A 111,232-nucleotide genomic window follows, 5' to 3' on the forward strand; every position below is an offset into this window, starting at 1 on the left:
AGATAAGGCTTCAGGCAAGCTTCATGCTCGCTCGCGTAGACACGTGCTGTTGCCCTTTCCCGCGCAGCGCGGACAGGGCTTCGGCGACCGTCAGCGCGGTCCGCCAGCGCACTCGCGGTCCTTCGATCGCTGCCATGCCCCGCTGGGCTCTGGTGCGAAGCCTCGTCGCTTTGCAGGCGCACACAATCCCTTTCGTCGTTGGCGGCTTCGGCCCGCAGGCGGCACACGTTCGAAGTATTCTGGAGAGTCACTTATGAAGTTCGCCCGTCTTGCAGCCCTCGCCGCAGTTGCCGCCGCCACTCTTCCCGCTGCCGCCATGGCGCAGGTTGCTGCCGGTGCCACCGTGTACGGCCCGCAAGGCGGGGTGGTCGGCACGATCGTGAGCGTGGAAGGCGGCGTGGTTACGCTCGATACCGGCACGCACAAGGCGCCGCTGCCCGAGAACGCGTTCGGCAAGAGTGACAAGGGACCGACGATCACCGTCACGAAGATGCAGATCGACGACATGGTCTCGCAGCAGCTCGCCGCCGCAACCGCCGCGCGCGATACCGCGCTGGTCGCCGGCGCGCCGGTCGTCTCGGCCGGGGGAGCGCCGCTCGGCACGATCGACAGCGTGGAAGGCGATGCCGTCGTGCTTGCGAGCACGTCGGGCAAGGTCGAGCTGAAGCGCGAACACTTCGCGGTGAACCAGCAGGGCGCGTTGATGGCCCTGTTCACCGCAGAACAGGTTGCAACCGCTGCGGCTTCCGCTATCAGTTCAGAGTAATCTAATATTCAGTCTCCGAAGGCCCATCACCCCCGGGTCCTTCGGGTCGCTGAAGCGGGTCGGTTGCGTCAACGAGCGCAGCCGGCCCGTTTCTTTTTGAGCGCGAGCATTTCCCCGCCGCGTCATGGATCGAAGCGATTGGTCTTGGGGAAGCCCGTCGGCGGCATCCGGCCAGCCGCGCCGCGCGCGACCTTCCACTGCCAGATGTCGTTTTCGGTCCGGGTGCGGCCGGTTTCCCCGCCCATCGTCCAGCTGAGCCCGTCGGCGAGCGTGAAGGTCGTCGCGTCGCTCATCCCGCCGTCGCGATAGCGCTGCAGCGTGACGCCCTGCCCCCGGCCGAGGATGGGCAGTTCTTCGAGATGGAACACCACCAGCTTGCGGTTGTCGCCGACGACCGCGACGTGATCGTGCACGGGCGCAATCTCGCGCACGGTCGCCAGCTTGTTGCCGTCCTTCAGGTTGACGACCTGCCGCCCCTTGCGGGTTTCGGCGAGCAGTTCGTCCGTAACCGCGGCAAACCCCTTCCCGCTGGTCGCGGCGAGCAGCAACTGGCCCCTGGGCTTGTGCACCATCGCCGCGACGATGGTCGCGTCGGGGTCGATGTCGACCATCGTGCGGACCGGCTCTCCGAAGCCGCGGGCGCCCGGCAGCTTGTCGGCACCAAGCGTGAAGAACCGCCCGTCGTCGGCGGCCAGCAGGATGCGATCGGTCGTCTGGGCGTGGAGGACGAAGGCGGGTCCGTCGCCTTCTTTGTACTTCCATTCCTGGTCGAGAGGCAGGTGACCGCTCGCGCCGCGGATCCAGCCGCGTTCGGACAGGATGACCGTGACCGGCGCCTTTTCGATCATGGCCTGCGGGTCGTACTCCACCGTGGGCGCGGCTTCGGCGATCGTCGTGCGGCGGGCGCCGAGCCGGGTATCGAGGCCGTATTCCTTCTTCAGAGCCTCGAGATCGCGGCGCAGGCGGGTGCGCTGGCGCGCAGGCGAGCCCAGCAGCTTCTCGAGATCCGCCTGTTCCTTCAGCAGCGCGTCGCGCTCGCCGCGCAGTTCCATCTCCTCCAGCTTGCGCAAGCTGCGCAGCCGCATGTTGAGGATCGCCTCGACCTGCCGGTCGGTGAGGCCGAATTCGGCCATCATCACCGGCTTGGGCTCATCCTCTGTGCGGATGATCTCGATCACCCGGTCTAGGTTGAGGTAGGCGACGATATAGCCTTCGACGAACTCCAGCCGCTTCGCGATCTGTTCCAGCCGGTGACGGCTGCGGCGCTGGAGAATGTCGATCTGGCTGGCGATCCAGTTCCGCAGCAATTCGCCCAAGCCCATCACCATCGGCGTGCGCGTGGCGTCGAGGACGTTGAGGTTGAGGCCGAACCGAGTTTCGAGATCGGTCAGCTTGTAAAGCGACTCCCTCAGCAGTTCGGGATCGACGTTGCGGCTGCGCGGCACGAAGACGATGCGGATCGCCTCGTCGCTTTCGTCGCGGACGTCCTCCAGGATCGGCAGCTTCCTGTCGGCGATGAGCTGGGCCACCTGCTCGATCAGCTTGCCCTTCTGCACCTGGTACGGAATCTCGCTGACGACGAGCTGCCACTGGCCGCCGCCCAGCCGCTCGATCCCAGCTTCGCGGTCGACCTGGTCCTTGGCTTCCGCAGCGAAGAACCGCGCGCGCATCCGGAAACTTCCGCGACCGCTCTCGTAAGCGGCGGAGATCGTCTCCGCACTATCGACGACCAGCCCGCCGGTGGCGAAATCCGGTCCCTTGAACAGTTCCATCAGCCGCGCGTGCTCGACCGCTGGGTTGTCGAGCACCTCCAGCGCCGCGTCGACGATTTCGGACACGTTGTGGCTCGGAATGTTCGTCGCCATCCCGACCGCGATGCCGCTGGCGCCGTTGGCGAGCAGATTGGGGAACAGGCCGGGGAAGATCTCGGGCTCTTCCTCCTCGCCGTTGTAAGTGGGGATGAAGTTGACCGTGCCTTCGTCGAGGCCCTGCATCAGCAAGACGGCGGTGCGGGTCAGTCGCGCTTCGGTGTAGCGATAGGCGGCTGCATTATCGCCGTCGATGTTGCCGAAGTTGCCCTGCCCCTCGACAAGCGGATACCGCAGCGCGAAGTCCTGCGCGAGGCGAACCATCGCATCGTAGACCGACGCGTCGCCGTGCGGATGGTACTTGCCGATCACGTCGCCGACGACGCGCGCACTTTTCTTGAAAGCGTCGGTGGGGGCGAGCCGCAACTGGCGCATGGCCCACAGCAGGCGGCGATGGACGGGCTTCAGTCCGTCGCGCAAGTCCGGCAGGCTGCGTGCGGTAATCGTGCTGAGCGCGTAGACCAGGTATCGTTCGGACAGGGCGCTGTCGAACGGGGCGTCGACGATCGCGTCGAACGGGTCCTTCTCTGCTTCGATCGTGTCGGCCATGCGGCTGGCCCTAGCAGCGCCACGGGCAGGCGCTCAACGGCGGAACCGGATGATTTCCCCACGCGTAGTTTGCCCGAAGGAGACAATGCCATGCCCAAGCGCGTGATGATCATAGCCACCGACGGCTTCGAACAGTCGGAACTGGAAAAGCCCAAGGCCAATCTCGAAGCTGCCGGCATTGAGACGGTCGTCGTCAGCATCGACGACGGAGAGATCAAGGGCTGGGATGAAGACGACTGGGGCAGCCCGGTCAAGGTCGACATGACGATCGAGGAAGTGTCGGAAGGCGACTACGACGCGCTCATGTTGCCCGGCGGTCAGATGAACCCCGACAAGCTGCGCATGAACGATGACGTGATCGCCATGATCAAGGACTTCGACAACGCCGACAAGCCGATTGCCGCGATCTGCCATGCCCCGTGGCTGCTTGTCGAGGCGGGCATCGTCGAAGGCCGAACCGTCACCAGCTGGCCGTCGGTTCGCACCGACCTCGAGAATGCCGGCGGCAAGGTCGTCGATCAGGAAGTCGCCTGTGACGGCAACCTCATCACGAGCCGCAATCCGGACGACATTCCGGCGTTCAGCAAGGCGCTGATCTCGGCGATCGAGAACGCGAAGGTCCCCGAAGAAGCCTGACCAGCCCACCCGGTTCCGATCGGCACGAAAGGCCTCGCCGGACCATCCGGCGGGGTCTTTTTACATTCGACCTTGAATTGCGGCCCAATTAAGGCATCATTGTGGCGGGAATGGGGCAGGAAGGAGTCGAGTGATGCAAAGGAGTTTGGTTTTTCTCGGAGTTGTCACGATCGCACTGGCAGGTTGCAGCGAAGTCGATCGGCGCGAAGATGGTATGGGCGAGGGGGCGGAAGCGGCAGCGGACACCGCCGGGGCATCCGCGGAATCCATCGCGACCTTGGATGCCGTGGGCGATGTTCAGGAGCGCGCGACACTTCCCGCTTCGATGCCGCAGCTCGCGTACGACTACGGCCTGTCGTTTCGCTTGCCCTCGCCCGACATCGGCAAGCTGATGCGCCGCCATGCGAGCGTTTGCGAGCAACAGGGTCCGGCATCCTGCCGGATCGTCGGCATGGACCTGTCCGGCGAAACCGACGGCACCGGGCGGCGCGGCACCCTGCAACTGGCGGTCGCCGCTTCGCACGCACGGGCCGTCTCGGCGCTGCTGGAGGACGAAGCCGAACAGGCGGGGGCCGAGCAGGCATCCGCCACGATCGCCAGCGAGGAAGTGTCGAAGTCCATCGTCGATACCGAGGCCCGCATCCGCGCCCGCCAAGACTTGCGCGACCGGCTGACCGAAGTTCTCCGCACCCGCAAGGGCAGCGTTCGCGAACTGGTCGAGGCCGAACGCAGTGTCGCCGCGGTCAACGAGGAGATCGATCAGGCCCGGTCCTGGCTGGCGGAAACGAAGGGACGCGTGGCATTCAGCCGGATGGACATCGACTACGCGCCCGCCGCCGCCCCGGTTGGCACCTTCATCGCACCTATCGAGGGCGCGCTGGGTTCGCTCAGTGGCATCCTCGGCACTATCGTGGCGCTGCTGATCGTGCTGCTTGCGATCGGTCTGCCGGTCGGAGGATTGGCGATGGGCGCGGTCTGGCTGCGGCGCAGGCTCGCGGCGCATCCGGTTGCGGGTTAGGCGTCAGGTCCGGCGCATGTCGTGGCTCTCGGCGGGCACGCGCACTGCGAGCCCGTCGAGTTCGGCGGCGAGGTCGATCTGGCACGACAGGCGGCTGGTGCGGCATGCCCCGGCGGCAAAGTCGAGCATGTCCTCTTCCTCCTCGCTCGCGGGCTGCAGGCGGTGGAACCAGTCGGGATCGACGATGACGTGGCAGGTCGAACAGGCCATCTGCCCTTCGCACGTCCCCTCGAGCGGCAGGCCCTTCGCCTGGCCGACCCGCAGGAGGTTGTCGCCCGGTGCGGCCTCGGCTTGCACCGTCCCGCCCTGCGGAGTAGTGAAGACGACGCGGATGGTATCCCCGCTCACTGCGAATCCGCCGCAGCATTGATGATGTTCGCCGCGCGCTCGATCTCGGCTTCGGTCGTGTAGCGGCCGAACCCGAGCCGGATCGAGCTTTTCGCTTGGGCGTCCGACAGGCCGATGGCCTTGAGTACGTGGCTCGGGCGGCCCGAGCCGCTGGCGCATGCGGAGCCGGCGGAGAACATCACTTCGCGGCAATCGCTCATCAGGCGTGCGACGTCGAGACCTTCCTTCCGGATATTGAGGTTGCCGAACCAGCGGGCCGAGGCGCTGCCGTTCAGTTCCCAGTCGTGGAACAGCTCCCCGGCGCGGTCCCACAGCGCCTCGACATGCGCCCTGTCCGCATGCATCCGGTCCTTCGCCAGCGCGGCGGCCGCCCCCATTCCGGCGACCAGCGCGGGGCTCAGCGTGCCGGAACGCAGGCCGTACTCCTGCCCGCCGCCGGCCTGTACCTCCGCTAGTTCGACGCCGTCGCGCACCCACAGCGCGCCGATGCCCTTGGGGCCGTGGAACTTGTGCGCGCTGATGGTGATCAAGTCGGCGCCGGTGACCTCGATCCGCCCGTACGCCTGCACCGCATCGCACAGGTAGAGCGCGTGCGCACCCTTGGCCCTGCAATGCCAGTCGACCGTGGGCTGGATCGTCCCGATCTCGTTATTGACCGCCATCACGGCGACGAGGCGGGTATCGGAGGGCAAGTCCTGGTCGGCGTTGCACTGGCCGCTTTGCGCCACGTCCAGCATATGAATGCGCCCCGCATCGGCGGCGGTATCGAGCACAGCAGCGTGTTCGATCGCGGAAACCGATACGCTGCCGCCGGCGCCCGAACCGCGGATGGCGAGATTGATCGCCTCGGTCGCGCCCGAGGTGAAGATCACCCGCCCGCCCGGAGGCAACAGCGCGGCGACCTGGTCGCGGGCCAGCTCGATCGCGGCGCGGGCCATGCGGCCCATGCGGTGCGGACTGTGGGGATTGCCGAAACCTTCGCCGCCCGGCCCGTCAAGCCAGCGCAGCATCGCCTCCCGCGCCTCGGGCGCGAGCGGGGTTGTGGCCTGGTAGTCGAGATAGATCATGCGTCTACCATACCAAGCCAGACCTCGCAGAAGCGTTCCACCTCCGCCCGCGTCGTCGTCCAGCCGAAGCTGACGCGGATCGTGCGATCGGCGGTGTCGTCCGGCACGCCCATTGCCGTCAGGACGTGGCTGCGCTTCATGGTGCCGGACGAACACGCCGATCCCTGGCTGACGGAAATGCCGGCCATGTCGAAGCGCATGAGCTGCGCCTGCGCCGAGAGGCCGGGCATGGCGACGGCGCGGATGTAGGGCGTGGGGTCGGACAGGCGGTCGGACAGCCATTCGCCGCCCATAGCGCGGACCTCGGCGGCGAACGCATCGAGCGGCTCGATCACGGCCGGGTCGATGTAGGGCTCGCTGCAAGCCTCGAGCGCCGCCGCCAAGCCGAGGATTCCGGGCAGGTTCTCGGTCCCGCGCCGGTAGCCGCGCTCCTGCCCGCCGCCGGGGTGGAGCATTGCAAAGTCCTTCACCAGCAGCGCGCCCACGCCCACCGGGCCGCCGAACTTGTGGGCGGAGACGATTCCCATGTCGGCCATCCGGGGCAGCGCGAACTTGCCGGCGCTCTGCGCGCAATCGACGAGCAGGAGGCCGCCGTTGTCGTGCACGGTTTCCGCTGCGAAGCCGATGTGTTGACGATTTCCCGTCTCGGAATTGACATGCTGGACCGAGACGAGGGAGCGGTTTTCCGGATCGTCGGTCGGCAGGTCAGACGGCCGGCTTTCGGCCGAAAGCGCGCGCAAGTCGGCCGCCCCGTCGGGAAGCACCGGCAAGGTCCACTCGGGTCCGTCGCCCCGCAGGATGGCATCGTGTTCCACCGCGCTGGCGACATCGTGGACCGTCCTCGCCGTCTCGATGGCAAGTTCCGCCGCCTCGCTCGCACCCGAAGTGAAGATCACCTCCCCTTCCCAGCCGAGAGCCGCCTTCACTCGCTCGCGCGCATCCTCCAGCGCGGCGCGCGCCTTGCGCCCTTCGGCGTGGGGCGAACTGGGATTGGCCCACAGCGCGAAGCCCGCCTCCATCGCCTCGCGCGCCTCGGGCCGCAGCGGAGTCGTGGCGGCATGGTCGAGGTAGATGCGGTTGCCGCCGGTCACGATTGCGATTTCGCCATTCGCGCCTATATAGCCGCCCACTTGGCAGGCGCCAGTCGCACCGCCGCAACCCGTTCAATCAAGGTCGTTTCATGCCCTCAGTGATCTTCCCCGGCCCCGAAGGCCGTCTCGAAGGCCGTTACAGCCCCGCGCCGCGTCCGCGTGCGCCGGTGGCGATGATCCTCCACCCGCACCCGCACGGCGGTGGCACGATGAACGACCGCATCGTCCAGCGGCTGTACAAGACATTCGTCGATCGCGGTTTTGCGGTCCTGCGCTTCAACTTCCGCGGCGTCGGTCGCAGCCAGGGCAGCTTCGACAACGGCGTCGGCGAACTGTCCGACGCGGCAAGCGCGCTCGACTGGGTGCAGTCCATCCATCCCGAGGCGCAGACGACCTGGGTCGCCGGCGTCAGCTTCGGCGCGCTGATCGGTATGCAGCTCCTTATGCGGCGGCCCGAGGTGCGCGGCTTCATCTCGGTTTCCGCGCCCGCCAGCATGTACGACTTCAGCTTCCTGGCGCCCTGCCCGGCGAGCGGGATCTTCATCCACGGCGCGCAGGACACCGTCGTGCAGCCCAACGCCGTCGACAAGCTGGTCGAGAAACTGCGCACGCAGAAGCACATCACCATCCATCACGACGTGATCCCGCGGGCGAACCATTTCTTCGAACACGAGATCGACGACATGATGCTGTCGGCGGACAAGTACCTCGACTTCCGCCTCTCTCCCGACTGCCCGATCCGCTAGACGGGGGCCATACCTTCCGATCGGTAGTGAAACGCGACGCGAAATCGCTTGCTGGTTGATTGTGATGTTGTAACATTGCCTGTCGAGAGAGGAGACTCGATATGGCTTACCTGCAGAACAATGGTTGGAAAGACCGGCCGGGAGCGATCGCGGGTGTCGTCGCCGTCCACGCGCTGGTCGGATACGCACTCGTGACCGGCCTCAGCTTCACCAAGATCGTCGAGACGGTGAAAAACCCGAAAGGCATCTTCGTCCCTGAGGTGAAGCTGCCGCCCCCGCCCCCGCCGCCCGATCCCACTCCTCAACCAACCGAGGCGGTCGTAAGCCCGAAGATGGTGGCGCCCAAGCCCCCGGTCGATCTGAACCCCGCCCACCCGCCGGTCGATACGACGCCGGTCATCATCCCCGTTCCGGACCCGCTGCCCTATGTCGTGCCGCGTCCGGCCCCGAGCGCGACCGCGACCATTCCGCCCGCGCCCAAATCGACGTTCGACGCCGTGGGGGCCCTGCCCCGCGGCAATCCCGGTTCGTGGGTGACGGTCGACGATTACCGTTCGAGCTGGATCAACCGCGAGTTGACCGGCGTCGCCCGCTTCCGGCTCGACATCGCGGCGAACGGTCGGGTGTCGAATTGCACGATCACCGGATCGAGCGGTCATTCCGAGCTCGACAAGGCGACCTGCGCGCTTCTCACCAGCCGCGCCCGTTTCGATCCGGCCAAGGATATCAGCGGCGCGAAGGTGGCCGGGACCTACTCCAGCGCGGTTCGCTGGGAATTGCCCGATTGACGGTCAGGGCGTGCCGGCGGCCCGATCCGCCTGCGCGTCCAGCTGCCCGACCGGCGAGCGACCCTTGCCGTCGGGCAGCGTCCATATGGCGACGTTGACCACCGCGATTCCCGCCAGCACCAGCATCAGCAGCGCCTGCCGCCGCATCCCCGGCTTGCGCCACAGCCAGACGGCCCCGGCGACGAGAGCGACGGCGGCGAGGACGAGCAGCGAAAGGACGGCGGAGAGCATCGCCCAGCCTTAGCCCGCACAGAAGCGCCGGAACAGCCCGCGCGGAAACGGGTTCTTGCTTGCATGACCGGGCGGACGATCCGCCCGCCTTTTTCGGAGGCCCCCGCATGAGCATTTTCGGCAAGATCAAGGACGCCATTTTCGGCAAGGCCAAGGCCGCCCCGGCGCCTGCGCCCTCGCCCACCGTCGACACCACCCAGATGCCGGGCAACCCGCCTCCCGCCCCGGAACCGTCGCAGAGCGCGTCGGTCGACGTGATCGACGTGGAGAACAACCTCGACAACATGCCGGGTGCCGATCGCCTCAACTGGCGGACCTCGATCGTCGATCTGATGAAGTTGATCGGCGTCGATTCCGACTACGAGAGCCGCAAGGCCCTAGCGCAGGAACTCGGCCGGGCCGATTATTCCGGCAGCGCCGAGGACAACCTGTGGCTGCACAAGACGGTCATGGGCGAACTGTCGCGCAACGGCGGCAAGGTGCCTGCCGAGTTCCTCGACTGAGCCTTTCCTTCGATCGCTCGGTTCCATTGACGGAGCAGGTGCGGTGACGCACACCTCCGTCATGACCTTGCAATCGAACGACTTCACGCGCCGCCAGGCACTCATGGGGCTTGGCGGCGTTTCCACGCTTGCCCTCGCAGGCTGCCATACGACGATGCCCGCGGCTGCTGCGGCATCACCGCAGGCCCTGCTCGACGACATCGCGTGGAACCTGCTGGCGCATTACCCGGAAAGCGCTACCTCGCTCGGTGTCGATACCGATGCGCATGCCGGCCTTCGCGGCAGGCTCGGCGATCGCTCCGCGGCTGGGCAGCAGGCGTTGGCCGCCACGTTGCGGAACGATCTCGCCCGCGCACGGGCCGTCGATACCACCCGTCTCGATCCGTCCACCCGAACCAGCTTCGAAGTCGTCGAAAGCGCCTATGCCACCGCGCTCGACGGGTTCGCCATGCCCTACGGAGATGTGGCGGTCGGCGGCTGGCGCAACACACCCTACGTCGTCATCCAGAACGTCGGCGCGTACATCGATTTCCCGCGCTTCATGGCCGCAGAGCATCCCGTGCGAGACGTTGCCGATGCCGAAGCCTACCTCGCGCGCCTTGAACAGATACCGGCGGTGCTCGACGGCGAGCTCGGACGCATCCGCGCGGCCCGCGGCATGGGCATGGTTCCGCCGGCCTTCCTCCTCGACAAGGCGATGGCCGCGATGGAGAAATCGATCGCTGACGCGCGCGATCCGGCCGGGTCCTACGTTAGCGGGCTGATCGACCGCACCGGCACCATCCCCGGCAACTGGGCGGATCGCGCGCGGGCGCTGACCGAACCCATCGGCGAAGCGCTCGAGCGCCAATATGCCGAACTCGAAGCGCAGAGGGCCGTGGCCGACATGGCCCCCGGCATGTGGAGCCAGCCCGGCGGCGACGAGTTTTACGCCTGGGCCTTGCGCGCCAGCACCACGACCCGGATGACGCCCGACGAAGTCCACCGCGACGGCCTGCGCCAGCTGGAGGAACTGCACGCACGGATGGACCCCATCCTGCGCGACATCGGGTACACGTCGGGCTCGGTCGGGGACCGGATGACCGCACTCGCCGCGGACAAACGCTACCAGTTCAGTCCCGGGGACGCGGGCCGGGCGGAGATCATGGCGTTTCTCCAGGAACGGATCGCCTGGATCAAGGGCCAGATGCCCCGCGCCTTCAACACCATCATGCCCGGCAATCTCGAAGTTCGGCGTATTCCGGAAGCCGAGGAAATCGGTGCGCCGGGTGCCTATGGCGGCGCCGGCAGCAAGGACGGGAAAATCCCCGGCAAGATGTGGATCAACCTGCGCTCCACCGACCTCCATCGCAAGTACGACCTGGCCGATCTCGCGTATCACGAGACGATCCCCGGGCACGTCTGGCAGGGCGAGTACTCGAACTCCCTCCCCCTCATCCGTTCGCTGCTCGCCTTCAACGCCTATTCGGAAGGCTGGGCTCTGTACGCGGAGCAACTTGCCGACGAGCTCGGTGCCTACGACGACTTCCAGGTGGGGCGCCTCGGCTACCTGCAAAGCCTCGCATTCCGCGCGTGCCGGATGGTCGTGGACACAGGCCTGCATGCCAAGCGCTGGAGCCGGCAGCAGGGCGTCGATTTCTTCGTGCAGCGCAACGGGTCGAAGCCCGAGGAAGTCGCGAGTGAAGTCGATCGGTACTGCAGCTGGCCCGGTCAGGCCTGCGGCTACAAGCTCGGCCATGCAGAGATCGTCCGGCAACGCGCCCGAGCGCAAGCGGCGATGGGCTCCCGCTACGACCTGAAGGCGTTCGACGACGCCGTGGTCCTGGGCGGAAATGTTCCGATGGACGTCTTGGCGAGGACGGTGGACCGCTACATCGGTGGGTAATGGCGCAAACGCGGACGAAAAGTTCGCAGGTGTCGCAAAAATGCGTTCGTGGGAGGCTTGTTGAACATATACAATGCAATATTGATAAAAGACAAATTTGGATTAAGATAACCCTCGCACATTCTGAATTATCATCTGATAATTAACCTTGGCAAATCTATTGCGAACGATTGAAACGATATTTTATGGCTGATGGTTCGTTAATGCCCGGCAGGCGGGTCAGCTCGGCTGAGTTCGTGCGAAATTTTGCCGAGATACGTGACAGTACCGCGCGTGGTCCGGTAATCGTAAAAAACCATGGCCGCGACACGCATGTCCTGTTGTCGATGGATCAGTACGAGGCGCTTCTTTCCAGACCGGAAGAGACCGTTGGCGGAAGCAATCCGCTAACCGAACTCGGGAATTGGCTGACCGATGCAATCGTCCAGTGCGACCGCGATTCGACGATCCGCCATGTGAACCGGGTGGCCGAGGCTCTGTTCAGGCGTTCGGCGAACGAGCTCGTCGGGCAGTCACTCGAGTCCCTTCCCGAACTCGCCACTTCTCACCTGCTCGCGCTCGTCGCACGGGTCAATGCGACGAACGAACCCGAGACGGTCGAAGTCGCTTCGCCTTTCGGACAGGGCGGATGGTTGCGGTTCCGCTGCCTCCCTTGGCGCGACAGCAATGTCCTCATGTTCCGCGACCTCAGCGACGCGGCAACGGCGCAGCGCCTCGCGGAAACGAAAAACGCCATCGTTTCGGCCATGAATCGTCACGGCGGTATCGGTTATGTCCGCACGTCCGTACGCGGCGTCATCGATCGCACCGATATTCCCTTCGCGACAATGCTTGGCCTTCCCGAAGATCGCCTGATTGGAACGCCTCTCGTCAATCTCGTCGCGCGCGAGGCCCGGATGGCGGTACGTGACGCACTCGAGGATACGCTCGACCGGGGGACCGAGCACCGACTGGACATCGATCTCGTAGCCAACGGGGGAGAGACGGTTCCGGCGACGCTGGCCCTTGCGCAAATTTCCGGCCTTCGCGGCGTGTCGGGGGCGGCAGGGATCGTGACCGCTCGCCAGGCTGCTTAGACTGTCTGGGGACACTGCGAAGTCGGCGCCGCTACTCCGTAGCCGCCGAATTAACCCTGCCCGAAACCACTGGTCGCGCGATCGCGGTCGATCTCGGTTCGCTGTACCTTGCGAGCGCCGCCCCCGCAATCGACGGTCTGCTTACACAGGTCACAAGCTCACTGGGCGTGAAGCTGGGCGCGGCCGACGTCGGCATTATCCGGCTGCGGTGCGGGGGCCCGATCGTCGTTACCTGACCCTGTTCAGCGGCGCAGCATTCCCGTCACGACCTGGCCGAGAATTCCGCCCAGCGGGCCGCCGAGCGCGCCGCCGCCCGCACCTGCGCCCGGTTGGCCAGAAGGGGCAGCCGCCGGATTGCCATGTCCCTTCATGAGGTAACCGACCACCGCCATCGCCAGGATCGGCAACATCTTCTTGAGGAGTTCGGGCGGCAGTCCGGTCGAGCCGGCGACTTCTTCAGCGACGCCCCGGCTGACGTCCTTGGTCCCGAAGATCTGTCCGAGGATGTCGTTCCCCTGCCGCGTCGGCGTGGGGCTGCTGCCGAGGACACTGTCGAGAAGCCCGCCGCCAAGCGCTCCGCCGAGTACGCTGCCCAGCCCACCGGTACCGTCGCTGCAAGCGCCGCCCGCGCCGACTTGACTGCGTCCCAGTCCCGCGACGATCGCCGGTAGTAGAGCGCCCGCTGCCGTTTGCGCTGTGGACCTGTCGACGCCGAGCTCGCTCGCCATCGAGTCGATCGCGCCGGTCTGCTGCAACATCTGGCTTAGGTTCATTCCGCCATCTCCTTCGGCCCATGAACGCATGACACAAGAAAAAGCCCCGGTCCGGTTTCCCGGCCGGGGCTTTCCTGTGGGGTCATCCGCTAGGCACTGCCTCGGGCGGTGGCCCTCCTCTCCAACTGGAAAGATCGATCAGGCGGCTTCGGTCGCCGCGCTGGGGGCGGCATCCCGCACGCCCTGATCCACGTGCTCCTCGAACTGCGCGAAGTTGTCGACGAACAACTGCACCAGCTTGTGCGCAGTGCGGTCGTATTCGTCCTGGTCCTTCCATGCGGCGCGCGGGTCGAGCAGGTTCTCGTCGACGCCCGGCACGCTGACCGGCACTTCGAACCCGAAGTTCGGGTCCTTGCGGAATTCGACGTCGTTCAGACTGCCATCCAGCGCGGCGTTGAGAAGCGCCCGTGTCGCCTTGATCGGCATCCGCTTGATGCTGGGCTCGCTCGCCTTGCCGCCGCTCCAGCCGGTGTTGACCAGCCAGCAGGTCGCCCCGCCATCGGCGATGCGCTTCTTGAGGAGGTTGCCGTAGACGCTCGGGTGGCGGGGCATGAACGCCGCGCCGAAGCAGGTGCTGAAGGTTGCTGTCGGCTCGGTCACACCGATTTCGGTGCCGGCAACCTTGGCGGTGTAGCCCGAAAGGAAGTGATACATCGCCTGGTCGGGCGTGAGCCGCGCGATCGGAGGCAGCACGCCGAAGGCATCGGCGGTCAGCAGGATGACGTTCGACGGCGGCGGGCCGAGGTTCTCTTCGCTCGTGTTCGGGATGAATTCGATGGGGTAAGCACCGCGGGTGTTCTCGGTCTTGCTGTCGTCGGTGAAGTCGAGTTCGCGCGTATCCTCGTCCATCGTCACGTTCTCGAGGATCGTGCCGAACATCTTGGTCGTGGCGTAGATCTCGGGCTCGCCTTCGGCCGAGAGGTTGATCATCTTGGCGTAGCAGCCGCCTTCGAAATTGAAGATCGCGGTGTCCGACCAGCCGTGCTCGTCGTCGCCGATCAGCGTACGGCTGGCATCGGCCGACAGCGTGGTCTTGCCGGTGCCCGACAGGCCGAAGAAGATCGCGCTCTTGCCGTCCGAACCGATGTTGGCCGAACAGTGCATCGGCATCACGCCCTGTGCCGGAAGGAGGAAGTTCAGAAGGCCGAACACGCCCTTCTTCATCTCGCCCGAATACTCGGTGTTGCCGATGAGGATCATCTTTTCGGTCAGATTGACCGCGATCACGGTGTCGCTGCGGCTGCCGTGGCGCTCGGGATCGGCCTTGAAGCTCGGCAGGTTGATGATCGTGTATTCGGGGGTGAAGTCCGCCAGTTCGTCCGCCGTCGGGCGGACCAGCAGCGTGCGGATGAACAGGTTGTGCCAGGCCATCTGGTTTATCACACGCACGTTGACGCGGTATTCCGGTTGGCTGCCCCCGAACAGGTCGGCGACGTAGAGCTCGTCCTGCCCCTTCAGTTCGGCGAGGAAATCGGCCTTGAGATTCGCCCAGTGCTCAGGCGTCATCGGCTGGTTGATCGGACCCCAGTTGATGGTGTCTTCGGTGGTTTCGTCGCGGACGACGAACTTGTCCTTCACGCTGCGCCCGGTGAACTTGCCCGTGTCGACCAGCAGCGCCCCGTCCTTGGTCAGGCGGCCCTCGCCGCGCTTCAACGCTTCTTCGACGAGTGCGGCGGTGCCGAGGTTGGCGTGGATCGTGGCGCTGGTCTCGAAACCCTGTTCGGACAGCGATTGGGCGAGCGGGGCAGTCACGAAAAGCGTCTCCGGGAATTGAGCGAGGTAATCGAGCGACCGGCCGGCCGTGCATACGTTTGCACGGGGCCGGCTGCAGCGCATAGTGGACGACGCGTTTTCCGTCAAACAACCAAGGTTAAGATTGCCTCTGCGCGTTGTTTCGCTGCGCCGGACGGGCTAGGCGCGACGGGTATCGGATGGAGGATGCGCGTGACCGCGGAAGTGCAGGATGGGATCGGGGCTCTTGGCCAGCCGAGCGACAGGCTGGAACGGCGCACGATCGCGCTCGTCGACGACGATCGCAACATCCTGACCACCGTATCGATCGCACTGCAGGCCGAAGGGTTCGCGACCCGCGTCTATTCCGACGGCGAGGCGGCATTGAAGGCGCTGGTGGAGAACCCGCCCGATCTTGGCGTGTTCGACATCAAGATGCCGCGGATGGACGGGATGGAACTGCTTCGCCGGGTGCGCGCCGAATCGGCGCTGCCGGTCATCTTCCTCACCAGTAAGGACGACGAGGAGGATGAGGAACTCGGCTTCGAGATGGGCGCCGACGACTACATCGCGAAGCCCTTCAGCCTGCGTCTGCTGATCGCCCGCATTCGCGCCCTGCTGAAGCGCAGCGGCCTCTCCGTGCCCGATGCGCCTGCCGGCAGCCCGGCGGCCGCAGAACCCGGCCCGGTGATCGAGCGGGGCCGGTTGCGCATGGACCCGGCCCGCCACCAGGTGACGTGGGACGGCGAGCCGGTCTCGCTCACGGTCACCGAATTCCTGATCCTCGAGGCGCTCGCCCAGCGGCCCGGCGTCATCAAGAGCCGCAATCTGCTCATGGACGCGGCTTATCCCGACGACGTCTTCGTCGACGATCGGACGGTGGACAGCCACATCAAGCGCATGCGGCGCAAGTTCCGCAGCGTCGATCCCGAGTTCGGCGCGATCGAAACGCTCTACGGCGCGGGATACAGCTTCGCCGATGGCTGACGGCACCGCGGCGCGGCGGCTCACCGATACCTTCGTGCCCGGGCGGCGGCTGTCGCTCACCCCCCGCATCCTCATTATCAACCTGCTGCCCCTGCTCCTGCTGGGCGGCGGTGTGTTCTACCTCGACAGCTATCGCAAGCAGCTCCTCGACGAACGCTACAAGCTCGCCCGGGTGGAAGCGCAGATCACCGCCGAGGCGCTGGCTGGCGCGAGCCGTGAACGGCAGGAAGCGGTGCTCGTCCAGATCGGCAAGGAGCAGAAGATGCGCCTGCGCATGTTCGACGCGCAAGGCCGCCTGTGGGCCGACAGTTTCAAGCTGACCGACCCCAGCTTCGCCTTCGACGTGCCGGGCGACGAGACATGGCAGGAAAACTTCGCCCGCTGGCTCGACCGCGCGGTCGACAAGGTGGTCGGGGCGGACCCCATCCCGGACTATGTCGAGCCGGAAAGCACCGATGCCGATGCGTGGCCCGAGCTGAAGCGCGCCCGCGAGGAAAACCTCACCCAGATCCAGCTCCGCGACGCGAGTGACGGTACCCCCGTCATCAACACCGCCGCACCCGTCGGCCTTCTCGGCGCGACGCTGCTCACCACGCGCAACGCGGTCGACATCACCCAGCAGGTCCGCGAGGCGCGAAGCACGCTGTTCTTGGCCGTGATCCTCGCCCTTCTGATGAGCACCCTGCTGTCGCTCTACATGGCGCGGACGATCGTCCTGCCCCTGCGCATGCTGGCGAGCGCGACCAACCGCGTGCGGCAGGGGCGCGAGCGGCAGGTCCAGGTCCCCCGCCTGCCCCTGCGCCGCGACGAAATCGGCGAGCTTGCGCGCGCCATTTCCGATATGACCGACACCCTGCGCCAGCGGATCGACGCGGTCGAACATTTCGCTGCTGACGTCGCGCACGAGATCAAGAACCCGCTCGCCAGCCTGCGCAGCGCGCTCGAATCGCTCGGCACGGTGGAGGATGCCGACCTGCGCGCCCAACTGAACCAGATCGCCGCGCACGATGTCCGTCGGATCGATCGCCTCGTCAGCGAAATTTCCGAGGCCAGCCGGATCGAAGCCGAACTGAGCCGGGCCACCTTCGAGGCGATCGACCTCGTCGCGCTGGTGCGCAATATCGTGCACCGACGCGACGAACGCGACGAGAATGCCGGCCGCGAGATCGTATTCACACACCCGAAGAGCGGGGCGACGGTATCGGGCGTTCCCGTCAGGATCGAACGCATCGTCGACAACCTTCTCGACAACGCCGTCTCGTTTTCTCCAGAAAACACCGCGATCGAACTCGACATTGACCGCGGCGAAGGACTGGTGGAACTGCGCGTCAGCGACCACGGCCCCGGCATCCCGGAAGACGCGCGTGAAAAGGTCTTCCGCCGCTTCCACTCCGACCGGCCGGAAGACGAAGGGTTCGGCCAGCACAGCGGGCTCGGCCTCGCCATGGCGCGCACGATCGCCGAGGGGCACCAGGGCTCGCTGCTGGCCGAGGCGCGGGCTGACGGAGCCGAAGGTGCCTGCCTCGTGCTTACCCTGCCCAATGCGGCGGCGAAGGCGCGCTGATGGCGCTGCGCCAGTCTACCGCGGTGGCGATCGGCGGACGGGCGCTGCTGTGCGAAGGGCCGCCGGGCAGCGGCAAGTCGTCGCTGGCACTGGCGCTCATCGATCGCGGGGCAAGCCTGGTCGGTGACGACGGCGTGCTGCTCGAACCCCGGTTCAATGGCCTACGCGCTTCGCCTGCCCCGGAGACCGTGGGCCTCCTCGAACTGCGTAACGTCGGTATCGTTCACCTTCCGACAAGCTCCGGCACGGTGGCATTGGTGTTGACCCTCGCCGAAGACGCTCCCCGGTATGTCGCCAGCGCGGGCTCGATCGAGATCGAAGGCTGCGCAATTCCCCACCTCGTGTTCGATCCGCGCGGCCCGGCTGCCGCTGTCCGCGCCGAATATGCGCTGGCGCTTCACGGATTGGCCCTCGCCGATACTGTCTGACCGCCAGCCCTTCCCAACGCTCCGGCCAGCCTCCACACGGGACACATGCCCACCGACTCGCCGTCATCGCCAATGTCCCGCCAGCGCGTGCTGCTCGTGACCGGCGTCTCCGGCGCGGGCAAGACGACCGCACTCAATGTCTTGGAGGACCTGGGGTGGGAGGCGATCGACAACTTCCCGATCCGCCTGCTGGAAGGTCTCGTCGCCGCCGAAACCGCGAGCGGCGAACCTCGCCCGCCCATCGCTATCGGGTTCGATTCGCGCACACGGGGTTTCATGCCGGATCAGGTCATCGCCCGCGGCGAGGCGTTGGCGAAGCGCGCCGATCTCGACGTCACCACGCTTTTCCTCGACTGTTCGAGCAGCGAGCTCGAACGGCGCTACAACGAAACGCGGCGTCGCCATCCGCTGGCGCAAGGGCGCCCGGTACCCGAAGGCATACGGGCCGAGCGCGAACTCCTCGAACCGTTGCGGCGCTGGGCCGAAGCGGTGATCGACACGTCGGATCTCAGCGCCAGCGACCTTCAGCACGCGATCCGCGACCGCTTTGCCGATCGGCTCGAGGAAAACATGACGGTCACTGTCACCAGTTTCGGCTTTGCGCGCGGCATGCCGCCGCTCGCCGACCTTGTGTTCGACATGCGCTTTCTCGACAATCCGCATTGGGACCCGGACCTCAGGCCGCTGACCGGGCTGGACGATGCGGTGGCCGCGCATATCGAACGCGACGCCGCCTGGGACGAAGCGTTCACCGGGATCCGCGACCTGCTGCTGCTGCTGCTGCCGCGCTATGCCGCGCAAGGAAAGGCGTACGTCACCATCGCGTTCGGCTGCACCGGCGGCAAGCACCGATCGGTGCACACCGCCGAGGCCATCGCGCAGGCCTTGCGCGGGGCGGGGTTTTCGCCCACTGTCATCCATCGCAACCTGGGATCGCGCGCCGCCGACCAGCTCGAAGGGTCACCGCAGGCATGACGATCCCGCCAAACGGCGGCGCCCGGGGTCGGGCCGGCACCGCGGAACGAACCGAAGCCGAGAGCATCATTCAGACATGATCGGACTTATCCTGGTCACCCACGGCCGCCTGGCGGAGGAATTCGTCGGCGCGATGGAACACGTCGTCGGTCCGCAAGAGGGGATCGCGACGATTTGCATCGGGCCGAGCGACGATGCCGAACAGCGGCGCAAGGACATTGCATCGGCCATCGACCGTGTCGATACGGGCGAAGGCGCGATCGTGCTGACCGACCTGTTCGGCGGCACGCCGTCGAACCTCGCGATCTCGCTGCTGGAGGCCGGGCGGATCGAGGTGATCGCCGGCATCAACCTGCCGATGCTGATCCGCCTTGCCGGTGCGCGCAAGGCGATGCCGGTGTCCGACGCGGTCATCGCCGCGCGCGACGCGGGCAAGAACTACATCACGGTGGCCTCGGAGTTTCTCTCGTCGCACGGCGCGGGGGGATGCGGGAAAAAGGCGAAAGCCTCGTGAGCGAGCTGCGGCGGTCCTGCACGATCGTCAACAGCCGCGGCCTTCACGCCCGGGCGAGCGCGAAGTTCGTCGGCGCGGTCGCCGCTCTGCCCGGAGACACCTCCGTCCGCATCGTCAAGGACGGCAACGAGGCGGTCGGCGGCTCGATCCTCGGGCTGATGATGCTGGGTGCGGCCAAGGGCGACACGGTCGAAGTGATCGTGGCCGGTGATGATGCAGAAGCCGTGCTGACGCAGCTCTGCGCCCTTATCGACGACGGTTTCGGCGAGGACTGAGTGGCCCGCCCCGGCCGCCGCGAGATTACCGGCTTTTCAAATCCGACGGTCAAAGCCCTTCGTGCCTTGCGCGACAAGAAGCACCGCCAGCGTGACGGGCGCTTCCTCGCCGAGGGGTTGCGGCTGCTGACCGATGCGCGCGAGAGCGGCATCCTGCCATCGACGCTCGTGATGGCGAGCGAGCGGGAAGCTCATCCCTTGCTCGACGCGCTGGAAGCCGATGTCGCCGCCGCCGGGGGCGAGGTGATCGAGACCACTCCCGATATTCTCGGCAAGATCACCGGCAAGGACAATCCGCAGGCGGTGGCGGGCGTGTTCGCGCCGTTGCCCACCGATCTCGAAGCGATCGACCGGACTGCCGCGCCGATCTTTCTCGTCGCGCAGGCGCTACGCGATCCGGGCAATCTCGGGACGATGCTGCGGACCGCGGACGCCGTCGGGGCGGGCGGTCTGATCCTTGTGGACGATTGCGCCGATCCGTTCGGTGTCGAGGCGGTGCGCGCGAGCATGGGCGCGATCTTTACCGTGCCGATCGCCCAGGCGCGGTGGGAGGATTTCCTGCCGTGGCTGCGGTCGGGGCCGGGACAGCTTGTTGCCGCATCGCTGCGCGAGGCCGTACCCTATCGCGGGGCGCCGTATGGGGCGCCGTGCTTCGTCCTCGTCGGCAACGAGTCGCGCGGGTTGCCCGAGGATTACGAAGCCGCCTGCGACTTGCGCGTGACCATGCCGATGAAGGGGCGCGCCGACAGCCTCAACGCGGCGGTCGCGGCGGCGGTGCTGGCCTACGAGGTGCTCGACGCGGTCGGCTAGTCGCCCGCGACAAAGCTGGTGATGCTCCACTTCCCGTCGCGGCTCGAGGCGTAGAGGCGGTAATCGAGCAGCGACCGCAGCCGGTCGGCCGCGATGTATCCGGTCTTGCCGTCCGCGAGTTTCACATGCTGCAGCGCCGCCCTAGGCATCAGCCCGCCGACGAGCTCGACCGCATCCCACGAGACCGTGCCGGTCACCGGGCTGGCCGGATCGATGGTTTCGTGGACCGGCACGTCCTCGCCAGTCACGATCATGGCCACCATCGGGTCGCGCCCGCCCATATCCTGTTCGAACAACCAGGGGACGACGATGCCGCCGTCGCCGCTGGCCGCGCAGCCCAGATCGACCAGTTCGGCAAGTTCGGCCCACAGGACATCGTTCTCCGCGAGCCGCTTGCGGAGTTCGGGGGTGCCGCCGCCCCCGCCGAAATCGAGTTTCACGTCCGGCGCAACGAGCGCGGCAAGGGCATCGACGTCTTTCGCTTTCACCGCGCGGGACAGCGTCTGACGGAATTGGGTCGCCCCCTCGATCGATCCGCAGTCGTCACGGGGTGCGAGCGGTCCCTTCGCCAGCTTGGGTGCCTGCTTGCCGGCGGCCTGTTCAACCACTTTGTCGGTCGCATCGCGGATGGCTTCCGACGGGGCGTTTTCCTGGCTGCACGCACCAAGGGTTGCGGCGGCCGCGATGGCAGTGGCTAAAACTCTCAATTTGATCATGCCCGCATCCGTAACCAGCGACACCTTGCGCGTCCAACCTATTCCCGCGTGGCGGGTTCCGTAGCGTCGGCGGGTCCCTCGACATAGCGGGGCGCCGCTTCGACGAGCGGCACTTCGTCGATCTCGCGCTTGCCGATCTCGATGCCCTTGTCCCGGAGCCGGCGACCGGCGGACAGGACGTTGCGCTCGAAGCTGCCGACGAACTTGTTGTAATTATTGACCGCGGTTTCGAGGCCCCCGCCCACCCGCTTCATGTGTTCGGCGGCCACCGCCAGTCGGTCGTAGAGTTCGGCCCCGGCCTTGCCGATTTCCACTGCCTCGCGGGCGATAGTGTCCTGCCGCCAGACTTGCGCCACCGTGCGCGCGATGGCCACAAGGTTGGTAGGTGTTGCCAGCAGCACCTTGTTGCGGAATGCGAAATCCCACAACTCCGGATCGTGTTCGAGCGCGGCGGCGACGAAGTGTTCGCCGGGTACGAACATCACGACGTAGTCCGGCGCCTCGTCGAACTGGCTCTGATAGCTCTTGGTACCGAGCGTCTGGACGTGTCCGCGCATTGATTTGGCATGAAGGTCGAGGTGCCGCCGCCGCTCGTCGTCGTCGTCCGCCTCGAACGCCGCCTGGTAGGCGTTGAGCGATACCTTGGCGTCGATGACCAGCTTCTTCTGCCCCGGCACACGAACGATCGCGTCGGGCCGCAGCCGCCCCTCCTCGGTGTCCATCGAATGCTCGAGATCGAAGTCGGTGTGTTCGCTGAGCCCGCATTGTTCGAGGACGTTCTGCAGCGCCCGTTCACCCCACCGCCCGCGCGCCTTGGGCGCATTGGTGAGCGAATTGCCGAGGCGCGCTGCCTCGCGGCGCACCTCTTCCTGCCCCGCCTTCATCGATTCGATCAGGCCGGTTAGTTGACCAAACCCATCCACCCGCTGCTTTTCGAGGGTGGCGACCTGATCCTCGTAGGCCTTGAGGCGCTCGCCGACCGGCTGGAGCAGCGCGGCGATGGCTTCCTTGTTCGACCGTTCGGCATGGCCAAACCGTTCGGACGCGCGGGCGAGGAAGGCTTCCTGCGCCTTTCCGAGCACTTGCGCGCCGGTGTTCTCGAATTCCTTGAGCAGCTTTTCGCGGCTTTCCTCGAGCAGGCGCTTCTGTTCCGCGAACCCGGCTTCGCGCGCCTTGAACCCCGTCAGTTCCTCGCGCGCGGCATCGAGCGCGGCGGCCAGCGCATCGGCGCGGGCGGCGCGTTCGCTCATCGTCGCGAGTTCGGGGACCATGCGGGACAGCTTTTCGGCGTGGCCCTTCGCTTCGGTGTCGGCTTCCGAGTGGCGCGCCTTCCAGTCGGCGACGGGACGCGATCCGAAGAACCAGCCGGCGGCGGCACCGAATAGCAGGGCGGCGAAGATCAGAATGACTGCAGTAATATCCATCACCGGAACATACGCGGAACGACGCTTATAGGAAAGCCCCCGCCGGAACTATCCACCGCTCCCGCGCGCTCCGTCAGGGAAGGAGACCAAGCCCATGTCGATCAAGGAAATGATCAGCGAACATCCGCACGTCGGGTCCGACTACAACGAGCAGCTGGCCGAAGCGGTGAAGCACGCGATGTACTGCGCGGCGATCTGCAATTCGTGCGCCGATGCCGACAATGCCGAGGATATGGACATGCGCCGTTGCATCCGGCTGTGCAGCGATTGTTCGGACATCTGCGAAGCGACCTACCGCGTCGCGACCCGCCGCACCTCGGGCAACGTCGCGGTCATCGAATCGATGCTGCGCACCTGCATCCTCGCCTGCGAAACGTGTGCGGAAGAGTGCGAGAAGCACGACCACGACCACTGCAAGCGGTGCGCGAAGATGTGCCGCGAATGCGCGGAGGATTGCCGCAAGGCGCTGGAAAGCATGAAGGCAGCGGCCTGAACCTCTTCGGCAGCCCACACGAAAAGCCCCGCCGGACGGCGGGGCTTTTTGCTGGGGTGCTTAAGCAGCGCGGAGGTTCGCCTGCGGAGGAACTCCTTGCCGCTGTTAAGCGGCGCGGAGTTTCTGCAGCTTTTTGAGCGCCATCTGCCGCTTCAGCCGGCTGAGGTGGTCGATGAACAGGATCCCTTCGAGATGGTCCATCTCGTGCTGGATGCAGGTCGCCATGAGGCCTTCCATTCGTTCCTCGTACACATTGCCGTCGAGGTCCTGATAGCGAACCGTGCATGTCGCGGGCCGGTCGACGTCGGCATAGATGTCCGGCACCGACAGGCAGCCTTCCTGATAGGTCATGAGGTCATCGGCCGGGTCGAGGATTTCCGGGTTCACGAAGACCCGCGGCTCCTTCTTCGTCGGCTGGTGATGATGATGGTGCCCGTCGTGGTTGCACGGAACGGGCTCGGCATCCTCGTCGTCGGGTTGCAGGTCGATCACCAGCAGCCGTTTGGGCACGCCGACCTGGATCGCCGCGAGGCCGATGCCGGGCGCATCGTACATCGTTTCGAACATGTCGTCGACGAGCGTGCGGAGTTCGTCGTCGAACTCGGTGACGGGGGTCGAGACGGTCTTTAGCCGGGGGTCCGGCACTTCGAGGATTTCGCGGATGGCCATGGCGCGCACATATGCATGGGCGCGCTGAACGGCAAGTGAGCGCTCAGCCCACCGGTCTGCGGGCACGCAGGGCCTGGGCCAACGTCCCTTCGTCGAGGTAGTCGAGCTCTCCGCCGACCGGCAGACCGTGGGCGAGCTGGGTGATGCGGACCGGCATCCCTTCCAGTCGTTCGGCGATGTAATGCGCGGTCGTCTGCCCTTCGAGCGTGGCGTTGGTGGCGAGGACGACCTCGTCGATGCCCACACCGTCCTCGCGCGCCCGAACGCGTTCGAGCAGCGGCCCGATGCTGAGGTCTTCCGGGCCGACGCCGTCCAGCGCCGACAGCCGTCCGCCCAGCACATGGTAGCGCCCGGTGAACAGCTTCGCGCGGTCGAGCGCCCAGAGGTCGGCTACGTCCTCCACCACGCAGAGCGAGCGCCGGTCGCGCCGGTGGTCGGTGCAGATGCCGCACGGGTTCTGGGTGTCGACGTTGCCGCAGGTGTCGCACTCGACGAGCTTGTCCTGCACTTCCTGCAGCGCGGCGACGATCTGGCGCAGCGCTGTCTCGCGCCGCTTCACCAGCCACAGGACCGCGCGCCGCGCGCTGCGCGGACCGAGCCCGGGAAGCCGCGCCAGCGCGCCTGCCAGCGTCTCGATCTCTTGCGATGCCATGGGGGGAAAGATAGGGGCTGCCCTCCTCCAACGGAAGGTCGGCACAGCCGGTTATGCGCCCGAAATGCGAATAGTCTTCATGGGAACGCCGGCCTTCGCGGTGCCGACGCTGGCCGCGCTTCACGAAGCGGGGCACACGGTGGTCGCCGCCTATACCCAGCCGCCCCGCCCCGCCGGCCGCGGCAAGAAGCTGCAGCCGAGCCCGGTGCAGGTGGAGGCCGAAATCCGCCACATTCCGGTAAAGTGCCCCGCTTCGCTCAGGTCGGCCGAGGCGCAGGCCGAGCTGGCCGCGTTCGAACCGGACCTCGCCGTGGTGGCGGCCTACGGCCTGATCCTGCCGCAGGCGGTACTCGACATTCCGAAACAGGGCTGCCTCAACGTCCACGCCAGCCTGCTGCCCAAGTGGCGCGGCGCGGCGCCGATCCAGCGCGCGATCATGGCGGGCGACCTCACTACCGGCATCACCATCATGCGGATGGAAGCGGGGCTCGACACCGGCCCGATGCTCGCCTTCGCGCGCACGCCGGTGGAGGACAAGACCGCCGGCGAACTGACCGAGGAACTGGCAGAGATCGGCGCCCAGCTGATGGTCGGCACGCTGATCGACCTCGCCATGCTGCACCCCATCGAACAGGACGACGCGCAGGCCAGCTACGCGCCCAAGATCGACAAGGCCGAGGCGCGCATCGACTGGACCGACGGCGCCGAGGCGATCGAGCGGCAGGTACGCGGCCTCGCCCCCTTCCCCGGCGCCTGGTTCCAGCTCGACGGCGAACGCATCAAGGTATTGAAGGCCGACATCGTCGCCCGCGAGGGGAAGCCGGGCACGACGCTGTCCGACGACCTCACCATCGCCTGCGGTTATGCCGCGATCCGCCCGGTCCGCGTGCAGCGCGCGGGCAAGCCGGCGATGGCGGTGGAGGACTTCCTGCGCGGCAAGCCGATCCCCGCCGGGACGCTCATCGGCTGAGTCCCCGATGACCCGCTTCGCGCTTACCCTCGAATTCGACGGAACGCCGTTCGTCGGGCTGCAGCGTCAGGCGACGGGGCCGAGCGTGCAGCAGGCGGTCGAGGACGCGGCCCACGCTGCGACCGGAGAGGCGGTGACGATGCACGCGGCCGGACGCACCGACACCGGCGTCCACGCGCTGGCGATGCGGGCGCATGTCGACATCGAGAAGCCGTTCGCGCCGTTCCGGCTGATGGAGGCTTTGAACGCACACCTCCGCCCCGATCCCGTCGCGGTCACCGCGTGCGAAGTGGTGCCGGACGACTGGCACGCACGCTTTTCCTGCACCGGCCGCGCCTACGAATACCGCATCGCCAACCGCCGCGCGCCCCTTACGCTGGAGCGGGACCGGGCCTGGCAGGTGCCCCAGCCGCTCGATGCCGAAGCGATGCATGCGGCGGCGCAGGCGCTGGTCGGCCACCACGATTTCACCACCTTCCGGTCGGTGCAGTGCCAGGCGGCGAGCCCGGTCAAGACGCTTGACCGGCTCGACGTGCGGTTGGAGGGCGAGCACGTGATCGTGGAGACCGCGGCGCGCAGTTTCCTGCATCACCAGGTCCGCAGCATGGTCGGCTGCCTCGCACTTGTCGGCATGGGCCGCTGGCCGGTGGGGCGGGTGGCCGAGGCACTGGCCGCGCGTAACCGGCAGGCGCTTGGGCTGAACGCCCCGCCGCACGGGCTCTACTTCGTGAAGGCGATTTACCCGGGGGAGGACTAGCCAGCGCGGGCGCGGCGGCCTAGCCACGGTTGCAAACCGAAACTGGGAGAACGATTCATGGCGACTACCGGCAAGCAGCTCTTCACCACCCTCAGCCCCGAGGGCACCCTGACGCTCGAAGTTGCGGAGACCGAGTTCCGCGAACCCACCGGCAATCAGGTGCTCGTGAAGATGGAAGCCGCGCCGATCAATCCGAGCGACCTCGCGATCCTGACCGGCGCGGCGGATTTCGAGAACGCCGAGTATTCCGACGGCAAGGTGGTCGCCAGGATGCCCGAGCCGTTCAACAGCGCGTCGAAGGCGCGCCACGGGATGCGGCTGCCCGCCGGCAACGAGGGCGCGGGCACCGTGGTTGCGACTGGCGATTCGGACATGGCGAAGGCGCTGATGGGCCAGCGCGTCGCCTGCGTGCCGGGCAGCGCCTATGCCCAGTATGCCATCGCCGATGCCGCCATGTGCCTGCCGCTGGGGGACCATTCGGCGGAGGCCGGCGCGTCAAGCTTCGTCAACCCGATGACCGCACTGGGCTTCGTCGAGAATGCAAAGATCGACGGCGCGAAGGGCATCCTCCACACCGTCGGCGCGTCGAACCTCGGCCTGATGCTGCAGCGCATCTGCAACGAGGACGGGGTGCCGCTCGTCAACATCGTGCGCAAGGACGAGCAGGCCGAACTGCTGAAGGCCGAGGGCGCCCGGCACGTCGTCAATTCTTCCGACGGCGACTTCATGGCGAACCTGCGCACCGCGATCGACGCGACCGACGCGTTCTACGGCTTCGACCCCATCGGAGGCGGTACGATGGTCGACAGTTGCTTCCGCGCGATGGAGCAGGTCGCGGCCGGCAAGATGAAGGAATTTTCGCGCTACGGCTCCAACCAGCCGAAGCGAATGTTCATCTACGGCCGGCTCGACACCGGGCCGACCACGTTGATGCCCGCCTATGGCTTCGGCTGGACGCTGTCGGGCTGGCTGCTCACCCCGTTCCTCCAGATGGCCGGGCCGGAGGTCGCGGGCCGGATGCGCCAGCGGGTGCTCGACGGACTGACGACGACGTTCGCCAGCAACTACAAGGCCAAGGTCGATCTGGAAGGCATGCTGACGAGGGACGCGATCCTCGACTACAAGCGGATGCAGACGGGCGAGAAGTACCTCGTCACGCCGTGGGGGTGACTGGGGGGGGCTGACCTAGCGCCGGTCGAATTCGGCCTGCATGGCGGCGGGATCGCGCATCCCGCTCGCCAGGCATAGCTGCAGCAGGATCCGTGCCTTGGCTGGGCCCAGCCCGCGCGCCGCGACGAAGCGGTTGGCGTCGTCGTCCACCTCGAGATTGCGATCGACCGATCCCTGGTCGACCCGGCTCGAGCGGACGACCGGCACGCCCGCCGCCGCCAGCGCGTCGATGACGGGCCCGGGCGCGTTGCCTGAGCCCAATCCCGCGAGGACTAGCCCCTCAACGCCGCTGCCGAGCGCGCAGCCGACGGTATCGGCCTCCATCCCCGCATAAGTGTGGAGGATCGCGACCTTCGGCAGCATGTCGGGCCATGCGAACCGCGCGCCGCGCCCGGCCTTGTCCGGCGGGCCGAACCAGTCGAGCGACATCGGCGTGACGTTGGCGATCGGTCCGCGCGGGAAGCCGCGGAACGCCTCCGCCCCGCCGGTCGCCGCCTTGCGCACGTCGATCGCGGCGAAGACCTGGTCGCTCATTACCACGAGCACTCCGCGCCCCGCCGCCTGCGCGTCGCCCGCCACCCGCACCGCGTTGGCGAGGTTGCGCATTCCGTCGCTGCCCACCGCATCGGCCGGTCGCATCGCGCCCACCAGAACCACCGGCTTGCCCGCGGGCAGCGTCAGGTCGAGGAGAAATGCGGTCTCTTCCGCCGTGTCGGTGCCGTGGGTCACAATGACGCCGTCGACGCCGTCATCGTCCATCGCCGACAGGATTTCGCGGTGGAGCGCGTCCCACTGCGGCCAGCCGATGTCCTGCGACCCGATGCCCGCGATCTCGCGCCCGTCGAAATCCGCCTCGAGGCCGAGCCCGTCCGCCGCCGCGAGCAGTTCGGCCACCCCGATCTGGCCCGGGCGATAGGCGCGCGTCGTCGCCGAACCGCCGCTGCCGGCGATGGTGCCGCCGGTGGCGAGGATGCGGATGCGCGGGGCCGTCGTCATGGCCGAGCGCCCTAGCCCCGATTGACCCGCGCCGCCAACCGGCTAAAGCGCACACCGCCCATGCGCGAAGGTGGGGGCGATTAGCTCAGTTGGTAGAGCGCCTCCTTTACACGGAGGATGTCGGCGGTTCGAGCCCGTCATCGCCCACCAGCTTTCGTTGGACGAAACAGTCCGGGGGACTGTTTCGCGGGAAAACTCCCGAGCGATAGCGAAGGGTCGACTGCGCGAAATCATCCGGGAGATGGTTTCAGGGTAAAGCTCCCGACAGCGAAGGGTGAACGGACGATGCCGACTACCGCCGGACCGATGGGCGCAGGTGCGGGCGGCGCGGGATGCGCCGCCCCGCCCCCGCCCGCTAGGGCCGAATTCCATCGTGCGGCAGCTGGGGCGCTGCATCCTCGCCGTGGCGGGTCTTCCACAGCGAGAACAGAACGCCGCCCGCGATGAGCGCCGCGGTGATGCCCAGGCTCAGTGCCGGCGGGAACTTGCCGCCACCGAGCAGGAAATCGGAGACGAAGATCTTCGAGCCGATGAATACCAGCACCGCCGCCAGTGCATACTTGAGGTAGTAGAACCGGTGGATCATCGCCGAGAGCGCGAAGTAGAGTGCGCGCAGGCCCAGGATCGCCATGATGTTGCTGGTGTAGACGATGAAGGTGTCGGTCGTGATCGCGAAGATCGCCGGCACGCTGTCGACCGCGAACACGAGATCGGCAAGGTTGATGACCACCAGCGCCAGGAAGAGCGGAGTCGCCGCGGTCACCAGCTTGCCGGTCTTTTCGTCCGCCACCTTCACGAAGAAATGCTGGGCGTGCAGTTCCTTCGTCACCCGCATGTGGGTGGAGATCCACTTCACCGCCGGATTGTTCGCGATGTCGGGCGCGTGGTCGCCCGCGAAGAACATCTTGATGCCGGTGAAAATGAGGAACGCGGCAAAGATGTAGAGGACCCAATACGCCTCTTCGACCAGCGCGGCACCGCCCGCGATCATAAGACCGCGCAGCACGATCACGGCGATGATGCCCCACAGGAGCGCGCGGTACTGGTACTTCGCAGGGATGGCGAAAAACGTGAAAATCAGACTGATCACGAATACGTTGTCGATCGACAGCGCCTTCTCGATGAAGAAGCCGGTGTAGTATTGCATGCCCAGTTCGGCGCCGCGCTCGACCCAGATCCAGGCACCGAAGGCCAGCGCGATGGCGATGTAGAACGCGGTGAGCTTGAGGCTTTCTGCGATGCCCATCTCGCGATCCTCCTTGTGGAGAACGCCGAGATCGAACGCGGTGAGGCCGGCGACCAGCGCGGCGAAGGCCAGCCAGAACCACGCCGGAGTGCCGAGGAAATCGGCGGTCAGGAATTCCATGGGATCCGCTTTCGCAAAGCGGCCGCGCGCGGCGGAGGGCGCGTGGGCACCTTCGCCGCGGCGGTCCGCTGGTCAGAAGGTCAGGTACCGGGCGCGCGGCGGCGCACGGCCGCGGTGATCCGGTCCTTGATCGCCAGCTTCAGCTTCTTCAGCCGCAGCACCTCGAACGGATCGGGCCGGACGCGGCGCCGCGCCTCGGCCAGCAGGCGGTCGAGTTTCTGGTGACGCTCCATCAGGCGGAACATTCTATCGGACATCGATCGTACTCCCTTGTCGAACAGTTGGGTTCGATCGGATGAGCCGACGGGCCACATTGGGGGAGGGAAGAACAACCCGGGCCACATCGGCATCATCCGATGCGGTCCGACATCACGCGCTGCATCGCCGATTGGCCGATGCGGCGCGCCAGAGGGGCCCGGTCCGCAATGGACAGGATAAGTGCGCCGCGCTCGATTTCAAGAGGCGGGCGGCGCAACCGTCGCGGATTGTGAGCGGGCGCCTGTTACGCGCCCCCCGGCGCCACTGCCTCGTCGATCAGCGCCTTGGCCTCCACGCCCTGCCAGTCGAAGCCGCCGACCACGCGGGCGATCTCCTCGCCGCTGGCGGAGTAGAGCACCGTCGTCGGCAGAACGCCTTCGCCGCCGAGCGCTTCGCTGAGGCGGTTTTCGCGGTCGAGCCAGGGTTCGAGGTGGGCGAACTTCGCCTTGTCGAAGAACGGCACGACCTTGCTCGCGCCTTCGAGGTCCTGGCTCGCGGTGACGACGCGCAGGCGGTCGCCGTAGTCGCCGGCCACGCCGTCGAGGAGCGGCATCTCCTCCACGCACGGCGCGCACCAGGTCGCCCAAAGGTTGAGCAGTACGGGCTTGCCCGACAGCGCGGCCGTGTTGAGCGGCTTGCCGTCCGGATCGGACAGCATCGCGGCGGGCAGCAGGTCGCCGGCATGGCTGCGATCGATCTCGCCGGTCAGCGCGCCGGCATCGGCGGCAGCCGCCGTCCCCTCCGCTTGCGGGGCGGCGGGGTCTTCCTTACTGCACCCCGCCAGCAAGGGGCCCACCATGACGACCGAGGCGAGCAGCGTGAGCGATAGTCTGACCGACAAGACGGACTCCAATGCGATGTGGGGCGGGCGCTTCGCCGAGGGGCCTAGCGCGATCATGCGCGAAATCAACGCCTCGATCCCGTTCGACAAGGCGCTGTGGCGGCAGGACATCGCCGCATCGAAGGCTCATGTCGCGATGCTGGGCGCGCAGGGGATCGTCTCGGCGGTCGATGCCGCCGCGATCGCGGACGGTCTCGACCGCGTGGCGGCCGAGTACGAAGCGAACGGCGTGCCCGAGAACTGGGACCTCGAAGACATCCACATGGTCACCGAGAGCAGGCTGGCCGAACTGATCGGAGCGCCCGCGGGCAGGCTCCACACCGGGCGCAGCCGCAACGACCAGGTGGCGACCGATTTCCGCCTGTGGGTTCGCGACGCGATCGACGCGGTGGACGAAGGGCTGGCCGGGCTCCAGCGCGCGCTCGTGACCCGTGCGGGCGAACACGCCGATGCGGTCATGCCTGGTTTCACCCACCTCCAGACCGCGCAGCCCGTAACGCTGGGACATCACCTGCTCGCCTATTACGAGATGCTGCGCCGCGACCGCAGCCGGTTCGCCGATGCGCGCACACGGATGAACGAATCGCCGCTGGGATCGGCGGCGCTTGCGGGCACCGGTTTCCCGCTTGACCGCGACGCGACCGCGGCTGCGCTCGGCTTCGACCGGCCGACCGCCAACAGCCTCGATGCGGTGTCCGACCGGGATTTCGCGCTCGATTACCTGCAGGCCGCCGCACAATGCGCGCTGCACCTGTCGCGCCTCGCGGAAGAGCTGATCCTGTGGGCGAGCCAGCCGTTCGGGTTCGTCCGCCTGCCCGATGCGCTTTCCACCGGCAGCAGCATCATGCCGCAGAAGAAGAACCCCGACGCTGCCGAGCTGGTGCGCGGCCATGCGGGGCGGATCGTCGGCTGCCTCACCAGCCTGATGGTGACGATGAAGGGCCTGCCGCTCGCCTATTCGAAGGACATGCAGGACGACAAGCCGCCCGTGTTCGAGGCGCACGGGCTCCTCGCCCTCAGCATCGCGGCGATGACCGGGATGATCGCCGACAGCACGTTCCGCACCGAGCGCATGCGGCAGGCGGCCGAGATGGGCTATGCCACCGCGACCGACCTTGCCGACTGGCTGGTGCGCGAAGCCGACGTGCCGTTCCGCGAGGCGCATCACATCACCGGCGCGGCGGTCAAGCTTGCCGAAAGCCGTGGCGTGGCACTCGACGCGCTTTCGCTGGCAGACCTTTCCGCGATCGATGCGCGGATCGACGACCGCGTGTTTGCCGCGCTCTCGGTCGATGCGTCGGTCGCCTCCCGCGCCAGCTATGGCGGGACGGCGCCGGTGCGGGTAAGGGAGCAGGTGGCCGCTGCGCGCGACGCGCTCGGTATGGAGACCGCATGAGACCTCTTCCCGCCCTTGCCCTCAGCCTCGCGCTTCCCTTCGGCCTCGGCGCGTGCGGACAGAAGGCGGACCTGGCGCCCGTCGCCGGGCAGCCCCTGCCGCCCACGCCCTATGGCGCGCAGGCGCAGCCCGATGCCGAGGACCTACTGAAGCTCGACCCGCTGGCCGCACCCGAACGTTCGGTCGAACTGCGCAAGCGGTCGGAAGAGCGGACCGACGATCCGTTCGACCTCCCGCCCGAGTGACCGGTCGCCGCGGGAATAACCGCGCGGCATGGCGGGTGAAGCAAGGCTTGCTTGGCCCGAAGCGCCCGCATCGCTAAGCGCCGCCCGGCATGAACCATTTCGCATACAGGGACGGCGTGCTCCACGTCGAGGACGTGCCGCTGCCGGCGATCGCCGAGGCAGCGGGCACGCCGGTCTATGTCTATTCGCGCGCCACGCTGGTGCGCCACGTGCGCGCCTTCCGCGAAGGCCTTTCCGCGCTCGAGAATCCGCACATCGCCTTCGCGGTCAAGGCCAACCCCAACCTCGCGGTGCTGCGGGTGCTGGCGAACGAGGGCTGCGGCGCCGACGTCGTGAGCGGGGGCGAGATGACCCGCGCGCTGGCGGCGGGGATCGCGCCGGCCGACATCGTCTTCTCCGGGGTCGGCAAGACCCATGCCGAGCTGGTGCAGGGCATCGAGGCGGGCATCGGCCAGTTCAACATCGAGAGTGAGGAAGAAGGCTACGAGCTGTCGATGATCGCCCAGCGGCATGGCGTGCGCGTGCCGTGCGCCTTGCGGGTCAATCCCGACGTCGATGCCCGCACGCACGAGAAGATCTCGACCGGCAAGCGCGAGAACAAGTTCGGCGTCCCGCTCGACCGCGCGGCGGCGATCTACGCCGCGCTGGCGGGAGAACCTGGTCTCGAGATGCGCGGCGTGGCGGTTCACATCGGCAGCCAGCTTTCCGACCTCGAACCGTTGGAGACCGCGTTCGGCAAGCTCGGCGATCTCGTCGCGGACCTGCGCGCCGGCGGGCACCCGGTCACGCACGCCGATCTCGGCGGCGGGCTCGGGGTGCCGTATCGCGAGGGCGAGGTGTTTCCCTCGCCGGCCGAATACGGCGCGATGGTCGCGCGCGTGACGGCGGGATGGGACGTGCGGTTGAGTTTCGAGCCCGGGCGGGTCATCGCGGCCAATGCCGGGGTGCTGCTGACCCGTGTCGTCCGCGCGAAGCGGAGCGGCAACGGCCCCCCGTTCGTGATCGTCGATGCCGCGATGAACGATCTCGCCCGCCCCGCGATGTACGGCGCGTGGCACGATTTCGACGCGGTGGAGCCCACCGGCGAGCGGATGACGGCGCATATCGTCGGCCCGATCTGCGAAACCGGCGATACCTTCGCGATGGACCGCGACATCGACGCGATGGGGCCCGGCGACCTCGCCGTGTTCCGCAGCGCCGGGGCCTACGGCGCGACGATGGCGTCGAGCTACAACAGCCGCGGCTTCGTGGCCGAAGTGCTGGTCGACGGCGACAAATGGGCGGTGGTCGCCGACCGCATCAGCCCCCACGCTATCATGGACGCCGAACGGGTCCCCGACTGGCTGTAGGGGCGGCGCGCGGGTTGCCCCCGCCGCCCGATGATGCGAGGCTGCCCGCCGAAGGGAGCGAGCGGATGGTATCGGGCAGGCTGGTCGTGATGCGCAGCAGCAGCGGTGCATCCGAAGACTGGGGCGAGTTCGCCTTCGTCGCGCTGCCCTCCCCCGGCGACCGGATCATGGCCCGCCGCGACGGGATCGAGAACTACGCAACCGTGCTCGCCATCCACCACGCGCCTGCGCTCGCGGGCAGCGAGGATGTACCGACGATCGAGGTGGTGGCGAGATGGACCGGGGCCGGCGGCAAGCTGCGCTGAGCGCGCCTTCTGCGCCGCAACGCCGGCGCTAGTTCGATCGCACCGTCAGCGGGTCGAAGCGGAACTGGCCGGACCCGCAGAAAGCCTCCACCCGCTTGGGTCCGGTGTCCGCCACCGAGAGCGGGGCCTGCTGCGCGCCGATGCGGATCGTGCCGCGGCCGCTCGCGTCGAGCTGGATGATCACGTCGACCGGCGCGGCCAGCGGCAATTCGGCGAGTGGGGTGCGGAAGGGGGTACCCGCATTGCGCCCGACGACCGCCAGCGAGAACGTCTGCGCCGTGGGCGATGCCTGCACGATCTGGATTCCGACTACATTCCTGCCGTCGGCCGAGGATACCGTCAGCCCCGCGGTCGGCCGGGTCTGTCCGCGTTGCAGGGTGCGCGGGGCGATGCGCGTCGTCACCGCGACCGCGGTTCCCCCGCCGACGCCGACGCTGGCCGAACGCCCCGCGGCCGCATCGCAGTCGAACACCAGCGGTGCGTTCGTCGCGGCGTGGGTCGCCGGAGCGAAAAATGCGCAGGCCGCAGCCGCCGCCAGAACCGAGCCCGATAAGATTCGACGCATGTGTCCGGTATCCCTTGCGAAGTCGCCTGCGCTCTCGTGTCGGGGAAAGCCGCTGGCGCGACAACCCCTTACCGAAAGGGGTGCCGTCTCGTCAGGCCGCGCCGACGGCCTGGAGGCGGCTGATCAGCGCGGCATCGTCGAACGGCTTGATGACGTACTCGTCGGCCCCGGCGGCGATGCCCTTGTGGATGTCCTTTGCGCCCGAGTTGGTCGTGCAGAACACAACGCGCGGCGGCGTACGGGTGGGGATCGCGCGCAAGGCGGTGACGAATTCGATCCCGCTCATGACCGGCATGTTCCAGTCGGTGATGACGAGATCGGGCATCGCGGCGCGGCACCGGGCAAGGCCCTCCTCGCCGTTCTCCGCCTCGACCACCGCATAGCCGACGCTCTCGACGATGCGCCGGGCCACCTTGCGGATCATGCGCGAATCGTCGACCAGCAGGCACGTCCGGCGCGCGGGGGCGGCCGGCGTCGCACCATCCGGCACGGGCGGCGGCACGGGTACGCGCGCGGGCGCAGACGCAGACGTGGCCGCGATAGGGGCGCCGTCCGCCGGTTTCTGCTCCGTCCCGGCCGGGACGTTCAATCGCTTGATCAGCCCGTGTATGGCACGAACTCCTCTTCCCCGAAGACCGGCCGTTCGTGGCCGACCCGGCTTTCCTGCACCTCGGTATCCCCGAGCGGACGCTGGGCGGCGGCGGGCGCGAGTGCCTGCTGTTCGCTCGGCGTCATGCGGACGTGGAGATAGGGCACCCAGATATCGCCGTATTCGGCCTTCTGGTACCACAGGTCGAGGATGTCGTAGCTCGCCCAGCAACCGTCGGGTTCGCGCAGGCGAATCCCCTCCCCGATCCGCGGCACCGCCGCGAAGCGGATAGTGTGCTCGGTCTGGTGCGTCTCGTTCTGGATTTCGACTTCGATCAAGCGCCCGGTCCCTTCGATGGGACAGGGCCTAATGCGAAATGGTTTCCGAACCTTCAATGCCCGGGCGTGCGCTCACACCAGGGCTTTCGCGTCCTTGCCAAGCTCCTGGAAATACCGCGCCATCGCGTCGGCCGCCTTGTCGCTCAGCTCGATGAAAGCGCGGCGGCGGTCGCTGTCGTCCTCGACCCGCACCAGCAGGCCGACCTCGATCATCTGCGAGATCCAGCGCAGCGCGGTGGTCGGCGGCACCCCGCTGGCGATGCACAGCGAGGTGACCGACACGCGCTGGTGTTCGGCCCGCGCGGCAGTGAGGTCGAGCAGGATGTCCCACGCCGGATCGGCGAACAGGTCCCCGCCGAGGAACTGCGCCCGAAGCTGGCGCTGGCGGATGATCAGGCGCACGAGACGCGGATCGGGCAGCGGCGGGCGCGGCGGCCGGATCAGTTGCCGTTCGCCGTCATCTTCGCGCCGGAAACCGTCAGCCGGCGATTCCAGACGGAAGGCGCGCCCGTCCCCATCGGCGAGACGATCGATCTGGGCTGCGATCTGCGCGACCTGCTGGGTGAGAAGACGCAGCGATTCGCGATCGGCCTCGTCCAGATCACGCACCCGGTTGTTGGGGCGCATCGCCATCAGCAGACCGAGCGCAACGAGCCGTTCGCCGCGCGATGGGGCGACGAGGATCTCTGGATGGCTATCGTCGATGCAGGCGAAGACATCGTCGAGCGCATCCGGCCGGACGGAGGCAAGGACACGGCACGATTGCGAAGCCAAACGCGTATCGAGGTCGAGAAGGCTTGCACAATCCAAAGCGTCCAGCTTTTCGAAGTGCAACAACACGTGATCGTGCAACGGGTCGCGAGGGCCATGGAGCAAATCGGACAGCCCGCCTTGCGAAACCGGATAGAACCCGGCGAGCTCCGCATCGTCCGACAGTTCGCGCCGGACGACGGGGTCGTCGGCGAAGATCGAGATGGGCGCGGGCTGCGATCCATGGGCACCTCCCGATGAATAAGTAAAGTCGCGGTCGGGCATATAGGGATAAATACCTAAGAACCTCGATACATCAATCCGAACAGGGGAAAAACCATCCGGGGCAATAAAGTGTTGCGGAAGATGTCAAACACGTAAGCGCAAAAGCACACCCGGTGTCCCCTCCATGTGCAGTCGTGACTTCCCTGTCTTGCCCCCGCTCAGTCGACGAACGGATCGCGCACAAGGATCGTGTCCTCGCGTTCCGGGCTGGTGCTGACGAGCGCGACGGGCGTCTCGATCAGTTCCTGCACCCGGCTGATGTACTTGATCGCCTGCGCCGGCAGGTCGGCCCACGAACGCGCGCCGGCAGTCGTCTCGTGCCAGCCGTCCATCTCCTCGTAGATGGGTTCGACCGCGGCCTGGTCGGCGGAGTGCGACGGGAAATAGTCGAGAATTTTGCCGCGCAGCCGGTAGCCGGTGCAGATCTTCACCGTGTCGAACCCGTCGAGCACGTCGAGCTTGGTGAGCGCGATGCCGGTGACGCCCGATATCGCGCAAGACTGGCGCACCAGCACCGCATCGAACCAGCCGCAGCGCCGCTTGCGCCCGGTGACGGTGCCGAATTCGTGGCCGCGTTCGCCCAGCTTCTGGCCGGTGGCGTCGTCGAGCTCAGTCGGGAACGGCCCGCTGCCGACGCGGGTGGTGTAGGCCTTGACGATGCCGAGCACGAAGCCGGTGCTCGACGGGCCGAGCCCGCTGCCCGCCGCCGCCGTGCCGCTGACGGTGTTGCTGCTGGTGACGAATGGATAGGTCCCGTGATCGACGTCGAGCAGCACGCCCTGCGCGCCTTCGAACAGGATCCTGGCGCCGGCCTTGCGCACCTTCTTCAGCCGCTTCCACACGGGCTGCGCGTATTGCAGCACGAAGGGCGCGATCTCGCGCAGTTCGGCGACCAGCGCCGCGCGGTCCACCGGCGGCTGGCCGAAACCGGCGCGCAGCGCGTCGTGATGGGCGCAGAGGCGATCGAGATGCGGATCGAGAGCATCGAGGTGCGCAAGGTCGCACACCCGGATCGCCCGGCGGCCGACCTTGTCCTCGTACGCCGGGCCAATGCCGCGCCCCGTCGTGCCGATCTTGCCCGAACCGGCGGCCTGTTCGCGCAATCCGTCGAGATCGCGGTGCAGCGGCAGGATCAGCGCGCAATTGTCGGCGATGGCGAAATTGTCGGCGTTGATCGCGACGCCCTGCCCCTCGAGCTTCTCGATCTCGGACTTGAGGTGCCACGGGTCGAGCACCACGCCGTTGCCGATGATGCTGAGCGTGCCGGTGACGATGCCGCTCGGCAGCAGGCTGAGCTTGTAGGTCGTATCGCCCACCACCAGCGTGTGGCCGGCGTTGTGGCCGCCCTGAAAGCGGACGACGGCGTCGGCCCGGCTGGCCAGCCAGTCGACGATCTTGCCCTTGCCTTCGTCGCCCCATTGGGCGCCGATCACGGTGACGTTGGCCATTTATCTCGCTTATCCTTCGTGCCGCGGCACAAACGCGGCGCGGGTTAGGCGTGCCGGCCCGCGGGGGCAAGGCGATTGGCCGTGCAAGGTCGGAAACAATTGCCGCCCCGACCCATTGACCGGGCAAAGGAGACCCCATGACCGACCAGCCCGTTCTCGAACTCAACGACGGCCGCCGCATTCCCCAGCTCGGCTTTGGCACCTACCAGATCCCCGACGAGGACGCGCCCGGCATCGTCCAGACCGCGCTCGACGTCGGCTACTGGCTGTTCGATACCGCCGCAGTCTATCGCAACGAGGCGGGGGTGGGGAAAGGTCTCGGCGAATGGGCCGACGTGTTCGTCCAGACCAAGATCTGGAACGAGAGCCAGGGATACGACCGCACGCTCGCCGCGGCCGACAAGTGCCTGGCGCGTCTCGGGCGGGAGCATGTCGATATGCTGCTGATCCACTGGCCCGCGCCCGAACAGAACTTGTTCGTCGACACATGGAAGGCGCTCATCCAGCTGCGCGACGACGGCAAGGCGAAGTCGATCGGCGTTTCCAACTTCCGGCGCGAGGACCTCGACCGGATCGTCGACGAGACCGGCGTAGTTCCCGCGCTCAACCAGATCGAGCTCCACCCCTCGTTCCAGCAATGCGACCTGCGCGCCAAACACGATGAGATGGGCATCGTGACCCAGTCGTGGTCGCCGCTCGGCCAGGGCGCGGGCATGGATGCCGACGCGATCCGCCAGGTGGCCGAGGAAACCGGCCAGCCGGCGAGCGCGGTGATCCTGCGCTGGCACATCCAGCACGGCCTGTGCCCGATCCCCAAGGCGAGCAGCCGCAAGCATATCGAGGCGAACTTCGCCGCGCTGTCGTTCGAGCTGTCGGACGAACAGATGAGCCGGATCGATGCGCTCGACGACGAGGGCGGCCGGATCGGACCCGATCCCGCCAAATTCGGCTGATCGAGCGAATCCGTTGAATGTGTTAGCGGAGCATGACACCGGGCGGTCATGCTCTCGCTGATACTCGCGGCCGCTGCCGCCACCGCCGCCCCGCCTGCTCCCGCTCCCGCTCCCGACCCTGTCGCCATCGTCGATGCCATGGCGCAGGAGCGCGGCGACCGCACGCCGGTACTTGTGCTCGGTACGGCGCACCTGTCGGCCTTGCCGAAGGATTTCGACACGACGCGGTTCGATCCGCTGATGGACCGGCTCGCCGCCTGGAAACCCGAGGCGATCGCAGTCGAGCAATTGTCGGGCGCGCAGTGCGACTACATCAAGGCCCGGCCCTTCGCGTACCCGACCGAGTACAAAAATTACTGCCTCGACCCCTCGGCGGCACGCGCTTCGGTCGGCCTCGACGGTGCCGGCGCGGAAGGCGAGATCGAGGCGACCCTCGCGGCTCCGTCCGCCGATCGTCCGCCCGCGGTGCGCCGCCGCCTCGCCGCGCTGTTCCTCGCGGTGGGCGAACCGCAGTCCGCGCTCGTCCAGTGGTTGCGGTTGCCCGACACCGAGCGCCGCAGCGGCGACGGTCTGACCGACGAACTGGCCGGCGGCCTCGCCAAGCGGATCGGGCGGCTCAACGAAAGCGTCCTCATCGCCGCGCGCCTTGCCGCCCGTCTTGGCCACGAGCGGGTCTGGCCGGTCGACGACCACACCGGCAACCGCGCCACCGGACCTGTCGACGACGCGGTGTTCGGCACGGAAATGACCGCGATCTGGAGCCTGCCCGCCGGTCTCGAACGCAGGGCCGCCGAAGAGGCAATGCGCGAACGCCTGCTGTCGGGCGACCTGTCGGTCCTCGACTGGTACCGCACCATGAATAGCCCGCTCCCCGCCGAGGCCGTCATGCGCAGCGACTTCGGCCCCGCCGCCGGCTCCACCCTGCCGGGGAACACGGGGCGCAAGTACCTCGCCTATTGGGAGACGCGCAACCTGCGGATGGTGGCGAACCTGCGCGAGGTCATCGGCCCCGGTCGCAGGACGCTCGCCATCGTGGGGTCGAGCCACGTGGGGTACTACGACCGCTATCTCGGCATGACGAGCGACGTCGAACTGGCCGATCCGGCCGCGGTGCTCGCCGACTAGAGCGCGGATGCGACCAACACCGCGCGGTCGTCGGCGGCGGCGAATCTTTCGCGGAGGATCCACTCCATCGCGGCATCGATCTCCGGCCGCAGCGCCGCTTCGCTCTCGTGGCGCCGGGCAAGGCGGCGGGCGTTGTCGAAGGGTTCGCCGGGTTTCTTGCTGTAGGTCGTGAAGAGGGGACCGGCGACGATCTCCTCGATCGTCCCCTCCCCCGGCGTCATGCCGAACAGCGCCGCCGCCGCGCGCAGAGTGGCTGCCGGATCGGCGTAGAACGCGTCCGCGTCGAGAGCGCGCACGTCGGCCCGGCCATCGGCGAACCGGGCGAAGCTGGCGATCTGCCCCGCCCACAGCGCCCCGGCGCGCTCGGCATCGGTTGCGCCGGTCAGATCGCCGAGCGCCCATGCCAGTTCGCTCGTCACCGCCCGCAGCCAGCCGCGATGGCCGTCGCTGCGCAGCACCGCCGCCACGTAGGCCGGCAGGTCGTGGTAGAGGAGGATCGCCTGGTCCGCGGGCTTCAGCGCCGCGATGTCCTCCAGAATGAAGTTCACCGGCACGTTGGCCTTCACCAGCGTCGGCCCGGCCCCCGGATAGCGTTTCGCCATGGCCGACAGGACCAGCGGCAGAAGCGCACCGGCGCGCGACACCGCGACCTGCCGCAGCGCGGCGGGTTCGCGCAGAACGGTAAAGTCGCCAAGTTGCTCCAGCGCATTGGCGAGAAGCGTGGAACCGCAGTGCGCAACGTGGAAAATCCAGCGTCCGCCATGCATCGGCGGCCGACCGCGAAGCAGGGGCTCGATCGGTGCGCGGATCGCGCCGGGCCGGGCGAGCTGGATACGGCGGTCGAGAAAGATCGACCGGGCGTAGGCGTCGCGGTCCATCGGCACGAAGACCGCGTACTCGCCGTCGAACGAATGAAGATAGTGGTCCGGGTTATCGTACAGGTCGTTGAGCGTGACGGTCATCGCGCGGCCTATAGCGCGCACCTGCCCACCCCGCTATTGCAGCGCCGCCCATGCCCCGCGTCGCTGCCCCCGCCCCCGGTCGTCCGTTCGCCATCATCGAGCCAGAGCCCGGCGAACGCCTCGACCGGCTGCCGTTCGAGCCGGTGGTCGAACTCTACAAGCAACACGGCGCGCTGCTGTTTTCCGGTTTCGGCTGCGACACGCCCGCCTTGCGCGATTTCGCGGCGCGGTTCTGCAGCACGACGGTGGTGAACGATTCTCCCGGGCGGTCCTCGATCGATCCGGACGCGCAAATCTATTCGGTCAACCACGGCAACCAGGAATTCGCGCTGCACCCCGAACTGTCGCGCGAACCGTGGAAGCCCGACGTCGCGTTCTTCCTCTGCCTGTCGCCGCCCGAGGGCGAAGGGGCGACGACAGTGTGCGACGGTATCGAACTCGTGCGCGCGTTGCCGTCCGCGGTGCGCGACGGGTTCGCCGGCCGGCGACTGGTCTATCCGGGGCGGGTCTGGCCCGAATTCCTCGAACACTGGCTGGGCACTGCCAATCCTGACGCGGCGCTTCTTGCGGACCCGCCGCCGACCTGCCCCTATCGCTTCGCCTGCGACGGATCGGGCGGGCTGTTCCGCTATTTCTCGCGCCCGGCGCTGCACAAGCCGATGTTCGGCGACGATCCGGCGTTCGGCAACTTCCTGCTGTTCGCCCGGTTCACCAACGGGATGCCGAACTTCCCCTTGCTCGACGACATGCGACCGGTGCCCGAGGCGTGGTTGCAGGCGGCGAAGACCGCGGGCGATCGGCTGTCGGCGCGGGTGGACTGGCGGCAGGGCGACCTGCTGATGCTCGACAACACGCGCTTCATGCACGGGCGCACGGCAATCGCGAACCCGGCGAGCCGGCTTATCGCGACGCTGTTCGGCTACTTGCGCTTCGCGGTGCCGAACCCCGAAGAGCCGGCCGATCCGGTCTGGCGGCAGCGCAGCTTCGTGCCGCCGATGGCGCCGTGGCACCCCAGCCGCATGGCGCAGGGCTAGAGCGGGCGCGCCTCGCCGCCATCGAGGCGGTGGGTGCAGCCGAGCAACACCGGATCCTCGCCATCGCCGAGCGCAGCGAGCGTGCGCCAGCCGACCGCGCGCATGCGGGCGCCGGTTTCGGTATCGTGACCCAGTGGCAGATAGAGTAGATCGCCTGCGGGCGCCGCGCCGAGCGCGTCGACCAGCGGGTCGATGTAGAGCGTGAAGCCGGTTGCCGCCTCGTCGCTGCCGCCGATGCGGTAGGTCCCGCCGCGCCCGAGCGTGCCGCGCACCCCTTCGGCATAAAGGGTAAAGCCGAACCAGCTCTGGTATTCGAAGCCGTGGCGTTCGGTGGGATCGAGTGTCAGGCGCGCCTTGCCACCCGCCTTCGCCGCGATCTCGCGCAGGCCCGCGATCCGGCTGGCCAGCGCGCCGCCCGCGTCGATCGCGGCGAGCCGCTCGACCGCCTCGTCGAACGGGCCCGCGGCGTACAGCAGCGGCAGGTATGCTTTCCCGCCGACATCGCGCAGGGCGCCCGCGTCCTTGGAATCGAGCTCGCGGCGCACGGCGTCGATGCGTTCGGGCGCCAGCGGGAATGCCTCGGCGGCCAGGGTATCGACGAGATCGGGCAAGGTGAAATCGACGGACACGCCGCGTGCGCCGGCCGCGCCCAGCGCCTCGACCGCGAGGCCCACCATTTCCGCCGCCGCCGCCACGCCGTCGCTGCCGACGAGTTCCGCGCCCAGTTGCAGGCGCTGGCGGGCGGGGTCGAGCTGGTCGCTCGCGATCGTGGCCGTCTCCCCAGCGTAGCACAGGCGCAGGGGCCGTGGCGCGTGGGCCAGGCTGGTCGCAGCGATGCGCCCCACCTGCGCGGTCATGTCGCTGCGCAGGGCCAGCGTGCGCAGCGACGCGGGATCGGTGAAGCGGAACATCCGCCGCGTTGCCGCGCCGCTCGCCCGCCCGTCGCCCATCCGCTGCGCCATCGACGCCTCGAATTCGACCAGCGGCGGTATCACCCGGTCGTAGCCCCAGCCGTCCATGGTATCGAGCACCGCCCGCCGCGCCGCGGTGAGCGCGCGGGCGGAGGCGGGCAGGCGGTCTTCCAGGCCTTGGGGGAGCAAGTCGGCGGTCGGGTCGGTCATGCCGGGCGCCCTAGCGGCGTCAGAATTCCAGCGCCATCACCGTCTTCACACCTTCCAGCGCGCAGGCCTGCCTGATGACGTCGCCGGTAATTGGCTGATCGACGCTGAGCAGCAGCACCGCTTCCCCGCCCGCATCGCGCCGGCCGAGATGGAAGGTGCCGATGTTGATGCCGTTCGCCCCCAGTAGCGTACCGATGCGGCCGATGAAGCCGGGCGCGTCCTCGTTGACGATGTACATCATGTGGCCGGCAAGCTCCGCCTCCACGCCCACGCCGAAGATTTCGACGAGACGCGGTGCATTGCTGCCGAACAGCGTGCCGGCGACCGAGCGGTCGCCCTGTTCGGTTCCCACGGTCACCCGCAGCAGCGTGTTGTAGGCCCCTTCCCGCTCGTGCCGGATCGAGCGCACGTCCATGCCCCTCTCCTTCGCGAGGTAGGGCGCGTTGACCATGTTCACGCTGTCGGACCAGCGGCGCATGAACCCGGCCAGTACCGCGGCTTCGAGCGGTTTGCCTGCGAGTTCGGCGGCGGCGCCCTCGCGCTCGATGCTGATGCGGGTGAGGTTGCCGTGGGCGAGCTGGCCGACGAGGCTGCCGAGGTTTTCGGCGAGCTTCATGTAGGGGCGCAGCTTTGGCGCTTCCTCGGCCGAAAGCGACGGCATGTTGAGCGCGTTCGTCACCCCGCCGTTGACGAGGTAGTCGGCCATCTGCTCGGCAACCTGCAGCGCGACGTTGACCTGCGCTTCGGTGGTCGAGGCGCCGAGGTGCGGAGTGCAGATGAAGTTCTTGGTGCCGAACAGCGGCGATTCCTTCGCCGGTTCGGTGGCGAACACGTCGAGCGCGGCGCCCGCGATGTGGCCGCTTTCGAGCCCTTCCTTCAGCGCCGCCTCGTCGATCAGCCCGCCGCGCGCGCAGTTGACGATGCGGACGCCCTTCTTGGTCTTGGCGAGGTTTTCCGCCGACAGGATGTTGCGCGTTTGGTCGGTCAGCGGCGTGTGCAGCGTGATGAAGTCCGCCCGCGCCAGCAGCGCGTCGAGATCGACCTTCTCCACGCCCAGTTCCACCGCGCGTTCCTCGGTCAGGAAGGGGTCGAAGGCGATGACCTTCATGCGCAGGCCCAGCGCGCGGCTGGCGACGATCGAGCCGATGTTGCCCGCGCCGATGAGGCCGAGCGTCTTGCCCGTGACCTCGACGCCCATGAAGGCGTTCTTCGGCCATTCGCCTTCCTGCGTGCGTTCGTTGGCTTCCGGGATTTGGCGGGCGAGCGCGAACATCAGCGCGATGGCGTGTTCGGCGGTCGTGATCGAGTTGCCGAACGGGGTGTTCATCACCACCACGCCCTTGCCGCTGGCGTAGGGGATGTCGACGTTATCGACCCCAATGCCGGCGCGGCCGATGACTTTGAGATTGGTCGCGGCGTCGAGGATTTCGGGCGTGACCTTGGTGGACGAACGGATCGCGAGGCCGTCGTACTCGCCGATGCGGGCGATCAGTTGTTCGGGGGTCTCGCCGGTGATGACGTCGACGTCGCAGCCGCGCTCCTCGAAGATCTTGGCGGCATTGGGGTCCATCTTGTCCGAGATCAGGACTTTGGGCTTGGTCATGGAATTTCTCCGTCGGCCCGGAACGTGCGCGGACCGATAAGACTGGAACACGAAAGCGGTCCCGGGCTATGCCGGGACGCGCGAGGTCAGTTCGACTGCAGGCCTTCGAAGGCCCACTCGATCCACGGCAGCAGGCGCTTCAGGTCTTCCTGCTCGACGGTGCCGCCGCACCAGATGCGCAGGGACGGCGGTGCGTCGCGGTAGCCGTTGAAGTCGTAGCCGACGCCCAATTCTTCCAGCTTCTTGGCGATCTTCTTCGGCACGTCGGCCTGCGCCTCGGGCGAGAGGCTTTCGTACCAATCGCCCTGGAAGACGAAGCATACGCCTGTGTTCGTGCGCTGGGCCGGGTCGGGCACCATGTTGCGCAGCCACGGGGTGGCCTCGATCCAGTCGGTGACGATCTTCGCGTTGGCGTTCGCCCGCTCGAACAGCGCCTCGCGCCCGCCGATGGACTGCGCCCACTCGAGCGCGTCGATGTAGTCCTCGGTCGCGAGCATCGAGGGTGTGTTGATCGTCTCGCCGCGGAAGATGCCTTCGTTGATCTTGCCGCCCTTCTTGAGGCGGAAGAGCTTGGGCAGCGGCCACGCCGGGTCGTAGCTCTCGATCCGTTCTACCGCCTTGGGGCTGAGGATCAGCATGCCGTGCTGGGCTTCGGACCCCATCACCTTCTGCCAGCTATAGGTCGTGGCATCGAGCCTGGCCCAGTCCATCTCCATCGCGAAGACGGCGCTGGTGGCATCGTTGATCGTAACGCCCGCGCGCTCTTCGGCGAGCCAGTCGGTATTAGGAATCTTCGCGCCCGACGTCGTCCCGTTCCAGGTGAACACGACGTCGTTGTCCTGCGGGATCGAGGCGAGATCGGGAATCCTGCCGTAATCGGCGTCGAGCGTGGTGAGCTGCGGGAGCTTCAGCTGCTTGGCCGCGTCCTGGATCCAGACGTTGCCGAAGCTTTCCCACGCCGCGACGGTCACCGGGCGATCGGGCCCGAGCATCGTCCACATCGCGCATTCGAGCGCGCCGGTGTCCGACGCCGGCATGATGCCCACGAGGTAGTCGTCGGGCACGCCGAGCAGTTCGCGCGACAGGTCGATCGCGTACTTGAGGCGGCTCTTGCCCAGGGCCGACCGGTGCGAGCGGCCGAGCGATTCGGTCTTGAGATTGGACAGCGCCCAGCCGGGATGCTTGGCGGTCGGGCCCGAGGAAAAGAAGGGGCGCTCGGGCTTGAGCGACGGTTCTGTCGGCCGCGCAGGTGCGCGCCCGTTTGGTTCGGCAGTCATGTCTTCTCTCCTTCCAGAGAGCACGCGCGGCGTTGGGACCGCGTGGCCCGCCGGCCGCACTAAGGGTGCGAACGGCCGAGTCAAGCGTGCGGGGAATCTATACGGTGAACCGCCCGCGCGCGCCGACGGTTCCCCTCTCGCCAAATGACGGGACGGCACCTATGGCCCCGGCCATGGACCTCTCGCAGCTCCGCGTGGCGATCGTCACCGGCAACTACAACATGGTGCGCGACGGACCGACGCAGGCGCTGAACCGGCTGGTCGCCTACCTGCTCGACCACGGCGCGGCGGTGCGCATCTTCGCGCCGACGATCGCCGATCCGCAGGTCGACCACGCCGGCGAACTGATCTCGGTACCCTCGTTCCCCATTCCCGGGCGCAGCGAATACCGCGTGCCGCTGGGCCTCGTCGGCGAAGCGCGCGAGAAGTTCGAGGCATTCCGCCCCAACATCGTCCACGTCGCAGCGCCCGACCGCGCCAGCCGGCAGGCGGCGAAGTGGGCCCGCGCGCACGGCGTGCCGGTGCTCGGCAGCGTGCACACCCGCTTCGAGACGTATCCCCAGTACTATCACCTCGGCTTCACCCAGCCGCTGGTGGAGGCCTGGCTGCGCGCGCTCTATCGCAACTGCGATGCGCTCGTCGCGCCGTCCGACGGAATGGTCGACGTGCTGAAACAGCAGCGGATGCACACCGACATCGGCATCTGGTCGCGCGGGGTCGAGCGGACGATCTTCCATTTCGGCGCGCGCGACCTCGAACGCCGCCGTGCCATCGGCATCGCCGACGACGAGGTCGCCATCGGCTTCCTCGGCCGGGTGGTGATGGAAAAGGGCCTGCCCGAGTTCGCCGATACCATGCGCGAGCTGACCCGGCGAGGCGTACCGCACAAGGTGTTGGTCCTGGGCGACGGGCCAGCGCGCGGCTGGTTCGAGGACAACGTGCCCGAAGCGCGCTTCGCCGGCTACCAGTCGGGCGCGGAACTGGGCCATTGGGTCGCAGGCATGGACGTGTTCTTCAATCCCTCTATCACCGAGACGTTCGGCAACGTCACGCTGGAGGCGATGGCCTGCGGCGTGCCGGTCGTCGCCGCCCGCGCCACCGGATCGACGACGCTGGTGAAGGACGGGGTCACCGGCACGCTGGTCGATCCGGGCGACATCCCGGCCTTCGCCGATGCGATCCAACGCTACATCCAGGATCCCGCGCTACGCACCGGGCACGGCGCGGCGGGCGAGGCGCGGAGCAAGGAATTCACCTGGGACGCGATCAACCGCTCGATGGCGGAAACCTATCTGCGGCTGCTGGACGCGCGCAAGGGCTAGCGCAGCACCCCCGTAGCCGTCTGGCGCCGGGCGTACCAGATCAGCAGCAGCGTGAAGATCGTGATGACAGCCGTGAAGGCCATCGGCACCGCGCTGTCCGTCATGCCCGGCATTGGACTCGTCGTCTGGCGGATCGCGCCAAGCACCAGCCCCGCCAACGACACGACGAATGCATGCATCGCGTACCGGCTGCGAAGCAGCAGCAGGATCGACCCGGCCACCGCGCCCCACACGCCGAACCCCCAGGCAAGGTTCGCCCACAGCGGCATCGCGTCCATATAGGCTATCCCAGCGTCCACGCTTACCCCGGCGGGAGCGAACGCCCCTTCGAGGTATTCGCGGTTCTGCAGCTTGGACATGAGGTAATCGTAGGCACCGAACCCGTTCCACAGCAGCGATAGCACGCCGACCACCCACAGGTGCCACGGCGCACTCGTTCTTTCCGCGGCTGCCTCCATCGTCCGATCCATCGTATCCCTCCCACTGGATGGCGACCCGCGGCGGCGATACCACGCCGCCGCGAGTGCGCCAATCGGTGTCAGAGCCGTTCGATGCGCTTGGCAACCTCATCGATCATGTCGACGATGTCGTTCATCGCCGCTTCGTCGAACGAGCCGGACCGGGTCTTGTGCTTCAGCACCTGGGCCAGATTTCCCATCGCCCGCGACAGTTGCGGCGAGCGGCCACGCTGCTGACGCTCGCCATGGGCGGTCAAGCGGGAAAAGATCGCCTCGACCTCGTCGGTCTTGCCGGCCAATTCTTCGTGTCCCTGGGGCGTGGCCTCGAACGGCTTGCGCGGGCTGGCATCGTCGGTCTTCTCGGCGATCGCCCCTTCGTCGGCGAGCAGTTGCAGCGTCGGATAGACCGCCCCGGGGCTCGGTGCGTATTCGCCGCCGGTCAGGTCCTCGATCGCCTTGATGAGCTCGTATCCATGGCGCGGCTGGTCGGCGACCAGCTTGAGCAGTGCCAGCCGCAACTCGCCCTGCCCGAACATGCGGCCACGGCGACCGCCGCCGCGCGGGCCCGTGCGGAACGGACCGTCCGGTCCGAAGGGGCCATCGGGACCGAACGGACCCTTTGGCCCGAACGGACCCTCGCGCCCGAAGGGACCGCCGGGACCGAAGCCCCCGGCGTTCCACAATTCGGTCCAGCTCTTCCGGTGGCCGCGTCCGTGATGATGATCGTGCATCGCCTTATCCTTTCTCGTGATGCCTCACGATATATCTTGGAACGCTCTTTGTTCAAGCCCCCTCGTCGCATCGCCGACAACTTCCTACATGGCCCCCAATGGCCGACCTGTTTCCCGACAGCCTCCCCTCCCCCGTCTCGGACGAGCCGCGCGCGGGCGCGCCGCTGGCCGACCGGTTGCGGCCGCGGTCGCTGGACGAAGTGGTCGGGCAGGAGCATCTGACCGGGCCCGAAGGCGCAATCGGCCGGATGGTCGCTGCGGGGCGGCTGTCGAGCATGATCCTGTGGGGGCCGCCGGGGACCGGCAAGACCTCCACCGCCCGCCTGCTCGCCGATGCCGTGGGCATGCGCTTCGCCGCAATCAGCGCCGTGTTCAGCGGGGTCGCCGACCTCAAGAAGGCGTTCGCCGAGGCCGACAAGGCGGCGCAGGCCGGACAGCGCACGCTGCTGTTCGTGGACGAGATCCACCGCTTCAACCGCGCGCAGCAGGACGGCTTCCTGCCCTTCGTCGAGCGCGGCACCGTCACCCTCGTCGGCGCGACGACCGAGAACCCTAGCTTCGAACTCAACGCCGCATTGCTCAGCCGCGCGCAGGTGCTGATCCTGCACCGCCTCGACGCGGCGGCCCTCGGCCGGCTGCTCGACAAGGCCGAGGAGCTGGAGGGCCCGTTGCCCCTCACATCGGAAGCGCGCGAGGCGCTGGTCGCGAGCGCCGACGGCGACGGCCGGTTCCTGCTGAACCAGGCCGAGACGCTCTACGCCGCGAAGATCGATGCGCCGCTCGATCCTGCGGAACTCGGCAGCTTCCTGCAACGCCGCGTGGCGGTCTACGACAAGGACCGCGAGGGGCACTACAACCTCATCTCCGCATGGCACAAAGCCCTGCGCGGGTCGGACCCCGACGCCGCGCTCTACTACATGGCGCGCATGCTGGTGGCCGGCGAGGAGCCGCTGTTCGTGCTGCGCCGCCTGGTGCGCGCGGCGAGCGAGGACATCGGCCTCGCCGATCCGCAGGCGCTGGTCCAATGCCTCGCCGCCAATGATGCCTACGACTTTCTCGGCAGTCCCGAGGGCGAACTCGCGATCGTGCAGGCGTGCCTCTATTGCGCCACCGCGCCCAAGTCGAACGCAGCCTATAAGGCGCAGAAGGCGGCGTGGCGGAGCGCGAAGGAGACCGGCAGCCTGATGCCGCCGGCCAACATCCTCAACGCCCCGACGAAGCTGATGAAGGACATCGGCTACGGCAAGGGCTACAGCTACGATCACGACACCGACGAAGGCTTCTCCGGCGACGACTACTGGCCCGCGGAGATGGACCGTCAGCGCTACTACGACCCGCCCGAGCGCGGGTTCGAGCGCGAGGTCAGGAAGCGGCTCGACTACTGGGCCAAGCTGCGCGCCGAACGACAGGGATGACGCCGGAGCGGTTCCGGCACTTCGCCGCGATCGACTGGTCGGGCGCGGCGGGGGAGCGCCATGCCGGCATCGCGCTCGCCATCTGCGAGCCCGGCGACGACGCCCCGCGCATCGTGCGGCCCGGGCACCGCTGGTCGCGGATGGAAGTCGCCGACTGGCTGCTTAAGGAAATGCCGGACGACACTCTGGTCGGGCTCGACATATCGGGGTCTCTCGCCTTGGACGACGTCGGGGCCTATTTTCCCGGCTGGGCGGCAAGTCCGAACGATGCGCGATCGCTATGGAGGCTCGTCGAGGAACTGAGTGCCGACGACCCGCATCTGGCGGCGACCGGTTTCGTCGACCATCCGGAGATCGCGCGTCATTTCCGCCGGCACGGCGGGCGTGAGGGCGACCTGTTCGGCGGGGGGATCGGGCGCTTGCGGGTCACCGAGCGGGTCGGCCAGATCGCGCTGGGGTGCCGCCCGACGAGCAACTTCAACCTCGTCGGGGCCAGTCAGGTCGGCAAGGCGAGCCTGACGGGCATGCGCGTGCTTCACCGGATCGACGGGGCAATCCCGATCTGGCCCTTCGATCCCGTGCCGGCGCAAGGTTCGCTTGCCGTCGAGATATACACGACCATCGCTGCCGTGGCGGCGGGTCGACCGCCCGGCCGGAGCAAGCTCAGGACCTTTGCCGAACTTGCCGAAGCGCTGGCAAACCTTGGCAGCAAGCCGGTGCGAGGGCGCGGGGGGATCGACGACCACCGCAGCGACGCCTTGCTTGCATCCGCGTGGCTGCGCACCGTCGCGCACGCAAGCGAGTACTGGTCCCCGCCCGCCATGACACCGGAGATCGCCCGAACCGAAGGATGGACCTTCGGCGCGCTTTGACCGGCCCCTGCGCTCGGCTACTTGAGCACTGCGGTGGGTTGCCCTAAGGGCCGCTCCTCCACGCGCGCCGGCTTAGCTCAGTTGGTAGAGCACCTGATTTGTAATCAGGGGGCCGCGGGTTCGAATCCTGCAGCCGGCACCGATCTTCCACGTTCGTGCGTTGACGAAGCGTGCGTATCGCGACCTACAACGTCAACGGGATCAATGGCCGCCTGCCGGTGTTGCTGCGCTGGCTGGAAGAGGCTTCGCCCGACGTCGTCTGCCTGCAGGAACTGAAGGCACCGGACGATGCCTTTCCCGCCGCCGCGCTCCGCGACTTGGGATACGATGCAATCTGGCACGGGCAGAGCCGGTGGAACGGCGTCGCCATCGCCAGCCGGGTGGGCGAAATCCACGAGACCCGCTGGGGCTTGCCGGGCGATCCCGACGACCGACAGAGCCGCTATCTCGAGGCGGCCGTGAACGGCGTTCTGATCGGCGCGCTGTACCTCCCCAACGGCAACCCCCGCCCGGGACCCAAGTTCGACTACAAGATGCGCTGGTTCGCGCGGCTCGCCCAGCATGCGCGGAGCCTGCTCGACAGCGGGTTGCCGGTCATGCTGGCGGGGGACTTCAACGTGATGCCGACCGCGCTCGACGTCTACAAGCCCGAACGCTGGACCGACGACGCGCTGTTCGCACCCGAAGTCCGCGCGGCATGGGCCAGTCTCGTGGCGCAGGGGTGGATCGACGCGATCCGCACGGTTCATCCCGATGCGCCGATGTACACGTTCTGGAAGTACTGGCGGCAATCGTTCGAGCGCGACGCGGGCCTGCGCATCGACCATTTCCTACTGTCGCCGCCGCTGGCGAAGCGATTGGAGGCGGCCGGTGTCGATCGGACCCCCCGCGGGTGGGAGAAGACCAGCGACCACGCGCCGGCCTGGATCGAACTTTCCGGCTAGACCATGTCCTCCGGCCGGACGAGCCGGTCGAAGTCTTCGCCGCTCACCCCCGCCTCCAAAGCTGCTTCGCGCAGGGTCGAACCCGACTTGTGCGCCGCCTTGGCGATAGCGGCAGCCTTGTCGTAGCCGATCTCGGGCGCGAGGGCGGTGACCAGCATCAGGCTGTTCTCCACCCCGCGCGCGATGTTCTCGCGCCGCGGCTCGAGGCCCGCCAGCAGGTGTTCGGTGAAGCTCGCCGCGGCATCGCCCAGCAGCCGGACCGATCGCAGGAAATTCCACGTCATCAGCGGGCGATAGACGTTGAGTTCGAACTGCCCCTGGCTACCGGCGAAGGTCAGCGCGGCGTGGTTGCCGAACACCTCGATGCAGACCTGGGTCAGCGCCTCGACCTGGGTCGGGTTGACCTTGCCCGGCATGATCGAGCTGCCCGGTTCGTTCTCCGGCAGGGCCAGCTCCCCCAGCCCGGCCCGCGGGCCGGAGCCGAGCAGGCGGATGTCGCTGGCGATCTTGTAGAGGGCGGTGGCCGCCGCGTTGATCGCGCCGTGTGCGAACACCAGCGCATCGTCGGCGGCGAGCGCGGCGAACTTGTTGGGCGCGGTGACAAAGGGCAGGCCGGTGATCTCCGCGATCTTCGCCGCCACCGCCTCGGCAAAGCCGCCGGGCGCGTTGAGCCCGGTGCCGACCGCGGTGCCGCCCTGCGCCAGTTCGTAGAGGCCCGGCAGCGCCAGTTCGATCCGCTCGATTGCGGCAGCGACCTGCGCCGCGTAGCCTGAGAATTCCTGCCCCAGCGTCAGCGGCGTGGCATCCTGCGTATGGGTCCGGCCGATCTTGACGATATCGGACCACGCCTCCGCCTTCGTCGCCAGTTCGCCGTGCATCCGCTCCAGCGCAAGCAGGAGGTGCCCCGCGACCTCGCCTGCCGCCGCGACATGGATGGCGGTGGGGATCGTGTCATTGGAGCTTTGGCTCATGTTGACGTGGTCGTTGGGGTGGACCGGGTCCTTCGATCCCACCGTGCCGCCCAGCAATTGGATCGCCCGGTTGGCGATCACCTCGTTGGCGTTCATGTTGGTCTGAGTGCCCGACCCGGTCTGCCAGACGACGAGCGGGAATTCGTCGTCGAGCGTGCCGTCCGCTACTTCCTGCGCGGCCGCGACGATCGCGTCGGCGAGCTTTCCGTCCAGCCGGCCGAGGTCGCGGTTCGTTTCCGCCGCGGCGCGCTTCACCACGCCCAAGGCATGAATGAGCGGCAGCGGCATCGTCTCCCCGCCGATGCGGAAGTTCTCCCGGCTGCGCTGGGTCTGCGCGCCCCACAGGCGGTCGGCGGACACTTCGATCGCGCCCATCGTGTCGGTTTCGGTACGGGTGGTCATGAAGGGAAACTGGTCTCGCCGGCAGCCATTCGCAAGGAGCGGCCCGGCCAAAACCTCAGACCGGCGGCGCGACCTTGCGGTGATATGCGTCCATCAGGGCGCCGCTGTACGCGCGGTGGGTGTCGGTCATACGGTGGCAACCCGCAGCCGACGGCGCGATCCCGAGCGACGCCGACGGGGTGAACGTCATCTCGCCGAAATAGATGCCGTCCACGCCGTTGTAGAGGTCCACCCTGACGTAGTCGAACGGCCGCGAGAGCGCCGCTGCGATGGCGGCCATCTCCTCCATCCGGCTGCGCTCGGGCCAGATCACGCTGGCTGGCGGGACCAGTCCGTCGCCGTCATGCAGGGGCGAGAAGCCGGGCAGCCGCATCACCCGGCTCCACCGCTCGCCGAACCGGGCGTGGTCGATCTGGCACAGGATCGGCTCGCCGTAGATGCAATGGAACTTGAAATCGTCGGGCGTTCCGTCGCCCGGGGTGGGGACCAGCCGTTCGACGACGACGCGTTTGGGCATTCCGAAATACTGCATTTCGCGCATGACGAGCGCGTAGTCGCGGCTGGCCAGATCGAACAACTGGTGCAGCTCTTCGTCCCTGACGGGGTGCTTGAGAAATACGGTGCCGCCGCTCGCCTGCGCAGGCTTGGCGACCGCGTCGCGGCCGATGAACGGCGCCAGTCGCTCCGCAAGGGCTGCCGGCGACGACACGCCGTCCATCGAAATCACGGCGAGCGTTTCAGGAACGCGCAGGTCCGGGTACAGCGAGGCCGCCGCAACCTTGGCCGTGCTCTTGTCCACCAGCGATCGTTGAAGCGCCGACCAATCCGGCCGGATCATCCGCATGAAGATGAGGTCGTTGATCAGTGCGTCCCGGTTCTCCGGCGGGAGCGGATCGCGCCCGAACTTCTCGACGAACATCGCCGCGACAGCAGCGTAATTGTCGGCAGGATCGAGGTCCGTCTGGTTCTGCATCGCCACGGTTGTCACCCGACCTTTCCGGACGAAAGCCGTCCGCTACGACACTTCTCTACCCCCGCCCGCGGTAGGAAGCCACGCCTTGATCGGGCACCCACAGTCCCTCGGGCGCGGCGCCGGTTTGCCAAAACACGTCGATCGGGATGCCGCCGCGCGGGTACCAGTATCCGCCGATGCGGAGCCAGCGGGGCTGCATTTCCTCGGCAAGGCGCTGGCCGATGCCGACGGTCACGTCCTCGTGAAAGCCGCAGTGGTTGCGAAAGCTGCCCAGGAACAGCTTGAGGCTCTTCGACTCGACGATCGTCTCGCCGGGGGCGTAGTCGATCACGAGGTGCGCGAAATCGGGCTGGCCGGTGACCGGGCAGAGCGAGGTGAATTCGGGCGCGGCGAAGCGCACCATGTAGAGCGTGCCGGCGCGCGGGTTGGGCACGTAGTCGAGGACGGCTTCTTCGGGAGAGGCCGGCAGCGTGCTCGTCTGGCCGAGGTGGAGAGGTGTGTCGCTCATGCCGCGCATCTGGCGCGAAAAACGCCTCGCCGCAAGGAGCCGGTGGACAGCGCCAATTCAGTGCCTATTCAGCGCGTCCGACGCTTGGATTGCGCCCTACCGGAACGATGAAACTTTTCGCCCACGCCAGTCTGATCGCGATCGCGGTATCCGCGGCGGCCGCCGCCGCTCAGGACGTGCCGCAACCCGCGCCGACGAGCCCCGGCGGCTTCCGGCTGCCGACGACGCCGACGCCCACGCCGAACGACGTGCAGGGTCCGGTCGATCCCGATGCGCCGATCCTGACCCGCCCGCGCGCTGCGCCGACCCCCACGCCGACCCCGCGTGCGGTACCGACACCCACCCCCACGCCCGAACCGCGCCCCGTGCCGCGCGCCGCACCCGCGCCCACCCCCGCCCCGCGCAGCACGCAGGCGCCCGGCAGCACCCTGCCCCCGCGCTTCACCCCGCCCGCCGCGCCGACCGCGCAGGAATCGGCCGAGGCGACCGCGACCTCGGCGGAGCTCTTTCCCGACGATCCCACGGTCGCGGCGTCCGAACCCGCGCTGCCGGTGCCGGGCGCGGCCGTTCCCCCCGCCGCGACGGCCCCGGCGGAAGATGAAGGCGGATCGTACGGCTGGCTGCTCGCGCTTGCCGGGCTGGCGGCGGCGGCCGGCGCGGGCGCTGTGTGGTGGCGCAGACGCTCAGAGCGCCCGGTCGCGCCCGCGATCATCGAACCGCCGCGGATCGTCCCGCCGGTTCCCGCTGGCGCGCCCGCTCCTGCCGCCAAGGCAGCGGCTGCCGCATCGCCTGCGGCGCCCGCCGCCACCCCTGGGCCCCAGCTGCGGATCGATGCGCGGGCGATCAAGCTGTCGCGCAGCATGATGTTCGCGACATTGTCATACGAACTCATCGTCACCAACCGGTCGTCCCGCGCGCTGGAGGGCGTGCGCTTCGGCGGCGATCTCGTGACCGCGCACGCACGCATCCCGACGAACCAGCAGCTCGCCGACCCGGCGGTGCCGCTGGCGCCGATGAAGGACATCGAGCGGCTCGAACCCGGCGAGAGTGCGCGGCTGGCGGGCGAACTGCGTCTGCCGGTCGCCCAGATCCGCCCGATCCCGCACGGCAGGGCGGTCGTCTATGTTCCGCTGTTGAGGGTGCGCGCCGAATCGGCCGGCATGGAGCCGGTGGCAAGGACGTTCGTCGTCGGGCTGCTGCCGCAGGCGCCGGGCCAGAACCTCCAGCCTTTCCGGCTCGACGAAATGCCGCAGACCTACAGCGCCGTCGGGCAGAAACCGCTCGATTGACGGGCGCAAGAGGCGGCTCGACGCGCGGCGACGCCGCCGCTAGCGTCCCTGCCCATGGATAGCCTCGTTACGACCGACTGGCTGGCGCGCGAACTCGGCGCCGGCGACCTCGTGGTGCTCGACGCCACGCGCCACCTCCCCGTCGCGGGCCGGGATGCGGAAGCCGATTTTCGCGCAGGCCACATTCCGGGCGCGCGCTTCCTCGACCTCGGCCGCCTCGCCGACCCGCATTCGCCCGTCGGCTACACGCTCCCCGGGCACACGCAGGCCGCGACCGTGTTCGGCTCGCTCGGGCTGCACCGCGATACGCGGATCGTGATCTACGACGACAGCGACGTGAAGACTTCCGCGCGGGCGTGGCTGATCCTCACCGGCTATGGTTTCGGGCGGGTGGCGATCCTGGACGGGGGCCTCGCCACCTGGCGGGCGGAGGGCCGGCCGCTCGAAACCGGAGACAGCGCGGGCGAGCCCGTCCTCGTCCGGCCCGCCGACTTCGACCGCCCGGTGCGCCGCAAGGAGGACATGCGCGAGAATCTCGAAACCCATGCCGAGCAGGCCGTGGACGCGCGCGATGCCGGCCGCTTCACGGGCGAGACTGTCGACACCGTCCACAATTTGCCCGGCGGGCACATTCCGGGCGCGCGCAACGTCTTTTTCCGCGATCTCTATGCCGAAGATGGCACCCTGCGCCCGGCGCCGGACCTGCGCGCCGTGTTCGAGACGGCCGGGGTCGACCTTGTCCGCCCGATCGTCGCCTATTGCGGCAGCGGGGTGACGGCGTCGGTCCTCCTGTTCGCGCTGCACCGCATGGGGATCGAGGACGCCGCGCTCTACGACGGCAGCTGGGCCGAGTGGGGTGCCGACATGACTACACCCAAGGCGAAGGGCCCGGCCGCCTGATATGGCCGGCGACGTCAAGCCAGCCACCCGCGTCGTCGAGGCCGGTCGCCGCGTGGAATGGACCGGCGCGGTCGTCAATCCGCCGGTCTGGCGGGCGAGCACGCACCTCTATGCCGACAGCGCCGACCTCAAGCGCGGGCGGCCCAACGAGGATGGTCACTTCTACTACGGCCGCCGCGGCACGCCGACGCAATGGGCGCTCGCCGATGCGATCACGGGCCTCGAACCCGGTGCCGCGGGCACGGTGCTCTACCCCAGCGGCGTCGCGGCCATCGCGGGCGCGCTGTTGGCGGTGCTCCGCCCCGGCGACACGCTGCTGGTCACCGACAACGCCTACGAACCCACACGGACGATGGCGACCGGGCTGCTCGGTCGGTTCGGGGTGAGGGCGCGGTTCTTCGACCCGCTCGACATCGCGGGGTACCGCGCGGCGCTGAAGGACGGCGCGCGCTGCGTGATGCTGGAAAGCCCCGGCAGCCTGACGATGGAAGTGTGCGACGTGCCGGCCCTCGCCGCCCTTGCGCGCGAGCATGGTGCGGTCTCGGTCATCGACAACACCTGGGCGAGCCCGCTCGGCTTCGCGGCCCTCGCGCACGGTTGCGACATTGCGGTGATGAGCCTCACGAAGCATGTCGGCGGCCATTCCGACCTCATGATGGGCTCTGCCAGCGCGGGCGAACCGTGGCACGGCAGGCTGCGCCAGACCGCGCAGGCACTGGGTCACGTGGTCTCGCCCGACGACGCCGCGCTTGCGCTGAGGGGTCTGCGCACGATGGCGGTCCGCCTCGAGCGCAGCACCGCGAGCGCGCTCGAGATCGCGCGCTGGCTGGAAGGCCGTAGCGAGGTCGCGCGCGTGCTGTGCCCGATGCTGCCGGGCGCGCCGGGCCACGATCTCTGGACCCGCGACTTCACCGGTGGGTGCGGTTTGCTGAGCTTCGTGCTCGCCGAGCGTGACGAAGCCGCCCGTGCGCGGCTGATCGACGCGCTGCGGCTGTTCGGCATCGGTTATTCGTGGGGGGGCTTCGAAAGTCTCGCCATCCCTTTCGATCCCGCCCCCATCCGCACCGAAGGGCGCTGGCCGCCCGCCGGTTTGGCAGCCGAGGACCGGCTGGGTATCAGGCTGTCGATCGGGCTCGAGGATGCCGGCGATCTCGTCGCCGATCTCGACCGGGCCTTTGCCGCGATGGAGCAGGAATGACCGCCTTACCGCTGCCGACCGACAGCGCCGCCCCCTCGGACGCCGCCACCGCGATGGCGACCGCAGCCGTCACCCCGGTTCCCAGCCCCTCGCCGGTCGAAACCGAAGCGGGAGTGAAGGCGGCGGAAGGCATCCGCGACGTCGTGGCCGAACAGGGGGGCGGCGCGGCGGCCGGTATCGTCGACACGCTCGACAGTATCGCGATCGACGTCGGCAAGTTCCACGTATCGCTGTGGGATGCGATCGTCGTCGCGCTCGTGCTGCTGGCCGTCTGGGCGCTCGCCTTCTTCCTCGCCCGCGGATCGCGCAAGCTGCTGCGACGGATGACCAAGCTCGACCTCACCCAGCGGCTGCTCGCCGAAAAGCTAGTCACGATCGCGGTCTGGGCCATCGCGATCCTGATGGGGATCGACATCCTCGGCATCGATCTTACCGCGCTGGCGGTGTTCTCGGGCGCGTTCGGCCTCGCGATCGGTTTCGGCCTGCAGAAGACCTTCGGCAACCTGATCGCCGGTATCATCCTGCTGATGGACCGTTCGATCAAGCCGGGCGACGTCATCGCGATCGCCGATTCGAGCGGGGCGATGACCTTCGGCCAGATTCGCAAGATCGGCATCCGTGCGGTGTCGCTGACCACACGCGACCAGCGCGAATACCTGATCCCGAACGAGAACTTGATGGTCAACCAGGTCGAGAACTGGTCCTATTCCTCGAAGAACGTCCGCATCCAGGTCCCGGTCGGCGTCTCGTATTCCTGCGACCTGAAGCTCGCCGAGAAACTGATGCTGGAAGCCGCCAGGAGCGCCACCCGCGTGCTCACGACGCCGCCGCCGACGGTGTGGCTGGATGCCTACGCCGACAGTTCGGTCAATTTCGTGATCCATTGCTGGATCGACGATCCGGAGGAAGGGACCGGCAACGTCCGCTCCGATGTGCTGAAGCGGCTGTGGGACCTGTTCGCCGAGGCGGGGGTCGAAATTCCCTTCCCCCAGCGCGACATCAACCTACGCGACAGCGCGCAATTCCAGCAGCTCGTCGCCGCGATCGCCCAGAGGGTGGAAAAGCCGGGCGCTGCCGACGAGGACGCCCCGCCGGCCTAGAGCCAGCCTTTTGCGCGGTACCACTCGGCGGTCCGCTTCATGCCGTCTCGGGTCGGGATGCGAGGGCGCCAGACGGCTTGCGGCACATGGCATTCGGGGCGCGCGACCCAGTCGGGATGCGCCATGTAGGCCGCCCGGTCGGCGGTGAGCCGCGCCTTGCTCCGCCGCACCAACCCGTCGGCCTTCGCCGCAAAGTGCAGGGCGCCGGCCGGCAGGTGCAACACGGTGGGCCGCCGCCCGACCGCCCAGCCGATCAGCCGCGCCAGTTCGCGGTGGCTCCACCCGCCCGCATGGCCGTCGTCGGGTTCGAACACGCGGTGCAGGGACGCCTCGTTTGGGGGTACGAGGGCGACCAGCAGGTCGGCGAGGTCGGCGACGTGGATCAGGGAGCTCCTGCCCGGCGGCGGCACCGGCACGAACCCGCGGTTGGCCATCCGGAACATCTCGAGGTAGTCGACGTCCCACGGGCCGTAGACCCCGGGCGGACGCACCGTGGTCCAGTCGAGCCCGCTCGCCGCCACCAGCTTCTCCGCCCGCGCCTTGGACGCGCCGTAGGCCGACAGCGACGGTTCGCGCGCGGCGAGCGAGGACACGAAGACGAACCGGCGCACGCCCGCCTTCCCCGCCGCTTCCAGCACGGCCATCGTGCCGCCCACGTTGGCGGCCTCGAACGCGGCGGCGTCGGGCGCGGTGGTGAGGCCGGCGACGTGGACCACCGCTTCGACGCCGTCCGTTAGACGCGCGAGCGCGGCACGGTTCGCAAGATCGCCCTGCACCCATTCGATCCCGTCCGTCTCGGCGGGAACCTTGCGCGCCAGCGCCCTGACGTGCGCCCCTTCGGCGACGAGCGCGGCGAGCAACGCCTTGCCGACGAAGCCCGTACCGCCGGTCACTGCGACGAGCCGATCCTTCACAGCAGGACCATGTGATCGCGGTGGACGACCGCCGCGCGGGGCGAATAACCAAGCAAGTCCGCGTGCTCCGCCGAACTGCGTCCCGCGATGGTGCGGCACTCGGCGGCGGAATATTCGGCGAGGCCCTGCGCCAGCCGGTCGCCCTTCGCAGAATGGATGGTCACCAGGTCGCCGCGCACGAAATCACCGTCGACCTGCAGCACGCCGGCGGCGAGCAGGCTCGATCCGGTTGCCAATGCGTCGGCGCAGCCCGCATCGACCGTCAGTACGCCCACCGGCGCGATCCGTCCGCCCAGCCATACCTTGCGCCCGCCGTCGCGCCGTTGGGGAAGGAACAGCGTGCCCGTGTCACGCTCGACGGCGCGGCCCAGCGGTCCGGCATGATTGCCGTTCACGATGGCGAGGGCGATCCCGGCGCGGCCGGCGATCTCGGCCGCCTCCAGCTTCGACACCATGCCGCCCGATCCCATGCCCGACCCCGAGCCGCCGGTGGCCATGGCGCGGACGGTCTCGTCCACCCCGGCGACTTCGCGCACGAGCTCGGCAGCGGGATCGGCGGGGTCGCGGTCGAACAGCCCGTCGATGTCGCTGAGGAGGACGACCGCGTCCGCCCCCGCCGCCTGCGCCACCCGCGCGGCGAGCCGGTCGTTGTCGCCGAAGCGGATTTCGGCGGTGGCGACGCTGTCGTTCTCGTTGACCACCGGGACCGCCCCGGCCTCGAGCAGCCGCGCCAGCGTGGACGATGCATTGAGGTAGCGCCGGCGATCCTCCAGATCGTCCAGCGTGAGCAGGAGTTGCGCGGCCACCAGCCCTTCGGCGGCGAGGAGGTCCGCCCATAGTCCCGCCAGCGCGATCTGGCCGACCGCGGCGGCGGCCTGCGCATCGGCGAGGTTGCCGCGCCCGCCGCGCTCGAGGCCCAATCGCGCGGCACCCAGCGCGATCGCGCCCGAACTCACCACGACGACTTGCTGCCCGCGTGCCCGCGCCGCGGCGATTTCCGCCACGAGCGCGGCGATCCATTCCCGCCGCGCGCCGCCGCCCCGCTCGACGAGGAGAGCGGAGCCGACCTTCAGCACCAGCCGCGGGCAGGCGGCGGGGTCGGTCAGGTGGGAAAGCGCGGTCACGGCCATGCGCGCCGCCTAGCGAACGCGCACGCGCCCGTCACCTAGATCGGCGACCAGTCGGCGCTGTCCTCGCCCGCTTCCTCGACTTCGCCGCCGCGCGTCTCGGTCGCGGTCCGTTCGGGCAGGTAGGCGAGCACGGCATCGAGCAACGCGCCGATACCAGCGCCGGTGGCCCCGGAGATCGGGAAGACCTCGTCGGCCCCTGCCGCCTTGAGCTCTGCGGAAAACCCCTCGACCAGTTCGGCATCGGCGAGGTCCAGCTTATTCAAGGCGACCAGCCGCGGCTTGTCTTCCAGCCCGTCGCCGTAAGCCTCCAGTTCGGCCTCGACGATGCGCATGGCCTCGGCCGGGTCGGTTCCGGCGATGTCGATCAGGTGGATGAGCACCCGGCACCGCTCGATATGGCCAAGGAACCGGTCGCCGATACCCGCGCCGTCCGCGGCGCCCTCGATCAGACCGGGAATGTCGGCGAGCACGAACTCGCGGCCCTTGTGATGCACGACGCCGAGCTTCGGTACGAGCGTGGTGAAGGCATAGTGCCCCACCTTCGCCCGGGCGTTCGAAACCTGGTTGATGAAAGTGCTCTTGCCCGCGTTCGGCAGGCCCAGCAGACCCACGTCGGCCAGCAGCTTCAGCCGCAGCCAGACCCACATCTCCTGCGCGGGCTCCCCCGGCTGGTGCTGGCGCGGCGCACGGTTGGTGCTGGTCTTGTAGCTGGCGTTGCCCCGCCCCCCCATGCCGCCTTCGAGCATGACGACACGTTGGCCGACCTCGGTGAAGTCGGCGAGCAATTCCTCGCGTTCCTCGTCGAACACCTGCGTGCCGACGGGCACCTCGATCACGAGATCAGGCGCGCTCACGCCGGTGCGGTCCTTGCCCATGCCGTGTCCGCCACGTGCCGCCTTGAAATGCTGCGCGTAGCGGAAGTCGATCAGCGTGTTGAGGCCATGGACGGCCTCGAACACCACGTCCCCGCCGCGCCCGCCATTCCCACCGTCCGGGCCGCCGTACTCGACGTACTTTTCGCGCCGGAAGCTGACGGCACCGGGTCCACCCTGGCCCGAGCGGAGATAAATCTTGGCCTGATCGAGAAAATGCATGGTCTACGCTAGCCTTGGCACGCGGCCCTCGACAAGCTCAGGCTGAAATGAAGTCGGTCCAGTTCGCCGAGAAAGGTCGCCGGTCGAGCCGAAAATGGTGCCGTTCGAGAACCGGCGCGCAGCGACCATTCAGGTCGTGAGCACCGGAAGCGCAAGAACGGTGCCGTTTGCAGGCCGAGCGGCGGCCTTTATCGGTGGACTGGTGGAGCCGAGGGGGATCGAACCCCTGACCTCGTCATTGCGAACGACGCGCTCTCCCAGCTGAGCTACGGCCCCGTTCCAGTTCCTTCCCGCAAAAGGTCTCCCCTGCGCGGAGCGCGGCGCTTAGCGAACCGCGCAGGGGATTGAAAGACCTTTGTGCGGTCTCCTTTCGTTGGCGAAAGGAACCCGCGTCAGGGTCGCGGGGCCGGGCTCACCGTCGCGTCCGGCACCGGCTGGACGACCGGGACCGCCTGCTCGGTCTTGGGCAGGGTGAGCACCGGGATCGCGGCGCCCGTTTCGGTGTCGGTCACCGCCCCGCCCTGCACCACCGGCTGCGTGGTGGTGGCGACGAGGTCGGCCGAGCCCACTTCCGGCGCCGCCCTGGCGAGCGCGGCCTGGGTCGCGACGTAACCCGGCTGCGACGCGCCATAGCGAGCGCCGTACTGGGCGTCCCATGCGGCCGATTCGCGCTGATACTGTTCGTACGCGTTGAAGAAGTTCTCGAACGGGGTTTCGAACTGGACGAAGTTCGCCGCGACCAGCGCCGAGGCGTCCGGCTTCCCCATCGCCGACTGCGCGAGCGCGACCTGGCGGGCGGCCTGGCAGAACTCGGCGCGCGCCGGCGGCAGGGCGAAGTAGTTGTAGACGATCGTCATCAGCCGCTCCCGCGTCGCGATCGCTTCGCTACGCTGGCGGTATTCCTTCGCGTATTCGCGATCGAGACGTTCGTTGACCGCCTTCAGCGTCTTCGCGTTGCCGGTGAGAAAGGTCCGGTATCCGTCGAGGATCGGCTGGTCCTCAGGACCGACGCAATTCAGCGCGGCCACGTTCCACGCGGAACGGAAATACCACAGCCGCTCGTCGTCGTTCAGCCCCTTGAGGATCGTCGCGCGCTGGCCGTCCGGACCGATGCCGGGGATCGACATGACGTAGGCCGCGCCAGCAGGCGGAAGCGGACGGTAGGGGATGGATTCGACCACCGGCGGGGGCGGCGGAGGCGGGGGCGGCGGGGGCGGCGGCGTCGCGCACCCGGCAAGGGCGGCAAGGCCCATGGCGACGGTGATAATTCGGACAGGTGCGGAATTCGTCTTGGACATGCGGTGCGGCCCTCCTCAGCCCGCAAGAAATGGCAGGCTGCGCCTTGCGCGCACCTGAAGCGATCCGCCTCTAAGCCCCCTGACGCACAAAGAAAATGCCCGGGATGCGGCTGGCATCCCGGGCACGATGAAGCGAATCCGATGCGCGACGAACCGAGTCGCGCCCGAACCCCTATTCGCGGTTGCCCATGAAGCTGAGCAGGAACTGGAACATGTTGATGAAGTCGAGGTACAGCGTCAGCGCGCCGAGCACGATCGCCTTGCCGGCGAACTCGGTACCGCGGAGCACCGCATACTCGTTCTTCAGGCGCTGCGTGTCGTAGGCCGTCAGACCGGCGAAGATCAGCACGCCGATGAAGCTGATCCCGTACATCAGGGCCGCGCTCTGGATGAACATATTGGCGATCATCGCCACCAGCAGACCGACGACGCCCATGATGAGGAACGTGCCGAAGCCGCTGAGGCTCTTCTTCGTGGTGTAGCCGAACAGGCTGAGCCCCGCGAACGCGGCGGCCGTCGCCATGAAGGTCACCGCGATCGATCCGCCCGTAAAGCGCAGGAAGATCGTCGACATGCTGAGGCCCATCAGCGCCGCGAAGGCCCAGAACATCATCTGCAGCGTGGTCTTGCTGAAGCGGTTCGCACCGAAGCTCATCGCGAAGACGATCGCCAGCGGCGACAGCGCCACGATCCACATCAGCGGACCGCTCGCGAAATTGTACGCCAGACCCGAATTGAACGTGAGCAAGGCCACGATTCCGGTCAGCAGCACGCCGCTGGTCATGTAGTTGTAGATCGAGAGCATGTGCTTGCGCAGTCCCTCGTCGAAGACGACCTGCCCGCCAGTACGCGGCACCGAACCGAAGCTGGTGGCCGTCGTGGTGCGGCGATCGTTGTAGTCAGCCATCACAATCTCCATTCCGGCGCCGAGCGACGACAAGCCGGTAGAGGCAATATCGGGTGCTTTTCCCGTCTATTCAAGGAAAACCGGACCTGCGGCGGTTAACCTTCGCCGCGCGCTTCGCCGGCCATCTGTCGCCCCCTGTCGCGCGCGGCGCGCAAGGTTTCGCACACGAGCCGGGTCAGCGCCTCGCCTTCATCGAGCACGTCGAGGCCTTTCTGCGTCATTCCGCCGGGGCTCGCCACGCGGCGGGCGAGTTCGCCGGGCGAATGGGGCGAGGCGGCGGCGAGCGCGCCGGCCCCGTCGACCATCGCCACGGCCAGCCGCTGCGCCTGCGCCGGTTCGAGCCCCAGGCGCGTGGCGCCGGCCGCCAGCGCGTCGATGAAGCGATAGACGAAGCCCGGACCCGATCCGGCCAGCGCAGTGACGAGTTCGAACTGGCTTTCGTCGGGCAGCCATTCGGCCGTCCCGAGGCGCGTGGCAAGATCGGTCACCGCTTCGCGCACGGGCCCATCCAGCCCCTTCCCCACAAGCGCGTTGGGAGACCTGCCGATCGCGCAGGCAAGGTTGGGCATCAGCCGCACGACCGCCCCGGCGCGCGGAAAAGCGCGCCCGAGCGTGGCGAGATCGACGCCCGCCAGTACCGAGACCACGGTCGTTCCCGGCCCTGCCAACGGCTCGAGAGGCGGTGCCGCATCGGCGAGCATGTGCGGTTTGAAGCCCAGGACGATGGCATCGAACGGTCCCGCAGGCACTTCGGTCACGAATGCCATGCCCGCCGGCACGTCCTTCGCCCGCGGGCCGTGTCCGGTGAACGTTGAAGCAGGAATGCCGGACCGCAACCAGCCGTCCACCATCGCGCCGGTCATGGTGCCGTACCCGGCGATCAGGATCCGTTCGAACATAGCCGCGATCTAGGATGCGCCGCCCGCTCGCGCCAGACCCGGCGCGGTCAGGCTTCGCCTTCGGCGTCCACCATCGCGCTCGTCAGCGCATCCTGCGGCGACTTGTCGCCCCACAGCACGAACTGGAAGGCGGGATAGAACCGGTCACATTCGTCGATCGCCGTCTCGACAAGGCCCTGCGCCTGGTCGAGCCCCAGCAATCCCTCGTCGCCCAGCAGAAGTCCGTGGCGATAGACCAGCATCCCGCCTTGCGACCACACATCGAAATGGCCGAGCCAGAGCTGTTCATTGACCAGCGCGAGGAGCTCGAAAGCCGCCGCCCGCTTGCCCTCGGCCACGCGAATGTCGGGCAGGCACAGCAGTTGCAGTACGCTGTCGCCCGAACGCCAGATCGCGCGCACCTGATAGGTCGTCCAGCTTCCCTGTATTTCGGCCGTCATCTCGTCCTGCGAGACCGATTCGTAGGCCCAGCCCCGCGCTTCGAACAGCGCGGCGAGCATGTCGAGCGGAGCGGCGTCGTCGGGTGCCGCGCCGCTCTCCTCCTGACCGATCCTCATTTTTGCGATCCCGTTTCGGTGTTCATGCGCACTGGATGGAGACGTGCCCCGCAGCTCGCAATGAGGCGGCGGTTAACGCTTGGGGACAATTCGATAACCCTGTTCACAGCCTGTGCAAAAGCTGTGGGCGCGCGTCGTGACTACTTCAGCGGCGCCACGTCCTCGCCCGCCTCGCTGGTGAAGACGAACGCGTCGATACCCGCTTTCTTGAGGTCGGCCACGAGCTGGTTCGCCGCTTTCGCCGAATCGACGGGTCCGGTCACGAGCCGGCGGGTCTGGCCCCATTCGGCGGTGTAGGCGCTGCGCTTGCCGAGAAGCTCCGGCGCCTTCTTGCCGAACTTGCGCCAGTCGAACGCCAGCGCCTTCAAATCCTTGCCGGTCGCGACCTGGACCCACACGCGGCTTGGCACCTTGGGCTTTGGCGGCGGAGGGGGCGGCGGAGGCGGAGCAGCTTTGGGCGGCGGGGGCGGCGGCAGTTCGAGCTTGGGCTTGATCGTGGTGATGTCGACGGCGCCCACGGCAGGCGCGCGCGCGGTGGGCGCGGTCGCCAAGTCTGCGAAGGCATCGGCCACGCTCGCATCCTCGACCGCGGTCGAAGCCGCAGGCACCGGAACCTGCACGATCGTCACCGGCGGCGCGACCTGCGCGGCCGCGACCGCAGGCGAACCCTCGATCGGCGCCGCAGCGCTTAATTGCGTTTGTAGGGGCGCAAAACCTTGTGACGCACTCGACGGCGGAAGTTCGGCCACGACGATGGGTCGCGGAGCATCTTGTACGGGCGGCAGTTCGGTTCGCGGGACGACGGCCGACGTCGGTGGGTCAACCGCACGCGTCGCTGTCGGCGAAGGTGCAGCAATTGTGGCCACCCGCGCCGCGGGAGGGGGAGGCGGCGGCGGAGAATAGCGGATACGCTGGCGCGTCTGTGGATCCCGCGTGGGCGCAGTCCGTCTCGCTACCCGCGTCGGTTCACGGACTTGCGTACTTTCGCGCGCTACCGTCACCGTCGGTGGCGGGGGCGGCGGCGGAGCGCTCGCACGGCGGCTCTCGGCCGTGGATTGGCGCCGGGACGTGCGGCTCGATGCCTGGCGCGGGCCGAGCGGCTGCCCGGCAGGAGCCAACCGCGCATCGCCCGTCGCCGCCGGGGCGGCCGTTTGCGCGCCCGAATACTGGGCGAAACGCGGATCGTCGCGGCCGATCTGCGCGGCGCGCGGGAAACTGCCGAGGTTGGCCGCCGCGGCCTGCTGCGCACGAGTGAGCTTGGGCATGTACCGCAGGTACGGCGACATGCGGCTGGCCATGTCGCGCGGCATCACCGCCTCCGCGATGGCGACCGCGTCCTGCTCCTTGCCGAGGATCGCAAGGCCGAACGCCCGCGCGCGATAGGCCGCGAGGTCGCGGCGCTGGAGCATGGGCAGCAGCGTCGCCTCGAACCCGGTCGCGTCGCCCGAAATCGCCTGGCTCAGCCCCAACCGCCGCAGCGTCTCGTCGTCGCGCGATTGGGTCAACGCGAGGCGATATTGCGCCTGCGCGGTGACGTTGTCGCCGACGAGATCGTAGGCGAGCCCGCGATCGGCGGCGATAGTCGCGGGCAGCGCGCCTGCCGCCACCGCCTGTTCGTAGAGCGCGATCGCCTCGATCGGGCGGCCCGAGCGCAAGTTGGCGCCGGCAAGGCCCGCTTTTACCTGCGGATCGCCCGGACGGATCACGTCGGCGCGGCCGAAGAACCCGATAGCTGCGTCGATATCGTCGAGCTGCAGCGACGCTCGCCCCGCCGCCACCAGCGCGTCGAAATCCGACGGGGACCGTGCCAGCCGCTGCAACGCCCGCGAAAGCTCGCCCTGCGCCGGCGGCGGCGTGGCCTGCACGACCGGATACCCCTGGGCAGCCAGCGGATGCGCGACGAGCGCGAACGGAAGTGTCGCGAGCAGGGCCGCGGCAGCGCGGCGGGGGGTGCGGGATCGTTGAAGCGGCATCACGCGATCCTGCCCGCCTCCGGCTTAACCACCGCGGAACGGGCAGGCCTGTCCCATCCTACTGGTTGTTCTGCCGGCCGAGGAAGCGCGGGATCGACAGCGAGGCGGAGCCGCCGTCGTCGTCCTCGTCTTCGTCTTCGGCCGGCTTGGCGCCCCCGCGCGAGAGGTTGGCCATGCGTTCGAACAGGGTGCTGCCCGCGCTCGGCGCGGCAGTGCCGCCGCCCGCCGGGGCCGCCCCGCTATCCTCCGAATTGCCCGAGAGGAGCCCGCGGCGGCGACCGCCGCCGAGCTGCGGCTGGATCGGCGCGTCCTGCGCGGCAAGCCGGTCGGCATCGCCGAGGAGGTCGTCCTGGCGACCGGAGCCGGAACCGGACGCCTCGTTAGAGAGATCGAGCGGTGCCTCGTCGCGGCCGCCGTTCCCGTAGGTTGCGCCGTATCGGTCGTCCTCGTCGGTTTCCGGGCGACGCAGGCCCGCGAGCGGATCGACGATCCCCTCGACGTCGTCGTCGTCTTCGCCTTCGTCCTCGTCGCCGTAGCCTTGGCGCATGCCGCCGAGATCGAGCGCGCCGCGCTGCTGCGCCGTCACCGGGCTTTCGCCGCCACCGTCGCTGAAGAACGGTTCGTCCTCGGCATCGGTGCCATCTTCGTCCATCACCGGCGCTTCGAGCTCGAGCGGCTCGTCCTCGCCCATACCGGTCGGGACGCGCGCCGGTTCGGGAGCCGGCGGCGTGGCCGGTTCGTCGGCCTCGTACTCGTCGGCCTCCGGCAGTTCGAGCACCGGGCGCTTGGGCGCGCGTCCCGCGCCCAGCGCGAACGAGCGGGGCTGGTTCATCGCCACTTCCCCGGTGCCGTCGATGCCGGTCGCGACCACGGACACGCGGATCTTGCCCGACAGGTCGGGGTTGAAGGCCGAGCCCCAGATGATGTTCGCATCCTCGTCGACCAGCTCGCGGATGTGGTTCGCCGCTTCGTCGACCTCGAGCAGCTTCATGTCCTCGCCGCCGATGATCGAGATGATCACGCCCTTGGCGCCCGCCATGCTGACGCCGTCGAGCAGCGGGTTGGCAATGGCGCGTTCGGCGGCCTCGAGCGCGCGGTTCTCGCCCTCGCCCTCGCCGGTGCCCATCATCGCCTTGCCCATTTCCTGCATCACCGAACGCACGTCGGCGAAATCGAGGTTGATGAGGCCGGGCATGACCATGAGGTCGGTGATCGAGCGGACGCCCTGCTGCAGGACCTCGTCCGCCAGCATGAACGCTTCCTTGAACGTGGTCTCCGCCTTGGCGACGAGGAACAGGTTCTGGTTGGGAATGACGATCAGGGTATCGACGTGCTTCTGCAGTTCCTCGATGCCCGCCTCGGCCGCGCGCATGCGGCGGGTGCCTTCGAACAGGAACGGCTTGGTCACCACGCCGACGGTCAACACGCCCTTGCGGCGGGCGGCCTCGGCGATGACGGGGGCCGCACCGGTGCCGGTGCCGCCGCCCATGCCGGCGGCGATGAAGCACATGTTCACGCCTTCGAGCGCGTCCTCGATCTCGGCCACGGTCTCTTCGGCCGCAGCCTTGCCGACCTCGGGCCGCGCGCCCGCGCCGAGCCCGCCGGTGATGTCGGGGCCGAGCTGGATGCGGCTGTCCGCCGCCGCCGTGCTCAATGCCTGTGCGTCGGTATTGGCGACAATGAAATCGACGCCCTCGATCTCCGAGGAAATCATGTTGGCGATGGCGTTGCCGCCCGCGCCGCCGACCCCGATCACGGTGATCTTGGGACGCAGGTCGTCGGTGGCTGGGGGTCCGATGTTGATGCTCATGGGGCTTCCCTCCGGGGAATGGGGCGCAGGATAATGGTTACGCTCGTCTTACACGAAGCGATTCGCCCGGGGATAGGATGAAATTCCTTTTCCACAGGGCTTAGAAGTACTCTTTCATCGCGCGGGCGACCCGGTTCACCAGTCCGAGCCCGGTATAGCGGGTCGTGGGCGTCGTCTTCGGGCCGATCGAACGGATGTCGATGGGATCGTCCGCGGCATAGAGGCACAGGCCCGCCAGCGTCGCGAAACTGGGCGTCGCGTTCGCCTCGCCCAGCCCGCGCAGGGCCGGCGGCTTGCCGATGCGGACCGGCCGGCCGAGCGCGCTCTGGAGGAATTCGGCAAGCCCCGCGAGTTCGGCCCCGCCGCCGGTCACGACGACCTGCCCGCCCTTCGCACCCGAAAAGCCCATCGCCTTCAAGGCCCGATTGATCTCGTCGGTCAGGCGCGAGAGCTGTTCGGTGATGACCGACACCAGTTCGGCGCGGGGGACGCGGTTCTGTTCGTCCGCCCCGCGCGCGAGCGGCGCGGCGGCGTCGTCCGCGCCCGTGTCGTTCGGTCCGTTGACCGGCACCATGTCCTTGTAGTCGCTGGGGCTCGCGATGGCCGATCCGTAGCGGCTCTTGAGGCGCTGCGCCTGGAAGCGGCGGATGCCGAACGTGCCGGCGACCGCGTCGGTGATGTCGGACGATCCGAATGGAATTGCTGTCAGCCCCAGCAGCATGCCGCCCGCATAGAGCGCCACGTTGGTCACCTCGCCGCCGATCTCGACCAGCGCGGTGCCGAGTTCGCGTTCCTCGGGCGAAAGGCAGGCGTATCCTGCCGCGATCGGCGCGGCGACAACCGCTTCCACGTCGAGGTGCGCGTTCTGCACCGCCTCGATAAGGTTGCGCACCGGCGCCCCGTCGGCGAGCATGACGTGGATGTCGACGCCCAGCCGCTCGGCGTGGAGGCCGCGCGGGTTGGCGACCCCATGCGCGCCGTCGAGCGTGTAATGTGCGGGCTGCGCGTGCAGCACCATGCGGCCGTCGGGCTGGATGCTGTCGCGCGCGGCGACCAGCAGGTGCTCGATATCGTCTTCCTCGATCCGCCGCCCGCCGATGTCGATCTCGACCTTCGCGACCCGGCTGGAAAGGCCCGCCCCGGCACATCCGACCCACACGCTCTGGACCGAAGTCCCGGCGTTCTTCTCCGCCCGCTCGACCGCGTCCCGGATGGCGTAGGTCGCGGCCGCCATGTCGGTGACGTAGCCGCGCTTGATACCCTGCGCGGCGCGGTTGCCGCTGCCCAGCACGATCATCTCGCCGGTTTCCGACAGGCCCATGATCATCGCAGAGATGCGGAAGCTCCCGACGTTGACCGCGCCGAAAACCTTGGCGATGCGCGGCAGCCCCATCATTCGCCTCCCTTGGCTTCGAGCGCCTGCTTCTCGGCCCGGCCGGGAATGCGCATGTAGATGCGGTCGGGCGCGCGCATGTCGAACGCGGCGACCTTGCCCCCCAGCAGGCGGTTCACCCCGTCGAGACGCGCGAACTGCACCAGCGCGCCGGCGGACGGATCGTCGCCGTGCGGCAGCGCCAGGACCTGGCCGGTCTTGAAAGTGATATCCCACCGGCGGTTGCCGACCCATTCGGCTTCGGTCACCTGCGGCTTCAGCGCGGGTGCGGCATCGAGCAGGGTGTCGAGCGCAGCCACCTGTTTGGCGGCGCCCGGTCCCGAAACCTTGAGCATGCCCTTCGCGTTCGCTTCGGTCACCGGCTCGAGCTCGTGCCCGGTGCCGTCGATCAGGACCAGTCGGCCCGGCTTGCGCAAGGCGGCGCGCGGCGTGCGCTCGACGATGTCGATCGCCAGCGTGTCGGGAAGCTGCCGGCTGACTCGCGCATCCTCGACCCACGACAGCGACAGGAGATCCGCGCGGATGGCGGCGAGATCGACGAGCGGCATCGGCCGGTCGCGCTCGGCCAGCACGCGTTCGTAGACCTTGAGCTCGTTCATACGCTCGACGCCGGTCACTTCGACCCGGCGCACTTCGAAGCCCGCGTCGCTGGCGATCGCGGCGACCTGCGCCTGGGCCAGCGCGGGCACGCCGGCAAGGCTCGCGACGAACCACGCGAGCGCCGCCGCCCCGCCGAGGATGATCGCGAGGAACACCTTGTGGAGCTGATCCTCGGTGAAGGGCAGCAGCGACAGCGCGCCGCCGACCGCGCCGCTGGTCTTCGCCTTCGCCTTGCGCGCTGTGGCCGCGCGGCTTTGCGCGGCGGCGGACCGGCGCACGCCCTTGCCCTTGCGGTTGATCGTCTCAGCCATGCCCCGCCCTGTCCAGTGCTTCCTCGACGAGCGCTTCCACCAGATCCTCGTAGCTCATGCCGCAGGCTTTCGCCTGTTCGGGCACGAGGCTGAGCGGGGTCATCCCGGGCTGGGTGTTGGTTTCCAGCACGAAGAGCCCATCCTCTCCCTGCTCGTCGTCCCAGCGGAAGTCGGTACGGCTGCAGCCGTTGCAGCCGAGCAGCGTGTGCGCCTGCACGGCGTAGGCCTTGCACAGCTCGAAGATGCGCTCCGGCACTTCGGCCGGGCAGACGTGCTCGGTCATCCCGTCGGTGTACTTCGCGTCGAAATCGTAGAAGCCCGACTTGGGCACGAGTTCGGTCACCGTCAGCGCGCGCGGGCCGGTGCCGTCGTCGAGCACCGCGGCGGTCAGTTCGCGCCCGCGAATGTAGGGTTCTGCGAGCAGGCGGTCGAATTCCTGCCAGGGGCCCTTCACGTCCTTGCGGATGGGGTTGCCGTAGTTGCTTTCGTCGGTGACGATCGCCACGCCGACCGAACTGCCCTCGTTGACCGGCTTCAGCACGTAGGGCCGCGCGAGCGGGTCCTTCTCGTGGATGCTCGCGCTGTCCACGATCCGCCCGCCCGGCATCGGCACCCCGTGCGGCACAAGCGCCTGCTTGGTCAGCTCCTTGTCGATCGCGATCACCGACGTGGCCAGGCCCGAATGCGTGTAGGGCACGCCCATCAGGTCGAGCATGCCCTGCACCGTCCCGTCCTCGCCCGGCACGCCGTGGAGCGCGTTGAAGACGACGTCCGGCGCAGCCTCGGCGATGCGCGCAGCCACTTGCCGGTCCATGTCGATCCGCGTGACCCGGTGCCCCCGTGCCTCCAGCGCCTTCGCGACACCTTCGCCCGACATGAGGCTGACGGGGCGCTCGTTGGCCCAGCCGCCCATCAGAACGGCGACATGATGCTTGGCTCTCGCTTGGTCGATCATGGGCGCCCCACCCGCTGGATTTCCCATTCGAGGCTCACGCCGGAACTCGCATAGACTTTCTCGCGCACGAGTTCGCCCAGTCCTTCGATGTCGGCGCTGGTCGCATCGCCGGTGTTGATGAGGAAGTTGGTGTGCTTCTCGCTCACCTGCGCGCCGCCGAGCGCGAGGCCGCGGCAGCCGGCTTCGTCGACCAGTTGCCAGGCCTTGCCGCCAACCGGGTTCTTGAAGGTCGATCCGCCGGTCTTGGTACGCAGCGGCTGGCTCGCCTCGCGCGCGGCGGCGATGCGGTCCATTTCCTCGCCGATCTCGGCGGGGACACCCTCGCGCCCCTGGAAGCGCGCGGAGACGACGACTGCGCCTTCGGGCAATGCGGAATGGCGATAGGTATATTCGAGGTCGCGCGTCGGCAACGTGACGAAGTCGCCGGTGGGCAGGATCACGTCGCAGTCAATCAACACGTCGGCCACCTCGCGGCCGTAGGCACCGCCGTTCATCCGCACGAAGCCGCCGACGGTGCCGGGGATGCCGCGCAGGAATTCGACGCCCGCGACGCCCGCATCGCGCGCCTTGCTGGACACCAGGATGCCGCTCGCCCCGCCGCCGCATTCCAGCACCTTGTCGCGGCGCGCCTCGACGGTGGCGAAGGCCTTGCCGAGCCGGATCACGACGCCCGGCACGCCGCCGTCGCGCACGATGAGATTGCTGCCGAGGCCCAGCGCCATGACCGGCATGTCGCCGCCCAGCCGCGTGAGAAAATCCCTGAGGTCTTCCAAATCGGCCGGCTCGAACAGCCAGTCGGCCCTGCCGCCGGCCTTGAACCACACCAGCGGCGCGAGCGGGGCGTCGGCGGTCAGACGACCGCGAATGCCGTCCATCGAGAATGGCACGACGCTTGCCTCCTCGACCGAAGCGTCGGGGGCCGAGCCCGCGCGCCAACCGCGCCGTTCGCCGATCTGCGGCCTCATCCGCGTTCCTCCCGCACGGCATCGGCGAGTCCCGCGGCCCAGCGGGTGATGTCGCCCGCGCCGAGGCACACGACGAGGTCGCCTTCGCCGAGCGTACCGGCCAGTTCGCGCGCCAGGTCGCCCTCGTCGGCGACGGGCGCCGCGAAACGATGCCCGCGCGACTTGAGGCCGGCCACCAGCGCGGCGGAATCGGTGCCCGGGATCGGGTCCTCCCCCGCGGTGTAGACCGGCGTCACGTAGACCCGGTCGGCATCGTTGAAGGCAGTCTGGAAGTCGTCCATCAGGTCGCGCAGCCGGGTGAAGCGGTGCGGCTGGACGACCGCGATCACCCGCCCCCCGCTCGCCCCGGCGGTCTCGCGCGCGGCGGCGAGGACGGCGCGGATCTCGACAGGGTGGTGGGCATAGTCGTCGATGATCGTGGCACCCGCCACTTCGCCCACCCGGGTGAAGCGCCGGCGCACCCCGCCGAACTGCGCGAAGCCTTCGCGGATGACGTCGTCGCCGCAGCCCATCTCCAGCGCCACGGCGATCGCGGCGAGCGCGTTCTGGACGTTGTGCCTGCCCGGCATCGGCAGGCGCACGTCGGCGATGCGGCGATCGTCGGCCTGGTCGTTCGCGCCGCGGCGGCGGACGATCACGTCGAACCGGCTGCCGCCCGCTTCCGGCACCACGTTGACCGCGCAGACGTCGGCCTGCAGCGAGAGGCCGTAGGTCACGACCTTGCGGTCGCGCACCTGGCCGATCAGCGCCTGCACCTCGGCATGGTCGATGCACAGCACCGCCGCGCCGTAGAACGGGACGTTGTGCACGAATTCCACGAACGCGCGCCGCACCCCGTCGAAACCGCCGTAGTGGTCGAGATGTTCGGGATCGATGTTGGTGACGACCGCGATCGTGCCGTCGAGGCGCAGGAAGCTGCCGTCGCTCTCGTCGGCCTCTACCACCATCCAGTCGCTGTCGCCCAGCCGGGCGTTCGACCCGTACTGTTCGATGATGCCGCCGTTGATGACAGTGGGATCGACCTTGCCGGCATCGAGCAGCGCGGCGATCATGCTGGTCGTCGTGGTCTTGCCGTGGGTGCCGGCCACCGCGACGGTGTTCTTTAGCCGCATCAATTCGGCGAGCATTTCGGCGCGGCGGACCACGGGGATGCGGTTTTCCAGGGCGGCGACGACTTCGGGGTTGGTCCGCTTCACTGCGGTCGAGGTGACGACGACGCCCGCGCCCGCCACGTTCTCGGCCCTCTGGCCCACGTGCACGGTGATGCCGCGTTGGCGCAAACGTTCGACCGTGGCGCTTTCGCCGAGGTCGGAGCCTTGCACCGCGTAGCCAAGGTTCGCCATCACTTCGGCGATGCCGGACATGCCGATCCCGCCGATGCCGACGAAGTGCACGGTGCCGATGTCGGTGGGCACGCCTTTCATGCGGCGGCCCCTTGCCCCACCGGCGCGCCCTGGCTGGCGCCGCGGGCGTTGTTGCCGCCCACGCGGATGACGTCCATCAGTTCGGCTCCGCCGAAGCTCTCGACGAGATCGGCGAGGTCCTCGACCGCCCTGGGCCGGCCGCAGTTCCAGGCGGCGTGCGCGGCGGTGGCGAGCGTTTCGGGACGCTGGGCGAGCGCCTGAATCTGCTTGGCGAGTTCCTTGGCGGTGAACTTCTCCTGCCGGATCATCCGCGCCCCGCCGGCCTTCACCATCTCGCGGGTATTGACCGCCTGGTGATCGTCGGTCGCGATGGCGAGCGGCACGAGGATCGCCGGACGCCCGACGGCGGTCAGTTCCGCGATCGTGCTCGCCCCGGCACGCCCGATGAACAGATGCGCATCGGCGAGCCGGGTGGCCATGTCCTCGAAATAGGTGCCGAGTTCGGCCGGAATGTCGTGCTCGCGGTACCGGGCGCGCACCGCGTCGATATCCTCCGCGCGGCACTGCTGGGTCACCTGCAGCCGCTGGCGCAGCGCGGGAGGGAGCATCGAGAGCCCATCGGGCACGACCTCGCTCAGGACGCGGGCACCCTGGCTGCCGCCGGTAACCAGCACGCGCAGCAAGCCATCCTCGACGAACGGCGGGAACGGCTCGTCGCGCAAGGACAGGACTTCCCGCCGCACCGGGTTGCCCACGAGGTGCACCTTGCCTGCGAATTTGGGCAGGAGGCGCGCGACCTCGGGATAGGCGGTGGCGATCGCATCGACCTTGCCGGCGAAGAAGCGGTTCACCCGGCCGAGCACCGCGTTCTGTTCGTGCACCACGCTCGGCACTTCGGCCGCCATGGCGGCGAGCAGGGCCGGGAACACCGGGTAGCCGCCGAAGCCCACGACCGCGCTGGGCGCGAAGCTTTCATAGAGGCGCAGCGCCATCGCGCGGCCTTCCACGATCGCCCGGATCGCGGCGGGCCACTTCAGCGGGTTCTTACCGAGCTTGCCGGCGGGGATCACATGCGCGGGCAGAAAGTCGGGCTTGCCCGGCAGCTTCGCGCCCCGCTCGTCGGTCACCAGCGCGACGTGGTGGCCGCGCCGGTGCAGCTCGCCCGCCAACGCGAAGGCGGGGATCAGGTGCCCGCCTGTGCCCCCGGCGGCCAGGACGAAATGGCGGCTCGCGCCCGTCATGCGTTCAACTCCTTCGCGATGAGAGCCTTCAGGCCCGGCGTCTCGCGGTAGAGGAAGGGATTGCGCCGCGTCAAAGCCACCAGCAGCCCGACCGCCAGACAGACCGCGATCGTCGACGAACCGCCGTAGCTGACCAGCGGCAGCGTCATGCCCTTCGACGGGAAGAGCTGCAGGTTGACGAGGATGTTGATGAACGCCTGCCCGCCGATCTGAGTGACGAGCCCGGCCGAGGCGAGCAGCGTGAACAGGTCCTCCTCGTCCACCAGCCGGGTCAGCACGCGCACCACGATGGCGAGGAACAGCGCCACGATGATGGCGCACGCGACGAGGCCGAATTCCTCGCCGATGACGCTGAAGATGTAGTCGGTATGCGCCTCGGGCAGGTTCATCTTGCGGATCCCAAGCCACAGGCCGGTGCCGGTCCAGCCGCCGTTCAAAAGCGTGCGGCTGGCAAGATCGACCTGGTCGAACGCGGTGCCGCCGCCGAGGAAGGCGTCGATGCGGTGGCGGGCGTTGTCGTAGAGGAAGTACGTCGCGGTCACCGCAACCATCCCTGCCCCCATCAGGATGCCCACGCGCTTCAGCGGAATGCCGGCCAGCAGCACGATCACGAACCACACGCCCGCGAACAGGATCGTGCCGCCGAAATCGGGCTGCAGCATCATCAGCGCGGCGACGAGGCCCATGATGCCGGTCACGGTGGCAAGCACCGGCAGATTCGGGTCGCGCGAACGCCAGCTGACGATCCACGCGAGCAGGATCGCGAAGCCTGGCTTGAGGAATTCGCTAGGCTGGAAGCCCGCGATGCCGAGGTTGATCCACCGCTTCGCCCCGTTGATCTCGCTGCCGATCACCGGGACCAGCAGCAGGAAGCCGATCATCAGGGCCGACAGCAGGATGCCCGCCCGCCGCGCATTCTCGCGGCTGAGCGCGGAGGCGGCGAACAGCACGACAAGGCCGACCGCCTGCCAGCGCACGTGCGCCCAGTAGAAATAGAGTTCGGGCAGAGTGATGTTGCGGGTGGAGAGGCGATGCGCGCTCGCCGGGCTGGCGGCGAACACGGCTGCGGTGCCGATCAGCATGAGCAGCAGGATAAGGCCGAGCAGCACGCGGTCGATCTCGCGCCACCAGATCTTGACGTCGGCACGCCAGCCGCCGGGCCGGCGGGCCTGCGCGGGCAGGTTGGCGCCGCTGCGGGGGATGTAGGGCCGCTCGGTCATGCGGCGTTCTCGCAGGGGTTGGCGGCGGGGTCGTCCGACAACGCCTCGACGAACTGGCGGAAGCGGTCCCCGCGCTGTCCGTAGTCCTTGAACTGGTCGAAGCTGGCGCAGGCGGGGGAGAGCAGCACGACATCGCCCGGCACCGCCGCCGCCATCGCCGCGCGCACCGCCTCGCACATCATCTCGGCGCGGACGACGACGGGCACGCGTCCTTCGAGCAGTTCGGCAAAACGCGGACCGGCCTCGCCGATAGTGTAGGCGGCCTTGACGTTGGCGAGGTGTTGCTCGGTCGCGCCGAGCCCGTCCTCCTTGGGCAGCCCGCCGACGATCCAGTGGACACGCGGGCCGTTGCCCTCGGGCGGATAGGCCGCGAGCGCGGGGGCGGAACTGTCGGTGTTTGTCGCCTTGCTGTCGTTGACGAACAGCACGCCGTTGTGCGTGGCGACCCGCTCCATGCGGTGGGGGAGGCCGGTGAAGGTGCGGAGGCCGTGATCGATTTGATCGTTCGCCAAGCCAAGTGCACCGCAAACGTCAACGGCGGCCGCGGCATTTTGCATGTTGTGGGGGCCCTGCAGCGATGGCCATTCTGCTTGCCGCGACAGCATGCCAACTGGATCGTTCGTAAACCAGCTGCTCCCAACGCTGTTGGGCGACCGCTCCACGTCGCGCGCCTCGTCCCCATCGAAATGATAGACCGCGTCATGATTGTTAGACTGCATCTCAAACAGACGCAGCTTAGACCTCTTATACGCGTCGAAATCTGCGTACCTATCCAAATGATCCGGCGTCACATTGAGCAGCACCGCCACATCGCAATCAAGCGAGTAGGTCAGATCGATCTGATAGCTCGAAAGCTCCAGCACGTAGACCCCGCCCTCCGGAAGCGGGTCCTGCGCCAGGATCGGCAGGCCGATGTTGCCGCCCATCGTGGTCGGCACGCCAGCGGTCTGGAGGATGTGGTGGACCAGCGCGGTCGTGGTGCTCTTGCCGTTGGTGCCGGTGATGCCGACGACCTTATGCGGCGGCAGGCAGGCGCGGGCCTGGGCGAAAAGTTCGATGTCGCCGATCACCGGAACGCCGAACTGCGCGGCGCGCGCGGCGATCGGGTGGGTGTTGAGCGGCACGCCGGGCGAGACGACCACGCCGTCGTATCCGGTGAGGTCGATCTCGAGCGGGTCGGCGAGGCGCACGTTCGCCGGGTCGACCTTCGCGCGCGCGTTGTCCTGCCGATCCCACGCGGTCACGTGCGCGCCGCTCGCCACCAGCGCCTCGACCGTCGCCAGCCCGCTCCGCGCGAGGCCGAGGACGGCGTAGCGTTTGCTCGAGAAGGCGGGGCTCGTGATCACCGCAGCTTCAGCGTCGCGAGGCCGATGAGCGCGAGCACGATCGAGACGATCCAGAACCGGATCACGACCTTGCTCTCGGACCAGCCGAGCTGTTCGAAATGGTGGTGGATGGGGGCCATGCGAAACACGCGCTTGCCGGTCCGCTTGAACCAGAACACCTGGATGATGACCGACAGAGCCTCGAACACGAACAGCCCGCCGACAACCGCTAGCACGATCTCGTGGTGGCTGGCCACCGCGATCGCGCCCAATGCTCCGCCGAGCGCGAGGCTCCCCGTATCGCCCATGAAGACCGCTGCGGGCGGCGCGTTGAACCACAGGAATGCGAGCCCCGCCCCCATGATCGAGGCGCAGAAGATCGCCAGCTCGCCTGCGCCGGGCACGTGCGGGATACCGAGATAGGCCGAATAGTCCGCCCGTCCGGCGAGGTAGGCGATGATCGCGAACGTGCCGCTGGCGATGATCACCGGCATCGTCGCCAAGCCGTCGAGCCCGTCGGTGAGGTTCACCGCGTTGCCCGCGCCCACCATCACCAGCGCCGCGAAAACGAAGTAGAACGGCCCCAGCGGAATGCCCTTGCCCACCAGGAACGGCACATAGAGGAACGTGCTGATCTGGCTGACCACGATCCAGCTGGCGATGCCCGCGACGACGAACTCCATCAGCAGGCGGACCTTGCCCGACACGCCCTTGTGGCTCGCCTTGCGCACTTTATCGAGGTCGTCGAGGAAGCCGATCGCGCCGAACCCGACGGTCACCGCGATGCATGCCCACACGAACGGGTTCCCGAGGTCCATCCAGATGAGCGAGGCGGCGAGCAGGCTGACGAGGATCATCAGGCCGCCCATCGTCGGCGTGCCGCGCTTGGCGAAATGGGTCTGCGGCCCGTCCTCGCGGATCGGCTGCCCCTTGCCCTGCCGCACGCGCAGCATGTCGATCATCCGCGGCCCGATGACGAGGCCGATGACGAGCGCGGTCATGATCGTCGCGCCGGCGCGGAAGGTCTGGTAGCGGACGAGGTTGAAGAGCCCCTCGAACTGCATGTACTCGGCCCAGAGATAGAGCATCGAACCTCAGCCCGCCCGTTCGGCGAAATGCGCGACCACCCTGCCGAGGCCGACCGAATTGGAGCCCTTCACCAGAACCGCATCCCCCCCGGTCAATCCGAACGCCTCGAGCGCCGCGATCGCCTCGCCAGGCCCGTCGCAATGCGCGAAGCCGTGGGGGTGCACAAGCTGGCCGCCGGTCGCTTTCCCCAGTTCGCGCGCCAGAGCCGCCATTTCCGGCCCGACCAGGATCGCGTGATCGACCCGCGCGTCGGCCAGCGGCTCGGTCAGCTGCGCGTGCATGGCGGGGGCGAAGTCGCCCAGTTCCTTCATGCTGCCGAGTACCGCGATCCGCCGGGTTGCGGGGGTCTGGCCCAGTTGCTTGAGCGTGGCGCGCATGCTGGCGGGATTGGCGTTGTAGCTTTCGTCGATCAGCAGCGCATGGCCGCCGGGCACCGCGACCCGGTGGCGCGCGCCGCGGCCCTTCAGTCCGCCCATTTCGCCCAGGGCAAGGCCGGCCGCGGCCAGATCGCCGCCCGCCGCCTGCACCGCCGCCATGACGGCGAGCGAGTTCATGATCCAGTGATCGCCGGGTTCCGCCACCGAATAGACGAGGCGGGTGCCGCCGATGTCGGCCGTCACCAGCGAACCGCCGTTGGCGCTGGGGATCGCGTCGAGCAGCCGCGCCTGCGCATGGGCCGCGCGGCCGAACGCGACGACTTTCGCGCCTGCATCGCGCGCATGGACGAGCAGCCGGTCGTAGTGGACGCTGTCCGCCGGGATCACCGCTGTGCCGCCGGCCTCCAGCCCCCCGAAGATCTCGGCCTTGGCGTCGGCGATGGCTTCTTCGCTGCCGAGGTTCTCGATGTGTGCCGGGGCGATCGTGGTAACGACCGCGACGTGCGGGCGGACCTGCACGGTCAGCGCGTCGATCTCGCCGGCATGGTTCATGCCCATCTCGAACACGCCGAACTTCGCGCGCCCCGGCATCCGCGCAAGGGACAGCGGGACACCGACATGGTTGTTGTAGCTGCGGACGCTACGGTGCGCCGCGCCGCGGCTGGCGCGGTCGAGCGCGGCGAAAATAGCTTCCTTGACCCCGGTCTTACCGACCGAACCGGTTACGCCGATCCGCACGGCATCGGCGCGCGCGCGGGAAGCGGCGGCCAGCGCGGCGAGCGCCTCGCTCGTATCGGCAACCAGCACGTGCGGCCATTCGACCGGCTCGCTCACCAGCGCGGCGGCGGCTCCTTGCGCGAAAGCGCGGTCGACGTAGCGGTGCCCGTCGGTCGCCTCCCCCTTCAGCGCCACGAACAGGTCGCCCGAGCGAACGTCGCGGCTGTCGATCTCGACCCCGGCGCACTGGAACGCGCCGCTGGCGGTGCCGCCGGTGGCCGCGGCGATTTCCTCGGCGGTCCACAGCGCGAGGCGCAAACCGTCGCGCTTCTCGCGCGGCCAGGCGCGCAGGGCATTGTGCCGGGTCATGCCGCTGCCGCCTCCCGCGCCACGGTCACGTCGTCGAACGGAAGTATCCGCATGTCCTCTCCACGCCCCACGATCTGTCCCTGTTCGTGTCCCTTGCCCGCGACGAGGACGATGTCGCCCGCCTGCGCCAGGCTAACGGCGGTGGCGATCGCCGCCCGCCGGTCGCCGATTTCCCGCGCGCCGACCGCGCCTTCCATCACCTGCCGGCGGATGGCCGCCGGATCCTCCCCGCGGGGATTGTCGTCGGTGACGATGACCACGTCGGCACGCTCGGCGGCGGCGCGGCCCATCTCGGCGCGCTTGCCCTGGTCGCGGTCGCCGCCCGCACCGAACACGACGATGAGCCGCCCGCGCGGATCGTCCGACACGTGGGGGCGCAGCGCCGCGATCGCGGCCTCCAACGCGTCCGCGGTGTGGGCATAGTCGATATAGACCGGGGCGCCCGCGCGATTGAGCGCCGCGCGCTCCAGCCGGCCGCGCACGGGCTGCAGCCGCGCCATCGCATCGAAGGTCGCGGCCGCATCGCCGCCGGTCGCGATAACGAGACCAGCCGCGACGAGCGCGTTGGCGGCCTGGTACGCACCGATCAGCGGCAGCTTCACCGTCCGGGTCGTCCCGGCATGCTCGATCACGAGCTCCTGCCCGAGCGAGGAAGGGGTGCGGGCGACGAGACGAATCCCCTTTTCCGGATCACCCCCGCCGCCCACTGAACACACGCGGAGACCCCTCCGCCGCGCGTGCTCCTCAGCTCGATCGGCCCATCCATCGCCGTCTCGCCAGATCACCGCCGTGCCGTCCTCGGCCACGACCTCGTCGAACAGCCGCATCTTGGCGGCGAAATACGCGTCCATGTCCGCGTGGTAATCGAGATGGTCGCGGGTGAGGTTGGTGAACGCCCCCGCGGCGACGCGCAGCCCCTCGTTGCGGAACTGGTCGAGCCCGTGGCTCGAGGCCTCGAACGCGACGTGGGTCACGCCTTCGCGCGCCAGCCCGCTCATGTTGGACAGGAAAGTGACGATGTCGGGCGTGGTCAGCCCGGTCGAGACGCTTTCGTCCGGGGTGGTCACACCCAGCGTGCCTATCGAGGCGGCGCTGATGCCCGCCATCCGCCACAGCTGGCGGGTCATCTCGGCGACGGATGTCTTGCCGTTGGTCCCCGTCACCGCGACGATCGTCTCCGGCACCGGCGTGAAGAACTGCGCGGCGAGCTGGGCGAAGGCGCGGCGCGGGCGCTCGTCGGCGATGTGGAGCGCACCTTCCACGGCCGTGCCGGGCCGCGCCACGACCGCGACGGCACCGCCGGCCACGGCCGCAGGAATGAAGTCCTCGCCGTTGACCCGCGCGCCTTCGAACGCGCCGAACACGGTGCCGGGGGCGACCTTGCGGTGATCGATCGCGAAGCCGGTGACGGTCGCATCGGCGGCATCGCCGGCATCGAGGCCGGCGGCGGATGCAAGCTTGCCGAGCTTCATTCGCCGCGTCCCCTGGGCACGAGCGGCGCAAGATCGGTGAGGTCCACGTCGCGGGTGCTGTCGGGCGCGACGCCGAGCATCGGGCCGATGCGCGGGACGAGGCGGCCCACCACCGGCGCGGCGTTCCACGCGGCAGTCCGCTGGAAGCTGCTGGCGACCGTGCCCTGCGGTTCGTCGAGCATGGCGATCACGACGTAGCGCGGGCGGTCCATCGGGAACGCGGCGGCGAACGTCGCGACGATGGCGTTCTTCTTGTAGCCGCCGGCGACCGGCTTTTCTGCCGAACCCGTCTTGCCGCCGACGCGGAAGCCCGGCGCGTCGGCGTTGCGACCCGTGCCGTAGACCGCGATCATCCGCAGCAGCTGGTTCATCCGCGCGCTGGTGCTCGCCTTGAAGACGCGGCGGCCCTTGGCGGCGTGACCGGGCGCTACCTTGTGCATCGTGGCCGGGCGCCAGATGCCGCCGTTGACCATCGCGGCATAGGCGCTCGCGAGGTGAAGCGGCGTCACCGCGATGCCGTGGCCGTAACCCACCGTCATGCCGCGCAGCAGCGGCCACTTGCCGCTGGCCCACAGCGGATACCCCTTGGCCGGCAGCTCGATATAGGGCCGCTCGTTCATGCCGAGATCGGCCATCGTCTTCTTCAACCGGTCCGCGCCCAGATCCTGCACGATGTGCGCGGTGACCACGTTGGACGAATGGATCAGCATTTCGGGGGTGTTGAGCGAGTCGCCGAGCGGATGACTGTCGCGAATGGTGAAGCCGCCGATGGGGAACGGCCGCGCCGAATACCGCTTCGACATGTCGCGCACCGCGCCCGCGTCGATCGCGGCGGCGACGGTCAGCGGCTTGAAGGTCGAGCCGAGTTCGTAGACCTGGTTCGTCACCCGGTTGAACATGTTGGCGACGCCGGCCTGGTCGATGTGGTTGGGGTCGAATTCGGGCAGGCTGGCGAGCGCGAGGACTTCGCCGGTGTCGACGTCGAGCACGATGCCGGCCGAACCCAGCGCGTTGGTCGCGCGCATACCCTTGGTCAGTTCGTCTTCCAGCGCGCCCTGGACCCGCACGTCGATCGACAGCGCAGCAGACTGGCCCCGGGTGGCCGGATCGCTCAATTGCTTGTCGAGCACGGCTTCCATGCCGACCCGGCCTTTGCCGTCGGCGCCGACATAGCCGAGCACGTGCGCACCCATCGACCCTTGCGGATAATGGCGGTCGGTTTCCTGCGGCAGCTCGAGCGCGAGTTCGCCGATGGCCTGCACCTTGTTGGCTTCTTCGGGCAGCACCCGGCGGCGCAGGTACCCCGCCTTGCCCTTGGCCAGCCGGTCGGCAAGTTCGGTCTCGTCGATGTCGCCGAAGATCGCGGCGAGTTCGCGTGCGACTTCCTTGGGCGACTTCACCAGCGGGCTACCGCCGCCCAGCGCTTCGGGATTGTACCACAGGGCGAAGGCCGGGAAGGCGCGGGCGAGCGGCTCGCCGTTGCGGTCGGTGATCTCGCCGCGCGGCGGGAGCAGGGCGTCCTCGAACGAGGCCGACGCGCGCGCAGGATCGGTGAAACCGAGGTATGCGATCCGCACCACGGCGGCGAACGCCAGTGCCGCGAACAGGACGGCGACCAGCAGCACCCGCATCCGCGCGACGCCGAGCGAGACCTGCCGCTCCGTCACGAGCCGGGCGCGGCCCGAATAGATCGCGGTGCTGACGGTCAGCGCGTTCACTGGTCGCCTCCGCCGAGGAAGTCGCCACCGTCGGCCAGCTTGTCGGCCAGCGAGGCTTCGGCGGTCGGCATCTTCACTGGCTTGCCGGTCAGCGGCGAAACCATCGCGGGGAAGTGCGCTTCGGTCTGGTCGTCTTCGGCCCGGGCGACGCGGATCGGCGTGGGTGCGGCGACGTCGCGCCGCTCACCCAGTGCGGCCAGCTGGCGCTCGCCTTCGAGATACTGGTCGGCGGTGGGCGCCTGGTAGCCGAAATCGACCGCGTTCCACTGCGACAGTTGCTGCTGGCTCGCGCGGGTTTCGAATTCGGTTTCGAGCAGCGTCTTCTCGCGCTGGAGCGAGACGATCTGCCGTTCGGCGAGGCGCACCTGGCTCTTTACCGAATTCACCTTGAACGTGAGCCCGACGAACAGCGCGAAGCACAGCGCGAGGGTCACGAACCAGCCGAGCTGGCGCAGGCGGCTGCCGGCGGCCCTCATGCGACCCTCCCGAGCGCTTGGCGCGCCGGCGCATCGGTGCGGACCGCATGGCGCAGGGTGGCCGAGCGGGCACGCGGGTTGCGCGCGGTCTCGGCGTCGGTCGGGCGGATGCCTTTCGACACGCGTGCGAAGGTGGGCACGGGACCGCTCGCCTGCGGCAGGTGACGCGAACCACCGCCCTGTCCCGCGGCATCGCGCAGGAAGCGCTTGACAATCCGGTCCTCGAGGCTGTGGAAGCTCACCACCGCCAGCCGGCCGCCCTCGCTCAAAAGCTCTTCCGAAGCGTCGAGCGCGGTTTCCAGCTCCTCGAGCTCGGCATTCACATGGATGCGCACGGCCTGGAAGGTGCGGGTGGCCGGATCCTTCGGCGCACCGGGATGATGGCCCAGTGCCTTGCGCACCACGCTAGCGAGGTCGCCGGTGGTTGCCAGCGGGCGCGCGGCGACGATGGCGCGGGCGACGCGGCGGCTCTGGCGTTCCTCGCCGTAGGTGTAGAGCACGTCGGCGATGGCGGTCTCGTCGGCCTCGTTGAGGAAATCGGCGGCACTCGGCCCGTCCTGGCTCATGCGCATGTCGAGCGGCCCGTCGGCGGAAAACGCGAAACCGCGCTCCGCCCGGTCGAGCTGCATCGACGAGACACCGATATCCATGACGACCCCGTCGACCCGCGCCACACCCGAATCGGCGAGCGCCTTAACCATTTCGGAGAACCGGCGCGGATGGAGAACCAGCCGGGGCGGGTTTTCCGCGGTCTCGGCCCACTTTTCCCCCGCTGCGATGGCATCGGGATCGCGGTCGAACGCGTGCACGGTCGCCCCGGCGTCGAGCAGGGCGCGGGTATAGCCGCCGGCACCGAAGGTGGCATCCACGATCACTTCGCCCGCGCGCGGGGCGAGCGCGGCGACGACCTCATCGAGCAGGACGGGAATGTGGGACGCGCTCACTTGGCCTTCCCCTCGGCCAGGAACTGCGTGCAGGCGGCCTTCGCGGCGGCCCAAGCGTCGTCCATCCGCATCAGTTCGGCGGGATTCCAGATCGTGAATTGGCGACCGCCGCCCTGGAAGAACATGGCATCTTCGATGTGGCCGAGCTGGCGCAGGTGGTCGGGCAGGACGAAGCGACCCGAATCGTCGAACGACACCTGCGTGAAACCGAACAGCTGCTGGGCACGCACGTCACGGTCGAACTCGTCGCCGCCGCGCTGCTCCTCACGGTCGAGCTGCGCCTCGAGCTCGTCCATCCGCGACAGGCCGAAACCGACGAGGCAGTCGAACCGCGCGTGCTTGTCGAGGCAGAGGATCTTGTCGCCGTCGCTCGACGCCTTGACGGCCTTGCGGAACAACGGAGGCAGCACGAACCGACCCTTGTCGCCCGCCGGCGAAAAGGCCTGTCCGCTGAAACCGTTGAACGGCGCTGACGCCACTGGCCGCAATCCCCCGCATCGAAGTCCCCACCGGACACGCCTTTCCCGTCGCCGCCCGCGCAGCTGCGGGCAGCCCGCTGCGGAGAGTCGCGGCGGTGACGGAATCTGCCTGTCCGATGGAACGCGGTATTAACTTTCTTGCGTCCGGGATGGAAGGGCAAAATGCGGGAAAATGCGGGAGAGCACGGTTAATCGCGTGTTTTCCCTGTGGACAAACGGGCATGTCGGGCGCGCGATTTTCCACGCCGCCCCTCGGGCGGACGCCGGTTTCCAGCAATTTCCCGTGGGTCGGTTGAACGGCGTCAGTCGAAGGCGCGTTGGACAAGCCTGTCGAGGGCGCTGGCACCGTCCATCCGCCCGGTTTCCAGCATCGCGGCATCGGCCACGATCGTCGCCCGGCCCTTGCCGATCGTGCAGGTGGCGAGGAGGCCGCCGTCTTCGATCCGGCAGTCGCTGCCGACCCCGCCCTCGATACGGGCGAGCGTGCCCGGCAGGCGGACGGGCACCTTTCCTCCGCCGAGCGCGACCATGCGGACGGCTTCTGGCTGGTCTTCGTCGAACCGCAGCTCGAGGCCCCAGTGGCTCAGGATAGGAGACAGCAGGACGATGTCCTGCGGCCGGCGCTTGTCGCCCAGCGCGAAGCGCGAATGTTCGGTCAGGAAGGGATCGGCGAACAGCAGCAGCCGCCCGCCGCCACGCACCCATTCGTCGAGCGCGACGTTTTCGGCCGGCGCGAGCGGACGCGGCTGCGCCATGACGAGCCGCTTGAGCGAGGCAAGATCCTCCCCGTCGAGCGCATCGAGCGGAACCAGCCGGTAGTCCGCCTCGAGCGCGGTACGAGCCCAGTGGGTGCCGCCGTGCCCTTCCCCCGAATGATCGCCGTCGTCGTCGCCGTCCGACGGACCGTCGAGCACTTGCGAGAGGTCGTCGGTTTCGCGCCAGTAGATCGGCAGCGAGGTGAAGAGGGCCAGCGCCGGCGCGTTTGCCTGCCGGACCGCGGGCATCGGTTCGGCATCCCGCCCGGGCAGCGCCCATGCCGCGATCCCGCCGGTGATCGCCAGAACGGCGGCGGCGAGCGCCAGCCGCGCCTTACCGGCCATCGACACCCTGCGCCCCTGCCCCCGCTGCGGGGGCCGGAGCGGCGGCGGGGGCGGCCGGCAGAGCGGCGTCTTCCGTCGGCAGATCGGGCGTGACGCCGGCATCGGCTAGGGGATCGACCGCCGGGGCCGACGGCACCGCCTCCACCGTCGCGGCCGCTTCGGGCACCGCCCGCTGCTCGGCGAGCTTGGCCCGGTCCTCGATCACGTTGGCGAGGCCCACGATGAGGATGATCCCGACCAGCAGCGACACGCCCACCTGCAATCGCTGCAGCGCCTGCGCGCGGGTCCCGCCGAGCGGTGTGGTCGCGGCATCGTCGGTAATGTCCGGGCGGGTCGCCATCGCCTTCAAGCTAAACGACGCACGCCGCCAGTCAATCTGCGGACGGATCGGGCGCATCGCCTGCCTTCAGCCAGTCGAACACGGGCAGCGACTTCGACGCCAGCCAGTCGGCATTGTAGAGCGTGGAGAGATAGCGGAAACCGCTGTCGCACAGGATCGTGACGACCCGGCTGCCCTTGCCGAGCTGCCGCCCCAGCGCCACTGCCCCCGCCACGTTGATGCCCGATGACAGGCCGAGGCACAGGCCTTCTTCCCGCAGCAGCCGCGCGACCCACTCCAGCCCTTCCTCGTCCGACACGCGGAACTGGGTGTCGACCGGCGCGCCTTCGAGATTGCCGGTGATGCGGCCCTGTCCGATCCCTTCGGCGACCGAACTGCCCTCGCTGGCGAGCTCGCCGGTCGCGAAATAGCTGTAGAGCGCCGCGCCGTGCGGATCGGTGAGCGCGATCGTCACCGCCTCGTCGCGGTCCTTCAGGCCCATGCCGACGCCGGCCAGCGTTCCGCCGGTGCCCGCCGCGCAGGTGAATCCGTCGATCCGGCCTTCCATCTGCTCCCAGATCTCCGGCGCGGTCGTCTCGATGTGCGCCTTGCGGTTGGCGGTGTTGTCGAACTGGTTCGCCCAGATCGCGCCCGGGGTCTCCTCCGCAAGTCGGCGACTGGTGTGGACGAAGTGGTTGCAGTCGGCGAACTTGGTCGGCGGGACGGTCACCAGTTCCGCGCCCAGCGCGCGCAGGGTGTCCATCTTTTCCTTCGACTGGTTGTCGGGCATCACGATGATCGTGCGATAGCCGAGCGCATTGCCGACGAGCGCCAGGCCGATGCCGGTGTTGCCCGCGGTTCCTTCCACGATCGTGCCGCCGGGCTTGAGGTCGCCGCTTTCCTCCGCGTCGCGCACGATGCCGAGCGCCGCGCGGTCCTTCACGGAGCCGCCCGGATTCAGGAACTCGCACTTGCCGTAGATGTCGCAGCCGGCCGCCTCGCTCGGCCCCGCGAGCCGGACGAGCGGCGCGTTGCCGATGAGGTCAAGGGTATTGGCGCGAACCGGTAAATGCATGGCTCCGAGCTAGGCCCGGCCCCATCCGCCTTCAATGCAATTCCGGTTTGCGAGCGCTTAGTCTTAGTGTTCGGCGCGCCGGCTCAGTCTTCCTGCGCGATGGTCACGCGCAGGCCGTCGAGGTCGGCCGTGAACGGCACCTGGCAGCCCAGCCGCGAATTCTCGTCGCGGTGATCGGAGGATTCGAGAAGATCGTCCTCGTCCTCGCTCATCGGCGGCAGCTTGTCCTTGAACGACGGATCGACGTGGACGTGGCAGGTGGCGCACGAACAGCACCCGCCGCACAGCGCCAGCAGCTCGTCGAAGCCGTTGTCGCGGATCGCCTCCATCACGGTCAGGCCGTCGTCGACGTCGACGGTGCTCTCTTCGCCGGCGCGGTTGACGACGATCAGCTTGGGCATGGGGCGCGTTCCTCTGTCGCTTCGATCCGGCGCGGCTGCTAGGGGCTCGCCGCATCTTTGGCAAGAACGAGAGGCCACCGGTGGGATTGAGCGCGGACGAGATCAGGGACAGCCTCGATACCGTCGCCGGGCGCGAGCCGGCGATCGCGCGGGCGCTGGCGGCGGCGGGCTATCCCGAACCGCGCATCCGCGAGACCGGCCATGTCACCCTGCTGCGCGCCATCGTCGGCCAGCAGGTGAGCGTGGCCGCCGCGGCGAGCATGTGGGCCAAGTTCGAGGCAGAGATCGGCGCGGCGATGGACCCGCACGAAATCCTGGCGCGCGATTTCGACACCTTGCGCGCCTGCGGCCTCAGCCGGCAGAAGCAGGGGTACGCGCGCAGCCTGTGCGAACTCGTCGCCGCGGGCGCGCTCGATTTCGATGCCCTTCCCGCCGACGACGAGGACGCGATCGCCGAACTCACCCGGATCAAGGGCATCGGCCGCTGGACCGCCGAGATTTACCTGCTGTTCGCCGAGGGCCGCCCCGACATCTGGCCGGCGGGCGACCTAGCGGTGCAGGTGGGTCTCGGCAAGATTCTCGGGCTGGACGCACGGCCGATCGAGAAGGAGACCCGCGCGCTCGCCGAACCCTGGCGCCCGCACCGCGGGGCGATCGCCATCTTCACCTGGCACTGCTACAACAACCCCGCGCTTTAGGCGCCGAACCGAACTTGCGCCCGGCGACAAGCTGTCTTAGTATGGCAAGACAGCTTCGAGGGGGAAGAACCATGTCACCGATCCGTACCGCCGCACTTATCGCCGTCTCCGCGCTCGCGCTGGGTGGATGCGCGACAACCATGCAAGAGATGCCCATGGCCACCACGACCGACACGACCGCCAGCGCAGCCGTTCCGGCCACGCTGGCATCCTATCCCCTGATCCCGCGCGACGTGCTGATGGGCAATCCCACGCGCAGCGCCGGGCGCCTCAGCCCCGACGGCAAGTGGCTGAGCTGGCTCGCGCCCAAGGGCGACACGTTGAACGTGTGGATCGCGCCCGCCAGCGATCCTTCGGCGGCCAAGGCGATCACCACGGCGACCGACCGGCCGATCCGCCAGTATTTCTGGGCGCCCGACAGCAAGCGCGTGCTATACATCCAGGACAAGGGCGGGGACGAAAACTTCCTGCTCTACGGCGTGGACGTGGCGACCGGCGCGGAAACAACGCTGACGCCGTTCGAGAAGACCCGCGTCCAGCTCATTGGCGGCTCGACGACGCAGAAGGACAAGCTCCTCGTCGGCCTCAACAACCGCGACGCACGCTTCCACGATGTGCACCTGCTCGACCTCGATACGGGCAAGACCACGCTCGTCATGCAGAATGACGGCGGATATGCCGGATTCCTCGCCGACGATGCGCTGAACCTGCGCATGGCGCTGCGCGCGAACGCTGCGGGCGGGATGGACATGTTCCCCATCGTCGACGGGAAGATCGCCGAGAAGCCGTCGGACAGCACGACGCTGGAGGATGCGCTGTCGACATCGCCCGCCGGCTACACGGTGGACGGCAAGACGCTGTACTGGATCGACAGCCGCGGCCGGAACACCGCCGCGCTGATCGCGCAGGACACCGAAACGGGCGCAAAGACCGTCATCGCGGAAAACCCCAAGGCGGATATCGGCGGCTCGCTGACCAACCCCAGGACCGGCCGGGTGGAGGCCTATTCGGCGAACTACCTCAAGACCGAATGGACCGCGCTCGATCCGAACGTGAAGGCATCGCTCGACTGGCTGGACAGCAAGCTCGACGGCGAGTTCGCGGTCACCAGCCGGACCGACGACGACACCAAGTGGGTCGTCGCCAACGATCCGCTGACCTCGCCGGCGAAGGCGTGGCTCTACGACCGGACGGCGAACACGCTGACCGAATTCTACACCGCGCGTCCCGACCTCGTCGGCGCGCCGCTGCAACCGATGCACCCGCTGGAAGTGAAGGCGCGCGACGGCAAGACGCTGGTGAGCTACCTCACCCTGCCGCCGGGGAGCGATCCCGACATGGACGGCGTGCCCAACGCGCCGGTGCCGATGGTCGTCTACGTACACGGTGGTCCATGGGCACGCGACGGCTACGGCTACAACACCGCGCACCAGTGGCTCGCCAACCGCGGCTATGCAGTAATGAGCGTGAACTTTCGCGGCTCGACCGGTCTTGGCAAGGACTTCATCTCGGCCGGCAACCTGCAATGGGGCCGCGCGATGCAGGACGATCTCGACGACGCGATGGACTGGGCGGTCGCCCGCGGTGTCGCGCAAAAGGACAAGGTCGCCATCATGGGCGGCAGCTACGGCGGCTATGCCACGCTCGCCGGCCTCGCCTTCACGCCCGAGCGGTGGGCCTGCGGCGTCGACATAGTCGGCCCGTCGAACCTGGAAACCCTGCTCGCCACCATCCCGCCCTACTGGGCGCCGATGGTGCAGCAGTTCCACGACCGCATGGGCAACCCCAACACGCCCGAAGGCCTGGCGCTGCTCAAGGAACGCAGCCCGCTTTACAGCGCGGACAAGATCGTGCGCCCGCTGCTGATCGGCCAGGGCGCCAACGATCCGCGCGTGAACCAGGCGGAAAGCGACCAGATCGTGGGCGCGATGAAGGCCAAGGGCATTCCCGTGACCTACATCCTGTTCCCCGACGAAGGGCACGGATTCGCCAAGCCGGCCAACAGCATCGCCTTCAACGCGATCGCCGAGAACTTCCTCGCGAAGTGTCTGGGCGGCCGGGCCGAACCCATCGGCGACGACGTGGCGCAATCGACCGCGAAGGTCGTCGAGGGCGCCGCCTACGTCGATGGCCTCGGCGGCTGACCGGCGTTTGCATCGCATGCCTTCCGCGCTAGTGCCGCTTTCCTGACACGGGAGAGCGGCACATGGCGGACCGGAAAGCGATCTTCATCACCGGCGGCGGTTCCGGCATCGGCCGCGCCATCGCGGAATACTTCGCCGGGCGAAGCTGGTTCGTCGGCATCGGCGACATCGACGCGGGCGGCATGGCGGGCACGCAGGCGGCGATCGCGGGCGACAGCTTCGCGAAACGGTTCGACGTCCGCGACCGCGCGGCGTGGGACGAGGCGCTGGACGCGTTCTCCGCCGCGGCGGGCGGACGGATCGATGTGGTCGCCAACAACGCCGGCATCCCGCTCGGCGGATCGCTGGCCGACAACACGACCGACGAGATCGAGCGCTGCCTCGACATCAACCTCAAGGGCGTGCTGTTCGGCGCGCAGGCCGCGCTGCCGCACCTCAGGAAGACCGCGCCGGGTTCCTGCCTGCTCAACACGGCGAGCGCGGCGGGCATCTACGGCACCGGCGGCGCCAGCGTCTATTCGGCGACGAAATTCGGCGTGCGCGCGATAACCGAGGCGCTCGACGCCGAATGGGCCGAATTCGGCATCGAGGTTCGCGACCTGATGCCGGGCTTCATCGACACGCCGCTGATCGACCGGACGCCCAACCAGGGCAGTAACGAATCGATCCGCAGCCGCGTGATCGAAGGCGGGCTGGAGATCACTCCGCCGCTCGAGGTCGCGCAGGCGGCATGGGATGCGGTGCACGGCCAGCGCCTGCATACGCTGGTGGGCAAGACCGCGCGCCGCGCCGCCTTCGCCAGCCGCTGGATGCCGGGCAAGATGCGCAAGATGGCGCGGCAGTCATCGCGCCCCCTCGGGAACTAAAGAAGCGCGTCGATCGCCTTCGCCATAGCGAAGTCGCGGGTGCTGAGCCCGCCGGCGTCGTGGGTGGTGAGGGTAATCTCGACCCGGTTGTAGACGTTGAACCACTCCGGGTGGTGGTCGGCCTTGTCGGCAAGCAGGGCGACGCGGGTCATGAAGCCGAACGCCTCGCTGAAGTCGGCGAACGTGAACGTGCGCTCGATCGCCTTGCCCTCGCGCGCCAGCGACCAATCGGGCAGATCGCGCAGCGCGGCGCCGCGTTCGGTTTCGGTCAGTTCGGCGATGGCCACGGTGCGTCTCCCTTGCTTGTCGCTGGCCCGGCCTTGGCCTAACGCGGGCGACGATGGAAGGGGCCCGTCTCGCCGCACACGATCTTGCCTGCCGGCGCGGCGACCGCCTGCTGTTCGCGGGCCTGCCGTTCGCGCTCGGGCCGGGCGAAGCGCTGCAAGTCGCGGGCGAGAACGGGACCGGCAAATCCAGCCTCCTGCGCATCCTCGCCGGACTGCTGCGCCCCTTCGAGGGATCGGTCGAGCGGACCGGGCCGGTGGCGCTGCTCGACGGCAGCCTGCCGCTCGACGAACACCTGCCGCTCGGCAAGGCGATGGCGTTCTGGGCACGGATCGATCGCGCACCGCTGCCGGTCGATCCGGCGCTGGCCGAAGTGCCGGTGCGCTTCCTCTCGACCGGCCAGCGCAAGCGCGCAGGCTCCGTGCAGAGCGCCCCTCGAGAAGGCGGCATCTGGCTGCTCGACGAACCGCTCAACGGGCTCGATGTGCGGGCGGCCGAGGGTCTGCAGGCGCGCGTGGCGGACCATTGCGCTGACGGCGGCATCGCGGTGATCGCCTCGCACCAGCCGTTCGCGCTTCCGGGGCTCAGGCGGATCGAATTGGCGGAGTTCGCCGCATGATCTCCGCCCTCCTCCGCCGCGATCTCGGGCTGCTGTTCGGCGGCGGCCGCGGCGGCCCGTGGCTGCCGGTGCTGTTCTTCGTCGCGGTCGCGGTGCTGTTTCCCTTCGCAGTCGGACCCGACGCGCCGCTGCTCGCACGCACCGGCGGCGGGGTGCTGTGGGTCGCCGCGCTGCTCGCCGCGATCCTGCCGATCGACCGCCTCGTCGCGCCCGACCTGGAGTCAGGGTTTTTCGACCAGTTCGCCTTGCGCGGAATTTCGGAGGAGCTTGTGCTCGCCGTCCGCCTGCTCGCCCACTGGCTGAGTTTCGGCCCGCTGCTCCTCCTCGCCGCCCTCCCCGCGAGCGCGCTCCTCGGCCTCCCGGGCGAGACGACCCGTACGCTGCTCCTCGGGCTGCTGGCCGGCACTCCCGGCCTCGCTGCGATCGGCCTCGTCATCTCCGCCCTCACCGCCACTCTGCGCGGCGGCACGGCATTGGGCGGCCTGCTGCTGATCCCGCTGGCGGTGCCGGTGCTGATCTTCGGCGCGGGCGCGCTTGCCAACCCCGACGGCGCGGGATTGGCGCTGTGTGGAGCGATCAGTCTGGCGCTGTGCGCTGTGGCACCGTTTGCCAGCGGTGCGGCGGTGCGGGCAGCAAGAGAAACATGAGCGGAACTCCCGATCCGTCATCCCAGCGAAAGCTGGGATCGCTGGCCTTATGGTGAAACAGTGACCAAAGGCGGCTGGGTCTATATCCTGACCAACAAGCCGAACGGCGTGCTCTACATCGGCGTTACGTCGGATATTGCGGCGCGGATGATGCAGCACCGCGAGGGGAAAGGTTCGGCCTTTTGCCGGAAGTACGGAATTAGGATGTTGGTTTACGCCGAAGCGCATGAAGACAGGTCGGCGGCTATTGCGCGCGGGAAAGCGCTGAAGGCGTGGAAACGCGCGTGGAAGATCGAGCTGATCGAAAGCACGAACCCGAGCTGGAACGATCTGTTCGAGGTCATCCTCTAGCCGAGAGCGATCCCAGCTTGCGCTGGGATGACGGGGGGTGATTTTGGGAGAGCGATCCCAGCTTTTGCTGGGATGACGCCTAGTTGTAAGGCGGCTTGTCGCGCCCCGTCGGGCTTAGCGTGAAGATCTCGTTGCCGGTCTCGGTGATCCCGATCGAGTGTTCGAACTGCGCGGAGAGACTCTTGTCGCGCGTAACCGCGGTCCAGCCATCGGAGAGCAGCTTTACCCACGGCCGGCCGAGGTTGATCATCGGTTCGATGGTCATGAACATGCCGGGGCGCAGTTCGGGGCCGGTGCCGGCCTTCGCGGCGTGAACCACCTCGGGCGCGTCGTGGAACAGGCGGCCGAGGCCGTGGCCGCAAAACTCGCGCACCACGCCGTAGCGATGCCGTTCGGCATGGTCCTGGATGGCCGCGCCGATGTCTCCCAGCCGCGCGCCGGGCTGCGCCTTCTCGATGCCGATCATCAGGCATTCGTGCGTGATGTCGACCAGCCGCTTCGCCTTCAGCGAGACGTCGCCGACAAGGTACATCCGGCTGGAGTCGCCGTGCCAGCCGTCCAGCAGCGGAGTCACGTCGATGTTGACGATGTCGCCGTCCTTCAGCGCCTTGTCCGACGGAATGCCGTGGCACACGACGTGGTTGATCGAGATGCAGCAGGAATGCGTGTAACCGCGGTAGCCGAGCGTGGCGGGCACAGCGCCGCCGTCGAGCGTCATCTGCCGCACCACGTCGTCGAGTTCCGCGGTGGTCACGCCCGGCTGCACCATCGGCGCCAGCGCATCGAGGATTTCGGCGGCCAGCCGTCCGGCCCTGCGCATGCCCTCGAACCCTTCCGGTCCGTGGAGCTTGATGGTGCCGTCGCGGATGACGGTCTCGGTGCCGGTGACGGTCTGGTATTCGGTCATATGCTGCACATAGGGGCAACCTCTCGAAAAGTCACCGCCCCGCGCTGAACGCCGCGCGATAGGCCGGCTTTACAGCATTCAGCATCTTTGCCGTCATCGGAAAATCGAGTTCGTAGGCCCCTTCCGCATAGGATCCCGCCACGTAGGGCCCGTACCAGACTGTGATCCGGTCGAAGGTCTTGCCGTTGGACGACCCCACCAGCACGGTCGCCTCGTCCAAGGAGGGGCAGGCGGGAAAGATGGGGTCCGCGCCTTGCGCGGCGATCTCCATCCCCTTGCGCTCCCGCTCCGCATTGAGCGACCGGCACAATGTATCACCCATTGCCGAGCCCAGCGTGGCGGCCGACGTGAACAGCTCTTCGGACGGGAACGACCGGTCCGCCTTCTTGTCCCAGATCAGTCCGGTCAGGCCGTACATCCCGTGCGCCCCGCCGGTGTAGGTGGCGAATGAGTTGGACAGGCTGAGATAGTCCGGAAGGTCGGCCACGACCTGCCACTTGTTCGACAGGCTGTGCGGGTTGAAGGGAAAATCGTTCTCCTGCCGGTCGGCCTTTTCGGCTTCGGCCGCCTTCAGCATCTCGTTCCGCGACCGCCGTGCATCGGCCTCGATCTTCGCGGCGAGTTCGGGGATCGCGCCGACTTGGGCCGGATAGGACAGTTCGTAGCTGAAGACGTCCGTCTCCTCCTTCACCGATTTCGCCGCGCCGGCCGCCCCGGTCGCGCTCGCGCTCGCCATCGCATCGACGGTCACGCCCGTGCGCTCCGCGACCTCGGCGGGCGAGGAACAGGCGGCGCAGGCCAGCGTAACGAAGGCAGCGAACCGGTGATGCGGCATTGGAATTCTCCGGACAGGCACTAGGTGGACCGTACATGAGCAAAAGCACCGAAACGATCCAGCCCGCCCTCGTCCAGGCAGACCGCGGGCAGGCCGGAATCGCCATCCACCTCGTGAACAAGGACGGGTTCGGCGACTGGGCGAAGAAGCTGACGAAGGGGCAGCGCGCCGCGCTGGAGGCGCAGAAGTTCACCGGCGGCGGAGATCAGGTGGCGATCGTTCCCGAAGGCGACGGATGGTTCGCGGTCGGCGGCGTTGCCGATCCGGCGAATCTTTCGAGCTGGTGCCTCGCCAAGCTGGCCGAGGCTCTGCCCGAGGGGACTTACCGCGTGGACGGCCGCGAGCCGGGCCCCGCGCTGTTCGGCTGGCAGACCGCGCAGTACCGCTTCACCCGCTATCGCGACGACACCGATGCCGCGGGCCCGCGCGTGCTGCTGACGAAGGATGCAAGGGCGATCGAGCCGGCGCAGGCCGAGGCGCGCGCGACGTGCAAGGTCATGGACCTCGTCAACACGCCGGCCGAGGACATGGGCCCCGCCGCCCTGGAGGCCGAGGCCGAGGCGCTGGCTAAGGCGCACAGGGCCACGCTTTCGGTGACGAAGGGCGAGACGCTGGAGCGCGAATACCCGATGGTCCACGCAGTCGGCCGCGCCGCCGCGCGCGAGCACGCACCGCGCCTCATTCACGTCACTTGGGGCAAGGAAAGCGACCCCGTGCTGGCGATCGTCGGCAAGGGCGTGTGCTTCGATTCGGGCGGGCTCGACATCAAGGGCGCCAGCGGCATGGCGCTGATGAAGAAGGACATGGGCGGCGCGGCGCACGCGCTGGCGCTCGCGGGCTTGATCATGGGCGCGGGGTTGAAGGTGCGGCTGCACCTGCTGGTGCCCGCGGTGGAGAACGCGATTTCGTCGAACGCCTTCCGCCCCGGCGATGTGCTGAACAGCCGCAAGGGGCTGACGGTGGAGATCGGCAACACCGACGCCGAAGGGCGCCTGATCCTCGGCGATGCGCTGACGCGGGCGAGCGAGGAGAACCCCGACCTCATCATCGATTTCGCCACCCTCACCGGCGCGGCGCGCGTGGCGCTCGGCCCCGACTATCCCGCGCTGATGGCCCGGCGCGACGAGACCGCCGCCGCGCTGATCGAGGCGGGCAAGGCGCACGACGACGAACCGTGGCGGCTGCCCCTGCCCGAGGCCTATGCCGAATGGCTGAAGTCCGACATCGCCGACACCAACAACGCGCACGGCAACGCCTTCGCCGGTGCGAGCGTGGCGGGCCTGTTTCTCGACAAGTTCGTTGGCGCCAAGGATGACGGAACGCCTATCGACTGGGCGCACTTCGACACGTTCGCCTGGCGCCCCGCCGCCAAGCCCGGCCGGCCCAAGGGCGGCGCCGCCTACGGCCTGCGCGCCGCGTGGCACATGCTGCAGGCCCGCTACGGCTGAAACTTGCCGTCAGCCTCGCGGCGCTATAAGCGCCCGCACGATGAAGCGGGGCAACCTCCTGCCGTGACCGAAACGGCGCCATATCCCTTGCCGGAAGGGCAGCTGTCGCTGTCCGGTCCGCGCGAGCGCCCGGCGACGGGTACGCTGCCCATCCGCGGCGACCTCGCACACATCGCGCTCGCCGAGACGTACCTGTGCGCGCACTATGTCGTGCCGCAACTGCGCACCATCGGCCAAGGCGGAGCGACCCTGCTGTGCCAGCCGCGCGAGGGATCGGACGAGGTGACGACCCTTGCCGAAGGGACCCGGGTCGAGGCGCTCGACTACGCCGGTCCGTGGTGCTGGATCTGCCTGGGTCCGCAGGGGCCGTCGGGCTACGTCCCCCTCAGCGCGCTCGTCATCGAGGGCTGAGAGCGTGCCGACGCGCGTGTTCATCGACGGCGCGGCGGGAACGACCGGGCTCGAGATCGCCGACCGGCTTGCGGGCCGAGCCGAGTTCGAAATGGTCGCGCTGGCTGGCGACCGGCGCAAGGATTCCGCCGCCCGCCGCGAGGCGCTGAACGGAGCCGACTTCGCCGTCCTGTGCCTGCCCGACGATGCCGCGCGCGAGGCCGTGGCGCTGATCGACCCGGCCAGCCCGGTGCGGGTGATCGACGCATCGAGCGCGCACCGCGTCAGCGGCGGGTGGACCTACGGCTTTCCCGAGATCGTCGGCCGCGATGCCGTCGCCGGTGCCGCCCGCGTCACCAATCCCGGCTGTTACCCCAGCGGGTTCATCGCGCTCGTCGCGCCGCTCGTTCGCGCGGGCCTGCTGCCGGCCGACTGGCCGTTCACAGTCAATGCAGTGTCCGGCTATTCGGGCGGCGGCAAGGGCCTGATCGAGCGGTTCGAGGCCGACCGCGACATCGCCTGGCGCGGCTACGCGCTGGGGCTGGGGCACAAGCACGTGGCCGAGATGCAGGTCCTGTGCGGCCTTGCTCATCCTCCGCTGTTCGCGCCCGCGGTCGTACCCGCGCACCGGGGCATGGTGGTCGAGGTTCCGCTCCCTCTCGCCGCGATCCCTGGCGCCGCGGGCGCGGACGCGCTGCGCGATTGCCTGGCCGCGTTCTACGACGGAAGCCCGATCGTGCGCTTGGGCGATACGCCCGAGGGCGGCGAACTGGTGCTGCGCCAATCGCGCGCGCCGTCGGACGGCATGGAACTACACGTCTTCGCCGCGCCCGACGGGTCGCAGGTCCGGCTGGTCGCGATGCTAGACAATCTCGGCAAGGGCGCGAGCGGCGCGGCGGTCCAGAACCTCAACCTCATGGCCGGCTTGAGCGAGACAGCGGGACTTCAACTGCCCTGATTTTAGGCACCCGCTGCCCGCATCTGCGGCAGCCTAAAATCGCACGCTTCGGAATGTTGCCCGTACGGGCCCCTCGCCTCACCGAATCTTGCCCAGCCACCCTTTGAATTGCGGGCCCGATGGCCTACGCCCATGCCGCGATCCTTGGCACGATTCTTGAACCGCGCGAGGGGACGGATACACCTAACGCCGCAACCGGGGGTCACGTGAAAAAGATCGAAGCGATCATCAAGCCGTTCAAACTGGACGAGGTGAAGGAGGCGCTGCACGAAGTGGGCGTATCCGGCATCACCGTGACCGAGGCCAAGGGGTTCGGCCGCCAGAAGGGCCACACCGAACTCTACCGCGGCGCCGAATACGTGGTGGACTTCCTGCCCAAGGTGAAGCTGGAAGTCGTCGTGGCCGACGATCAGGCCGAACGCGTGGTCGAGGCGATTGCCGCCGCCGCGCAGACGGGGCGCATCGGCGACGGCAAGATCTTCGTGTCCACCATCGATACCGCGCTGCGCATCCGCACCGGCGAACGCGACGACGCGGCCATCTGAATTCGTGGCGCCGGCCCTGGCGTCGCTCCACTCCCCACCCGCACCATCCAGCGGGCCATCCAAGAGGTAAGACATGTCGAAAGCCAAGGACGTCATCAAGCAGATCGAAGAGAACGAGGTCGAATGGGTCGACCTGCGCTTCACCGATCCGCGCGGCAAGTGGCAGCACCTGACGATGGTTTCCAGCGTGCTGGGCGAGGACGAGCTCGAGGACGGCCTCATGTTCGACGGTTCGTCGATCGGTGGCTGGAAGGCGATCAACGAAAGCGACATGATCCTGAAGCCCGATCTCGAGCGGGTCTACATGGACCCGTTCAGCGCGACCCCGATGATGATCGTGTTCTGCGACGTCGTCGAACCGTCCACAGGTGAATGGTACGCCCGCGACCCCCGCTCGACCGCCAAGCGCGCCGAGAACTTCCTGAAGTCGACCGGCATCGGCGACACGATCTACGTGGGGCCCGAGGCCGAGTTCTTCATGTTCGACGACGTGAAGTTCTACGACGGCTACGACGGTTCGGGCTACAAGCTCGACGACATCGAGCTGCCGACCAACACGGGCCGCGACTACGAAGGCGGCAACATGGCGCACCGCCCGCGCGCCAAGGGCGGCTACTTCCCCGTCGCTCCGGTCGACAGCGCGGTCGACATCCGCGCCGAGATGGTCACGACCATGCTCGAAATGGGCCTGCCGTGCGACAAGCACCACCACGAAGTGGCCGCCGCGCAGCACGAACTCGGCCTCACCTTCGGCACGCTGGTCGAGACCGCCGACCGCATGCAGATCTACAAGTACGTCGTGCACCAGGTCGCCCATGCCTACGGCAAGAGCGCGACGTTCATGCCCAAGCCGATCAAGGACGACAACGGCAGCGGCATGCACACGCACATGTCGATCTGGGACGGCGGCAAGCCGCTGTTCGCGGGCAACGGCTATGCCGGCCTCAGCGACACCTGCCTCTATTTCATCGGCGGCGTCATCAAGCATGCCAAGGCGCTGAACGCCTTCACCAACCCGACGACCAACAGCTACAAGCGGCTGGTCCCGGGTTTCGAGGCGCCGGTGCTGCTCGCCTACTCGGCGCGCAACCGTTCGGCATCGTGCCGTATTCCTTACGGCACTGGCGAGAAGGCCAAGCGGGTGGAGTTCCGCTTCCCCGACGCGATGGCCAATCCCTACCTCGCCTACGCCGCGCTGCTGATGGCGGGCCTCGACGGCATCCAGAACAAGATCCACCCGGGCGAGGCGATGGACAAGAACCTCTACGACCTGCCGCCGGCCGAACTGGCCGAAGTCCCGACCGTGTGCGGCAGCTTGCGCGAGGCGCTCGAGGCTCTGGAGGCGGATCACGAGTTTCTGCTGAAGGGCGACGTGTTCACCAAGGACCAGATCGACGCCTACGCCGAGATCCTGTGGGCCGACGTCAGCCGTTGGGAAACCACGCCGAGCTCAGTCGAGTTCGACATGTATTACAGCGCGTAAGAAGCCCCGGCCCGCGGGCCGCTGGCGACCGAACAGAGGGGCCGTCCGGAGCGATCCGGGCGGCCCCTTTTCGTTGTCCTACAGCGGTCTTTTCTGCCAGATGACGCCGCCTCTTTCCCACCCTGACGAGGCACACATGCACCGCAAGCCGATCTTCGATGCCGTCCGCAAGCTGCTCGGGCGGGGTTTCCTAACGCCCGAAATAGCGGCGCTCGATGCCGCGATCGACGCCGCCGGCGCCGCCCCCGCTCCGTTGCCCCTGGACAGTGTGACAGGTGTGACATCGGAGCCGGCGACCCGGTCCGTGAGCGAAGCGGGCATCACCCTCATCAAACGGTTCGAAGGGCTCGCTCACCAGCGCGAGGACGGTCTGGTGGAAGCCTATCCCGACCCCGGCACCGGCGGCGCGCCGTGGACCATCGGCTGGGGCGCGACAGGCCCGGGCATCCGCCGCGGCACCGTGTGGACCCGTGCCCAGTGCGATGCACGCCTGATCGACGACATCGCGCGCCATGCCGCCGACGTCGCCCGCGCGATCGGCGACGCACCGACGAGCCAGGGCGAGTTCGATGCTTTGGTCAGCTTTCACTACAACACCGGCGCGATCGCACGCGCGACCCTGACGCGGCGCCATCGCGAAGGAGACCGCGCCGCCGCGGCAGGTGAATTCGCGCGGTGGAACCGGGCGAGCGGCGGGGTGCTCGCCGGTCTCGTCCGCCGCCGTGCCGCGGAGGCAGCGCTCTACGCCGGGTAGCCGCCAGCGGTATGAAAACAAAGGATATCGGACGGTTGTTTCTCGTTAATGGAACCGGCTTCCGAGTCTTATCGTTGGTTGTGTCAAAGGAGCTTAACAATGCGCAATTTCATGATCAGCGCGGCGGCCCTCGCACTTGCCGCGACCGGTGCTCAAGCCGACCCCGGCGGGGGCAAGGGCCCGGGAAACGGCAACGGAAACGGCAAGGGCAACGCCTCTGCAGCAAAAGTCGACAAGGGTCCCTCGATGAAGGCCGACCGCGGCCCCGCGAAGCAGGCCGATCGTGGTCCCTCGATGAAAGCCGACCGCGGCCCGTCGAAGCAGGCAGATCGCGGCCCCTCCATGCAGGCCGACCGTGGTCCTGCGGCCAAGGCCGACCGTGGTCCTGCGGCCAAGGCCGACCGTGGTTCTGCGGCCAAGGCCGATCGTGGCCCTGCCGTGAAAGCCGAGCGCCGTGCGGAAGCCCAAGGCAATCGGGGCAACGGCAACGGTAACGGTAACGGAAACGCCCGCGCCGAAGACACCAACTATGTCCGTACCGATCGGGGCGCCGACTACCGAGATGTCAATGTCCGCTACACCGGCTTCGATAGCCGGCAAACCGGCATCATCGACGGGTGCCCCCCGGGCCTCGCCAAAAAGAATAACGGCTGCACTCCCCCGGGCCTCGCGAACAACAGCAATTACGACTATCGCAGCGCCTACTATTCGCCGTCCTATTACGGCTACAACGGCATCGGCGACGGTCGCTACTACTACGACGACGGCTACCTGTACCGGGTGAACAACACCGGCGGCATCTTGGGATACCTGCCGTTGCTCGGCGGCGCTCTTTCGGTCGGCAACCAGTGGCCGAGCTATTACCAGCCGGTCAGCGTGCCGGACTACTACCGGGAGTACTACAACCTCGGCTCGCCCAACAGCTATCGCTACGCGGACGACGTGCTCTACCGCGTCGATCCCAATACCTCGACGATCACCTCGATCGCCGCACTGCTGACGGGCGACCAGTTCCAGGTCGGCCAGCGGATCCCGAACGGATACGACGTCTATAACGTCCCCTACGGCTATCAGGACCGATATTACGACAGCCCGGACTCCTACTACCGGTATTCGGACGGGTACGTGTACCAGGTCGATCCCACCACGCAGCTCATCCAGGCTGCCATCCAGCTGCTGACGTAAGAGGCCCGGCATGGAAACGATGAAACCCCTCGCCGCCGCGCTCGCGCTGGCCGTGGTCGTTCCCTTAAGTGCCTGTTCGCAAGGCGAAACCACGACGACCGCGTCCGGCGAGACCGACAATGCGAACCAGACACTCGCGGCCGCGATCGGCGGTGCGCCGGGGCTGACCACGGTGTCGGGCGCTCTGTCGGAGGCCGGCCTTGCCGACGTGTTCGACGGACCGGGCAGCTACACCGTGCTCGCGCCGGACGATGAGGCGTTCGGCAAGCTCGGTGACAAGGCCGCGACGCTGACCGACGAACAGCACCGCGCACAGCTCGTCGCCGTGCTGCGCGGGCATATCCTGCCCGGCAACGTGACCCCCGACGCAATCAGGAAGGCGATCGCCGCGAAGAAGGGCCCGGTCACCATGACCACCCTTGCCGACGGCACCGTCACCTTCAGCGAGAGCGGCGAGGACATCGCGGTTGCCGGCTCCGACGGGTCGAAAGCCATGATCGACGGTGCAACGATCACTGCCACCAACGGCGTGGTCCTGCCCATCGACGGCCTGCTCAAGAAAGCGGACCCCGCGCCGGTCACCTGACGCGCCGCGATTCCTAACACGAAGACGCCCGGGACGGTCCGAACCGCCCCGGGCGTCTTCGTATCCGCCTCAGTAGTCCTTGCTCGCCTTCGCCACGATCGATTCGCGCCCGATCGTGCTGATGCTGCCGAGGATCGAGAGCCAGCTGGTGATGCGGAACTCCGCCTGCGTGGCGCTGTATCCGCGCCCGTCGGTGATGATTTCGACGTAGAACCGCCGGCCGATGTTCTTGCCCAGCGCGATCGAGGTCGCCCGCCCGATCGCCGGGTCCGCGCTGACGATCCGCAGCCGGTCGAGGCCGATGGCCGTGCGCAGGCGGTTGATCGGGTCCATCCCCCCGCCCCCGCGCAGCGAGGCGAGCGCCGAGCCGAGCTGGAGCACGTCGGTCGCCGAAAGCTCGGTGATCGACCCGCCGAACAGCAGGCGCGCGAGGATTTCTTCCTCCGGCAGGCCGGGCGTGGAGGAGAACGTGATCTCCGGCTGCAGCGCGCTGCCCTGGACCTTCACCTGCACGTCGAGCCCTTCGGACTCGGTCTCGGCCACGATGTCGAGCCGCGGATCGATCGGCGTGTTCTCGTCGAAATTGATAACCCCGCGGGTGAGGTCGAAGCGGGTGCCGGCGAAGCTATAGTCGCCGCGGATCACTTCCGCCCGGCCGCCGATGCGCGGGTTGTCGGTCGTGCCGCGCAGCAGCACGTCCGCGCTCCATTCGCTGTCGAGGCCCATGCCGTCGACGTCCACCCTGCTCGGCGCGCGCGCGTCGATCAGGTAGCGCCACGGCGCACTGGCGGCCGCGGCAGGCCGCCGGTCGTAGGGCAGGTTGATCTCGCGCGTCTTGATCTGCGGGATCTGTCCGTCCTCGGCCGCAGTGCCAAGCCTCCAGCTCGCCCGGTTGACTATCAGGCGGCCCGCGATGGTCCCGCCGAACCCGTCGGAGACGATCCGCAGCGGCCCGGTAACGGTCGCGCTGAGGCCGTTCGCATCGAGCAGGCGCGCGTTGCTGGCCGCGGCACGAATGTCGAGCTGCGGCCCCTTGGTGCCGAGATCCTCGAGCACCACCGTTCCGCTGCCGAGCACCGTGCCGTCGTTGGGCGTCGTACCCTTGAAGCTGGTCAGCCGCAGGCGCGAGCCCGAGAACGTGCCGCGCGCGACCACGTTGCTGATATCGGTGCCCGACAGGCTGGAGCGCAGGCGAAGGTTATTGGACGCGAGCGAGCCGTTGACCCGCGGCGTCGCCAGCGTGCCGGTGACGTCGGCGGCGACCGACAGGGGCCCGGTGAGGTCGAACGCGTCGATCGCGGCAAGCCGCCACAGCGCGTCGGCCGGTCCGTTGTAGCGGAGCTGGGCGAACAGGTCGCCCGCGCGGAGCCGGTCGAACAGCGCGCCCGATGCGGGCAGCCCCGCAATCCGCGCCTGCAACCGCCCGCGCCGGGCCGCGCCCTCGTTGATGACCGCACGCGTATCGAGCCGGTTCGGGGTGAGGCGCAGCACCATCGCAAGATCGATGGGCCGCGAGGTGAGCACGAGGCCAGAGCGTGTCAGGCCGGCGACCTTCACCCGCGCCTCTCCCGTGGGCACACCGCTGCGATTGGTCGTGAAGTCGACCACGCCCGAGATTTTCCCGCCAAGCCCGAGCTCGGTGAAGATGTCGACCACCGACAGCGGCATGTCCGCCATCTGCAGCTTCACCGCGCTGGTGCCGCCGCCGAACTCGCCCGAGCCAATGATGGCGCCGCCGGCGAAGTTGACCTGCGTGGGCGCCAGCTGCCAGCCGCCGTCGGGCTGGCGCGTCAGCACGGCGCGGCGCGGCATCGTGATCGGACGGCCCGCGAACTCGCCGCGCGCGGCGACCGCCACGCGGTCCGGCTCGATGCCGGCGTTGAGCTGTAATGCAAAGCGGCTGCCGCGCCGTCCGGCGACCGATGCGGTGACCGTGCCCGACCCGTTCTCGAGCTCGGCACGCGCAGCCAGACGTCCGATGAACAGGCTGCCGTAAGTGATTCCTTGCGCGAACACGCTGCCGCCCACCGTCGTGCGCCCGGTCGCAAGAACGCCGCTGGCGTCGATGTCGGCCCGCGCGATGGAGATCGGGGTTTCGCCGCCGAACGTGGCGTTGTCGGCCGCGACCTTGACGTCGAAGCCCTGCCCGCCGCCGCGGGGGCTGAGCGCGATCGTCCCGTCGAGCCCGCCGCCCGTCAGCGCCAGCGTGCCGGCTGCCGCCCCGTCGCCCAGCGTCAGTTCGCCGGTGACCGAGGTTTTCCAGACGTCGAGCTTGCGGATGACGACGCGGGTCGCGGCGTTGGCGGGGGCGAAGAGGTCAATCGTACCTTCGAACGGGCCGAGGAGCGACTGGCCGCGCGTTTCGATACCGAAGCCGTTCCGGATCGGCGCGATGGCCACCCGCACGTCCTTGAGGCCCGCGCTCGGCAGCGGGTCGGCGAAGACGAGTACGGCCTCGGGCCCACGCGCGGTATAGGCGCCCTCGACCGTAAACGGGCCGTAGTCGACATGCCGCCCGCGCCCGGCCACGCTGGTGCGGTCGGGGCGGATCATGCCGTCGAGGGTCAGCGACAGCTTGCTAGCGCTGATGCTCACGCCGCGGAAATCCAGTGGCCGCTCGCCGCCCGTCGTGATGCCGCCGCTGAACGCGATCGCCGGACCGGCGAGGTTCGCGAGGGTGGCGTTGGTCACGCGAGGGATGCGCCCGGTGAAATCGGCGCTGAGCGTCCACGGCGCATTGCCGAACGTCGCCACGATGCGCGCGCCGCCGTTGACCGTGCCGACGTTCTCGAGCGCCAGGCCGTTGGCCGTCACCGGGCCGGACACGCGGTAGTTGCCGGTGCCGGTATCGCCGGCCAGTGCGAGCCGCGCACTCGCGCCGGGGAAGGAGATCGCAAGGCCGTCGGATGTGATCCTGCTGCCCTGGTAGACGACGCGCCCGCCGACCGTGCCGTTCACCAGCCGCGGATCGACCTGCGCCGAACCGGTGACAATGCGCGCGAGCTTGGCGGACACCGGCAGCACCCAGCGCGATCCGTCGTAGGTCGCGGTGCCTTCCTGCGTCACCCCGGTCACTTGCGTGGTGCCGGTCACGAACTTCGCCACCGACAACCGGTGCTCGATCGAAAGGTCGCGGAAACTGCCGTCGACCGTAGCCGCCACGCGGGCGCCCTCCACCCGCGTGCCGGGTCCGAACAGCGTCGGGTCCTTGATCCGGGCATCGATCGCCAGCGCGCGCGCCGCGTTTTCGCCCAGGTCGAGCGCACCGCGTGCGCTGCCCGCGACCGCATCGGTCACCAGCTGGACCGTGCCGTCGAGGACGCTGTCCTTGAGAGTGCCGACCGCCTTGTACGAAACCGTCTCGCTCGCCGCGTCGCGCAGCAGGCCGGGGGCCATCGCGGCTTGCGGATTTGCCTGCCCGACGATGGTGTAGGTGCCGTCGCGGTTGAGCACGCGGAACGCCGCGAACCGCTCGCCGTCGCGCTTGATCTCGCCGACCCCGTTCCATGCCGTCCAGGTGCCGTCGCCCATCACCCGCGCGCGGTAACCGGCCTTGGTTCCGATCATCCCCGCGAGCACCCCGCCCTGCGGCGCGAGATAGTCGAGATCGACGTCGAACTTGTTCGCGTCGGGCTGGGCATCGACCAGTGCGTGGATGCGATCGAACCGCCCCAATCGCCCGTCGGCCTCTACCATCGCGCGCCCGTCGCGAATGTCGGCCTTCGCCAGCAGGTTCACCCGTTCGGCGTTCGGCCCCGCCACGCCCTTCGCCAGCGTGAGATCGCGGATGGCCAGTTTGTCCACCCGGATGTCGAAATTGGGGAGGATCGGCGCGTCGGGATCGCCGGGGTTCAGTTCGGGCAGGCGGTAGAGCGTACCGCGGTGGGTCGTGAGTTCGCGGATGTCGAGCCCGCGGGTGAACCAGCTCGTCGGCCGCCAGTCGAGATCGACCATCGGCACGAACAGGAACCGGCCCTTGGGGTCCGACAGCGTGACGTCGTGCAGCCGCGCCTTGCCGTAGAGGTTGCCCTCGATCCGGCCGATATCGATTTCCAAACCCGATGCGGGTGCCACCTTGGCGATCTGGTCGGTGACCCAGCGGTGCCCGATGGGGCTGTTGAGCACCGCCAGCGCGGCGATCACCAGCAACACCAGTCCGGCCAGGATGCCGAGCGCCCACTTGGCCGCGCGGCGGCTGCGCGCGAAGCGGCGGACCTTGACCTCGATCGGCTCGCCTTCGACCGGGCCCTGATCCGGCACGGCGTCGATGCCCCCCTCGCCCGCCATCAGAATGCCTGCCCGAGCGAGACGTAGACCGCGACCCGGCTGTCGCCCGGCCCCGGATTGATGGGGGTCGCGATGTCGAAACGCAGCGGGCCGAACCCGGTGTTGTAGCGCACGCCCACGCCCGCGCCGATGCGCACGACGTCGAAATCGGGCGTGACCGACTGGCTGACGGTGCCTGCGTCGACGAACGGCACCACCGACAGCGCGCCGTCGAAGTAACCGGTCTGGATGCGCGCCTCGATCGCTCCTTCGAGCAGGCTGCGCCCGCCGGTGGGATTGCCCAGAGCGTCGCGCGGGCCGATCCGCTGGTAGCCGTAGCCGCGGACCGAGCCGCCGCCGCCCGAATAGAGCCGGCGCGAAGGCGCGATGTTGTCGAGCGCGGTCCCGGAGATCGCCGCGGCGCGGACCCGGCCCGCGACGACGATCTTCTCGGTCACCTGCTGGTAGTACGACGCGTCGACCTGGCTGCGAAGGTAGAAGCTCTGCGTCCGGTTGGTGCGCGAGATTTCCGGCGACAGGCGGGTGCCGAAGCGGAAACCCTTGTGCGGATCGAGCAGGTCGTCGGTCGAATCGATCAGCGCATAGAGCGGAATCGCGCCGATGAAGAAGGTGCGCCGCGGTTCGGCCACGCCGCCGATCGGCGCGGGACGTTCCTGAGTCGCGACCGCTTCCAGCCCCACGCTGTAGCTGAGCGGTTTCTGGAACAGCAGCGTCGACAGCCGTTCGTAGGTGCCGATCAGCGATACCGTGCGCGCGTCGTAGGCGTCGGACGAGATCGTCGAGGCGAACGCGTCGAGGGTGAGCACCTTGTCCCGCCCGCCGAGGTTGTTCTTGCGGAAGGTCACACCGGCGAGCTGCTGCTGGGTGCCGGCGATGCCGCGCACGCGCAGCATCCCTTCGGGCGGGAACAGGTTGCGATGCTCCCAGCTTCCCTCGATGCGGAAGCCCTCGCCGGTGCCGTAACCGATTGCCCCGGCCCAGGTCCTTAGCTTGGCCTTGGTCAGCTCGACGTCGAGATCGACCGTGCCCATCGTCTCGCCGGTGGGGTCGGCGACCTTGCGCGGGGTGATCGCGACCGAGGACACGAGTCCCGTCGTCACGATCGCGCGCCTGAGGTCGTATTCGAGGCTGCGCTGGTAGACGTCGCCCGGATCGAACCGGGCGATCGTGGCGAGATGCTCGCCCGACAGGAAATCGGGGAGGTTCGAATTGATCCGGCCGAACGCGAACTTGCCGCCGGGGCGGACCTTCATCGTCAGGTCGCCTTCGGTGCGCGCGTGATCGACCAGCAGTTCGGGCTCGTCGATCTCGGCGAAGGCATAGCCCGTTTCGCCGAGATAGCGGTCGAGATCGGCCTGTTCGGTGACGATCGCGTCGCTCGACATCGGATCGCCGCGCTCGATCTCGAACGCTTGGCGCAGCGCGCCGCCGTCGACCGCCGCGGTAATCTCGCCGAGATCGACCGCGCCGAAGCGGTAGCGCGGGCCCGGGATCACGTCGAAGCGGACCTCGGGGTCGGTGCTCGACGCTTCTTCGTCCGGCTGGATCCCGCCGACCGTGCGGATGACCTGCGCATCGTAATAGCCGTAGACCCGCAGGAGCGTGCCGAGCAGTTCCTCGTCGGCCTTCGCCCGGGCGGCGAGCTGGGCGATGTTGTCGTCGCTGCTGCCGAGGTCGGCGATCGTCGACAGGCCCTTGAACCGGTCGGCGAATTCGTCGCGCAGCGGAAAGGCCGTGTCGTCGCTGGGGAAGGCGAGCACCAGACCCTTGGTGATCCGTACGACTTCGGCGTCGGCAAGGCCGGGCTGCGCGAAGCCCGGGTCCTCGACGTCGGCGAACTGGATCGTATCGTCGGGTTCCAGCGGGGCGAGCTGCGGCAATTCCAGATCGTCGGGCCACTGCACGTCGATCGGCGGCAGCTCGGCGAGCGGCGAATCGGGATCGACCTCGACGAACGGAGTCGTCGGATCGGCGTCGTCATCCTGCGGTTCGGTGCCCTGCTGGGCCCACGCCTCGGGGTTCTCGACCGCGGCGTCGGGTATGAGGTCTTCGAGCGAGGCGGGCGCGTTGCGGTCCTGCGCCAGCGCCGGCAGCGGCGCGGCGACAATGGCCGCACACGCACCGGCGATAATGGCGATCCTACTCGGAGCGGCCGAACTGATGGAGTGCCGCATCCTTGGCGGGGCTTTGTTCGTCGCGACCGGCGCGGGGGCGGCCGACGGCTGCGGCGATGAGGGCGTCCTGCCGCTCCCGGTCGAGCCGGCGCCAGCCGTCGCGCCCGAGCAATTCGATCGGGCGGTAGCGTATCTTGTACTGCATCCGGTCGGACCCCTCGACCCAGTAGCCGAGGTAGACGTAGCCGAGACCGTCCTCGGCAGCCCGC

Annotated in this window: 113 protein-coding genes and 3 tRNA genes (2 of these 116 cut by a window edge); 52 read left to right on the forward strand and 64 right to left on the reverse strand. The window is 68.4% G+C overall.

The features are described 5' to 3' along the window. Positions 1-6 carry the end of a CCA tRNA nucleotidyltransferase gene (locus tag D4766_RS03115; RefSeq protein WP_194955784.1) on the forward strand. It extends 1,188 nt beyond the left edge of the window, so only the last 6 of its 1,194 coding nucleotides appear in the window; the start codon falls outside the window, past its left edge; it ends in the stop codon at positions 4-6. A gap of 247 nt (positions 7-253) precedes the next feature. Further along, positions 254-766 carry a hypothetical protein gene (locus tag D4766_RS03120; protein ID WP_162935641.1) on the forward strand — a complete coding sequence of 171 codons (513 nt, stop codon included), beginning with the start codon at positions 254-256 and terminating at the stop codon, positions 764-766. A gap of 122 nt (positions 767-888) precedes the next feature. On the opposite strand, the gene parC is transcribed toward D4766_RS03120, so the two are convergent. Further along, positions 889-3,183: a DNA topoisomerase IV subunit A gene (gene parC, locus D4766_RS03125; protein WP_120716137.1), complete on the reverse strand. Its 2,295-nt coding sequence runs from the start codon at positions 3,181-3,183 to the stop codon at positions 889-891. Positions 3,184-3,273: 90 nt separating this feature from the next. Between parC and D4766_RS03130 the strand changes: the two genes are divergently transcribed. Together D4766_RS03130 and D4766_RS03135 are read left to right on the forward strand one after the other, a co-directional pair. Then, entirely contained in the window at positions 3,274-3,819 is a 546-nt protein-coding gene (locus D4766_RS03130; protein ID WP_120716138.1) for a type 1 glutamine amidotransferase domain-containing protein, read from the forward strand. A gap of 325 nt (positions 3,820-4,144) precedes the next feature. Next, positions 4,145-4,837, forward strand: a complete 693-nt coding sequence (locus D4766_RS03135; protein ID WP_162935642.1) for a DUF4349 domain-containing protein — start codon at positions 4,145-4,147, stop codon at positions 4,835-4,837. Positions 4,838-4,840: 3 nt separating this feature from the next. Here D4766_RS03135 and D4766_RS03140 read toward each other — a convergent pair whose 3' ends face one another. The 3 genes from D4766_RS03140 to D4766_RS03150 are packed head-to-tail and all read right to left on the reverse strand — an operon-like array spanning position 4,841 to position 7,271. Then, on the reverse strand, positions 4,841-5,185 hold the full coding sequence (locus tag D4766_RS03140; protein WP_407701501.1) for a 2Fe-2S iron-sulfur cluster-binding protein: 345 nt from the start codon (positions 5,183-5,185) through the stop codon (positions 4,841-4,843). Continuing rightward, positions 5,182-6,252, reverse strand: a complete 1,071-nt coding sequence (locus D4766_RS03145) for a cysteine desulfurase family protein (protein WP_120716140.1) — start codon at positions 6,250-6,252, stop codon at positions 5,182-5,184. The genes D4766_RS03140 and D4766_RS03145 overlap by 4 nt, the downstream gene beginning before the upstream one ends. Further along, positions 6,249-7,271: a cysteine desulfurase family protein gene (locus D4766_RS03150; protein ID WP_234024923.1), complete on the reverse strand. Its 1,023-nt coding sequence runs from the start codon at positions 7,269-7,271 to the stop codon at positions 6,249-6,251. Before D4766_RS03150 ends, D4766_RS03145 begins: the two co-directional genes overlap by 4 nt. 161 nt (positions 7,272-7,432) lie before the next feature. Between D4766_RS03150 and D4766_RS03155 the strand changes: the two genes are divergently transcribed. Together D4766_RS03155 and D4766_RS03160 are read left to right on the forward strand one after the other, a co-directional pair. Further along, positions 7,433-8,089: an alpha/beta hydrolase gene (locus D4766_RS03155; protein WP_120716141.1), complete on the forward strand. Its 657-nt coding sequence runs from the start codon at positions 7,433-7,435 to the stop codon at positions 8,087-8,089. 101 nt (positions 8,090-8,190) lie between these two features. Beyond that, positions 8,191-8,877, forward strand: a complete 687-nt coding sequence (locus D4766_RS03160) for a TonB family protein (RefSeq protein ID WP_120716142.1) — start codon at positions 8,191-8,193, stop codon at positions 8,875-8,877. Between the two features lie 3 nt (positions 8,878-8,880). Here the strand turns inward: D4766_RS03160 and D4766_RS03165 are convergent, their stop codons facing one another. Continuing rightward, the gene (locus tag D4766_RS03165; protein WP_120716143.1) at positions 8,881-9,108 is read right to left on the reverse strand and encodes a hypothetical protein; all 228 of its coding nucleotides are present in this window, start codon (positions 9,106-9,108) and stop codon (positions 8,881-8,883) included. Positions 9,109-9,215: 107 nt separating this feature from the next. Here D4766_RS03165 and D4766_RS03170 point away from each other — a divergent pair, with 107 nt between their 5' ends. The 3 genes from D4766_RS03170 to D4766_RS03180 all read left to right on the forward strand — a co-directional run bounded on the left by D4766_RS03170 (position 9,216) and on the right by D4766_RS03180 (position 12,572). Further along, positions 9,216-9,611: a DUF3597 domain-containing protein gene (locus D4766_RS03170; RefSeq protein WP_120716144.1), complete on the forward strand. Its 396-nt coding sequence runs from the start codon at positions 9,216-9,218 to the stop codon at positions 9,609-9,611. Between the two features lie 61 nt (positions 9,612-9,672). Next, positions 9,673-11,496, forward strand: coding sequence for a DUF885 domain-containing protein (locus tag D4766_RS03175; protein ID WP_120716145.1), 1,824 nt, complete (start codon positions 9,673-9,675; stop codon positions 11,494-11,496). Positions 11,497-11,681: 185 nt separating this feature from the next. After that, complete coding sequence (locus D4766_RS03180; RefSeq protein ID WP_120716146.1) at positions 11,682-12,572, forward strand: PAS domain-containing protein; 891 nt, start codon at positions 11,682-11,684, stop codon at positions 12,570-12,572. A gap of 242 nt (positions 12,573-12,814) precedes the next feature. Here the strand turns inward: D4766_RS03180 and D4766_RS03185 are convergent, their stop codons facing one another. Both D4766_RS03185 and D4766_RS03190 read right to left on the reverse strand, forming a co-directional pair. Next, entirely contained in the window at positions 12,815-13,345 is a 531-nt protein-coding gene (locus tag D4766_RS03185; RefSeq protein ID WP_120716147.1) for a DUF937 domain-containing protein, read from the reverse strand. A 138-nt stretch (positions 13,346-13,483) separates the two neighbouring features. Continuing rightward, on the reverse strand, positions 13,484-15,097 hold the full coding sequence (locus tag D4766_RS03190; RefSeq protein ID WP_120718025.1) for a phosphoenolpyruvate carboxykinase: 1,614 nt from the start codon (positions 15,095-15,097) through the stop codon (positions 13,484-13,486). Between the two features lie 186 nt (positions 15,098-15,283). Here D4766_RS03190 and D4766_RS03195 point away from each other — a divergent pair, with 186 nt between their 5' ends. From D4766_RS03195 to D4766_RS03225, 7 genes are all read left to right on the forward strand, one after another. Next, positions 15,284-16,063: a response regulator transcription factor gene (locus D4766_RS03195; protein ID WP_120716148.1), complete on the forward strand. Its 780-nt coding sequence runs from the start codon at positions 15,284-15,286 to the stop codon at positions 16,061-16,063. After that, positions 16,056-17,627 (forward strand): HAMP domain-containing sensor histidine kinase, encoded by a 1,572-nt coding sequence (locus D4766_RS03200; protein WP_120716149.1) that lies wholly within the window; start codon positions 16,056-16,058, stop codon positions 17,625-17,627. The genes D4766_RS03195 and D4766_RS03200 overlap by 8 nt, the downstream gene beginning before the upstream one ends. After that, a complete protein-coding gene (locus D4766_RS03205; RefSeq protein ID WP_120716150.1) occupies positions 17,627-18,055 on the forward strand; it encodes an HPr kinase/phosphorylase in 429 nt (142 codons plus the stop codon). The genes D4766_RS03200 and D4766_RS03205 overlap by 1 nt, the downstream gene beginning before the upstream one ends. Before the next feature lie 72 nt (positions 18,056-18,127). After that, entirely contained in the window at positions 18,128-19,030 is a 903-nt protein-coding gene (gene rapZ / locus D4766_RS03210) for an RNase adapter RapZ (RefSeq protein ID WP_120716151.1), read from the forward strand. Positions 19,031-19,106: 76 nt separating this feature from the next. Further along, the gene (locus D4766_RS03215; protein ID WP_120716152.1) at positions 19,107-19,544 is read left to right on the forward strand and encodes a PTS sugar transporter subunit IIA; all 438 of its coding nucleotides are present in this window, start codon (positions 19,107-19,109) and stop codon (positions 19,542-19,544) included. Continuing rightward, positions 19,541-19,819 (forward strand): HPr family phosphocarrier protein, encoded by a 279-nt coding sequence (locus D4766_RS03220; RefSeq protein ID WP_194955786.1) that lies wholly within the window; start codon positions 19,541-19,543, stop codon positions 19,817-19,819. Before D4766_RS03215 ends, D4766_RS03220 begins: the two co-directional genes overlap by 4 nt. Continuing rightward, positions 19,820-20,629 carry a TrmH family RNA methyltransferase gene (locus tag D4766_RS03225; RefSeq protein WP_120716154.1) on the forward strand — a complete coding sequence of 270 codons (810 nt, stop codon included), beginning with the start codon at positions 19,820-19,822 and terminating at the stop codon, positions 20,627-20,629. On the opposite strand, the gene D4766_RS03230 is transcribed toward D4766_RS03225, so the two are convergent. Beyond that, entirely contained in the window at positions 20,626-21,345 is a 720-nt protein-coding gene (locus D4766_RS03230; RefSeq protein WP_120716155.1) for a hypothetical protein, read from the reverse strand. The genes D4766_RS03225 and D4766_RS03230 overlap by 4 nt on opposite strands. Before the next feature lie 38 nt (positions 21,346-21,383). Beyond that, positions 21,384-22,763 (reverse strand): DNA recombination protein RmuC, encoded by a 1,380-nt coding sequence (locus D4766_RS03235; protein WP_407701508.1) that lies wholly within the window; start codon positions 22,761-22,763, stop codon positions 21,384-21,386. A gap of 100 nt (positions 22,764-22,863) precedes the next feature. On the opposite strand from D4766_RS03235, the gene D4766_RS03240 reads away from it, so the two are divergent. Continuing rightward, the gene (locus D4766_RS03240) at positions 22,864-23,262 is read left to right on the forward strand and encodes a four-helix bundle copper-binding protein (RefSeq protein ID WP_120716157.1); all 399 of its coding nucleotides are present in this window, start codon (positions 22,864-22,866) and stop codon (positions 23,260-23,262) included. Between the two features lie 105 nt (positions 23,263-23,367). On the opposite strand, the gene def is transcribed toward D4766_RS03240, so the two are convergent. Then, the gene (gene def, locus D4766_RS03245) at positions 23,368-23,931 is read right to left on the reverse strand and encodes a peptide deformylase (RefSeq protein ID WP_120716158.1); all 564 of its coding nucleotides are present in this window, start codon (positions 23,929-23,931) and stop codon (positions 23,368-23,370) included. 43 nt (positions 23,932-23,974) lie between these two features. After that, on the reverse strand, positions 23,975-24,583 hold the full coding sequence (recR, locus tag D4766_RS03250) for a recombination mediator RecR (protein WP_120716159.1): 609 nt from the start codon (positions 24,581-24,583) through the stop codon (positions 23,975-23,977). Positions 24,584-24,647: 64 nt separating this feature from the next. Between recR and fmt the strand changes: the two genes are divergently transcribed. Genes fmt through D4766_RS03265 form a run of 3 tightly spaced genes read left to right on the forward strand, consistent with a single transcriptional unit; the run spans position 24,648 to position 27,480 of the window. After that, on the forward strand, positions 24,648-25,553 hold the full coding sequence (fmt, locus tag D4766_RS03255) for a methionyl-tRNA formyltransferase (RefSeq protein WP_120718026.1): 906 nt from the start codon (positions 24,648-24,650) through the stop codon (positions 25,551-25,553). Positions 25,554-25,560: 7 nt separating this feature from the next. Then, a complete protein-coding gene (gene truA, locus D4766_RS03260) occupies positions 25,561-26,310 on the forward strand; it encodes a tRNA pseudouridine(38-40) synthase TruA (RefSeq protein WP_120716160.1) in 750 nt (249 codons plus the stop codon). A gap of 57 nt (positions 26,311-26,367) precedes the next feature. Further along, positions 26,368-27,480 carry a zinc-binding dehydrogenase gene (locus D4766_RS03265; protein WP_120716161.1) on the forward strand — a complete coding sequence of 371 codons (1,113 nt, stop codon included), beginning with the start codon at positions 26,368-26,370 and terminating at the stop codon, positions 27,478-27,480. A 15-nt stretch (positions 27,481-27,495) separates the two neighbouring features. Here the strand turns inward: D4766_RS03265 and D4766_RS03270 are convergent, their stop codons facing one another. Continuing rightward, complete coding sequence (locus D4766_RS03270) at positions 27,496-28,476, reverse strand: asparaginase (RefSeq protein WP_120716162.1); 981 nt, start codon at positions 28,474-28,476, stop codon at positions 27,496-27,498. A gap of 74 nt (positions 28,477-28,550) precedes the next feature. Between D4766_RS03270 and D4766_RS03275 the strand changes: the two genes are divergently transcribed. Further along, positions 28,551-28,626, forward strand: a tRNA-Val gene (locus D4766_RS03275). Between the two features lie 205 nt (positions 28,627-28,831). Here the strand turns inward: D4766_RS03275 and D4766_RS03280 are convergent. The 3 genes from D4766_RS03280 to D4766_RS03290 form a co-directional block, all read right to left on the reverse strand. Beyond that, positions 28,832-29,842 carry a TerC family protein gene (locus D4766_RS03280; protein ID WP_120716163.1) on the reverse strand — a complete coding sequence of 337 codons (1,011 nt, stop codon included), beginning with the start codon at positions 29,840-29,842 and terminating at the stop codon, positions 28,832-28,834. Positions 29,843-29,922: 80 nt separating this feature from the next. Next, positions 29,923-30,099, reverse strand: coding sequence for an HP1242/YdcH family protein (locus tag D4766_RS03285; RefSeq protein ID WP_120716164.1), 177 nt, complete (start codon positions 30,097-30,099; stop codon positions 29,923-29,925). Between the two features lie 245 nt (positions 30,100-30,344). Next, on the reverse strand, positions 30,345-30,941 hold the full coding sequence (locus tag D4766_RS03290) for a TlpA family protein disulfide reductase (protein WP_234024874.1): 597 nt from the start codon (positions 30,939-30,941) through the stop codon (positions 30,345-30,347). A gap of 16 nt (positions 30,942-30,957) precedes the next feature. Here D4766_RS03290 and argH point away from each other — a divergent pair, with 16 nt between their 5' ends. The 4 genes from argH to D4766_RS03310 all read left to right on the forward strand — a co-directional run bounded on the left by argH (position 30,958) and on the right by D4766_RS03310 (position 34,236). Continuing rightward, positions 30,958-32,337, forward strand: coding sequence for an argininosuccinate lyase (gene argH, locus D4766_RS03295; protein ID WP_120716166.1), 1,380 nt, complete (start codon positions 30,958-30,960; stop codon positions 32,335-32,337). Then, a complete protein-coding gene (locus D4766_RS03300; protein ID WP_120716167.1) occupies positions 32,334-32,582 on the forward strand; it encodes a hypothetical protein in 249 nt (82 codons plus the stop codon). The genes argH and D4766_RS03300 overlap by 4 nt, the downstream gene beginning before the upstream one ends. Positions 32,583-32,671: 89 nt before the next feature. After that, positions 32,672-33,931, forward strand: a complete 1,260-nt coding sequence (lysA, locus tag D4766_RS03305; RefSeq protein WP_120716168.1) for a diaminopimelate decarboxylase — start codon at positions 32,672-32,674, stop codon at positions 33,929-33,931. Positions 33,932-33,996: 65 nt separating this feature from the next. After that, a complete protein-coding gene (locus D4766_RS03310; protein ID WP_120716169.1) occupies positions 33,997-34,236 on the forward strand; it encodes a hypothetical protein in 240 nt (79 codons plus the stop codon). A gap of 28 nt (positions 34,237-34,264) precedes the next feature. Here the strand turns inward: D4766_RS03310 and D4766_RS03315 are convergent, their stop codons facing one another. The 4 genes from D4766_RS03315 to D4766_RS13985 form a co-directional block, all read right to left on the reverse strand. Then, a complete protein-coding gene (locus tag D4766_RS03315; protein WP_120716170.1) occupies positions 34,265-34,801 on the reverse strand; it encodes a hypothetical protein in 537 nt (178 codons plus the stop codon). 91 nt (positions 34,802-34,892) lie between these two features. Further along, complete coding sequence (locus D4766_RS03320; RefSeq protein WP_267896439.1) at positions 34,893-35,303, reverse strand: response regulator; 411 nt, start codon at positions 35,301-35,303, stop codon at positions 34,893-34,895. Between the two features lie 95 nt (positions 35,304-35,398). Continuing rightward, positions 35,399-35,728, reverse strand: a complete 330-nt coding sequence (locus D4766_RS13980; protein ID WP_234024875.1) for a hypothetical protein — start codon at positions 35,726-35,728, stop codon at positions 35,399-35,401. 72 nt (positions 35,729-35,800) lie between these two features. Then, on the reverse strand, positions 35,801-36,130 hold the full coding sequence (locus D4766_RS13985) for a helix-turn-helix domain-containing protein (RefSeq protein WP_234024876.1): 330 nt from the start codon (positions 36,128-36,130) through the stop codon (positions 35,801-35,803). Between the two features lie 42 nt (positions 36,131-36,172). Here D4766_RS13985 and D4766_RS13990 point away from each other — a divergent pair, with 42 nt between their 5' ends. Next, positions 36,173-36,739 carry a hypothetical protein gene (locus D4766_RS13990; protein ID WP_234024877.1) on the forward strand — a complete coding sequence of 189 codons (567 nt, stop codon included), beginning with the start codon at positions 36,173-36,175 and terminating at the stop codon, positions 36,737-36,739. Positions 36,740-36,921: 182 nt separating this feature from the next. On the opposite strand, the gene D4766_RS03335 is transcribed toward D4766_RS13990, so the two are convergent. Beyond that, positions 36,922-38,211, reverse strand: coding sequence for an adenylosuccinate synthase (locus D4766_RS03335; protein WP_120716172.1), 1,290 nt, complete (start codon positions 38,209-38,211; stop codon positions 36,922-36,924). 137 nt (positions 38,212-38,348) lie between these two features. Between D4766_RS03335 and D4766_RS03340 the strand changes: the two genes are divergently transcribed. Together D4766_RS03340 and D4766_RS03345 are read left to right on the forward strand one after the other, a co-directional pair. Beyond that, positions 38,349-39,164, forward strand: coding sequence for an aldo/keto reductase (locus tag D4766_RS03340; protein WP_120716173.1), 816 nt, complete (start codon positions 38,349-38,351; stop codon positions 39,162-39,164). 48 nt (positions 39,165-39,212) lie between these two features. Beyond that, complete coding sequence (locus tag D4766_RS03345) at positions 39,213-40,289, forward strand: DUF5694 domain-containing protein (RefSeq protein WP_120716174.1); 1,077 nt, start codon at positions 39,213-39,215, stop codon at positions 40,287-40,289. Here D4766_RS03345 and D4766_RS03350 read toward each other — a convergent pair. Beyond that, positions 40,286-41,251, reverse strand: coding sequence for a hypothetical protein (locus D4766_RS03350; RefSeq protein WP_120716175.1), 966 nt, complete (start codon positions 41,249-41,251; stop codon positions 40,286-40,288). The genes D4766_RS03345 and D4766_RS03350 overlap by 4 nt on opposite strands. Before the next feature lie 50 nt (positions 41,252-41,301). On the opposite strand from D4766_RS03350, the gene D4766_RS03355 reads away from it, so the two are divergent. After that, positions 41,302-42,285 (forward strand): TauD/TfdA family dioxygenase, encoded by a 984-nt coding sequence (locus tag D4766_RS03355; RefSeq protein WP_120716176.1) that lies wholly within the window; start codon positions 41,302-41,304, stop codon positions 42,283-42,285. On the opposite strand, the gene D4766_RS03360 is transcribed toward D4766_RS03355, so the two are convergent. The 3 genes from D4766_RS03360 to D4766_RS03370 all read right to left on the reverse strand — a co-directional run bounded on the left by D4766_RS03360 (position 42,282) and on the right by D4766_RS03370 (position 46,286). Further along, entirely contained in the window at positions 42,282-43,406 is a 1,125-nt protein-coding gene (locus tag D4766_RS03360) for an ATP phosphoribosyltransferase regulatory subunit (protein WP_120716177.1), read from the reverse strand. The two genes, D4766_RS03355 and D4766_RS03360, sit on opposite strands and share 4 nt — an antisense overlap. 19 nt (positions 43,407-43,425) lie before the next feature. Further along, positions 43,426-45,009, reverse strand: a complete 1,584-nt coding sequence (gene serA, locus D4766_RS03365) for a phosphoglycerate dehydrogenase (protein ID WP_120716178.1) — start codon at positions 45,007-45,009, stop codon at positions 43,426-43,428. 86 nt (positions 45,010-45,095) lie between these two features. Beyond that, on the reverse strand, positions 45,096-46,286 hold the full coding sequence (locus D4766_RS03370) for a phosphoserine transaminase (protein WP_120716179.1): 1,191 nt from the start codon (positions 46,284-46,286) through the stop codon (positions 45,096-45,098). Positions 46,287-46,459: 173 nt separating this feature from the next. On the opposite strand from D4766_RS03370, the gene D4766_RS03375 reads away from it, so the two are divergent. Then, a complete protein-coding gene (locus D4766_RS03375; protein ID WP_120716180.1) occupies positions 46,460-47,608 on the forward strand; it encodes a glycosyltransferase family 4 protein in 1,149 nt (382 codons plus the stop codon). Here D4766_RS03375 and D4766_RS03380 read toward each other — a convergent pair. Then, complete coding sequence (locus tag D4766_RS03380; RefSeq protein ID WP_120718028.1) at positions 47,605-48,066, reverse strand: hypothetical protein; 462 nt, start codon at positions 48,064-48,066, stop codon at positions 47,605-47,607. The two genes, D4766_RS03375 and D4766_RS03380, sit on opposite strands and share 4 nt — an antisense overlap. A gap of 80 nt (positions 48,067-48,146) precedes the next feature. Beyond that, positions 48,147-48,797, reverse strand: coding sequence for a PadR family transcriptional regulator (locus D4766_RS03385; RefSeq protein WP_120716181.1), 651 nt, complete (start codon positions 48,795-48,797; stop codon positions 48,147-48,149). A 98-nt stretch (positions 48,798-48,895) separates the two neighbouring features. On the opposite strand from D4766_RS03385, the gene D4766_RS03390 reads away from it, so the two are divergent. The 4 genes from D4766_RS03390 to xth all read left to right on the forward strand — a co-directional run bounded on the left by D4766_RS03390 (position 48,896) and on the right by xth (position 52,028). Further along, the gene (locus tag D4766_RS03390; RefSeq protein ID WP_120716182.1) at positions 48,896-50,212 is read left to right on the forward strand and encodes a replication-associated recombination protein A; all 1,317 of its coding nucleotides are present in this window, start codon (positions 48,896-48,898) and stop codon (positions 50,210-50,212) included. Further along, a complete protein-coding gene (locus tag D4766_RS03395) occupies positions 50,209-51,084 on the forward strand; it encodes a hypothetical protein (RefSeq protein ID WP_120716183.1) in 876 nt (291 codons plus the stop codon). Before D4766_RS03390 ends, D4766_RS03395 begins: the two co-directional genes overlap by 4 nt. 66 nt (positions 51,085-51,150) lie before the next feature. Next, positions 51,151-51,223 (forward strand) — tRNA-Thr (locus D4766_RS03400). 31 nt (positions 51,224-51,254) lie between these two features. Next, complete coding sequence (gene xth / locus D4766_RS03405; protein ID WP_120716184.1) at positions 51,255-52,028, forward strand: exodeoxyribonuclease III; 774 nt, start codon at positions 51,255-51,257, stop codon at positions 52,026-52,028. Here xth and fumC read toward each other — a convergent pair. The 3 genes from fumC to queF are packed head-to-tail and all read right to left on the reverse strand — an operon-like array spanning position 52,025 to position 54,882. Further along, positions 52,025-53,401: a class II fumarate hydratase gene (fumC, locus tag D4766_RS03410; RefSeq protein WP_120716185.1), complete on the reverse strand. Its 1,377-nt coding sequence runs from the start codon at positions 53,399-53,401 to the stop codon at positions 52,025-52,027. The genes xth and fumC overlap by 4 nt on opposite strands. A gap of 55 nt (positions 53,402-53,456) precedes the next feature. Next, the gene (locus tag D4766_RS03415) at positions 53,457-54,374 is read right to left on the reverse strand and encodes an ATP-grasp fold amidoligase family protein (protein WP_120716186.1); all 918 of its coding nucleotides are present in this window, start codon (positions 54,372-54,374) and stop codon (positions 53,457-53,459) included. 55 nt (positions 54,375-54,429) lie between these two features. Further along, complete coding sequence (gene queF / locus D4766_RS03420) at positions 54,430-54,882, reverse strand: preQ(1) synthase (RefSeq protein ID WP_120718029.1); 453 nt, start codon at positions 54,880-54,882, stop codon at positions 54,430-54,432. 107 nt (positions 54,883-54,989) lie between these two features. Here queF and D4766_RS03425 point away from each other — a divergent pair, with 107 nt between their 5' ends. The 4 genes from D4766_RS03425 to D4766_RS03440 are packed head-to-tail and all read left to right on the forward strand — an operon-like array spanning position 54,990 to position 59,369. Further along, complete coding sequence (locus D4766_RS03425) at positions 54,990-56,171, forward strand: hypothetical protein (RefSeq protein ID WP_120716187.1); 1,182 nt, start codon at positions 54,990-54,992, stop codon at positions 56,169-56,171. Between the two features lie 54 nt (positions 56,172-56,225). Beyond that, positions 56,226-57,071 carry a sulfurtransferase gene (locus D4766_RS03430; RefSeq protein WP_120716188.1) on the forward strand — a complete coding sequence of 282 codons (846 nt, stop codon included), beginning with the start codon at positions 56,226-56,228 and terminating at the stop codon, positions 57,069-57,071. Between the two features lies 1 nt (position 57,072). Beyond that, on the forward strand, positions 57,073-58,269 hold the full coding sequence (gene metC, locus D4766_RS03435) for a cystathionine beta-lyase (RefSeq protein ID WP_120716189.1): 1,197 nt from the start codon (positions 57,073-57,075) through the stop codon (positions 58,267-58,269). After that, positions 58,266-59,369 carry a mechanosensitive ion channel family protein gene (locus D4766_RS03440; protein WP_234024878.1) on the forward strand — a complete coding sequence of 368 codons (1,104 nt, stop codon included), beginning with the start codon at positions 58,266-58,268 and terminating at the stop codon, positions 59,367-59,369. The genes metC and D4766_RS03440 overlap by 4 nt, the downstream gene beginning before the upstream one ends. Here D4766_RS03440 and D4766_RS03445 read toward each other — a convergent pair. The 29 genes from D4766_RS03445 to D4766_RS03585 form a co-directional block, all read right to left on the reverse strand. Further along, positions 59,366-60,283: an NAD-dependent epimerase/dehydratase family protein gene (locus D4766_RS03445; protein WP_120716190.1), complete on the reverse strand. Its 918-nt coding sequence runs from the start codon at positions 60,281-60,283 to the stop codon at positions 59,366-59,368. The genes D4766_RS03440 and D4766_RS03445 overlap by 4 nt on opposite strands. Next, positions 60,280-61,413, reverse strand: a complete 1,134-nt coding sequence (gene proB / locus D4766_RS03450) for a glutamate 5-kinase (RefSeq protein WP_120716191.1) — start codon at positions 61,411-61,413, stop codon at positions 60,280-60,282. The genes D4766_RS03445 and proB overlap by 4 nt, the downstream gene beginning before the upstream one ends. A gap of 35 nt (positions 61,414-61,448) precedes the next feature. Continuing rightward, complete coding sequence (gene obgE / locus D4766_RS03455) at positions 61,449-62,507, reverse strand: GTPase ObgE (protein ID WP_120716192.1); 1,059 nt, start codon at positions 62,505-62,507, stop codon at positions 61,449-61,451. A 200-nt stretch (positions 62,508-62,707) separates the two neighbouring features. Beyond that, positions 62,708-62,783: transfer RNA gene (locus D4766_RS03460), tRNA-Ala, on the reverse strand. 116 nt (positions 62,784-62,899) lie between these two features. Further along, positions 62,900-63,805 carry a hypothetical protein gene (locus D4766_RS03465; RefSeq protein ID WP_162935643.1) on the reverse strand — a complete coding sequence of 302 codons (906 nt, stop codon included), beginning with the start codon at positions 63,803-63,805 and terminating at the stop codon, positions 62,900-62,902. A gap of 172 nt (positions 63,806-63,977) precedes the next feature. After that, the gene (locus D4766_RS03470; RefSeq protein ID WP_120718031.1) at positions 63,978-64,712 is read right to left on the reverse strand and encodes a Bax inhibitor-1/YccA family protein; all 735 of its coding nucleotides are present in this window, start codon (positions 64,710-64,712) and stop codon (positions 63,978-63,980) included. 95 nt (positions 64,713-64,807) lie between these two features. Further along, positions 64,808-65,611, reverse strand: a complete 804-nt coding sequence (locus D4766_RS03475; protein WP_120716194.1) for a pyrroline-5-carboxylate reductase family protein — start codon at positions 65,609-65,611, stop codon at positions 64,808-64,810. A 47-nt stretch (positions 65,612-65,658) separates the two neighbouring features. Then, positions 65,659-66,168 carry a type III secretion system chaperone family protein gene (locus D4766_RS03480; RefSeq protein WP_120716195.1) on the reverse strand — a complete coding sequence of 170 codons (510 nt, stop codon included), beginning with the start codon at positions 66,166-66,168 and terminating at the stop codon, positions 65,659-65,661. Positions 66,169-66,308: 140 nt separating this feature from the next. Then, a complete protein-coding gene (locus tag D4766_RS03485) occupies positions 66,309-68,141 on the reverse strand; it encodes a tetratricopeptide repeat protein (protein ID WP_120716196.1) in 1,833 nt (610 codons plus the stop codon). Positions 68,142-68,199: 58 nt separating this feature from the next. Next, the gene (gene ftsZ, locus D4766_RS03490) at positions 68,200-69,951 is read right to left on the reverse strand and encodes a cell division protein FtsZ (protein WP_120716197.1); all 1,752 of its coding nucleotides are present in this window, start codon (positions 69,949-69,951) and stop codon (positions 68,200-68,202) included. Between the two features lie 100 nt (positions 69,952-70,051). Continuing rightward, entirely contained in the window at positions 70,052-71,344 is a 1,293-nt protein-coding gene (gene ftsA, locus D4766_RS03495) for a cell division protein FtsA (protein ID WP_120716198.1), read from the reverse strand. Continuing rightward, positions 71,344-72,255 (reverse strand): cell division protein FtsQ/DivIB, encoded by a 912-nt coding sequence (locus D4766_RS03500; RefSeq protein ID WP_120716199.1) that lies wholly within the window; start codon positions 72,253-72,255, stop codon positions 71,344-71,346. The genes ftsA and D4766_RS03500 overlap by 1 nt, the downstream gene beginning before the upstream one ends. Beyond that, positions 72,248-73,210: a D-alanine--D-alanine ligase gene (locus tag D4766_RS03505; protein ID WP_120716200.1), complete on the reverse strand. Its 963-nt coding sequence runs from the start codon at positions 73,208-73,210 to the stop codon at positions 72,248-72,250. Before D4766_RS03505 ends, D4766_RS03500 begins: the two co-directional genes overlap by 8 nt. Beyond that, a complete protein-coding gene (murB, locus tag D4766_RS03510; protein ID WP_120718032.1) occupies positions 73,207-74,085 on the reverse strand; it encodes a UDP-N-acetylmuramate dehydrogenase in 879 nt (292 codons plus the stop codon). The genes D4766_RS03505 and murB overlap by 4 nt, the downstream gene beginning before the upstream one ends. A gap of 86 nt (positions 74,086-74,171) precedes the next feature. Beyond that, positions 74,172-75,599, reverse strand: coding sequence for a UDP-N-acetylmuramate--L-alanine ligase (gene murC, locus D4766_RS03515; RefSeq protein ID WP_120716201.1), 1,428 nt, complete (start codon positions 75,597-75,599; stop codon positions 74,172-74,174). Further along, entirely contained in the window at positions 75,596-76,780 is a 1,185-nt protein-coding gene (gene murG / locus D4766_RS03520; RefSeq protein WP_120716202.1) for an undecaprenyldiphospho-muramoylpentapeptide beta-N-acetylglucosaminyltransferase, read from the reverse strand. The genes murC and murG overlap by 4 nt, the downstream gene beginning before the upstream one ends. Then, the gene (locus tag D4766_RS03525; RefSeq protein WP_120716203.1) at positions 76,777-78,000 is read right to left on the reverse strand and encodes an FtsW/RodA/SpoVE family cell cycle protein; all 1,224 of its coding nucleotides are present in this window, start codon (positions 77,998-78,000) and stop codon (positions 76,777-76,779) included. Before D4766_RS03525 ends, murG begins: the two co-directional genes overlap by 4 nt. Next, entirely contained in the window at positions 77,997-79,346 is a 1,350-nt protein-coding gene (gene murD / locus D4766_RS03530; protein ID WP_120716204.1) for a UDP-N-acetylmuramoyl-L-alanine--D-glutamate ligase, read from the reverse strand. The genes D4766_RS03525 and murD overlap by 4 nt, the downstream gene beginning before the upstream one ends. Beyond that, positions 79,343-80,413 (reverse strand): phospho-N-acetylmuramoyl-pentapeptide-transferase, encoded by a 1,071-nt coding sequence (gene mraY, locus D4766_RS03535; RefSeq protein WP_120716205.1) that lies wholly within the window; start codon positions 80,411-80,413, stop codon positions 79,343-79,345. Before mraY ends, murD begins: the two co-directional genes overlap by 4 nt. Before the next feature lie 6 nt (positions 80,414-80,419). Continuing rightward, positions 80,420-81,877, reverse strand: coding sequence for a UDP-N-acetylmuramoyl-tripeptide--D-alanyl-D-alanine ligase (locus D4766_RS03540; RefSeq protein WP_120716206.1), 1,458 nt, complete (start codon positions 81,875-81,877; stop codon positions 80,420-80,422). Next, positions 81,874-83,349, reverse strand: a complete 1,476-nt coding sequence (locus tag D4766_RS03545) for a UDP-N-acetylmuramoyl-L-alanyl-D-glutamate--2,6-diaminopimelate ligase (protein WP_120716207.1) — start codon at positions 83,347-83,349, stop codon at positions 81,874-81,876. Before D4766_RS03545 ends, D4766_RS03540 begins: the two co-directional genes overlap by 4 nt. After that, positions 83,346-85,067: a peptidoglycan D,D-transpeptidase FtsI family protein gene (locus tag D4766_RS03550; RefSeq protein WP_194955787.1), complete on the reverse strand. Its 1,722-nt coding sequence runs from the start codon at positions 85,065-85,067 to the stop codon at positions 83,346-83,348. The genes D4766_RS03545 and D4766_RS03550 overlap by 4 nt, the downstream gene beginning before the upstream one ends. After that, a complete protein-coding gene (locus D4766_RS03555; protein ID WP_120716208.1) occupies positions 85,064-85,543 on the reverse strand; it encodes a hypothetical protein in 480 nt (159 codons plus the stop codon). The genes D4766_RS03550 and D4766_RS03555 overlap by 4 nt, the downstream gene beginning before the upstream one ends. Continuing rightward, the gene (rsmH, locus tag D4766_RS03560; protein ID WP_120716209.1) at positions 85,540-86,487 is read right to left on the reverse strand and encodes a 16S rRNA (cytosine(1402)-N(4))-methyltransferase RsmH; all 948 of its coding nucleotides are present in this window, start codon (positions 86,485-86,487) and stop codon (positions 85,540-85,542) included. Before rsmH ends, D4766_RS03555 begins: the two co-directional genes overlap by 4 nt. Next, positions 86,484-86,966: a division/cell wall cluster transcriptional repressor MraZ gene (locus tag D4766_RS03565; RefSeq protein WP_162935644.1), complete on the reverse strand. Its 483-nt coding sequence runs from the start codon at positions 86,964-86,966 to the stop codon at positions 86,484-86,486. The genes rsmH and D4766_RS03565 overlap by 4 nt, the downstream gene beginning before the upstream one ends. Positions 86,967-87,268: 302 nt before the next feature. After that, positions 87,269-88,072: a motility-associated ABC transporter substrate-binding family protein gene (locus tag D4766_RS03570; protein ID WP_162935645.1), complete on the reverse strand. Its 804-nt coding sequence runs from the start codon at positions 88,070-88,072 to the stop codon at positions 87,269-87,271. Continuing rightward, the gene (locus D4766_RS03575) at positions 88,056-88,406 is read right to left on the reverse strand and encodes a hypothetical protein (protein ID WP_120716211.1); all 351 of its coding nucleotides are present in this window, start codon (positions 88,404-88,406) and stop codon (positions 88,056-88,058) included. Before D4766_RS03575 ends, D4766_RS03570 begins: the two co-directional genes overlap by 17 nt. A 31-nt stretch (positions 88,407-88,437) precedes the next feature. After that, positions 88,438-89,460, reverse strand: a complete 1,023-nt coding sequence (locus tag D4766_RS03580) for a cysteine synthase A (RefSeq protein ID WP_120716212.1) — start codon at positions 89,458-89,460, stop codon at positions 88,438-88,440. Between the two features lie 83 nt (positions 89,461-89,543). Continuing rightward, positions 89,544-89,861, reverse strand: coding sequence for a 2Fe-2S iron-sulfur cluster-binding protein (locus D4766_RS03585; protein WP_120716213.1), 318 nt, complete (start codon positions 89,859-89,861; stop codon positions 89,544-89,546). An 80-nt stretch (positions 89,862-89,941) separates the two neighbouring features. Between D4766_RS03585 and D4766_RS03590 the strand changes: the two genes are divergently transcribed. From D4766_RS03590 to D4766_RS03600, 3 genes are all read left to right on the forward strand, one after another. Continuing rightward, complete coding sequence (locus D4766_RS03590; protein ID WP_120716214.1) at positions 89,942-90,559, forward strand: DNA-3-methyladenine glycosylase family protein; 618 nt, start codon at positions 89,942-89,944, stop codon at positions 90,557-90,559. A 155-nt stretch (positions 90,560-90,714) separates the two neighbouring features. Next, positions 90,715-92,703 carry a S9 family peptidase gene (locus D4766_RS03595; protein ID WP_199798099.1) on the forward strand — a complete coding sequence of 663 codons (1,989 nt, stop codon included), beginning with the start codon at positions 90,715-90,717 and terminating at the stop codon, positions 92,701-92,703. Positions 92,704-92,765: 62 nt separating this feature from the next. Then, on the forward strand, positions 92,766-93,569 hold the full coding sequence (locus tag D4766_RS03600; RefSeq protein ID WP_120716216.1) for an SDR family oxidoreductase: 804 nt from the start codon (positions 92,766-92,768) through the stop codon (positions 93,567-93,569). Here D4766_RS03600 and D4766_RS03605 read toward each other — a convergent pair. Continuing rightward, on the reverse strand, positions 93,566-93,856 hold the full coding sequence (locus D4766_RS03605) for a 4a-hydroxytetrahydrobiopterin dehydratase (protein ID WP_120716217.1): 291 nt from the start codon (positions 93,854-93,856) through the stop codon (positions 93,566-93,568). The two genes, D4766_RS03600 and D4766_RS03605, sit on opposite strands and share 4 nt — an antisense overlap. Before the next feature lie 53 nt (positions 93,857-93,909). Between D4766_RS03605 and D4766_RS03610 the strand changes: the two genes are divergently transcribed. The 3 genes from D4766_RS03610 to D4766_RS03620 are packed head-to-tail and all read left to right on the forward strand — an operon-like array spanning position 93,910 to position 95,471. After that, the gene (locus D4766_RS03610) at positions 93,910-94,473 is read left to right on the forward strand and encodes an ABC transporter ATP-binding protein (protein ID WP_120716218.1); all 564 of its coding nucleotides are present in this window, start codon (positions 93,910-93,912) and stop codon (positions 94,471-94,473) included. After that, on the forward strand, positions 94,470-95,120 hold the full coding sequence (locus D4766_RS03615; RefSeq protein WP_120716219.1) for a heme exporter protein CcmB: 651 nt from the start codon (positions 94,470-94,472) through the stop codon (positions 95,118-95,120). The genes D4766_RS03610 and D4766_RS03615 overlap by 4 nt, the downstream gene beginning before the upstream one ends. Before the next feature lie 60 nt (positions 95,121-95,180). Further along, positions 95,181-95,471 carry a GIY-YIG nuclease family protein gene (locus tag D4766_RS03620; protein WP_194955788.1) on the forward strand — a complete coding sequence of 97 codons (291 nt, stop codon included), beginning with the start codon at positions 95,181-95,183 and terminating at the stop codon, positions 95,469-95,471. 79 nt (positions 95,472-95,550) lie between these two features. On the opposite strand, the gene map is transcribed toward D4766_RS03620, so the two are convergent. Both map and D4766_RS03630 read right to left on the reverse strand, forming a co-directional pair. Then, positions 95,551-96,378: a type I methionyl aminopeptidase gene (gene map, locus D4766_RS03625; RefSeq protein WP_120716220.1), complete on the reverse strand. Its 828-nt coding sequence runs from the start codon at positions 96,376-96,378 to the stop codon at positions 95,551-95,553. Between the two features lie 31 nt (positions 96,379-96,409). After that, positions 96,410-97,213 carry a DUF4163 domain-containing protein gene (locus D4766_RS03630; RefSeq protein ID WP_120716221.1) on the reverse strand — a complete coding sequence of 268 codons (804 nt, stop codon included), beginning with the start codon at positions 97,211-97,213 and terminating at the stop codon, positions 96,410-96,412. A gap of 35 nt (positions 97,214-97,248) precedes the next feature. Here D4766_RS03630 and D4766_RS03635 point away from each other — a divergent pair, with 35 nt between their 5' ends. The 8 genes from D4766_RS03635 (at position 97,249) to D4766_RS03670 (ending at position 104,562) form a co-directional block, all read left to right on the forward strand. Then, complete coding sequence (locus tag D4766_RS03635; protein ID WP_120716222.1) at positions 97,249-98,661, forward strand: leucyl aminopeptidase family protein; 1,413 nt, start codon at positions 97,249-97,251, stop codon at positions 98,659-98,661. 63 nt (positions 98,662-98,724) lie between these two features. Continuing rightward, the gene (locus tag D4766_RS03640; RefSeq protein ID WP_120716223.1) at positions 98,725-99,072 is read left to right on the forward strand and encodes a hypothetical protein; all 348 of its coding nucleotides are present in this window, start codon (positions 98,725-98,727) and stop codon (positions 99,070-99,072) included. 4 nt (positions 99,073-99,076) lie between these two features. Then, positions 99,077-100,009: an N-acetyl-gamma-glutamyl-phosphate reductase gene (argC, locus tag D4766_RS03645; protein WP_120716224.1), complete on the forward strand. Its 933-nt coding sequence runs from the start codon at positions 99,077-99,079 to the stop codon at positions 100,007-100,009. Positions 100,010-100,215: 206 nt separating this feature from the next. Then, on the forward strand, positions 100,216-100,554 hold the full coding sequence (locus D4766_RS03650; protein WP_120718035.1) for a P-II family nitrogen regulator: 339 nt from the start codon (positions 100,216-100,218) through the stop codon (positions 100,552-100,554). Between the two features lie 73 nt (positions 100,555-100,627). Then, positions 100,628-102,037 carry a type I glutamate--ammonia ligase gene (gene glnA / locus D4766_RS03655; RefSeq protein WP_120716225.1) on the forward strand — a complete coding sequence of 470 codons (1,410 nt, stop codon included), beginning with the start codon at positions 100,628-100,630 and terminating at the stop codon, positions 102,035-102,037. A gap of 136 nt (positions 102,038-102,173) precedes the next feature. Beyond that, a complete protein-coding gene (locus tag D4766_RS03660; RefSeq protein ID WP_120716226.1) occupies positions 102,174-102,791 on the forward strand; it encodes a lysozyme in 618 nt (205 codons plus the stop codon). 99 nt (positions 102,792-102,890) lie between these two features. After that, positions 102,891-103,976 (forward strand): hypothetical protein, encoded by a 1,086-nt coding sequence (locus tag D4766_RS03665; protein ID WP_120716227.1) that lies wholly within the window; start codon positions 102,891-102,893, stop codon positions 103,974-103,976. Between the two features lie 10 nt (positions 103,977-103,986). Then, the gene (locus tag D4766_RS03670) at positions 103,987-104,562 is read left to right on the forward strand and encodes a fasciclin domain-containing protein (RefSeq protein WP_120716228.1); all 576 of its coding nucleotides are present in this window, start codon (positions 103,987-103,989) and stop codon (positions 104,560-104,562) included. A 69-nt stretch (positions 104,563-104,631) separates the two neighbouring features. Here D4766_RS03670 and D4766_RS03675 read toward each other — a convergent pair whose 3' ends face one another. The 3 genes in view from D4766_RS03675 to D4766_RS03685 are tightly spaced (each overlapping or abutting the next) and all read right to left on the reverse strand, a layout consistent with a single transcriptional unit that may run on beyond the window. Continuing rightward, positions 104,632-108,849: a translocation/assembly module TamB domain-containing protein gene (locus D4766_RS03675; RefSeq protein ID WP_120716229.1), complete on the reverse strand. Its 4,218-nt coding sequence runs from the start codon at positions 108,847-108,849 to the stop codon at positions 104,632-104,634. Then, a complete protein-coding gene (locus D4766_RS03680) occupies positions 108,849-111,023 on the reverse strand; it encodes an autotransporter assembly complex protein TamA (RefSeq protein ID WP_120716230.1) in 2,175 nt (724 codons plus the stop codon). Before D4766_RS03680 ends, D4766_RS03675 begins: the two co-directional genes overlap by 1 nt. Further along, positions 110,989-111,232, reverse strand: partial view of an arginyltransferase gene (locus D4766_RS03685; protein WP_120716231.1) — the 3' portion only. Its footprint extends 599 nt past the window's final position; the window shows 244 of its 843 coding nt (coding positions 600-843); its start codon lies off the right edge, out of view; it ends in the stop codon at positions 110,989-110,991. Before D4766_RS03685 ends, D4766_RS03680 begins: the two co-directional genes overlap by 35 nt.

The sequence above is a fragment of the Tsuneonella amylolytica genome (genome assembly GCF_003626915.1).
GTDB lineage: Bacteria > Pseudomonadota > Alphaproteobacteria > Sphingomonadales > Sphingomonadaceae > Tsuneonella > Tsuneonella amylolytica.

Excerpts from the sequence above, each read along its gene's own strand:
- D4766_RS03120 (WP_162935641.1), top strand. The coding sequence starts at position 254 with ATGAAGTTCGCCCGTCTTGCAGCCCTCGCCGCAGTTGCCGCCGCCACT.
- parC (WP_120716137.1), bottom strand. The coding sequence starts at position 3,183 with ATGGCCGACACGATCGAAGCAGAGAAGGACCCGTTCGACGCGATCGTC.
- D4766_RS03130 (WP_120716138.1), top strand. The coding sequence starts at position 3,274 with ATGCCCAAGCGCGTGATGATCATAGCCACCGACGGCTTCGAACAGTCG.
- D4766_RS03135 (WP_162935642.1), top strand. The coding sequence starts at position 4,145 with ATGCCGCAGCTCGCGTACGACTACGGCCTGTCGTTTCGCTTGCCCTCG.
- D4766_RS03145 (WP_120716140.1), bottom strand. The coding sequence starts at position 6,252 with ATGATCTATCTCGACTACCAGGCCACAACCCCGCTCGCGCCCGAGGCG.
- D4766_RS03150 (WP_234024923.1), bottom strand. The coding sequence starts at position 7,271 with ATGGAGGCGGGCTTCGCGCTGTGGGCCAATCCCAGTTCGCCCCACGCC.
- D4766_RS03155 (WP_120716141.1), top strand. The coding sequence starts at position 7,433 with ATGCCCTCAGTGATCTTCCCCGGCCCCGAAGGCCGTCTCGAAGGCCGT.
- D4766_RS03160 (WP_120716142.1), top strand. The coding sequence starts at position 8,191 with ATGGCTTACCTGCAGAACAATGGTTGGAAAGACCGGCCGGGAGCGATC.
- D4766_RS03165 (WP_120716143.1), bottom strand. The coding sequence starts at position 9,108 with ATGCTCTCCGCCGTCCTTTCGCTGCTCGTCCTCGCCGCCGTCGCTCTC.
- D4766_RS03170 (WP_120716144.1), top strand. The coding sequence starts at position 9,216 with ATGAGCATTTTCGGCAAGATCAAGGACGCCATTTTCGGCAAGGCCAAG.
- D4766_RS03175 (WP_120716145.1), top strand. The coding sequence starts at position 9,673 with ATGACCTTGCAATCGAACGACTTCACGCGCCGCCAGGCACTCATGGGG.
- D4766_RS03180 (WP_120716146.1), top strand. The coding sequence starts at position 11,682 with ATGGCTGATGGTTCGTTAATGCCCGGCAGGCGGGTCAGCTCGGCTGAG.
- D4766_RS03185 (WP_120716147.1), bottom strand. The coding sequence starts at position 13,345 with ATGAACCTAAGCCAGATGTTGCAGCAGACCGGCGCGATCGACTCGATG.
- D4766_RS03195 (WP_120716148.1), top strand. The coding sequence starts at position 15,284 with ATGCGCGTGACCGCGGAAGTGCAGGATGGGATCGGGGCTCTTGGCCAG.
- D4766_RS03200 (WP_120716149.1), top strand. The coding sequence starts at position 16,056 with ATGGCTGACGGCACCGCGGCGCGGCGGCTCACCGATACCTTCGTGCCC.
- D4766_RS03205 (WP_120716150.1), top strand. The coding sequence starts at position 17,627 with ATGGCGCTGCGCCAGTCTACCGCGGTGGCGATCGGCGGACGGGCGCTG.
- rapZ (WP_120716151.1), top strand. The coding sequence starts at position 18,128 with ATGTCCCGCCAGCGCGTGCTGCTCGTGACCGGCGTCTCCGGCGCGGGC.
- D4766_RS03215 (WP_120716152.1), top strand. The coding sequence starts at position 19,107 with ATGATCGGACTTATCCTGGTCACCCACGGCCGCCTGGCGGAGGAATTC.
- D4766_RS03230 (WP_120716155.1), bottom strand. The coding sequence starts at position 21,345 with ATGATCAAATTGAGAGTTTTAGCCACTGCCATCGCGGCCGCCGCAACC.
- D4766_RS03240 (WP_120716157.1), top strand. The coding sequence starts at position 22,864 with ATGTCGATCAAGGAAATGATCAGCGAACATCCGCACGTCGGGTCCGAC.
- def (WP_120716158.1), bottom strand. The coding sequence starts at position 23,931 with ATGGCCATCCGCGAAATCCTCGAAGTGCCGGACCCCCGGCTAAAGACC.
- recR (WP_120716159.1), bottom strand. The coding sequence starts at position 24,583 with ATGGCATCGCAAGAGATCGAGACGCTGGCAGGCGCGCTGGCGCGGCTT.
- fmt (WP_120718026.1), top strand. The coding sequence starts at position 24,648 with ATGCGAATAGTCTTCATGGGAACGCCGGCCTTCGCGGTGCCGACGCTG.
- truA (WP_120716160.1), top strand. The coding sequence starts at position 25,561 with ATGACCCGCTTCGCGCTTACCCTCGAATTCGACGGAACGCCGTTCGTC.
- D4766_RS03265 (WP_120716161.1), top strand. The coding sequence starts at position 26,368 with ATGGCGACTACCGGCAAGCAGCTCTTCACCACCCTCAGCCCCGAGGGC.
- D4766_RS03270 (WP_120716162.1), bottom strand. The coding sequence starts at position 28,476 with ATGACGACGGCCCCGCGCATCCGCATCCTCGCCACCGGCGGCACCATC.
- D4766_RS03280 (WP_120716163.1), bottom strand. The coding sequence starts at position 29,842 with ATGGAATTCCTGACCGCCGATTTCCTCGGCACTCCGGCGTGGTTCTGG.
- D4766_RS03285 (WP_120716164.1), bottom strand. The coding sequence starts at position 30,099 with ATGTCCGATAGAATGTTCCGCCTGATGGAGCGTCACCAGAAACTCGAC.
- argH (WP_120716166.1), top strand. The coding sequence starts at position 30,958 with ATGTGGGGCGGGCGCTTCGCCGAGGGGCCTAGCGCGATCATGCGCGAA.
- D4766_RS03300 (WP_120716167.1), top strand. The coding sequence starts at position 32,334 with ATGAGACCTCTTCCCGCCCTTGCCCTCAGCCTCGCGCTTCCCTTCGGC.
- lysA (WP_120716168.1), top strand. The coding sequence starts at position 32,672 with ATGAACCATTTCGCATACAGGGACGGCGTGCTCCACGTCGAGGACGTG.
- D4766_RS03310 (WP_120716169.1), top strand. The coding sequence starts at position 33,997 with ATGGTATCGGGCAGGCTGGTCGTGATGCGCAGCAGCAGCGGTGCATCC.
- D4766_RS03315 (WP_120716170.1), bottom strand. The coding sequence starts at position 34,801 with ATGCGTCGAATCTTATCGGGCTCGGTTCTGGCGGCGGCTGCGGCCTGC.
- D4766_RS03335 (WP_120716172.1), bottom strand. The coding sequence starts at position 38,211 with ATGGCCAACGTCACCGTGATCGGCGCCCAATGGGGCGACGAAGGCAAG.
- D4766_RS03340 (WP_120716173.1), top strand. The coding sequence starts at position 38,349 with ATGACCGACCAGCCCGTTCTCGAACTCAACGACGGCCGCCGCATTCCC.
- D4766_RS03345 (WP_120716174.1), top strand. The coding sequence starts at position 39,213 with ATGCTCTCGCTGATACTCGCGGCCGCTGCCGCCACCGCCGCCCCGCCT.
- D4766_RS03350 (WP_120716175.1), bottom strand. The coding sequence starts at position 41,251 with ATGACCGTCACGCTCAACGACCTGTACGATAACCCGGACCACTATCTT.
- D4766_RS03355 (WP_120716176.1), top strand. The coding sequence starts at position 41,302 with ATGCCCCGCGTCGCTGCCCCCGCCCCCGGTCGTCCGTTCGCCATCATC.
- D4766_RS03360 (WP_120716177.1), bottom strand. The coding sequence starts at position 43,406 with ATGACCGACCCGACCGCCGACTTGCTCCCCCAAGGCCTGGAAGACCGC.
- serA (WP_120716178.1), bottom strand. The coding sequence starts at position 45,009 with ATGACCAAGCCCAAAGTCCTGATCTCGGACAAGATGGACCCCAATGCC.
- D4766_RS03370 (WP_120716179.1), bottom strand. The coding sequence starts at position 46,286 with ATGACTGCCGAACCAAACGGGCGCGCACCTGCGCGGCCGACAGAACCG.
- D4766_RS03375 (WP_120716180.1), top strand. The coding sequence starts at position 46,460 with ATGGACCTCTCGCAGCTCCGCGTGGCGATCGTCACCGGCAACTACAAC.
- D4766_RS03380 (WP_120718028.1), bottom strand. The coding sequence starts at position 48,066 with ATGGAGGCAGCCGCGGAAAGAACGAGTGCGCCGTGGCACCTGTGGGTG.
- D4766_RS03385 (WP_120716181.1), bottom strand. The coding sequence starts at position 48,797 with ATGCACGATCATCATCACGGACGCGGCCACCGGAAGAGCTGGACCGAA.
- D4766_RS03390 (WP_120716182.1), top strand. The coding sequence starts at position 48,896 with ATGGCCGACCTGTTTCCCGACAGCCTCCCCTCCCCCGTCTCGGACGAG.
- D4766_RS03395 (WP_120716183.1), top strand. The coding sequence starts at position 50,209 with ATGACGCCGGAGCGGTTCCGGCACTTCGCCGCGATCGACTGGTCGGGC.
- fumC (WP_120716185.1), bottom strand. The coding sequence starts at position 53,401 with ATGACCACCCGTACCGAAACCGACACGATGGGCGCGATCGAAGTGTCC.
- D4766_RS03415 (WP_120716186.1), bottom strand. The coding sequence starts at position 54,374 with ATGCAGAACCAGACGGACCTCGATCCTGCCGACAATTACGCTGCTGTC.
- queF (WP_120718029.1), bottom strand. The coding sequence starts at position 54,882 with ATGAGCGACACACCTCTCCACCTCGGCCAGACGAGCACGCTGCCGGCC.
- D4766_RS03425 (WP_120716187.1), top strand. The coding sequence starts at position 54,990 with ATGAAACTTTTCGCCCACGCCAGTCTGATCGCGATCGCGGTATCCGCG.
- D4766_RS03430 (WP_120716188.1), top strand. The coding sequence starts at position 56,226 with ATGGATAGCCTCGTTACGACCGACTGGCTGGCGCGCGAACTCGGCGCC.
- metC (WP_120716189.1), top strand. The coding sequence starts at position 57,073 with ATGGCCGGCGACGTCAAGCCAGCCACCCGCGTCGTCGAGGCCGGTCGC.
- D4766_RS03440 (WP_234024878.1), top strand. The coding sequence starts at position 58,266 with ATGACCGCCTTACCGCTGCCGACCGACAGCGCCGCCCCCTCGGACGCC.
- proB (WP_120716191.1), bottom strand. The coding sequence starts at position 61,413 with ATGGCCGTGACCGCGCTTTCCCACCTGACCGACCCCGCCGCCTGCCCG.
- obgE (WP_120716192.1), bottom strand. The coding sequence starts at position 62,507 with ATGCATTTTCTCGATCAGGCCAAGATTTATCTCCGCTCGGGCCAGGGT.
- D4766_RS03465 (WP_162935643.1), bottom strand. The coding sequence starts at position 63,805 with ATGTCCAAGACGAATTCCGCACCTGTCCGAATTATCACCGTCGCCATG.
- D4766_RS03470 (WP_120718031.1), bottom strand. The coding sequence starts at position 64,712 with ATGGCTGACTACAACGATCGCCGCACCACGACGGCCACCAGCTTCGGT.
- D4766_RS03475 (WP_120716194.1), bottom strand. The coding sequence starts at position 65,611 with ATGTTCGAACGGATCCTGATCGCCGGGTACGGCACCATGACCGGCGCG.
- D4766_RS03480 (WP_120716195.1), bottom strand. The coding sequence starts at position 66,168 with ATGAGGATCGGTCAGGAGGAGAGCGGCGCGGCACCCGACGACGCCGCT.
- D4766_RS03485 (WP_120716196.1), bottom strand. The coding sequence starts at position 68,141 with ATGCCGCTTCAACGATCCCGCACCCCCCGCCGCGCTGCCGCGGCCCTG.
- ftsZ (WP_120716197.1), bottom strand. The coding sequence starts at position 69,951 with ATGAGCATCAACATCGGACCCCCAGCCACCGACGACCTGCGTCCCAAG.
- ftsA (WP_120716198.1), bottom strand. The coding sequence starts at position 71,344 with ATGGGGCTGCCGCGCATCGCCAAGGTTTTCGGCGCGGTCAACGTCGGG.
- D4766_RS03500 (WP_120716199.1), bottom strand. The coding sequence starts at position 72,255 with ATGGCTGAGACGATCAACCGCAAGGGCAAGGGCGTGCGCCGGTCCGCC.
- D4766_RS03505 (WP_120716200.1), bottom strand. The coding sequence starts at position 73,210 with ATGATCGACCAAGCGAGAGCCAAGCATCATGTCGCCGTTCTGATGGGC.
- murB (WP_120718032.1), bottom strand. The coding sequence starts at position 74,085 with ATGGACGGCATTCGCGGTCGTCTGACCGCCGACGCCCCGCTCGCGCCG.
- murC (WP_120716201.1), bottom strand. The coding sequence starts at position 75,599 with ATGAAAGGCGTGCCCACCGACATCGGCACCGTGCACTTCGTCGGCATC.
- murG (WP_120716202.1), bottom strand. The coding sequence starts at position 76,780 with ATGACGGGCGCGAGCCGCCATTTCGTCCTGGCCGCCGGGGGCACAGGC.
- D4766_RS03525 (WP_120716203.1), bottom strand. The coding sequence starts at position 78,000 with ATGACCGAGCGGCCCTACATCCCCCGCAGCGGCGCCAACCTGCCCGCG.
- mraY (WP_120716205.1), bottom strand. The coding sequence starts at position 80,413 with ATGCTCTATCTCTGGGCCGAGTACATGCAGTTCGAGGGGCTCTTCAAC.
- D4766_RS03540 (WP_120716206.1), bottom strand. The coding sequence starts at position 81,877 with ATGACCCGGCACAATGCCCTGCGCGCCTGGCCGCGCGAGAAGCGCGAC.
- D4766_RS03545 (WP_120716207.1), bottom strand. The coding sequence starts at position 83,349 with ATGAAGCTCGGCAAGCTTGCATCCGCCGCCGGCCTCGATGCCGGCGAT.
- D4766_RS03555 (WP_120716208.1), bottom strand. The coding sequence starts at position 85,543 with ATGAGGGCCGCCGGCAGCCGCCTGCGCCAGCTCGGCTGGTTCGTGACC.
- D4766_RS03575 (WP_120716211.1), bottom strand. The coding sequence starts at position 88,406 with ATGGCGACCCGCCCGGACATTACCGACGATGCCGCGACCACACCGCTC.
- D4766_RS03580 (WP_120716212.1), bottom strand. The coding sequence starts at position 89,460 with ATGCATTTACCGGTTCGCGCCAATACCCTTGACCTCATCGGCAACGCG.
- D4766_RS03585 (WP_120716213.1), bottom strand. The coding sequence starts at position 89,861 with ATGCCCAAGCTGATCGTCGTCAACCGCGCCGGCGAAGAGAGCACCGTC.
- D4766_RS03595 (WP_199798099.1), top strand. The coding sequence starts at position 90,715 with ATGGCCACCACGACCGACACGACCGCCAGCGCAGCCGTTCCGGCCACG.
- D4766_RS03600 (WP_120716216.1), top strand. The coding sequence starts at position 92,766 with ATGGCGGACCGGAAAGCGATCTTCATCACCGGCGGCGGTTCCGGCATC.
- D4766_RS03610 (WP_120716218.1), top strand. The coding sequence starts at position 93,910 with ATGGAAGGGGCCCGTCTCGCCGCACACGATCTTGCCTGCCGGCGCGGC.
- D4766_RS03615 (WP_120716219.1), top strand. The coding sequence starts at position 94,470 with ATGATCTCCGCCCTCCTCCGCCGCGATCTCGGGCTGCTGTTCGGCGGC.
- map (WP_120716220.1), bottom strand. The coding sequence starts at position 96,378 with ATGACCGAATACCAGACCGTCACCGGCACCGAGACCGTCATCCGCGAC.
- D4766_RS03630 (WP_120716221.1), bottom strand. The coding sequence starts at position 97,213 with ATGCCGCATCACCGGTTCGCTGCCTTCGTTACGCTGGCCTGCGCCGCC.
- D4766_RS03635 (WP_120716222.1), top strand. The coding sequence starts at position 97,249 with ATGAGCAAAAGCACCGAAACGATCCAGCCCGCCCTCGTCCAGGCAGAC.
- glnA (WP_120716225.1), top strand. The coding sequence starts at position 100,628 with ATGTCGAAAGCCAAGGACGTCATCAAGCAGATCGAAGAGAACGAGGTC.
- D4766_RS03660 (WP_120716226.1), top strand. The coding sequence starts at position 102,174 with ATGCACCGCAAGCCGATCTTCGATGCCGTCCGCAAGCTGCTCGGGCGG.
- D4766_RS03665 (WP_120716227.1), top strand. The coding sequence starts at position 102,891 with ATGCGCAATTTCATGATCAGCGCGGCGGCCCTCGCACTTGCCGCGACC.
- D4766_RS03670 (WP_120716228.1), top strand. The coding sequence starts at position 103,987 with ATGGAAACGATGAAACCCCTCGCCGCCGCGCTCGCGCTGGCCGTGGTC.
- D4766_RS03675 (WP_120716229.1), bottom strand. The coding sequence starts at position 108,849 with ATGGCGGGCGAGGGGGGCATCGACGCCGTGCCGGATCAGGGCCCGGTC.
- D4766_RS03680 (WP_120716230.1), bottom strand. The coding sequence starts at position 111,023 with ATGCGGCACTCCATCAGTTCGGCCGCTCCGAGTAGGATCGCCATTATC.